Raw genomic sequence first — 115,343 nt, 5'->3', positions numbered from 1 at the left:
TTTCGCTGCTGCTTTGGATGATCGTCTTGATGAAAATGGTTATATTGTTCCTGGTTTAGGTGACGCGGGTGACCGCTTGTTTGGTACTAAGTAGACAAGTCACGCAATGTGTCGCGTAGTCTAAATTAGTCAAACGCTTTAAATACGGTTGTTGCTCCATTTCTCCAACTTTTGAAATAAATTCATTTTCGTTTTGAATTTTGGGGGATTTGGTGGTATTATTGCTTTTGTATTCAAAAATAGTTTTTTATCTATGCTTGAATCTTAATCTTATGGTTCGACCATTTTGTTCAACCGTATTGATCACAATTGAAAAGAGGTGAAACTTGGTGAATGAAGAAGCTCAAGTTTTGAAGCTTTTTGGTATTCCTTTTAATGTAGGTAACTGCCTTTCAGGACTGGTTTCAGCATTGATCGTCTTTGGGCTCGTCTTTTGGTTTTCACGCAGATTGCAAATGAAGCCAAAGGGTAAGCAGAATATGATCGAGTGGATGATCGATTTTACAAATGGGATCGTCAAAAGCTCCATGCCTGATGAACAGGGGAAAAAATATGGACTCCTTATTTTTACTCTCTTCTTGTTTATCTTTGTTTCTAACCAAATAGGATTGGCTATTCAGCTTCCAATTAATGGTGTAAACTACATTAAAAGTCCAACTGCTTCGCCCGCGACGACTTTGACATTAGCATTTCTAGTCTTGCTCTTGTCACATCTCATGGGGGTTGCGAAGTTTGGCTTTAAGGGATATGTCAAGAATTCGTACTTTAGTCCAATGCCGGCCTTATTCCCAATTAATGTTTTGGAACAATTTACGAATTTCTTGACCCTGGCATTACGTCTTTACGGTAACATCTATTCTGGTGAAGTGTTGTTGACTGTTATCTATGAACAGTTGGCTAAATCACATACACCGTGGACGTATTTACCAGCGATTCCACTCGAAATGATTTGGCAGGGATTTTCAATCTTTATTGGATCGATCCAAGCTTACGTTTTCGTAACATTGACAATGGTATATATTTCTCAAAAGGTCGAAAAAGAATAATTAACTTATAGGATTAATTTTAAGGAGGATTTTTATTATGACAACAGCTTTAGCTTTACTTGGTGCGGGTCTTGCCGCAGGTTTTGCTGCTATCGGTACAGGTGTTGGTAACGGTTTGGTTATCGCAAAAACTTTAGAAGGTATGTCTCGTCAACCTGAACTTTCAGGCCAATTACGGACAACAATGTTTATCGGGGTCGGTTTGATCGAAGCTGTGCCGATCATCGCTATCGTTATCTCATTCATGTTGATGGCTAAATAATCTCTGATCTATCAGTATAACTTTGTCACATTATTGAAAGATTAGGAGGTGTCAATGAATGAACTCAGCATTACTATTGGCTACTGCTGAAGGTGGTGTACAATGGGGCGACTTCTTATTTTATCTCTGTACTTTCTTGATTTTGATCGCACTCGTTAAGCATTTTGCTTGGGGACCTGTGACCGAAATGATGGAAAAACGGGCCGATAAGATCGCAAACGACATTGATTCGGCAGAAAATGCCCGTAAAAAAGCGGAAGAGCTCGCAGCTAAACGTGAATCAGCGCTTAAAGATTCTCATGTTGAAGCTTCAAAAATCATTGATCGTGCAAAGAAGAACGGTGAACAGCAAAAAGCTACCATCGTAAATTCGGCACAAGAAGAAGTCAGCACATTGAAAAAGAATGCTAAAAAAGACATTGAACAAGAACGCCAAGAAGCGCTCTCCAATGTTAAAAACGATGTAGCTGCTTTATCTGTTGAAATTGCTTCAAAGATCATTCAAAAGGAATTGAGTGCTAAGGACCAAGAAGCCTTGGTCGACTCTTATATCGAAGGGTTGGGGAAGCAAGATGGCATTAGATAAGCAAACAATAGCTAAACGTTATGGAAAAGCTTTGTTTGAAACAGCTAAGGAACAAGATGTTTTGACAGAAACTTCTAGTGAATTAGCTCAGATCAAACAAGTCTTGCAAGCAGAACCACAATTTGTTGATTTCATGACAAGTGCAGCAATCAAACATGATGCTAAGCTTGAAATGTTAAAAAATCTACAAAGTGGTACTTCTGAATTGACATCTAACTTGTTAGCGATGTTATACGATTACAGACGGATCGCCAATTTAGAAGATATTATTGATGAATTCAACAGATTAACTGATGAAGACGAAAAGACAGTCCGTGCAACGGTGACAACTGCGGTCGAGTTGGATCAAACTCGTAAAGATAAGATCGCAGCTTCCTTTGCTAAGGTAGTCGGAGCTAAAAAAGTAGAACTTGAAACAGTAGTTGATCCCGAGATCATTGGCGGGGTCGTCTTGAAATCAAGTAGCTATGTGTTTGATGGCTCCATCAAGTCGAAAATCGCAAACATTAAACGTCTGTTATTAAAATGATTTTTAAAGAGGTGAGACTTTTATGAGCATTAAGGCTGAGGAAATCAGTGCTCTTATCAAGCAACAATTAGCTAACTATAAAGACGAACTTACCGTTGATGAAGTTGGTACAGTTACTTACGTTGGTGACGGGATCGCTCGTGCTAATGGTCTTGATAATGCCCTTTCTGGTGAGCTTCTTCAATTCGAAGATGGTACATACGGAATGGCACAAAACTTAGAATCAAACGATGTCGGTATCGTTATCTTAGGTGCTTATAAAGGCATTCGTGAAGGCGATACGGTAAAACGTACCGGTAAGATCATGGAAGTCCCTGTTGGGGAAGCTTTGATCGGCCGTGTAGTAAACCCCTTAGGCCAACCGATCGACGGTTTAGGGGAGATAAAAACGGACAAGACTCGTCCGGTAGAACGTAAGGCTCCTGGCGTTATGGAACGTCAATCTGTTAATGAACCACTTCAAACAGGTATCAAAGCGATCGATGCACTTGTGCCGATCGGTCGTGGCCAACGTGAATTAGTTATCGGTGACCGTAAGACTGGTAAGACATCAGTTGCGGTCGATACGATCTTAAATCAAAAAGACCAAGACATGATCTGTATTTATGTCGCTATTGGTCAAAAGGAATCGACGGTTCGTACTCAAGTAGAAACATTGCGTAAATATGGTGCAATGGACTACACGATCGTTGTTTCAGCTGGGCCATCTTCACCAGCGCCATTGCTTTGGTTAGCTCCATATGCTGGGGCTGCTATGGGTGAAGAATTCATGTTCAACGGTAAGCATGTTTTGATCGTGTATGATGATCTTTCAAAACAAGCTGATGCTTACCGTGAACTTTCCTTGATCTTGAGACGTCCACCTGGTCGTGAAGCTTATCCTGGGGATGTTTTCTATCTTCACTCACGTTTGTTGGAACGTGCAGCTAAACTTAGTGATGAATTAGGTGGCGGTTCAATGACTGCTTTACCATTTATCGAAACTAAGGCTGGTGACGTTTCAGCTTATATTCCAACTAATGTTATCTCCATCACTGATGGTCAGATCTTCTTGGATAGCGATAACTTCTATTCTGGTATTCGTCCAGCTATCGATGCGGGTACTTCTGTTTCCCGTGTTGGTGGTTCGGCTCAGATCAAAGCGATGAAGAAAGTTGCTGGTACATTACGTTTGGACTTAGCTTCATATCGTGAATTAGAATCATTTGCACAATTTGGTTCTGATCTTGATGAAGCAACACAAGCTAAGTTGAATCGTGGTCGTCGGACAGTTGAAGTCTTGAAGCAACCACTTCACAAGCCACTTCCAGTTGAAAAGCAAGTCTTGATCTTATATGCTTTGACACACGGTTTCTTAGATTCTGTTGTTGTTGATGAGATCTTGCGTTATCAAGATGAAATGTTTGATTTCTTTGATAACAACCACAAAGATCTCTTAGATCACATTGCTAAGACTGGTCAATTACCAGACACAGATAAATTAGATACAGCAATCAAAGAATTTGCTGCTTCTTTCCAAGCAAATTCAAAATAAGAAAGGGTGGTGAGAGCTAATGCCAGCTTCTTTACAAGAAGTTAAGCGTCGAATCGTTTCGACTAAGAAAACTGGACAGATCACAAGTGCGATGCAAATGGTCTCGACTGCTAAGTTGAGTCAGATCCAAAAGCACTCTGTAAGTTATCAAGTTTATGCTTCGAAGATTCGTAGCGTGATTACCCATTTGGCACAATCTCATCTACTTGATTTTGCTTCAGCAGTTGAAAGTGGAAAAGACCAAGTGGGCAAACTCAACACCTTAGGTATGCTAAAACAACGTCCTGTGAAAAAGACCGGGATCGTCGTTGTGACTTCAGATCGTGGCTTGGTTGGTAGCTACAACAGCAACGTTATCAAACAAACGCTTGATCTGATCAAAGAAAACGGCCACACCAAAGATGATGTTGTGATCATCGCAGTTGGTGGTACCGGGGCTGAATTTTTCAGTAAACGTGGTTACAACGTTACGTATGAATTTCGCGGTGTCAAAGACGTACCGACATTTAGAGAAGTACGTCCGATCGTTGAAGCTATCGTGACGATGTATAGCAATGGTCTGTACGATCAATTATTTGTTTGTTACAACCACTTTGTTAACACTTTGACCTCTATTTTCCGTGCTGAAAAGATGTTACCTATCACAGCTGAAAATATGGGTGATGATGACTTGACTGCACTTGATGAAGATCAAAAGTATCATATTGAATATGAAACAGAGCCTTCACGTGATGCGATCTTAGAAGTTATCTTGCCTCAATATGCGGAAAGTTTGGTTTATGGAGCTATTTTAGATGCTAAGACTTCTGAACATGCATCAAGTTCGACTGCGATGAAGTCAGCTTCTGATAACGCTAAAGATATTATTTCTGCGTTAGAACTTCAATACAACCGTGCACGTCAAAGTGCGATCACAACTGAAATTACGGAAATCACAGGTGCGCAAGCTGCCTTAGATTAGAACGATTAGGAGGAATTAACTAGATGAGTTACGGTAAAGTAGTTCAGGTAATCGGCCCAGTTGTCGATGTCCAATTCCCTCTTAGTGAATCCTTACCTGATATCAACAATGCTTTAACAGTTGAACGTGAAGATGGAACAAAATTGGTGATCGAAGTTGCTCTTGAATTGGGTGACGGCGTAATGCGTACGATCGCGATGGATTCCACTGATGGCCTTCAACGTGGGGCAAAAGTTGTTGATAACGGCGCAGCTATCAGCGTGCCCGTTGGTAATGATACTTTGGGACGTGTTTTCAACGTCTTAGGGGAAACAATTGATAATGGTCCAGAAATTAGTGCCGACCATCGCAGAGATCCTATCCACCGCGATGCGCCAGCTTATGACCAATTAAACACAAGTACAGAAATTCTTGAAACAGGGATCAAAGTTATCGACTTATTAGCTCCTTATATCAAGGGTGGTAAGATCGGTCTGTTCGGTGGTGCCGGTGTTGGTAAGACCGTTTTGATCCAAGAATTGATCCACAATATTGCACAAGAACATAACGGTATCTCCGTCTTTACTGGTGTTGGTGAACGTACACGTGAAGGTAATGACCTTTACTTTGAAATGAAGGAATCAGGCGTTTTAGAAAAAACAGCCATGGTCTTTGGTCAGATGAACGAGCCACCTGGAGCCCGGATGCGGGTTGCCTTGACTGGTTTGACGATCGCGGAATACTTCCGTGATGTTGAAGGCCAAGACGTGTTATTGTTTATCGATAACATTTTCCGCTTTACTCAAGCTGGTTCTGAAGTTTCCGCCTTGTTAGGCCGTATTCCATCTGCCGTTGGTTACCAACCAACATTGGCAACTGAAATGGGTCAATTGCAAGAACGTATCACTTCAACTAAGAAGGGTTCTGTTACATCTATCCAAGCCGTTTACGTGCCTGCCGATGACTATACTGACCCTGCGCCAGCAACGACCTTTGCTCACTTGGATGCTACAACTAACTTGGAACGTTCCTTGACTCAACAAGGTATCTACCCAGCTGTTGACCCATTGGCATCTACTTCAAGTGCTTTAGCACCTGAGATCGTGGGTGAAGAACATTACCGTGTAGCGACTGAAGTCCAACACGTATTACAACGTTACCGTGAATTACAAGATATCATTTCGATCTTAGGTATGGACGAATTATCTGATGAAGAAAAAGTTATCGTTTCACGTGCCCGCCGGATCCAATTCTTCTTGTCCCAAAACTTTAACGTTGCGGAACAATTTACTGGTGTTCCAGGTTCTTATGTACCAGTTGAAGAAACAGTTAAAGGCTTTAAAGAGATCCTTGAAGGTAAGTACGATGATCTTCCAGAAGATGCTTTCCGGAGCTGTGGTCCGATCGAAGATGTTGTGAAAAAAGCTGAACAGATGACACAAGGCAATTAAGGGGGTAGCGTCCAATGGATGAAAAACCTGTATTAACTGTCAATGTGGTTACGCCTGATGGATCAGTTTATGAAAATACAACTGATTTAGTGATCTGTACAACAACAGTCGGGCAAGTCGGTATCATGCCGAACCGCCTACCTTTGTTGGCATCACTGGCAATTGATAAAATCAGAGTCAAGACAGGTGAAGATACCTTTGATGAAGTCGCAGTTAGCGGTGGATTCATCGAATTTTCAAACAATGTTTTATCTGTAGTTGCATCAGCAGCTGAAAGAAAAGAAGAGATCGACACTTCACGGGCTGAACGGGCGCGTAAGCGTGCGGAGGCACGGATCGCTAAAGCTAAAGAAAACCACGATGATAATGAATTACAACGTGCTGAAGTTTCTTTACGTCGGGCGATCAACCGTTTGAGTGTTTCGAAGAAATAATCAAAAAGATCCTTGTCATTTTGGCAAGGATCTTTTTTTAACAACTGGGTAAGCATTTTATCTGATTTTTGTGTAGATATAGCTATATTTTTTTAGAGATTCGCCGTAAATGAGTGACTGAACTGAAAAATTATGCTATGATTATTTCGGATTGAGTAAAAGAGAAGAGGGAAAAAAGATGCAATATATAGGAATAATGGCGCTTTTGACGATCATCAGTCATTTTGTCTTTATCGCCTTGGCATTTGTGGGGCTCCAGTCTTTGAGACTCGATCGCTACATTGAACCGGCACGGCAAAATAGCTTCCGGCTTGTCTTAGTCATGGTCGCGGTAGCTCTTGGTTTTGCTTGCAGTTCGTTTTTTACGAGCTTTGTGGACAATGTGGTACATCTATCATATCTGATTTAAATAAATATAGTAATTTTCGGAGGAGTAACAATTGGAAAAGATTATTGTGCGTGGCGGGCATAGATTGAATGGAACAGTAGAGATCGAAGGAGCAAAAAATGCGGTCTTACCGATTTTAGCTGCGGGTATCTTACCAAGTGAAGGCCGCACCTTTTTAACAAATGTTCCGATCTTATCTGACGTTTATACGATGAACAATGTGATCCGCTTTTTAAACGTTAAGGTTGGTTTTGACGAAGAAAATAAAACGATTGCATTGGACGCAACTAATGAACTTTCTTATGAAGCACCATTTAAGTATGTCTCAAAGATGCGAGCATCGATCGTTGTTTTAGGACCACTTTTGGCGCGTTTAGGTCGTGCTAAAGTTGCGATGCCAGGTGGCTGTGCGATCGGTTCACGTCCGATCGACTTACATTTGAAAGGGCTTGAAGCTTTAGGGGCTGAGATCAACCGACATGATGGTTACATTGAAGCTTTTGCACCAAATGGACTCAAGGGTGCTAATATTTACCTTGATTTCCCAAGTGTTGGTGCAACGCAAAACATCATGATGGCAGCTACTTTAGCCAAAGGGACTACGATCATCGAAAATGTTGCGCGTGAACCAGAGATCGTTGACTTAGCTAACATTTTGAATAAAATGGGGGCTAAAGTCAAAGGTGCTGGGACTGAGGCCTTGAAGATCACAGGGGTCGAGACTTTACATGGCACAGAACACGCGATCATCCAAGACCGGATCGAAGCCGGGACATTCATGGTGGCAGCCGCTTTGACTAAGGGTAATGTTTTGATCAAAGATGCCGTAGCTGAACATAACAAGCCGTTGATCTCTAAATTAGAAGAGATGGGCGTTCAAGTCTTAGAAGAAGAAAATGGTTTGCGTATCATTGGACCAGAACAATTGAAGCCAACAACGATCAAGACTTTACCACATCCAGGTTTCCCAACGGATATGCAACCACAATTTTCGATCTTGCAGTTAGCGGCTAAGGGTACGAGCATCTTGACCGAAACTGTTTTTGAAAATCGTTTCATGCACCTAGAAGAGATGCGCCGTATGAATGCTGACTTTAAGATCGAAGGTAATTCGGTCATCATTTACGGGCCAACTGATTTTTCAGGTGCTGAAGTAGCCGCAACTGATCTGCGGGCTGCTGCTGCCTTAGTTTTAGCTGGACTTTTGTCACGTGGGATCACTCGAGTCACACATTTACAATATTTGGATCGTGGTTATTACCACTTCCACCAAAAATTAGCTGCTTTAGGTGCAGAAATCAAACGGATCGACGATATCACAAACGAAGAATACGTTATTTCTAAGAAAAAGATCAAATAATAATTTTCAGGGCTGCAAGTTATCTTAGCAGCCTTTTTTAATAAAAAATTTTAAAATTAAACCAATTTGATTGGGGGAACACGGTTTTTCAGGTGCAATTAATATGCTATAATTGGCTGTGTGTATTTTAAAATGAATTGAACTGAGATCAACTCTCAGTCCTACTTACATGTGTAATTAAGAACAAAAGGAGAAAATTTTATGGCTAAAGATATCGGTATCGATCTAGGTACGGCAAATGTATTGATCAATGTCAAGGGTAAGGGCATTGTGCTAAATGAGCCTTCCGTTGTAGCTGTCGATACGCAAACTGGCCGGGTCCTAGCAGTGGGTTCGGAAGCCTACAAGATGGTCGGCAGAACGCCAAGTAATATTCGTGCGATCCGCCCATTAAAAGATGGGGTCATTGCAGACTTTGACATGACAGAACAGATGTTATCGTATTTCATCAAGAAGTTAAATGTTAAAGGTGTGATGTCGAAGCCAGCCATTCTGATCTGCTGCCCAACTAATACGACTGACATTGAACGTAAAGCGATCCGTCAAGCCGCTGAAAAGTCTGGCGGGGGCGATGTTTATTTGGAAGAAGAGCCTAAAGTGGCGGCTGTCGGTGCAGGACTCGACATCTTCCAACCTTATGGCAATATGATCATTGATATCGGTGGTGGGACCAGTGATATTGCAGTCCTTTCCTTAGGTGATATCGTGATCAGTCGTTCTTTACGCAGTGCCGGTGATAAGTTGAACGCAAACATTGCTAATTACGTTCGCCAAGAATACGGTCTGATGATCGGTGAACATACAGCTGAAAAGATCAAGATCGAGATTGGCAGTGTCATCAAGGGTCACCGCAACAAGGAAATGACTGTGCGTGGCCGCGATGTCGTTAGCGGGTTACCAAAATCGATCCGCATCACGTCCGATGAAACGGTTGAGGCAATGCGTGACACGATGGATGCTATAATCGCAGCTGCTAAAGAAGTGTTGAGTGAAATTCCACCTGAACTTGCTTCTGATGTAATCGATCGTGGGATCGTGATCACTGGTGGTGGTGCCTTGCTTGACGGGATCGACACTTTATTTGCAGAAGAATTGACGATCCCAGTGATGATCGCAGACACACCACTTGATGATGTGGCAGTCGGTTCAGGTCAATTGCTCGAACAGATCGAAAAACTAAAAAAGAGTAAATAATGAAGATTTTTAGCAAGTTACTTATCTTACCGGTTAAGTTTTACCAAAAGGGGATCTCCCCCTTATTGCCACCGAGTTGTCGTTATTATCCGACCTGCTCAACTTATATGATCCAGGCGATCGAGAAACACGGCGCTTTATTGGGCTTGCTGATGGGATGTGCTCGTATTTTACGGTGTAATCCTTTCGTTAGAGGTGGCTATGATCCAGTTCCGGATCACTTTAGGTTACGTAGAAATAAAAATCCGAAAAAGTGAATTAACATAGGGGGATATACCTTGTCGAAAAAAGAACGTAATATTCAGATCATTGAAAATGAAAAGATGGTGAATGGTAATTTAGTCTTAGAATTGACGATCCAAGATGAAGTGATCGGTAGTGTCAAACAAGACGGAATGCGCTATATTGCCGTTTTATCCAATGGCGAAAAATTAAAGCTCAACTCAAGAAATGAAGCTGTTGACTATCTCTTGCGTGATTACCACTTACACCGCGGATAAGTTAATAAAAAAATAAGTTTGCCGACTGAGCCTTTCTTCAGTCGGCAAATTGTATATAATTAGTAGGAATCAAATAAAAGGAGTGACTTTTAATGGCGCGACAACAGTTCTTACACCGTGATGAAGACGATGATGCTCGTATCGACTGGGGCATTATCTTTTCGGTCCTTGTGTTAGCCGTGATCGGGATGATCTCGCTTTATGTTGCCTTGACCCATGATACAAGTACTGCTAGTGTGACTAGAACGATGATCACTCAGGCAATGTGGTACATCTTAGGGATCGGGGCTGTGATCTTTATCATGCAGTTTGATGCTGAACAGTTGTGGAAGATCGCCCCGTTGGCTTATGGACTAGGGATCTTCTTATTGATCTTAGTGCTATTCTTCTATAGTCGGCGAATGGCGATCCTAAACGGGGCCAAGAGTTGGTTTGCGATCGGCTCGTTATCATTTCAGCCTTCCGAAGTGATGAAACCTGCCTTTATTTTGATGATGGGGCGAGTCATTTCGCAACATAACAGTGAATATCCGGAACACACGACGCGTTCGGATTGGTTATTGTTAGGTAAACTCTTTGCGTGGACGATCCCAGTGGCAGTCCTCTTGAAGTTGCAAAATGACTTTGGGACGATGCTCGTGTTCTTTGCGATCTTAGGGGGGATGATCTTAGTTTCAGGTATCACCTGGAAAATCATTGCGCCGGTCGCGGGAGCCGTGACTGTTTTAGGTAGTTTAGCGATCTTTTTAGTTGTTTACGATAGGACTTTACTTGAAAAGATCGGTTTTCAGGCTTACCAGTTCAAACGGATCGATTCCTGGCTCGATCCTTCTGGAAGTACTAGTGGTAGTAGTTATCAGCTCTGGCAGAGTATGAAAGCGATCGGCTCAGGACAACTATTAGGTAAAGGCTTCAATGTTTCCAATGTTTATGTGCCGGTGCGCCAATCAGATATGATCTTTTCGGTCATTGGAGAAAACTTTGGCTTTATCGGTTGTTGTTTATTGATCTTTATCTACTTATTGTTGATCTTTCAAATGATCCAGGTGACTTTTGATACGAAAAATGAGTTTTATGCTTATATTTCGACTGGGGTCATCATGATGATCTTGTTCCACGTCTTTGAAAATATCGGGATGAACATCGGGCTCTTGCCTTTGACAGGTATTCCATTGCCATTTGTCAGTCAAGGGGGATCAGCTCTGATCGGGAACATGATTGGGGTCGGATTTGTGATGTCGATGCGTTATCACAATAAGAGTTATATGTTTAGTAATGGGACAGATTTTAGATAGGGTGAGTGTAAATGAAAAAATTTTATTGTTATGCACGTTGTAGTACCTGTAAAAAAGCCGAAAAATGGCTCTTGGAAAATCAAGTTCAATTTGACAAGCAAGATCTAGTTGCCGATCCTCCGACTAAAGAGGAGCTCTTAGCGATCTTTGCCAAAAGTGACCGACCATTGCGTTATTTCTTCAATACTAGTGGTCAAGACTATCGCAAGTTGAACTTAAAAGAAAAAGTTCCCACAATGACAAAAGAAGAAGCGGCAACGATGATGTCGGAAAATGGCAAACTCATCAAACGTCCGCTGATGGTCGATGAAAAGACCGTAACTTGTGGCTTTAAGCCTGAAGTTTATCAAGAAACTTGGCTTTGATCAAATAACCGTAATTCTAGCATGGTAAGCGTAGAATTACGGTTATTTTTTTCGCTTTAGGACGGCCTAGTGATGTATTTATTTTTACAGGGTGCTACTTTTTTATAAAAAATCCCCCAGCCGACAAGCAACTGGGGGCACGCTTATCTATCGGTGGTCTTTCAACCAGTCATAGATAATGCTTGATACCAGATTGACTAGGATAGCCAAGATCAAGCTTAGGATTGTGGAGAGCATAGCATTCACCTCTCTCTTGTACTAATTGAAGTTGATCAGACTTCACGTACTTCTTTAGTATATTGACAGGTTGAAATAAATTTTATATGATAGTGGTGTGGAGAGCGTGGATTCATCCTAGCTCTATAATGCAAGCTGATCACTTGCGAACCAGTTTTACCTTCTGACATATATTTGTCAGAGGGTAATTTTTTTGCACTAAAAAAGGCGCTCCGTCCGATGAATTGAGCGGGGGAGAAAATTTTTTATTTGGAGTATATATTTATTTTCCGTAAGAAATAAAAGCAGTATTATTGAGTAAATAAAGAAGAACTCGAGGCGAAATGTTCACCACAGTTTACATATAAATAATAAGAAGCAATTATGGTAAGAGTAAGGATCCAGAAACAGAGATAGGGGGATCATATACAGAAGTCTTGAAATTAGAAAGGACAGCCGTAAGAGATATTGATGCGTAGCTGAAACGTATTCGATAAATGCAGCGTTTAGTAAACAATAGAGGCCTTACTATGATACAAGATCCGCATCATAATAAGGCCTCTGTTATTCATACGGTGCTGACCGCATTGTCTTACACGCTTTATCTTTGTTCGGCAAATTTTTTAGCTTCACCGACAAGATGGATGAAGAGCTTTAAGGAATTCTCGTGGTCTTGGTAAAGTGTTTCGGGATGCCACTGAACACCTAAGAAATTAAAGTTCTTACCGACTGCCGCTTCTACGATCCCGTCTGAACTGTAAGCTACCGGGATCAACTCCGGAGAGATATCTTTTAGCGCTTGATGATGAAATGAATTTACGCGTGCCGAAGTGCCAAAGAAGTCTTGGATCAAGTTGTCTTCTTTGACTTCGATCGAATGTGTCAGTGCTTGCCAAGGTGCTGTCTGGTATTGGTTGTGCTTGACAGCTAGCTTATCGTAGTCGCTTAGATCTTGGTAGAGACTGCCACCTAAAAAGACATTCGCGAGTTGGAGTCCGCGACAGATACCTAAAGTTGGAAGATCGCGTTCATAGGCTTGACGTAAGAATTCGATCTCAAAAGCGTCAAGCGCTGAGTCGATCGCACCTAATTTTAAGCTGGGTTCTTCATCGTAAAAATAAGGATCGATATCTTTACCGCCGGGCAATAAGAGACCGTCGATCCGATCGATCAAAGTACTGATGCTCTCAAGTGAGCTCTTAGGTGGGATGATCACTGGGATCCCACCGGCTTTTTTAACGGCATCTAAATAGCCTTGCCCGATATAGGAGATAGGTAAGTTCGCGTGTTCGGGAATCAAGGCGCCGTTGAAATTTCCGATAATGCCAATGATTGGTTGCACGTAGATGCCTTCTTTCGTAAATATATTTTGAACAAGGTTTTCCAATTGAAAGTAATTCTCAATTAGACTACAATGATGATAGTATACTTATTTAGTTTAGCGGAGGAATGAAAAATGTCAACTCTTGAAGTAAAAAATCTCCACGTTTCGATCGATGGAAAAGAGATCTTGAAAGGCCTTGATCTTAAGATGCAGACGGGGGAGATCCATGCAATCATGGGCCCAAACGGAACTGGGAAGTCGACTTTATCAGAGGCGATCATGGGTAACCCAGCTTACACGATCACTAAAGGTGAGATCTTATTAGATGGTGAAAATATTTTGGATTGGGCAGTTGATGAACGTGCACGCGCAGGGCTCTTTTTAGCGATGCAATATCCAGCTGAGATTCCAGGGGTCACGAATGCTGAATTTATCCGCAGTGCGATCAATGCGCGTTTGCCTAAAGATGAACCGATCTCGATACGAAAATATCTAAAAGACCTCGAAGAAACGATGGCCTTTTTAGACATGCCATTTTCCATGGCAGAGCGCTACCTCAATGAAGGTTTCTCCGGTGGGGAAAAGAAACGCAATGAGATCTTGCAACTGATGATGATCAAGCCTAAATTTGCGATCTTAGATGAGATCGATTCTGGTTTGGATATCGATGCCTTAAAAGTCGTTTCTAAGGGGGTAAATGAGATGCGCAGTCCAGATTTTGGCTCGTTGATCATCACCCACTACCAACGACTCTTGAACTATATCGTACCAGATGTCGTGCATGTCATGATGGATGGTCGGATCGTAACGACTGGTGGCCCTGATCTAGCTAAGCGCTTGGAAGCAGAAGGCTATGCGGGTCTCCGTGATGAATTAGGGCTTGATATCAAGCTAGCAGAAGATAAAGCTTAGGTGGTGGCAAAAATGAGTGCATTAACAACACAAGCCCAGGCACTAGTAGAGTTTGGTAAGCAAACTAATGAGCCTAGCTGGTTTACCCAAAAAAGGACCCAAGCTTTAGAAAAAGCTCAAGAACTTGAGATACCACGCTTTGAAAAAATCAAATATAAACGCTGGCCGATCGAAGTGACTAAGCCGGTGCAAGTGCTCCAAAATGACTTGCCTGAAGCTAAGGCAGCTGAGATCACGATCCAAAATAATGTTGTGGTCGAATTTGGGCAAACAACTGCTAAATTAGAACTCGATCCAGCATTAAAAGCTCAAGGGGTGATCGTCTGTGATTGGCAAACAGCTCTGCAAGAACATCCAGAACTCATCGAAGAGTATTTCATGGAAGCGGTCAAAGACGATGAAAATCGCTTGAATATGCAACATGTGGCTAACGTTACCAGTGGATTGTTGATCTACGTGCCTAAAAATGTCGTCCTAGAAGAACCATTGACGTCGTATTTCATTCAAGATGCTACAACGGAACAAGACTTTGTGCACCATGTTTTATTGATCGCTGATGTCAACAGTGAAGTCTCATATTTGGAGAATTTGCAGACTTACGGTGAACAAAAGACAACAGCCAGCGTGATCGTGGAAGTCTTTGCCAAGGCGGGTAGTCACGTAAAATTTGCCAGTGTCGATCGCTTGGGTAAAAATACGACCGCCTATCTCAATCGCCGGGGGCATTTGGAGCAAGATGCTAAGATCGACTGGTCGATGGGGATGATGAATGACGGTAATATCGTTGGTGACTTTGATTCTGATCTGATCGGTGATGGTTCTCACGCCGAAACTAAAGTCGTTGCGATCTCAACGGGTAAACAAGTCCAAGGGATCGATACCCGCGTGACAAACTATGGTAGACATTCGATCGGCCACATTCTCCAACACGGAGTCATCTTATCGCAGTCATCGCTAGTCTTTAACGGGATCGGCCACATCATTCATGGTGCCAAGGGAGCCGATGCGCAACAGGAAAGTCGGGTCTTGATGCTTTCGACTAAAGCGCGTGGCGATGCCAATCCGATCTTATTGATCGATGACAATGCCGTTACTGCTGGTCACGCCGCCAGTGTTGGGCGGGTCGATCAAGACCAATTGTATTACTTGATGAGTCGGGGCTTGTCAAAAGAGATCGCTGAACGTTTAGTGATCCGTGGTTTCTTAGGCCCAGTTTTGACAGCTATTCCAAGCCGGAAAGTCCAAACAGAGCTCTCCGACATGATCGAAAGGAAGCTTATCGATGGACAAGAAGAAAAATGAGTTTCGTGCTGATTTTAAGATCTTAGATCAAAAAGTCAACGGTGAGCCGTTAGTCTATTTGGACAATGCGGCTACGACCCAAAAGCCCCAAGCTGTGATCGAAAGCTTAGTGGACTACTATGAACATGATAATGCTAACGTCCACCGGGGTGTGCATACCTTGGCTCAACGAGCAACGCAAGCCTATGAAGCTACGCGCCAAAAGGTCAAGGAACTGATCAATGCCGATAGTGAGCGTGAAGTCGTCTACACTAAAGGCACGACGGAAAGTCTCAATTGGATCGCACGGGGTTACGCCCAAAAGATCTTGCAGCCAGGCGATGAGATCGTTTTATCCTATGCAGAACATCATTCCAATATCGTTCCCTGGCAACAGGTCTGCGAAAAAACAGGGGCAAAGCTAGTTTATTTGGATCTAAATACAGATGGGCAAGTCGACTTAGAGAACGCTAAGCAATTGATCAATGAAAAGACCAAGATCGTATCGTTAGCACAGGTGTCAAATGTCCTAGGTGCTGTCAATCCGATCAAAGAACTCGCTCAATTAGCGCATAAAAATGGTGCTATCATGGTCGTGGATGGGGCGCAATCAGTACCTAATATGCCAGTAGACGTTAAAGAATTAGACATTGATTTTCTAGCTTTTTCCGGCCATAAGATGCTAGGGCCAACGGGGACTGGGATCTTGTGGGGCAAGCTGGAATTATTGAACCAGATGTCACCGCTTGATTTTGGAGGCGAGATGATCGATTTTGTCGAATTAGAGCATTCGACCTTTAAAGAAGTTCCGTGGAAATTTGAAGGTGGGACCCAAAATATCGCAGGAGTGATCGCTTTAGGCAAGGCGATCGACTATCTGCAAGCAGTTGGGTTAGCCAATATCGCCCAGCATGAGACCGAGTTGATGGAATATGTCTTGCCTAAGTTGCAAGCGATCGATGGGTTTGAATTATACGGTTCAGCTGATCCAGCCAAACATGCCGGGATCATCTCGTTTAACCTTGCAGGACTTCATCCACATGATACAGCGACAGCACTCGATATGGAGGGAGTTGCGATCCGGGCTGGTCATCACTGTGCCCAACCGTTGATGAAAAAATTACAGATCGCAGCTTCGGCCCGAGCCAGCTTTTATCTGTATAACACTAAAGAAGATGCCGATAAATTAGTGGAGGCATTGATCAAAACAAGGGAGTTCTTTCGATGAGTTTATCCAGTTTAGATAATTTATACCGTCAAATGATCTTAGAACATGCTAACCGTCCCCATCATCATGGTAATCTTCCCGCAGTCGACAAACAGATCGAATTGCGTAATCCGACTTGTGGGGATGTGTTAGAGCTAGAAGTCAAGCTCGATGATGAAGGCAAGATTGCTGACATTGCTTTTAGTGGGACCGGGTGTACGATCTCGCAGGCTTCGGCTTCAATGATGACCGATGAAGTGATCGGTAAGACGCCAGAACAGGTCAGTGAGATGGTCGAGGCTTTTTCCGAGATGATCACTAAAAATGAAGATAAAGATTATGAAGACTTATTAGGCGATGCTGTCGTCTTAGAGGGGGTCGCTCAATTTCCCGCACGGATCAAGTGTGCAACTTTAGCCTGGAAAGCGATCTACCAAGCATTAGAGAAGGAGGACAAAGCCCATGAGTGAAAATACAATGCCTGAATTGGGTGGCGAATACAAATACGGTTTTAAAGATGATATTGAACCGCTTTTTACAACAGGGGAAGGTTTGACTGAAGATATCGTCCGTCAGATCTCGGCTGCTAAAAATGAGCCAGAATGGATGTTAGATTTTCGATTGAAAGCCTATGAATTATACCGCAAGTTGCCAATGCCTGATTTTGGCCCTGACTTGTCACCCCTTGATTTTGAACATATCAATTACTTTAGACGTGATTCCGACCGCGTTGCCCGTGATTGGGATGATGTGCCCGAAGAGATCAAAAGGACATTTGACCGCCTAGGAGTACCCGAAGCGGAACGTAAATACTTAGCGGGTTCTTCGGCGCAGTATGAATCCGAAGTAGTCTATCACAATATGCGCAAAGATTTTGATAACTTGGGGATCGTCTTTATGGATACTGATTCAGCTGTCCAAGAATATCCTGAATTAGTCAAAAAATACTTCGGAAAATTGATCCCACCAGCTGATAATAAGATGGCTGCGTTGAATTCGGCTGTTTGGTCAGGTGGGACCTTTATCTACGTGCCAAAAGGTGTCAAAGTCTCAGTACCGATCCAAAGTTATTTCCGAATCAATGCGGGTAACTCGGGGCAGTTTGAACGGACTTTGATCATTGTCGATGAAGGAGCAAGCATCAATTATGTGGAAGGCTGTACCGCACCAAACTATTCTGAAGATAGCTTGCACGCAGCGGTCGTTGAAGTAAATGTCTTAAAAGATGCTTACTGTCGTTACACCACGATCCAAAACTGGTCCGATAACGTCTACAGTTTAGAGACTAAGCGGGCACGGGCTTTGGAGAATGCGACGATGGAATGGGTCGATGGTAACTTAGGTTCAAAGGTTACTATGAAATACCCAAGTGTCTACTTAGATGGCCGTGGTGCGCGTGGAACGATGCTCTCGATCGCCTTTGCGGGTAAAGATATCGACTCTGATACCGGGGCTCGGATGATCCACAATGCTAAAGATACTTCATCTTCGATCGTTTCGAAGTCTCTGTGTAAAGATGGGGGCCGGGTCGACTACCGTGGACAAGTCCGCTTTGGCCGGCATTCAGACGGTTCATTTGCCCATATCGAATGTGATACGATCATCATGGATGACAAATCAGCAAGTGATACGATCCCATTCAATGAGATCTTGAACGGCAATGTTTCCATGGAACACGAAGCCAAAGTATCTAAGATCTCCGAAGAACAGCTCTACTACTTGATGAGCCGTGGGATCTCCGAAGAAAAAGCGACTGAAATGATCATCATGGGCTTTGTTGAACCATTCACCAAAGAATTACCAATGGAATATGCTGTTGAGTTGAACCGCTTGATCGAATATCAAATGGAAGACTCAGTGGGTTAAAGAAAGCACATCTTGGCGTTGGCTGGGATGTGTTTTTATTTTGGCTAAAAATTTAAATTTGTTCATGCAATGATAGGTGAAGTATTATAGTGGCAAAGAAGGTGAGTGACTTGGATGAAAAGAAGTTTTCATTTACTGCAGAAGAAGTAGCAGAGTTTTTCAAAGAAATAAATTTAGAAGCATTAGTGAACAGTTTACGTTTAAGCATTGATGATGAAAAAAATCCCCGACCAGAAAACACTGGTCAGGGAAAGGGTAATTAAGCGATATCGTAAGGATTAGGGATGATCCTTGTGTCTAAGAGATATTGTTTGATGAAGGTGAGAGTAGCTGTTGTTTACATGTGTGGCTTAAAACCTTCGTTAATAATGTTTCCATTTCAGCTTGAGAATATGACAATGTGTGCATATTGATTACCTCCAATTAATTAAAGTACTACACACAAAGAAAAGGGGCGAGTTTCTCGCCCCAAAACAAAAAGCAGCCGGATGGCTGCTTTTTGCGCACTAATTTGAAAATTTAAGCTAATCGTTTGCAGAGAGTTCCAAGAGTTGAATAAAAGCTTGACTAAATTTATCAGCTTTTTCATCATCTAATTTTCCAAGTTTATTGGTAAGTTCTACAATATTTCGATTTGATTCAAGTTCAGAGGTTGTGTTAGCGACGGCAACTAGATCAGAAAGCGATATATCGAATGCTTCTGCAATTTTTATAAGTGTTTTGATACTAACATTTTGAGCACTAGTTCTTTCTAAGCGTGAAATAAAATTAACGGAAAGTCCGCTTTTTTCGGCTAGTTGTTCTTGGGTAAAGTGATATTTTTTACGAAAGTATCTAACGTTATTTCCAATGTTTACTATTTTTGAGACCTCCTTATCTCTTTTAATAGTAATTAAAATTTTAAAATTGTATAACGGTATAAATGAATACTTTTACAAAAATAAATTATTACTATGTGAATATATTAATTTAGTGCAATAAAAAATGCAAAAACTATTTATATGTGCATATAACAGTAGTGTAATATCGGTATATTCTAATAAAAGGAGAGTGCTCTTAATGAAAAAGAAGAAACTATTGTTTGGTGCTACAGCTGTAGCAACCACTATCGCAACAGGGGTAACAGCACAAGCTGATAGTGTAAATGACAATGCGACTGCAAATGTAGCTCAAGTTAGTGTACAATCACCAACTAAAACTGCTGAAAATAAAGTTGCAACAGCCGACAAAGCAGTTGCCGATGCACAAACAAGTGTCGATACCGCCCAACAAACTGTCAAGCGAACAAAATCTGACTTAGATAGTGCCAAATCTGATCTAGATTCAGCCAAAGATCTAAAAGATCAAGCAACACCTGAAGCTATCGATCAAGCTAAATCAGATGCTGATTCAACTAAAGAAGTTCAAGACTAAGCTCAAACTACTGTTGATCAAACTCAACAAGACGTTGAACATCAAAGCGCAGTTGTCGACTCCGCTAAACAAGACTTAGATTCTAAAACATCTGATTTACAAACAGCACAAAAAGATGAATTAGACGCACAACACGCTGTCGATCAAGCCCAACATGACGTTGATGCGTAAAAAGAAGCTGAACAAAAGCTTCCGCAATTGACTGAAGATGCTAACCAAGCTAAAGAAGCCGTTGACAGTGCACAAACCAGTGTCGATCAAGCTCAAACTAATTTTGATACAGCCCAAAAGAACTTAGCTGATGCTAACACCAATAAAACAACAGCTGATTCACAAGTCGAAGCTAAGAAATCAGAAGTCTCAACTGCTAAAGATGCTGTTGACACAGCACAAAAAGCGCTTGATACAAAAGGTTCAAAAGCCGAACTTGATCAAGCTCAAACCGATTTTGATTCTGCGAAATCAGCTCAAGCAAACGCTCAAAAAGATCTAACCGAAAAACAAACTGCTAAAGAAAATGCCGATAAAGCTGTCGTACCTGCAAAAGAAGATCTTGCTACGGCTAAAGATACGCAAAGCTTGTTACAAGAGGCTGTTGACCATGCTAAATCAAAACAACAAGCTCAAGCCAACGTTGTCACTGATTTACAAAACAAATTGAATCAAGCAAACCAAACAGCAACTAAGACCAACGTTCAAATTCACGTTACAAATGAATTGAAACAAGCTGTTCAAAAGTATGTCAACGATGTATATGCTAACGCTGATAAAACAACGCTCAATAACGATGCTAAAGCTATTCAAGATGCACTAACAAATCCAAAAAAATATGGATTCCCACATACTGATATCACAGGATCTGGATCAAATTCTAAAATTGAAACTAAAAACAACGGTGGACCCTTATCAATAAACTATATTCCATCATCTGAAGATGAAGAATTAATGGAACAACATAATAATCATCCACTATATGCTTCGTCAAAACAACTTGTGGGAAATCTAACCAATAAACAACTACTAGAATTAGAACAATTTACAGCTGATATCATCAACGCCATGCGTGATGCTTTAGGCATTAGTGATAAAGTTGGACACGTTATTGTCAATCAAGACGCCATTAATATTGCTAATCAACTTGGAAAAAATGAAGTTGCAACAACCAATGCTAATATAACAAAAGATGTTGCAAATAAATATGGATTAGATTACTCAAAATTGCGAAATGAATTATTGATCGATCGATATGGATTCTTCTTTAACTTCGTAGCACAATCCTTACCATGGAAAATGTCATACGTAAAAGGTATGCTTGCTTATAATTTAAACGAATATATTTCATTAGGCATTTTACTACCAAACGGACAAACTGCCACAGATCGAAATGGTAATCCTCTATATGATCATGATCTTGTAGGACTTGAAAGTAAATCACTCTTAGGGATCACACCAAATCTCATTAAACAAGCTAAAAATAATACAAATAAAGATCAATACTTTGGTTGGTCTCACCCCGATTTTCCTAATCGAAAAAACGACATCAATGTATCAACCCGCTTCATCTTTATTCCCCAAAGTATGATCACTGACAAATCAAAATTTGATCAAACACCGTTGTTCCAAAATACAACAAATGATACTACTGCTTTACGTTCCGAATTTGATCAAGCAACCAGTCGCTTACAATCGCTAACTAATACCTTGACTCAAGCTCAAGCAAAACTCGACACCGCTAACGCTCAAGTAAAAACCGCTCAAACAGCTTATGATCAAGCACTCAAACAACAAACTAACGCTGATCAAGCGCTTGCCACAGCTAAAACAGCCCTTCAAACTGCTGACCAAAACTTAGCCACAGCGCAAACAAAACTTGATTCAGCCAAACAAGCTTATGCTGATAGCTTAAAAGATACGGCTACTAAACAAGAAGCGCTCAAACAAGCACAAACTACTTTAGCGCAAAAACAAGCCGAATTAGATAACTTAGTTGCGTTACAAACAAAAGCTAACTCCCACTTAGCTGACGCCAACATCAATTATCTAAACGCTGAACGTCAATTAAAAGACGCTCAAAATCAACTTGCAGTAGCAAAGGATGCGTTTAATAAGGCAACAAGTACGCAAAAAGAAGCACAAAAACAAGCTGATCAAGACCCAGCTGAACTTCAAGAAGCTTTAGTAACAGCTCAACAAAATTTAGTTACAGCTCAAACTAACTTGGCTCAAGCACAAGCACAAAAAGACGAAGCTCAAAAGATTTTCGATACTGAATCTGCTAAACTACAAGAGCTTCAAACTAAGTTGACCGAAGCTAAACAAGCCCTTGAAACAGCCAAAACTAACGCTACTAAAGCAAATAATCATTACGAATCACTGCTTAACGCTGATAAGAACTTAGCTCAAGCTCAAACTGCTTACGATCAAGCCGTACTTGCTTATAATAAAGTACAAGCTGATTTAGCAACTGCCCAAGCAAAACTTGCTTCCGCTAAGCAAACGCAGCAACAAGCTCAAGCAGAACTAGCTAAGGCTAAGCAAGAACAGATGATATTGATGAACTTTGAAAAAGCATATCAAGCAGCTCAAAGTGAAAATCCAGCACGTAAGCTAAATGTGCATACGGTTGGAAATGAAAAACAACAACCGGCTAAGAAAAATAACGTCTTACCACAAATGGGTGATAAGAATAGCCTAGCAGGTGTAGTTTTAGGAATGATGACAACGCTAACTGCTTTAGGTACAGCTATTGTTTCACGGCGTAAACGTTCATAATTGAATAACTTTTCTCCTCTGGGTACTTTAACCTGGGGGAGTTTTTTAGTTTGTAACAATATATTTGTATTTTTTGAAAAGAACTATTTATTCGTAAATAGTTGTGTGATAAAATAATGTTGTGAATGAGATAGTAGAGTATTTTGTTAGATTGGTTAAAAATTTGTGATTGAGATATTTGGCTAGAGATTTAGCTAGTGTTGAGCTTGATGATTCATTGGGGAATATTGTGATTAATAATGTAGGATAAAAAGTGTGGGATTTTCAGTAGTGTAGCAACTGTTAGGGGATTATAGGTATAGTTGTTGCAAATTAGGAAGAATCTGTTGAATTTGTGATGGATTTCAATTGAGATAGTGTGAAAAGTGAGAATCTTTAAGAAGATCTATAAGAGGAGTTTAGGTGGCTACTTTTATAGGTCTTTTTATTATAATCCACTCGGAGTACCTGAGTGACTTTTTTTAATGCCCGAATAAATCTTTGCCTGTTTTTCCCGAATAAGTTGTGAAAGAAAATAGGGTATATTACAATGGTAAATTTAAATGATTATCTAAGTCATGAGACAATTAAAAAATATAGGAATGGTAAATTGGATTGGGAATATGATATGACGATTGATATGGATACTCTCTATAAATTAATTGTTGTGATCTTACTGGAATGTGTTCCTTGGTATAATTAAAATGAGATAGAGATATACATGAGTAAATTATTATCACAGTATAATAGTAGTAAAGCAGAGGAGGTAATAGTAATTATGAAAAAATTAGCAGTTATTTTATCACTTTGTAGTGTGGGGGTGTTGCTCACTGCCTGTGCTCAAAAAAGTGAACCGACTAAAAAGGTAGAATCATCATCTCAGGTAAAACATAGTAGTAGCTCCAAAAGTTCACGTAGCAGTGCAAGTAGTACGACACTAGATAAAAAGGCTAGTGAATCCCAAAGTTCAACACCTTGGAATGCAGATAAGGATGCACAGTTGCAAAGCTTTATCAGTAGTTGGCAGGGAAAAATGGGACAGTCATATACTAAATATGATGGACAAAATTCACTAAAAGCATCAACTGGAACAACTTATCCGGATATTTTCAGCGGAAATGGTGTTTATATGAATAACTCCAGACTTTCGATAGGATATAGTCCAACTGGTGAAGGGCCGTATGATTATAATGTCGTAGCGATCTATAATCATGATGGGACTCAACCACCGTTGCCAAATCATATCACCTATCTATTCGCATTTCATAATGGTCAACCTGTAGCTTTAGTTGATCAATCACGTGAAGGTGAAGTTCGTGTGACAGAAACTAAGAATGCAGATGTTAGAGAAGCTTTCCAAAGGATCGCAGGTGAAAATACAACTACAAGTAGTGATGAAAAAGAGCGTGAACCATCATTTAACGAATTAGCTGTTATGACGTATGCCATTGGTTATGGGGATGGTGATATAAATGGTGCAAAAGTTGCAGCAGATAATGGCTTTTTAGATTTATATTATATGCAGGATTCGGGACGTTATGGTATTGGTCAAGGAACATCGGCAAGTACGATCTTATTGCAACAAGACGGTGATAAAATGAAGTACTGGACCAAGGATACCAGTGGTGGAAGATCTACGGCAACGGCCCGTGTAGTTGAGCATACGGTTTCGATCGCTGAATTAAAATCACGCTACTTTTCGACAGCCGAACAGCGTGCAACTATAGAGCAGATCGCAAGTAAATTAAAAACAGGAACTTCCGAATAATAGTTTATAGCTTCCAGAGAGATTGAATCTCTGGAAGCTATTTTTTATCGAGAAATCTACGTCATAAAATAATTATCTGCGTCATTTTGGGGTAAAATGACGTAGAAAAAAAGTTGGTGAATACTCATCAGCTTTTTTAGTAGTGTTATTCAGAGCTAGCTTTACCGAACAAAATAAAGTTTCTGTGAGAGAATTTTAGGGGAATTTACATAAAAGTATTTTGGCTCAATTTGCGTATCTTATAAGTGTAGACCAAAAAATCCCCCACTCAGTCTACGGACTAAATAGGGGAAAGAAACTAGTTTTGACTAGGTTTTTTATGTGCGATCAAGACAAGTAAAGCCAGTGCGATCACGACTTCAATGATGATATAAACTAACCGCAAAGCAATCTTTGTTCCGCCGAGCCAAACATCAAAGACTACGGAGAAGACAACAAGTGCGATCATTAGATACCATTGTGACCGATCAAAAGCAGTCCCATACTTGAGCTCGCGTCGTCTGATCGAAGGTAACAAGGCGCCAAGTCCGATCAAGACCACGATCGAGACGATATTGATGACTAATTCGTACCACCATGTGTGGCTAAATTGTTCCACGTCTTGTGGAGCGACCCCAAGTAGGGTAGCCAAGGCTGTAACGAGTAACAATAAAAGTCCAACAAGATATGCCAATTTATCATTTTTGATGAAGACATATTGGGATGGATATTTGCTGGAGTTTTTGCGGATCCGCATGAAAGCGTAGAAGATCCAGCAAGTTACCCCAGGTGAGATGATCCCGTTTAAGTTCAAAAGCCAGTTGAAGACGTCGTTCATCTCAGGTAAGAATACACCCAAGAACATGATGAAGGCACATAGCGTACAGGTCAAAATGTAACCGTTGATCGGAAGCCCATCTTTGGTCGTCTTACGTAAGAATTCAGGCATGTATTTATCACCAGTATCTGAGATCAACATCCGTGTCATTGCATCCAGTAGCACCGCTAACAAAGCACACATGTAAACGACCGAAGTCCAAGCGTAGACATACATGAAGACATCGCCTAGCCCAAATTGTTCGCCCAAAGCTTGGAAAGCATAGTAGGAACCATTCATTTTAAGGTCATTTGGCAAGTGATAAGCGTTAAAGTAGATCCCCAAGGCAAAAGAACCAAAGATCGTTAGAAAGGCTGTCATAATAGCTAAGGCGATCATCGCTTTCGGGAATTCCCGCTGTGGTTTACGCATTTGTGTTACGTATGGTGCGATCAATTCGCTCCCGTTAACGGCGTAGATCAACATCCCGACAGTCGTCCAATATTTCAGATCAAAATTAGGAATGATCGTATGTACATTCATCGGTTGTGTTGCCATATGCCCACCATTTTTAGCTAAGCCAACAAAGGCTAAAACAACAAAGAGGATCGTCATGACAAACATCATGCCCCCACCGACAACGCTTAGAAATTCCATTGAGTTAGCTAAGCGCCGTTGAATGATGATAAAGATAATGAAAATAATAAAAGTCCAAAGAGTAAATTGTGCATTTGACATGGTGTCTTGGAATTTGTCCGAACCAGTAAACGCCCAACCAAAGCCAACGACGACTGAGTTAGCTGAGTCAACGACATAAGGCACTGAAGCAGCCCAATAAGTCCAAGCAGTAAAGTAACCAAGAAATTCACCATTAGTTCCGCGGATCCAAGAGCTAAGCCCGCCACCTTCTTTATTGAAGACCGAGCCGAGTTGTCCGACCATTAGAGAATAGGGAATAACATACAAGAAAAGCATCAAGACCCAAGATGTGATAACTGTCATACCTTGGTTTTTAAAGTTATACATAATATCATCAAAGCCGATGACGGTCACAAAAGCCATCAATGTCAAGATCGGCCAACTGATATATTTTCCGTGTGTCTGTGTGTTGTCCATGAAAATAAACCTTCCTTTTTACATAAAATAATCATACCTACAAAGAATATCCTAACTAAAGATAAGTTGCAAGGGTGAATCAGGTATAAGATGTAAAAATAGGCTTAGATATAGTAATTTACAATATGTATTGCTAAGTTCTAAAATATGCTTAGAGAGGGATATCGATGCCATTTACCGGTAAAGAAATGCTGAAATTTCTTAGAAAGCATGATTTAAAGAAGTGCAGATTGGGTGTTTCTGTACATAGTAGTAAAGGAGGAAAGCCGATGTCTAAAAAGCTTATGATGGCCTATCCAGCGATTTTTAGAGCTGAAGAAAACGGGGGATACTATATTGAATTTCCCAATCTAGAAGGGGTCTATACCGGGATTTCTGAAAATGATCTTCCACTTGGCTTAGAAATGGCAAGTGAAGTTTTAGGAATAATGTTGTCTGAATTTATCCAAAATGGTGAAAAATTTAATGCGCCTTCTCCGATAAATATGATAAAGCATAAGGAATCAGAATTTGTGACGTTAGTGGCTGTTGATGTCAGCCAGTATTTTGAAAAAGATAAATTAGTTAAGAAAAAACTATCCATTCCTAAATGGGTAGATGAGCGTGGCAAAAAATTGGGTGTTAATTTCTCTGCATCATTGACGCAAGCGATCCTTGAAACTACGGAATAGTCTTTTAGCAGATTATGGACGTACCAGCAATGAATAAGTATAATAGGCGGTAGTAGTAATGAGAAAAGGGATGCGAGATTAATGTTGATCGATTTTTTAAATGAATACTATCAAGCTGATCTGGAAACGATCCATGATGTAGCGGGAAACAAGCATTTGACAGGTCACAGTGAGCGATTTGCGTGTGATCTATTCGTTAAGATCTTCAAGGACAAAGACAAGTTTTATGCAGAGCAACATGTAAATCAAGTCTATTGTCCAGATATTTACCTTGATAATGTGATCTATGAGGATAATTACGTTATCGTTTTGAAGGATCGAGTGATGAATGACGTTGAAAAAGAAGATCTAACGCCGGCTAAAGCCTATCAATTTGGCGAAAAATTAGCGCTGTTCCATGCTGGATTGACCGGAGAAGTTGCTGTGCCTGATGATAAACGTGTATTGTCACAACGTTTGGAAGAGCAGGTGGCTAAATTTGTTGGTACGGCGTATGAAACTGAAGTTAATGAGGTCTTTTCGCTCTTAGAAGAAGACTTAGCTCCAGCTGATACAGACTATGATCTATTGCCCAAAGTCGTTTTGCACGGTGATTTTAGTATCCGTAACTTGATGCTATATGGTGATCATGAAGTGTTGATCGATTTTGAACGGGCTCATATGGGAGTGGCTTACGAGGATCTGATCAAGTTTTTCTTCAATGAAGTTAAAGAACTTGATCTGCGAAATGAATTTATCGCCGGTTATCGCAGTCAAAAAGAACTTGAGATCCCGAATTATAGTCTGCAACATTGCCTTTTATTCTGGTGTGCTTTGGACATTTTGGAATTTCACTTGACCCATGAAAAGCAAAAATTTGGTCAAATGGCTCATGAAATGTTCGAAACTATCAAACAGGGCACGGCTGTCCTTGAATTGTGAGCGTATTTTACGTACTGAGTTATTTTTTTCTTAAATACATGACAAGAAAAGGCTTTTCGTGGTATCATTTTCTTAGTTATTGGAGACAAAAAGACCGCTGTTATGGCTGATTTGTGGACAATAAAAAGCCGTATAATAATATTATATATAAGAGGATGGATATACCATTATGGCAGATAAAAAATTGCACATTGCATTGCTTTTTGGCGGAAACTCATCTGAACACGATGTTTCAAAGCGTTCCGCACACACAGTTTACGACGCATTAGATAAGGACAAATATGAAGTTTCAGTCTTCATGTTCACTAAGGATGGTTTCTTACTTGGCAACGAAGACTCAATGAAGATTTTTAATGGTGCTGTGGAAGATGAAGTGGTTGCCGAAGCGATCAAAGATGTTGATTTTTCCAACCCATTAGCTAACTTACAAAATCTTTCAGAAGTTAAAGATGTTGATCTTTTCTACCCAGTTATCCACGGTAACATGGGTGAAGACGGTACTGTCCAAGGCTTGTTCCGTTTATTGAACAAACCTTATATCGGTAGTGGGATCGCTTCTTCAGGTGTTTCCTTTGATAAGGACTTGACTAAGCAACTCTTGACTTTACATGGGATCCGCAATACTAAATATGTGGTGGTCACACCAGAAACACGTGCTGATCATCCATACGAAGAATGTGCTGCCAAATTAGGTGAAACATTATTCATCAAACCAGCACGCCAAGGTTCTTCCGTTGGGATCCACAAAGTTGCTAACAAAGAAGATTTTGAAGCAGCTTTAGATGATGCTTTTCGTTATGATTACAAGGTCTTGATCGAAGAAACGATCAATAGCCCACGTGAAGTTGAATGTTCCGTATTGGGTAACCGTGAAGCTAAGGCATCTAAATTAGGTGCAGTTGTAGTTCCTGAAGGTGATGACTTCTACGATTACAACAACAAATTCGTGGATGCTTCAGGCGTGGTCTTTGAAATTCCAGTTGAATTACCAGAAGATCTAACAAAAGAGATCCAACAAATGTCCTTAGATGCTTTCCGCGTGTTAGACAACCGTGGTATGGCTCGGATGGACTTCTTAGTTGATGAAAACAATGTTCCTTACTTTGGTGAAGTTAATACCTTACCAGGGTTCACCAACATTTCATTATATCCACAACTTTGGGCTGTTTCTGGTATCAACTACAAGGCCTTGATCGATGAATTGATCCGTTTAGCGATCGCTGAATTCGATGACAATGCTAAGTTACACTATGACTTCCAAGAATTAGGTTCTGAGAAGCTTGGTGCAGGTCTTTTAACAGACGAAGATAAGAAATAATCGTTATATTTGACAAGGGGATGCGGTTTTGCCGTATCCTTTTTTTGTGGGGTGAGAAATTTTGAAAAAATTGGATCAAAATTTAGTGATCCTAGGTTGTATTATTGTATTTTTGAATAGTTTGATGTTGCGCTGGCCGATCTTTGGTCTTGTGAGTCTCATACTCTTGCCACTTTTAGCGACAACTTTGACGAAACAAACCGGGAAGAACTATTTAGCCAAATTATTTTATATCGTTATTTTGTTGTTTTTATGGTTACCTTTCAGTGCACTAAGTTTTAGTTTGGAGCGCTTGAATCAAGTAGCCCTTTCGCTACCGCTCAGTGCTTGGATCTTTACCAATCGGCGGATCATACTGGGGATAGGGCTGCTGATCTTTTTAGTGCTCTATTATCTAGCTTTGCGTTCATTTTTGGGGATCATCCCGTACTTTACCACCTCAGCTTCACTTAAGGAGACACTCAAGCAGAGTTTTTCTAAGACCAAGCACCATTTTTGGCATTATGCTAAATATATTGTATTAGGTGGGGCAAGTCTTTGGGGCGTTGATCTATTAGGGCTATGGGCAACAACTTTGGTAACTACTCAAAGCGTAGCCATCATCTATGCGGTTAGTTTTTGGACGCTCAAACAGATCTTATTATTGAGCCTAGTCTTTTGGAGCATTAAAAGTGAGCTGATAAGTAGGCCAGCTGTTGCTTTACCAGCTAATTGGAAAAAGTGGGGGGCAGGAGTTTTAGTGCTTTTAGCATTGGGGATCCAGGTAAATTTGGCACATAAAGCGTTAAATGTTGATCCGGGCACACTACCTCTCGTGATCTCACACCGTGGAGTCGATGGTAAAAATGGGGTTCAAAATACGTTACCTGCCTTGGATAAGACAACGCACGCCGCCAAACCAGCTTATGTTGAATTGGATATCCAAGAGACCGCTGATCGTCGGTTTGTGGTGAGCCATGATGAAAATCTCCGTAAATTAGCGCATAAGAACTTAGTGATCGCTGATAATTCCTTAGAACAACTGACCCAAGTCAAGCTTAAAGAGAACGGACATGTGGCTTATGTGACCAGTTTTGACAGCTATTTGAAGCAAGCTCAAAAACTAAAGCAACCACTCTTAGTAGAATTAAAGATCAATCAAGGGACAGGGAAAAAATTTAGTGAGTATTTTTGTGAATTATATGGGAAAAAGCTAGCTAAAAGAGATGCTGTTCATTCGATGGACCTAGCTGCGATCAATGAATTAAAACAACGCCTTCCTAAAATGCAGGCGGGTTATATTTTGCCATTCAATCTCTTTAGTTTGGCTGAAAATAAGGCAGATTTTTATTCACTTGAATATAAGACAGCAACTAAAAACTTTATCCAAACAGCGCATGCTGACGGAAAAAAAGTCTATCTTTGGACGATCAACTCGCCTAAACAAGCTTTGATGGCTTGGGTCTTGGGGGCTGATGGTGTGATCACCGATGAACCAAGTAAGATCGAAAAAAGTTTAGCTGATCGCAGTTCAAAAACATATTTGAAAGCCAATCTAAAATTATATCTAAAGGGGATGATCTAATACCACGCTGTGATTGGGCGGATAGTGACCCCAAAATGCAAGCTTATCATGATAAAGAATGGGGTCGTCCCGAATATGATGAGCAAAAATTATTTGAATTGATGAGTTTAGAGTTGATGCAAGCCGGGCTGAGTTGGCAAACTGTCTTGAACAAACGGTCTGCTTTGCGAGAAGTCTTTTATGATTTTGATATCCAAAAGGTCAGTCAGATGGATCAAACCGATGTCACACGCTTACTGCAAGATGAACGCATCATTCGTAATCGTTTGAAGCTAGAAGCGATCATCAATAATGCCAAAGTCGTCTGTCAGTTAGAACAAGCAGGCTCGAGTTTAGATGAGCTATTGTGGCAGATAGTTGACTATGAGCCATGTATCAACTACTTTACCAAACCAGAACAGGTTCCTGCTAAGACGGAAACTTCGCTTGAGTTAGCTAAAAAATTAAAAAAGCAGGGGTTTAGATTTTTAGGACCAACGACAGTCTATTCACTGATGCAAGCAGCAGGGTTGGTCAATGATCATTTGGTTGGCTGCCAGGCATAAAGAAAAAAGCTTCGTTGTCCCAGGTTTGGGATAACGAAGCTTAAATATTATTATTTCTTGTCTTTTTTGTTGAGCGCAGGTTTGTTTTCTAAGTCTGTTCTGACTACTAAAACATCGCAATCAGCTGTGCGGGTCACGTATTCAGTTACCGAACCGATCAAGAGACGTTCAACGGCATTTAAACCAGTTGCCCCGATCATGATGAGATCGATATTTTTTTCTTCAGGAAGATCCTTAGCAATAACTGCCTTTGGAGCACCATACTCTACTGAATAAGAAATGTTCTTAAGACCTTGTTCTTTAGCTTGATTTGCGTAACCTTCCATTGTCTTCTTCGCAGTTTCAGTCACTTGTTCGACCATTGCTGTATCGAAACTGGAGATATTTTGGAATGCACGAGTATCAACTACATGGACCAAATACAAACTAGTATCGTCACCGTTACGCTTAGCGACCGCAACAGCTTTCTTGAACGCCAATTCAGATTCATGTGAGCCATCGACCGGCACAAGAATGTTTTTATATCTTTGTAACATCAGGATCACCCTTTCTTCTTTATCAATTCTATTTTACTTTATTTATTTGAAAAATGAAAGCAAGAACAACTACGGCATGCGTAAGTATGTCGGCATTAAGATCGACATGATAAAGACCAAGATCGCATCCAAAATGAGCATCGTGATCTGAAAGGCGAGGATGCCTAAGAAAGCAGCGATGATCGTTAAAACACCCAAGATCGTTAAGATATATGCCCATAATGTCATGGCTTTTTTTAGGGCCGGATCATCCTTTGGAGAAAAGACACCAAAGAGCGTTTTAGTGCGGTGGGTGAAGAGATAAAAGCCCATGTAAAATAAGATCAAGCCTAAAACGAGCGTTAGACCTAAAGTTAGCATTTCTTTCACGTGACAAAAATTCCTTTCTCTAAATAAAGATAGCGGTCAAGATAAAATCCCAACCGCTATCCAAAGCTTTTAACTTTAGAATATCCGATAATGCCGTTAATCATCCTTGTAGTTGAACCCGCGTGTAAGCAGGAAAATGTATCCCTAGTCTAACTTTTGACTCCCAGTAAAGGTCTGCCAGCTATTAGACATTGCGAATAACAAAAATTAAAGTTGTTCGGTCAACCTTACATTTATAGGATAACGCGTACATCTCAGAAGTTCATTATCATAGTAGCACATTTTTTTTAGGAATGCAATGAAACCAAATGAAGCGTTATCAAAAATTTTAGCTTTTAAATTTGTTCAAACGCTCATACTGTTCTTGCAAGGCTTTCTCATAACGACTGTTTTCTTTAGGTGCATAATAGTGCTCAGTTTTAAGCTTATCAGGGAGATATTGTTGTTTTACCCAGCCGTGCGGGTAATCGTGAGGATATTTATATCCAATTCCACGACCTAATTTTTTAGCACCTTGGTAATGCGCATCCCGTAAATGATCGGGCACATCCCCGTAGTTGCCGGCTCTAACATCGGCTAAAGCGGCATCGATCGCCATGATCGCCGAGTTTGATTTAGGTGAAAGACAAAGTTCGATCACGGCTTGGGCTAGGGGGATCCTGGCTTCGGGCAATCCGATCTTTTCGGCAGCTGTAATCGCTTGGACCGCATGGGCACAGGCGTTGGGATTGGCGAGGCCAATATCTTCATAAGCGATCGTCAGTAAGCGTCGGATGACTGAAGGTAGATCGCCCGCTTCAAGGAGGCGTGCCATGTAATGCAAAGCGGCATCCGTATCTGAACCACGGATCGATTTTTGAAACGCCGAGATCACGTCATAATGGGCATCGCCATCTTTATCTTGCACCAAGGCTTTCCGTTGGACGCATTCTTCGATCGTTGGTAGATCGATCGTGAGCACTCCCGAATCATCGGGCTCTGTTGACATTACCGCCAATTCCAGCCCATTTAACGCACTGCGCAGATCACCATGGGTAACACGGGTCAAATGCAGGCGGGCTTCGCCGGTCAGCACGACATTTTGCTCGCCCAGCCCATTTTCTTTATCGGTGAGGGCCCGGTCGATCGCTTGGCCAATATCAGCTTCGGTCAAGGGTTTGACTTCAAAGATCTGAGTGCGACTGCGGATCGCCGGGTTGATCGTGATATAGGGATTTTCGGTCGTGGCGCCGATCAAGATGATACTGCCTTTTTCCAAATGGGGTAAGAGGAAATCTTGTTTTGGTTTAGTTAAGCGGTGGATCTCATCGAGTAGTAAGATCACAGTCCCACTGATCTTGGCTTCTTCAGCAACCATTTCGAGTTCTTTTTTCGAGTCGGTAGCGGCATTTAGCATGCGAAATGCGTATTTAGTCGAACCGGCGATCGCGCTAGCAATACTAGTTTTGCCGGTCCCTGGTGGTCCATATAAGATCATCGAAGACAATAATTTAGCTGAGACCATCCGAGCTAAGATCTTCCCGGGGGCGACAAGGTGTTGTTGTCCCACGATATCTTCGAGTTTTTTCGGACGCATCCGATAGGCTAATGGTTTCAAAAACACTCATCCTTTCGTTTGCTTAATAGTAGTATTATAGCAAACCGACACCAACTGACAAGCAAATAGCGATCGCAGGACGGCAAGGGATTTGTTATAATGGTAAAAATGAGAACTGTAAAGGATGAACAAGATGAAATTTGATGAAATTGGTGATCAAATTATTGATTCAGATCTGACAGAAGCGTTGCATGCTTTCACATTTCAAGTGATCCGGCGCTGGCAGATCTTAGATAGACAAAAAAATTTAAATACGCAAGCACTGCCCTTAGTTGGAACTAAAAATGAATATGTCACCGTCCAAGAGGCACAGTTGACACTAAAAACAAAAGCCAATCTTTCGTTAGAGAGTGCTTTGACCGACATGGAATTGCAAGGCCAAGCTTTACGCAAACGGTTAGGTAGCCAAGTCGTATTGTGGCCATTTTCGGAAAAACTACATGCAAGTTTAGCTAAGGGTGTCGGAAGCAAGATCCGCTTAGCTTTGCCCGAACAGCTATTCACTGAACTCTATGCCGCTAAATTCAGTAAATCAAAGATCTCGTATGTGACTTTTAGAAATCAAGTCTACCACAAATTATTGGAAGAATTTAGCCTAAAAAAAGCATTTTTGATCTATTTATTTGGCGCGACTCCTTATGCCTGGGGGACAAAAGCAAGTGAGAGCCAAGTATCACCTAAGCGCAGTGTAGCTGCTCAAGCTAAGCTAGCTGATACTGGGATCAAACTCAGTGGGACTTATCAAGAACCAAGTGAGATGCAAACTAAAGGTGTTCACTATATGGAATTTGACCTCTTAGACTTTGATCCATTCCACGAAAATGGTGTTACTGCCCACCAGTTGCGCTTACTTGAAGTGATGGCAGGTTATTTCTTATTGAATGAAAGCACGACGACACCAAGTGATCTTCAAGCTGCTGAAAGTTTAGCTAAGGAAGTGGCGCGTGAGAATCCATTTGCCAAGAGCCAGATCTTCGTCCAAGCTAATACTTTCTTGAAACAATTAGACCGATTTGCGCAAAAATTTGGTTATGCTAAGTGGCAAGGGACCTTTGATGTTTTAAAGAAACGTCTAGAAACGCCGGCTGAGACTCCAAGTGCGCGTTTGTTAAGAACACAGGGCAAACACGAAACGTTAGCTGACTATGGTGTCTTTTTAGCGCAAAATTACCAAGAAGCCGCCTTATTAAAAGAACCAAGTCGAGATAAAAATACGCAAACGATCTTGGATGAAGCGATTATTTCAGGGTTTAGTTACCAAGAAGTGATGCCAAGTCAAGGAATCATCGAGGTAAATGGCAAAATACTCAAACGTGGGATCCAGACGACAAGAGAAAGTGCGATCATGACTGAACTCTGGCAACAAAAGCAGTTGGCTAAGCAATATCTCAGTGGACAGGCAGTCAATACGTCACAAGCTTGGATCGTCAATAACCGCCAAGAACTCAAGCAACTGTATCCAACGCTGAAGGGGAAAGCTGTGATCGTCAAAAATGCGGTTGGAGATTCCAAAGCGCAGACACAGTTGTTTAGGTTACCGCCAACCCAAGCGGAATTGACCCGTGCTTTTGAAGAGCAAGCCAAAGAGACCACACAAGTTATGATCGAGCAAGTTGTTCAAGGTTCAGTCTACCGTGCCTTAGTCGTCAATGATGAGATCATAAGTTTAGTTGAGCGCATTCCAGCTAATGTCGTTGGGGATGGACGTTCAACTTTAAAGGAATTGATCAACCGTAAAAATGCGCGGGCCCGAGCTGAATTTGAGACGATCACGCTAGGTGAGGTCGAACGTGAGACCTTAAAAGCACAAGGATTGAAACTAGAAAGTGTCATTCCACGTGGGATCCAAGTCCTCTTGCGTTATGATGCGACGTTTAATACTGGTTTGCAGGCTTATGAGGTCTTAGATGAAGTCGATAGTTCATATTTGACTGAGATCAAGCGTTTAGCTGAGGCTTTGCAACTCCACGATGGGGCTTTAGACATCATCATTCCAAACATCTATCAACCATACACGGAACAAGCGCAATTGACCTTCTTAAATGCGCATGCTTATCCGGCATTAGCTTTGAATGAATATGTCTTATTACAGACAGAAAAACAACCGATCGCACAAAAAGTGATCGCCCAATTTAAATAGCCAAAAGAGGCTGTGACAACATAATGTTTTGTCACAGCCTCTTTTGTTGTTTATTCAAATAATTTATGCAGACATTCAAGTGGGGATTTTTTATGTTCGGGCTTTTCTTCTGCTTTCGTTGTTTTAGGGTAACGCTTGGCGACGTCAACTTCTTCAACATGTAGTGCAGTGTTTTTATCACAGACAACGACCGCTAGATCTTTTGGTCCATGATGCAACGTTTGATCAGTGTTACATGTGAAGGTAACATTTGCTTCTTGGGCGAGCTGCATCAACTCACTTAGAAGTGGATTTTCTACTTGGCCATTGATGATGACGTGTAGTTCGGGATGGAGGGTCAATTCCTGCTTGAGATCAGCGAGATATTCGGGATCTTTGATCTGTTCAAAGGTCAAAGTTAGTTCGACCCGTTCACGGAAGGTCCCAAGATATTTGCGCTTTTCATCAGGTTTGAGTTGGGGTGTACCATACATCCCTTTATTCATGTGATTTTGCAGTTCATCTGATCCACTCATCTTTTAACCACCTTTCTATGATAAAGTATAGCAGATTTTTAAGTAAAATAAAAAGAGCCCAGTCAAAACTGAGCTCTGAAATAATATCAAAATTGATATTAAAGTTTGTTGTAGTATTCAACAACGAGTGATTCGTCGATGTTTGCATCGAGTTCGTCACGTTCTGGTAAACGAACTAATGAACCTTCCATTGTGTTTTCGTCAAAGGAAACAAATGGTACACGACCAACGATTGCTTCCAAAGCTTCTTTAACAACTTTCAAGTCTTTTGAACGTTCACGCAAGGAGATAACTTGGCCTGGTTTTACTTCGTATGAAGGAATATCCACGCGCTTGCCATCAACTGTGATGTGACCGTGGTTTACCAATTGACGAGCTTGGCGACGAGTTGTAGCCAAACCTAAACGGTAAACAACGTTATCCAAACGACGTTCCAACAATACCATGAAGTTGTCACCGTGCTTACCTTCGCGGATCTTACCAGCCTTTAAGAAAAGGTTAGCAAATTGGCGTTCAGATAAACCGTATGTCATACGAAGCTTTTGCTTTTCACGCAATTGCAAACCGTATTCAGACAACTTACGACGGTTGTTTTGACCATGTTGGCCTGGTGCGTATGGACGACGAGCTAATTCTTTACCTGTACCTGAAAGAGAGATCCCTAAACGACGGGAAACTTTCCAGGAAGGACCTGTATAACGAGACATTAAAAATTCCTCCAATATTTTGTTTGGAGTAAAATAATGTGTGAGTTTAGTATTCGTGCATTTTATTTTGCGACTTTCACCCTTGCAGCCGAAGGGGTACTTGGCGAACCAAACTGGCAATAAAATGTTGACGAGCTTACCGCTCACTGCTGCATTATTTTACACAAACGCTATTGTAGCAATTATCAAGACTAGTGTCAAGTAAAAATAAATCAGTTATTTTTATGCAAATAGAGTATAATATTAGTCGATATTATTAATATATTGGGGGATAAAAATGTTTAAACGTCTTATTTTATTGAGCTTAGCACTCGTATTAGGGGGAGCATTGTTGACTCAGACCGAGTTTGCCAGCAAAAAACATACCGTTAAATGGGAGAAGGCCAGTGCGCCGGTCAATTTGCCGATCTTGATGTATCACAGTGTGGAAAATAAGCCGGGTAATGGTTTGTGTGTACCGCCTGAGCAGTTAGAGCAATAGTTGAAATATTTACATGAGCAGGACTACTATACAGTCACACCAGCTGAAGCGTATAAGATCTTGGCGCAAAATAAGGTACCCAAAAAGCACAAGAAACTGGTCATGGTGACTTTTGATGACGGGTATGAAAATAACTATACCGCGGCTTATCCACTTTTGAAGAAGTATCATATCCATGCAACGATCGGCTTGATCACAAGTAAAGTCGACACCCAAGAGATGCTGACCTTAAAACAGGTCAAGGAAATGAAGAAGAGCAAGTGGGTGAGTTTTGTTAGCCATACTCAAAATCACCAAGAATTGAATCGCCTCGATGAAGCTGGCCAAAGAGAAGAGATGCAAGCTTCACGGACTTGGTTGAAACAAGATCTACATCAAAAACCAGATCTATTGGTCTATCCTGTAGGACGTTACAATGAAGTTTCACCAAAAGTAGCTAAGGAAAGTGGCTACAAGCTAGCTTTGACGACTAAGCCAGGCCTAGCTAACGCAGAACAGGGGCTTTATGAATTGCACAGACAACGAGTGGTCCCAGATATGACGCAAGAAGCTTTTGCTAAATTATTGCAACCATAAACAACAAGGGTCCGCCACATCATATCGTGGCGGACCCTTCGTTATTTTATATGATCATTTAATAGTCGTTTGGATCGGCAATCAAGGGGCCGTATTCGTCCATTTGACTATCGCGATAATCCCACCATTCATTTTCATAACCCACGAAGCCAGCTTGCGTCATCGCATCGTTTAGGATGGTGTAGTATTTTTCTTGTTCAGCGGTCCGTTTAGCGTTACGAAAAGCCACTGCAGAAAAGTCGTCAAAGGCAGTTTGCATCGGCATATCATTGCCTTCAAGATCGGTTAAAGTCAGATCAAAGGTCACGCCTTTTTGATGACTGAAATTTGGATCAGGTTCGGCCACAAAATTGGGGTCAGGGTAGACTTCAAAGAGTCGCTTTTGGGCTGAGACGGGGCGGTAAGCATCCCAGACTTTGAGGCGGTAACCTTGTGCTTTGACAAGTTCACTAGCTTTAGCCAACTTATGAGCTGTTCCAGTGCGAGCGATCGCCGTGGTGAAATCATAGATGACTTGCCCAGTAAAGTTATCAGGCGTAGCGTACTTTAGATCGACCAAGATCTCAGGGTCGAGTTTTTGGATATTGGTAAAACCAGTTAGATGTTTTTCCATACTTTCCTCCATTTTAGAGATGTTTACATAGCGTTTCGACAAATTCACTTAACAAAGCTTCATCTTCAGCGCTGAAATGATCTAATTCAGGCGAATCGATATCTAAAACGCCGATTTTTTCCCCGTCTTTGATCAAAGGTAAGACGATCTCTGAATTTGAAGCCGAATCACAGGCGATATGACCCGCAAATTCATGGACATTAGCGACGCGTAAAACTTTACCTGCTTGAAAGGCAGTACCACAGACACCTGCTCCGTTTTTGATATGCATGCAAGCAACTTTACCTTGGAAAGGTCCTAGATCAAGCTGGTCAGTCGTTTCATCGTAGAGATAAAAGCCGACCCAGTTGATATTTTCCAGTGTATCGTTCAACAAAGCTGAAGCGTTGGCGAGATTTGCGGTCCGGTTCGTTTCATTTTCCAATAAAGCATCGATTTGTGCACTTAAAATAGACATTTTATTTCCTCCGTGTCGATTGTAGCGTTTATAGTGTATCAATATCAGTAACTATGATATAATTAGCTTTAGATTTTATACGTAATTGCCGATTCTGGCAAGTGATAAAGTTTAAGCTAGCAATTTAAAGGATGGGACATCAGATGGTAGTAGTTTTAGTTACAATTGTATTAGTTGCAGTCGCAATCTATGCAAGCGTACTTTTCTTTCAACGTTCATTTGAAGAACGGATCACAAAAGCTAAAAGTAGCATAGAAGAGATCCTCGACTCACCGCTTGAGAAGGAACTCGAGGAAGTTAAAAAAATGACCTTATCAGGAGATAGTCTAAGTGAATTTGAAGCGGTAGAACACTCCTATTATGCTTTGGTGAACCAACAATTACCTGAGATCTCAGAGTATTTGAACAAGTTGCAAGCTGAATTAGAGCAGTACCGCTTTTGGAAGATCAACGGAGAGCTCAAGCAAAATGAAGCTCAGGTAGCTAAAGCCCAACAACAATATGAGCAATTAAAGCTTGAGTTAGCTGAGATCAAACAGACGGCTGAGATCCACAAAAAAGCGATCGGCGAACTCAAAGAAGAGTACCAAAAGATCAGAAAGACTTTATTGGCAAAGAATTTCTCTTACGGGCCAAGTATCGATGAGTTAGAAAAAGAATTAGCGACATTAGAAAAAGATTTTGACGAGTATTCTAAGGTGACTGAAGAAGGCGACTATGCCAAATCAAGTGAACTTTTAGAAAAGCTCAAGCAACAAACACGTTTATTGAAGATCGCGCTAAAGAAATTGCCACCGATCTATCGCAATTTAAAGAATATTTTCCCAGAACAGTTGCAGGAATTAAAAGCTGGCTATTCCAAATTGCAAGCTGAGAAATATGGCTTTAAAAAGGATCTAGCCAAGCACTTGGAAGCGATCGAACAAAAGTGCAAAGAAAATGAAGCTAACTTAAAACAAGCTGATGTACCTAAAGCTGAAGCCCTTGACCAACAGATCGCCGATATGATCGATGAAGCCTATGAGATCATGGAAAATGAGTATAACGCTAAGCTTAAAGTGACACGGCAAGAAAAACATCTAGCTGACTTTATCGAACATGCCAAGCATCAAGAAAAAGAATTATTGATCGAACTGGATCGCTTGAGCCAAAATTATACGCTCAACCATAATGAAATGGAAGAAGCGCATGCGTTGAATGAACAATTAAAGAAGATCGACAAGAATTTTACCGCTTATATGCAAGCTAAGCCAAAAGATGTGATCGTTTATTCCGAAGTTTTGGAACAACAAACGGCTGATCTGAAAGCTTTAAAGAAGATCGAACTCAAGCAAAAAGAGATCGGTGAAAGTGTGGCTGATCTCTTTGAAGAAGAAAAAGAAGCCCAAGCAGCGGTCCAAGGTTTTGATAACGATATCCACCGTTTGAAGCGCGAGATAGAGATCTTGAATTTACCCGGCTTGCCAAGTGATTACATTGAGTACTTCTTTAAAGTCGGACGTGAGATCGAAAGTTTGGATCAAGACTTGAATAAGATCCAGATCGATATGGAACAGATCGCGCGTGATCTGATCAATACGCAATCAGATCTTGATGTTTTGGCACAAAAGACCCAAGAGATCATCGATAGTTCAACTTTGACCGAAGCGATGTTACAATATTCCAACCGCTATCGGACACGATATCCAGAAGTTGCATCTGCCTATGCCCATGCAGTCGAGCTTTTCAACAAGAATTATGACTATATGGGAGCTTTAGATGTGATCTCTGAGGCACTTGAGACAGTTGAACCGGGATGTTATAAACGGATCGAAAATGACTATAAGGCGGGAAATAATCGCCGCGAAGTCATCTAAATATTTACTAAGGACTAAAGCTAAGTTGCACAACTAAGCTTTAGTCCTTATAATTTGTAATGGCAAATTAATTTGTACTTTTTGTGATTATAAATTACAATAAGTAAGTTAAATTATTAAAGAGGGGTCAGCATGATATATTTTGATAACAGTGCAACGACAAAAGTTCACCCAGAAGTTTTAACGACCTATACAAAAGTCAGCGAAGCGATCTGGGGCAATCCTTCCTCGTTACACAAGATGGGTGAAAATGCCTATAATCTACTTGAACAATCTCGGGCGCAGATCGCAGAACTCCTTGGATGTCAAAAAGAAGAGATCTTTTTTACTAGTGGGGGCACAGAAGGCGACAACTGGGCGATCAAAGGCACAGCGCTCGAAAAAGGGATCTATGGAAAACATTTGATCACGACACAAGTTGAACATCCAGCGGTGCTCAATTCGATGAAGCAACTTGAAAAGTTAGGCTTTGAAGTCACATATCTACCAGTTGATGAAAATGGCAGAGTATCGGTTGAAGAGCTAAAACAAGCTTTACGTAAGGATACGATCTTAGTATCAGTTATGGCGGTCAACAACGAAGTCGGCACGATCCAACCGATAAAAGAGATCGCTCAAGTCTTGGCTGATCATCCTAAAGTTCATTTTCATGTCGATGCAGTTCAAGCGGTAGGTAAAGGTCTAACGGATCTGATCATGGATGAAAGAGTCGATCTAGTGACTTTTTCAGGGCATAAATTCCACGCTCCACGTGGCGTTGGTTTCTTGTATAAGAAATCCGGACGAAAATTAGCGCCACTTTTATCTGGTGGTGGCCAAGAGAAGAATTTACGCAGTAGTACAGAGAATCTTCCGGCGATCGCTGCAATGGCTAAAGCCTTACGCTTATTGCTGGAAAATGAAACAAAAAATGTCGCCCATGAGCAGGCGATCCGGCAAAAGATCTTTGAGCATTTACAAGCGTTTGATAAAGTAACGCTCTTTTCACAGCTAGATGATAAGTTTGCACCACATATCTTATGCTTTGCGATCGCAGGCGTACGTGGCGAAACGATCGTCCATGCGTTTGAAGATCAAGGCGTCTTTATCTCAACGACGAGTGCTTGTTCATCTAAAAAAGGCCAAGTTTCATCGACCTTACACGCAATGCAAGTCGATGATAAGATCGCCACATCGGGTGTCCGTGTCAGTCTAGATGAAAATAATACGCTGTCTGAAGCAGATAAATTTAATCAGATCTTCGATGATATCTATCAAAAATTTTTAAAGATCAATTCGTAAAAACAGAAAGGAAGCAAGATGCAATATACAGAAATTATGGTTCGTTATGGCGAACTTTCAACTAAGGGTAAAAACCGACGTAACTTTATCGATCGCTTAGGTTTCAATGTTCGACAAGCAATGCATGATTTTCCAAAATTAGTGGTCAAAGCTCATCGTGATCGGATGCACATCCAATTAAACGGTGAAGACTCGACTAAAGTCATGGAACGTTTGAAACAAGTTTTTGGGATCCAAAACTTCTCACCTTCGATCCGGGTCGCTCGTGATGTCGAAGAAGTTAAAAAGATTGCAACACAAATGGTGGCTGAACAGTTCCACGAAGGTATGACGTTTAAGATCAACACGCGTCGCTCTGATCATAACTTCCAATATGATACCAACGAATTAAATGATATGTTGGGGGGCCACATCTTAAAGACGGTCCCAGGGATCAAAGTCAAGATGAAAGAGCCGGACATGATCTTACGCGTTGAAGTTCGAGTTAACGGGATCTATCTTTCTTCTGAAACGATCGATGGTGCCGGTGGTCTGCCGGTCGGGACAGCAGGTAAAGCGATGTTGATGCTTTCTGGTGGGATCGACTCACCAGTTGCTGGTTATTTAGCGATGAAACGTGGGGTGGATATCGAAATGGTCCACTTCTTTAGCCCACCATACACCAGTGAACAAGCTTTGAATAAGGCTAAGGAATTGACGGCTAAGTTGACTCCATATGTTGGTCGGATCCAATTTATCGCTGTGCCATTTACTGAGATCCAAGAAACGATCAAAGAAAAAGTGCCATCTGGTTACTTGATGACGATCCAACGGCGCTTTATGTTGCGTTTAAGTGAAATGATCGCTAAAAAGCGCAATGGTCTAGCAATCTTCAACGGGGAAGCTTTAGGGCAAGTAGCTTCACAAACACTGGAAAGTATGGCTGCGATCAATGATGTAACGACGATGCCTGTTTTACGTCCAGTAGTTTCAATGGATAAAAATGAGATCATCAAGATCGCCCAAGATATCGATACATTCGATCTTTCCATCCAACCATTTGAAGATTGCTGTACGATCTTTGCACCACCAGCTCCAAAGACTAAGCCAAAGATCGATAAGGCACGTTATTACGAAGAACGCCTTGATGTTGAAGGCTTGTTAGCTCGGGCAATGGAAAATATCACGATCACAGATATCAAGATCGGTGATGAATTTATGAACGAAAAACAAGCAGATTTCGCTGAATTGCTATAAAAAGCGCTTGACGCGTGCTTGTTTCAAGGCTAAAATACATCTATAAGCTTTGAACAAGAGGTTTTGATCGCTAACTGTTTTCAGAGAGAAGCGGGTGGGTGCGACGCTTTAACAGACGATCAGATAGTAGCTTGTGAGCTGTCCTACTGAAACTAAGTAAGTAAGACCGGATATCTATTCGTTAACGCAGATCAAAGAGGGGTAAAAACCCAATTTAGGTGGTACCACGGCACTGTCGTCCTAAGCGGATGGCGGTGCCTTTTTGTTTAGAACCGGTCAAGATAAGAAAGGAAGATAATAATGGCACGTGACATCGAAATGTCAACCAAATACGATCCTAGTCAAGTTGAACCAGGACGTTATCAAAAATGGGTCGATGCTGGGTTGTTCAAGCCAAATGGCGATAAAGAAGCTAAACCATATTCGATCGTGATCCCACCACCAAACGTAACTGGTAAGTTACACTTGGGCCATGCTTGGGATACAACGTTACAAGATATGTTGATCAGACAAAAACGGATGCAAGGTTTTGATACCTTATGGCTTCCTGGGATGGACCATGCCGGGATCGCAACACAAGCTAAAGTTGAAGCACGTTTAGCTGAAGAAGGGATCTCCCGTTACGATCTAGGACGTGAAAAGTTCATCGATAAGGTTTGGGAATGGAAAGGCGAATATGCTGATATCATTCATGCGCAATGGGCTAAATTAGGTCTTTCTTTGGATTATGATCGTGAACGTTTTACCTTGGATGAAGGCTTATCGCATGCTGTTCGCCGTGTCTTTGTAAAGTTATATGAAAAAGGCTTGATCTACCGTGGTGAATACATCATCAACTGGGATCCAAAGGCTCGGACTGCTTTATCCGATATCGAAGTTATCCACCAAGATGACGAAGGTGCCTTTTACCATGTGAAATATCCATTCGTTGATGGAACAACATTCAATGGGAAAGATTACATTGAGATCGCAACGACACGTCCTGAAACAATGATGGGTGACGTGGCTGTAGCAGTTAATCCAAAAGATGAACGCTACAAAGACTTAGTCGGTAAAGAAGTGCTCTTGCCACTCCAAGGGCGTCATATCCCGATCATCGCCGATCAATATGTTGATCCTGAATTTGGGACTGGGATGGTGAAGATTACCCCAGCACATGACCCTAATGACTTTGAAGTCGGTAACCGTCATGACTTAGAACGGATCAACACGATGAACGATGATGGTACGATGAATGAACGAGCTGGTAAATACAACGGCATGGACCGTTTTGATGCTCGTAAAGCGATCGTTAAAGACCTTGAAGATCAAGGCTACATGTTAAACATCGAAAAGATCACGCACAGTGTGGGTCACTCTGAACGGACAGGTGTGCCAGTTGAAGCTCGTCTCTCAACACAATGGTTCGTTAAGATGAAACCATTAGCTCAAGCAGCTTTGGCTAACCAAGATTCGGATGATCGGGTCGACTTTGTGCCAGAACGTTTTGAAAAGACCTTTACTCAATGGATGGAAAACGTTCATGATTGGGTCATTTCACGCCAATTATGGTGGGGCCATCAGATCCCAGCTTGGTATAACAAGCATACGGGTGAAACTTATGTTGGTGAAGAAGCTCCAGCTGATATCGAAAATTGGGAACAAGATCCTGATGTTTTAGATACTTGGTTCTCTAGTGCTTTATGGCCATTTTCAACGATGGGCTGGCCAGATACAGATGCGCCTGATTTCAAGCGTTACTTCCCAACTAATACGTTAGTCACAGGTTATGATATCATCTTCTTCTGGGTATCACGGATGATCTTCCAAAGTATCGAATTTACTGGTCGCCGTCCATTTAAGGATGTTTTGATCCACGGTTTGATCCGGGATGAACAAGGACGCAAGATGAGTAAATCACTTGGCAACGGGATCGATCCAATGGACGTGATCGACAAGTATGGTGCTGATGCTTTACGTTGGTTCTTATCCAACGGTTCAGCACCAGGCCAAGACGTTCGTTTCTCCTATACGAAGATGGATGCAGCTTGGAACTTTATCAATAAGATCTGGAATGCTAGCCGCTTTGTGATCATGAACCTCGATGAAGATACGACTGCTACTTTACCAGCTAAAGCAGAATGGCAATTAGCTGACAAGTGGATCTTGAGCCGCTTGAATGACACTGTCAAAGAAGTAACGCGTCTCTTTGATAACTATGAATTTGGTGAAGCTGGTCGTGCCCTTTACAACTTCATCTGGAACGATTTCTGTGACTGGTACATCGAAATGGCTAAGGAAAACTTGACGGGTGACGATGCTAAGGCTAAGCAAAATACGCAAAGCATTTTATGCTATGTCTTGGATCAAACATTACGTCTCTTACATCCGATCATGCCATTTGTGACCGAACAGATCTGGTTAGAAATGCCACATAAAGGCGAATCTTTGGTAACAGCTGCTTACCCAGTTGAACACCCAGAATTCGATGATCAAGCTGCCGAAGAACAAATGGATAACTTGATCGAATTGATCAAAGCTGTGCGTAACAACCGGGCTGAAGTTAATGCACCAATGTCTTCAGCGATCGATATCTTGATCAAGACGACTTCTGAAACGACTAAAGCAGTCTTTGAAAATAACCAAGAATATATCGAACGCTTCTGCCATCCAAAACATCTTGAGATCGGCTCTGACGTGACAGCTCCAGCTTTAGCAATGACTTCTGTGATCACAGGCGCTGAAGTTTACTTGCCATTAGCTGACTTGATCGATCTAAACGAAGAGATCGCACGTTTAGAAAAAGAAGCTAAGAAATTAGAATCTGAAGTAACACGTGGTGAAAAGAAACTTGGCAATGAACGCTTTGTTGCTAATGCACCAGCTGAAGTTGTTGCTAAAGAAAAAGAAAAATTAGCGGGTTACCGTGAAAAATTAAGCGCAACTAACGAACGGATCAAAGATCTAAAAGCTCAAGTTGATTAATTTTTAAACAACGCTTGCCTTTCGGGGTGAGCGTTTTTTTACGTGCTTTGTGTTATACTGGAAATAAGATATTTTTAGGTAAATGAGGCGAAAAGATGCAGATCAAAAGCTATACTGAGGCGGTCGAATTTATTCATGGACGTCGCAAATTTACAAAGTCCCCCGACTTAGAGCGGATGCGCCGGTTTGCTCATTATCTGGGTGATCCACAAGAAAAGACCAAGTTCATCCATGTCACGGGAACCAATGGCAAAGGGTCAACGGTGGCTTTTTTGAGCGAACTTTTGCAAAGTCAAGGATTTACGGTGGGAACCTTCACTTCGCCTTACATCACGCGCTTTAACGAACGGATCGCACTCAATGGCGAACCGATCAGTGATCAAATGTTGGTCGAGCTGTTAAACGAGTTGTTACCGGTCATTTCACGGCTCGATGAAGAATATGCCGGTGAGGGACCTAAGGAATTTGAAGTCGTCACAATGCTGATGTTTTTATATTTTGCTAAAATGGCCCCTGATTATGCGGTCGTTGAAGTGGGCATCGGCGGACTCTATGATTCGACTAATATTTTGACCCCTGAGTTAGCGGTAATCACTGAAGTTGCGTTAGACCATACTCAGATCTTAGGCGATACTTTGGCTAAGATCGCCACGGCAAAAGCAGGGATCATCAAACAAGATCGGCCGGTCGTCGTTGGAAAATTAGCACCAGAATGTTTGGCTGTTATTCAAGCACAGGCTGAAAAAAGAAATGCTCCTTTGTATCAAGCGGGAGTAGATTATACGTTCTTACCTGAAAAAAGAGCTAGTGTTTGGGGTGAAAGCTTTACATATCAAGGCTTTGGGCTCAAGGATAAGCTAGCGATCTCATTGTTAGGTCAATATCAGGTCGCCAATGCTAGTTTAGCTGTGAGTGCATTTTTGGTCTTGGCTAAAAGAGCGGGTTTTTCGCCAACGCTAAGCGAGATCAAAATCGCTTTAAAACAGACGACCTGGGCGGGGCGCTTTGAAAAGATAAATGATGAGCCACTGATCGTCTTGGATGGAGCCCACAATGCAGATGCGGTCCAGCAATTGGTCCAAACATTAAAACAAAATTTTGCCGATAAACAGATCTATGTTATCATGTCGGTCTTGGCTGATAAGCAGGCTAAGACAATGGTAAATAAATTAGAGCAGTTACCTAATGTCGAACTATTTACGGTCAGTTTTGATGCGCCCCGTGCACTCAGTCATGAACAAGGTCGTTTCTATGAAGCGTGGCCCGAAGCTTTGGCTGAGGTCATGCAAGAGATCTCAAGTGATGATATGCTATTATTTACGGGTTCGTTGTATTTTGTGTCGGAAGTAAGAAATTATTTTATTTAGATCGTGAGGATATGAGATGGATTTGAAATTAGTGATCTTTGATATGGATGGTGTCGTATTTGATTCTGAAAAAGTATACTTTGAAGCTAACAGGCTAGCGGCTGAAAAACTCCAAATGCCAAACTACACTTTGGAATATTACAAGCAATTTATCGGAGCAGGGACAGAACCTATGCTGGCTCAAATGGCTAAAGATTATGGTAGCCGTGAGTTAGTTGATTGTTTTTACCAGATGAGTATGGATAATGTTTATCCGATCGTAGAAGCTGGAAAATTAGAATTAAAACCAGGTTTTAAAGAATTGACCGCTTATTTGGATGAACAAAATATCCCTTATGTCATCGCTTCAAGTAATTTTAGAAAAGATATCGAATACTATTTGGAAAAGACAAATATTTCAGGTCGCTTTGCGCATATCGTTTCAGCTGACGATGTGACCCATGCTAAGCCATCCCCAGAGATCTTTGAAAAAGCTTGGCAAAAAGCTGGCTGTCCAGCTAAAAATGAAACTTTGATCATTGAGGATTCATTGAATGGCGTCAAAGCAGCCAATAATGCTGAGATCCCAGTCGTTATGGTGCCAGATATCATTCAACCGACCGCATATGAAAAAGAACATACGGTAGCGATCTTGCCCGATCTAGTAGCTGTGCGAGATCTCATCAAAAAATAAATTATTTCTAGGCCCGTTTGCGAATTTTATAAAGTAAGGGGGCTTGAAAATGAATTTAAAAAATTTAACAGATAAGATCGTTTTAAGTGAATCATTAGGCTTTTTGCTGGATAAGCAAGCAGCTGGTCAAGTGGTCGACCGCTACTTTGCGCAAGCTGATTCGCTAGCGCAGTTCCAGTATTTTGGGGTCACTGATTGGACTAAGCTGACCATTGATACCAAACTCCAGGATTATTTATTGCTTTTATGCGAATTTGCTAAGCGCTATGCTTTAAAACCACCGTTAGAATTGGGGCAGATCTGTTCTAGTAAGGTGATCGGCGAGTATATGAGTGCGAAGTTGGCCCTGCGTAAGCAAGAAGTCCTGTGGGGTGTCTATTTAGATACCAAAAATCAAATCTTGGCTCAAGAAGAGATCTTTGTGGGAACGCTAAATGAAGCCACGGTCCATCCAAGGGAGATCTTGAAATTAGCGCTGAAGTATAGCGCAGCCCGCTTTATCGTGGTCCATAATCACCCTAGTGGTCAGGTGACACCTTCCCCAAATGACATCGCCTTGACTAGACGTTTACAGGCGTGTGGTGAGCTCTTAGGGATCGCGTTATTGGACCACATTATTGTTGGTGAGCATACATATTTGAGTATGCGTGAAGAAAAAATATTAATTAGATAGGTGAATTACATGTTACAAGGAACAGTACGTCGTTTTAATAAGGATAAAGGTTACGGGTTTATCACCCCTGATAATGCACCAAAAGAGGATCTTTTTGTCCACTATACGGCGATCGAAAAATCAGGTTATAAGATCTTAGAAGAAGGTCAAAGAGTTGAATTCGTTGAAGTTGAAGGTAAAAAAGGCTTTCAAGCAGCTTTAGTCACGATCCTATAAAGGTTAAGATATTTTAAAAAAATTAGTTGAAATGAAAATTTATCTAGATTAAATAAAAATTAAGCTTTGATTTATGATATAATACTGAAATTGAAGAGAATCAATTTCAACAATTTATAAAATTTTTGGCTAGCTGGAGCAACTGCTCGAGTAAGAGGAAAATTTTTTCAAAAAAGGATCAAAATTTTTTCTTTTTATTTGTCATTGCCAAGGTAAAACATGAAAATATGTTGGAAACACGGCGATTCAATGTTACAATTAAAATATCTTGAATTAAGTACTCATTTAGAGTTTGCGAAGGGATGAAACAACGTGTTCGGAATCGGAACAAAAAATATCGGAATCGATTTAGGGACTGCTAATACGATCGTTTATGCTGAAAATAAGGGAATTGTATTACGCGAACCTTCTGTCGTAGCTAAAAATACTAAAACTGGCGAAGTCGTATCTGTTGGTTCAGAAGCGCGTGATATGATCGGGCGCACACCAGCAAGTATCGTAGCGATCCGTCCAATGAAAGACGGTGTCATTGCTGATTATGATACAACTGTCTCCATGATGAAATATTATATTGAAAAAGCTGTTGGTAGCAAGACTGCTAAGCCATATGTCATGGTCTGTGTACCTAGTGGTGTAACTGAAGTTGAAAAGCGTGCTGTGATCGATGCTACTCGAGTTGCAGGGGCTAAAGATGCTTACGTGATCGAAGAACCATTTGCAGCTGCGATCGGTGCTGGTCTACCAGTTATGGATCCAACTGGTAGCATGGTCGTTGATATCGGTGGTGGGACGACTGACGTTGCAACGATCTCCTTGGGTGGGATCGTATCTAGCCGTTCGATTCGGATGGCTGGTGACAAGATCGATGATTCGATCATCTACTATGTACGTAAAAATTACAATTTGTTGATCGGTGAACGTACAGCTGAACAATTAAAGATCAACGTTGCCTCTGCTTCTGTTGAAGCTGCTAAGGAATTGGATAGTCAAACGATCCGTGGACGTGATTTAGTGACAGGTCTACCTAAGACGATCGAGATCCGCCCCGAAGATGTAGCTGAAGCGATCCAAGAAGTAGTGCAAGAGATCATCACAGCTATCAAAGAAACATTAGAAGAAACATCTCCTGAGATCGCAGCTGACGTGATCGATCATGGGATCGTTTTAACTGGTGGTGGTGCGTTATTACGCCACTTACCAGATGTGATCTCTGAAGCAACAAAAGTGCCTGTATTCGTGGCTCAAGATCCACTTGACTGTGTGGCTGTTGGGACAGGCGAATCACTTAAGAGCATTGATGTAATGAAGAAAAGATAAATAGGCGGTTAAAGTCTAAAGTTAGGAGGTTGGGGTTTAGTCGTCCAGCCTCTTAATTTTTAATGCGGATCTTATCGAGTTCAGGAGGTTTTTTATGCAAAAGTTTTTTTTCAATAAAAAACTTGTTATTACACTGGTCGCTTTGATCATCAGTTTTTTACTGATCGCATTTTCGATCACAGTGCGTAATAATCGATCGATGCCAACATTTGTGCAACAGTTTGGTAATGAAGCTTTTGGTCTAGTTGATCGGGTCATCAGTTTTCCAGTTGCTGGAGTCGCGCATGTAGGTGGCTCTGTTTCTGATCTACTCAACACGTATGAGGAAAATCAGAAATTAAAGCAACAGATCGATAGTTTGGCAGCCGATAAAGTTGAAAACCAAACCTTACGTAAGGAAAATAAACAATTAAAAGAACAGTTGAAATTAGATGAAAGCTTGACTGATTATTCAAAGATCAGTGCCCATGTTTTATCTCGGACACCATCTTCTTGGCAAAATCAGATCGTGATCTCAAAGGGATCATTTGCAGGTGTGACTAAAAATGCTGCCGTTTTATCACGTAAGGGCTTAGTCGGACGGGTCGTGGAAGTCAATAAGACCAACAGTAAAGTTGAATTGCTCACGACGCAAAATGATTCGGCTAACCGTTTTGCAGTCCAATTGGAAAGTGATGGCGAAGTGATCAACGGTTTGATCACGGGCTATGACCGACAAAAAAATCAGTTGATCATGGGACAGATCACTTCTAAGAAGAAGATCAAGAAGAATACTGAGGTCATTACCTCTGGGATGGGTGGTAATACCCCTAAGGGCTTATTGATCGGAAAAGTCGTCAAAACAACGGATGATGATGATGGGTTAGCGACAAAAGTTTATATCGAGCCAGCTGCTGATATGACAGATCTTAGTGTTGTGACTGTGGCTAAACGCGCAGACTAGGGGGCAGAATGATGGCAAATTCCAAGCTAAAATATTATTTTCCTCTAGGGTTGATCATCTGCATCGTTTTGGATGGGACACTTAGTAGCTTATATGCTCAGTATTTTTTTACAAGTTCAATTTCGATCGAGAGTCGCTTGACCTTGTTATGGCTAGTGATGGCGATTTTCTATGGTGAAGTTGACCGTTTGATGCTATGGGCATTTATTGCTGGATTGATTTTTGATATGTACTATACGGGGATCTTAGGGATCTTTATGATCATTTTTCCTTTGATCGTTTATTTGAACCGAGAAGTGTATCGTTTTTTCACTTCTAACTTTATTGTGGTACTATTAATATATCTGATAGATGTTACGCTCGTTACGGCTTTGGCATATTGGGCCAACTCCCTGATCGGACTGACCGCAACTGGTTCAGCTGATTTTGTGGTGCAAACTTTAGGGCCGTCACTGGCGTATAACTTGGCGGTATTTTCGCTATTATTTATCCCAGTCAAAAATTTCTTTGAGAAGTATTCTTCTCGATAAATAAGGAAGGTGCAAGCTGATGCAGGCAGCTGTGTTAAAGGGCTACAAAGACGGATATGAACTGATCATACGTGATAATGCAGATTTTGATCAGGCGCTGTCCGAATTAAAAGACCTATTTCGAAAACTACAACTTGATACTGTCGGTGAAGAAAAACAGATCTCATTTACGGTCAATACCGAAAGACGCTTGTTGAGTGCAAAACAAAAGCAAAAGATCGAAGAATTAGTTGGAAATTATCCTCGTTTTTCGATCTATAAGTTTGTTTCTGATGTGGTAGATACTAAAGATGCACTTGAATTTATGGAAGAACATACCGTCCATGTCAATAGTGATACGATCCGTAACGGTCAAGTCAAGTTGATCAAGGGTGACGTCTTGTTTTTAGGCAATATCCATAAGGGTGGCATTTTGCAAGCGACCGGGAGTATCTTTGTTTTAGGAAATGTCGAAGGGATCTTACATGCTGGCTATAGTGATAATGTGATCTCAGTGATCGCTGGGAATTTTAAACGGGCACAACAAGTTCGGATCAGTGATCTAGTAGACATCATCGAGCCAGATATGCAAGCCGATAAAGTCGTTGCTTATGTCAATGACCTGCATGCTTTAAGCTATACGACGCTTGCTGAATTAAAAACACTTAGGCCTAAAATTTTTACACAAATAGGAGGGTTTTAAATGGGAAAATCGATCGTTATTACATCGGGAAAAGGCGGCGTTGGTAAGACAACTACGACTGCTAATCTCGGAACAGCCTTGGCTTTGATGGGCAAAAAAGTCTGTCTGGTCGATCTAGATATCGGTTTAAGAAACCTAGATGTTATTTTGGGCTTAGATAATCGTATCATTTACGATATCATTGATGTGGCGCAAGGTAGAGCTAAGTTACCCCAAGCCTTGATCAAAGACAAGCGTTTTGGCGACAATTTATTCCTGTTACCTGCAGCGCAAAATACGGATAAATCGGCCCTTGAACCGGAAGAAGCTAAACAGATCGTTGATGAGTTACGATCTGAGTTTGACTATGTGTTGCTCGATTGCCCAGCTGGGATCGAACAAGGTTTTGCTAACGCAGTAGCTGGTGCGGATGAAGCAATCGTAGTCTCGACACCTGAGATCTCAGCCGTTCGAGATGCTGATCGGGTAGTCGGGTTGCTTGAACAACAGAATTTAGAAGAACCACCGATGCTTATCATCAATCGGATCAAAAAGAAGATGATGCATGATGGTCAAATGATGGATGTTGATGAGATTACGCGGCATTTATCGATCAAATTGATCGGGATCGTCTTTGATGATGATAATGTAATTGGTTTTTCGAACAAGGGCGAACCTGTTATTTTAGATGAAAAGAGTGAAGCATCTAAGGGATATCGTAATATCGCACGGCGTTTAGAGGGTGAAACGATCCCGTTGATGACACTTAAAGAAGACGAACAAGGTGGCTTTTTCAAGAAGATGAGTTCTTGGTTCAAACGCAAATAAGCCAGATTTGTTGTTGACAGTTTTACCGATAAATGTTAATCTTTATGAAAAATTATTTAACGATATCGAGCGGAAGAGTAGAAGATGTTTACCTGAAAAAGAGACTATCCGGGAGCTGAAAAGGATAGAGGTGGCATTTTTGAACCACATCCGTGAATTGGTACACTGAACCTAAAGCAGTAGGTGTATCCGGTCAGAAGTCCGTTACACTTGAGTTAAGTTAACTCACTGAGACTCCTTTTGTGAGAAAGGAGTAAATATGAGGTGGAACCGCGTAAAACGCCCTCTTGGATTTTTTCCAAGAGGGTGTTTTTCTTTTACCAGTAAGTTAAAAAATGGAGGAATTTGGGATGGATTATATCATGGAAGTCATGCCCTCGTTGATTTCAGGGATGGGAGTGACCTTATCAGTATTTTTTTGGACCTTAGTTGGTTCTTTGCCTTTAGGTTTGATCGTTTCTTTAGGGATGATGTCACGATTTAAGATACTTCAAAAAATATTAGGTATCTATGTTTGGCTGATGCGAGGAACACCGCTGTTATTGCAATTGATCTTTGTCTTTTATGGACTTCCGCTGTTAGGAACAGGGATCGTGTTACCACGGTATGAAGCTGCGTTGGTGGCATTTATTTTGAACTACACAGCATATTTTGCTGAGATCTTTCGTGGGGGCTTGCAATCGATCGATAAAGGGCAATATGAAAGTGCTAAGGTCTTACGCTTGAGCTACTGGCAAACGATCCGCAAAGTCGTAGTTCCACAGGTGATCAAGATCGTGATCCCTTCGATCGGTAATGAAGTGATCAACTTAGTCAAGGACTCAAGTTTAGTTTATGTGATCGGTCTAGGTGATCTCTTGCGCGCAGGTAATGTTGCGACAAGTCGGGATGTGACTTTAGTGCCACTATTGCTAGTGGGCGCGATGTATTTGATGATGACGGCCTTTTTCACTTATGTTTTGAAAAAGATCGAGCAGCACTATAGTTATTGGAAATAAGGAGTGATCAACATGTTAGAACTAAAAGAAGTAACTAAAAAATTTGGCGATAGAACGATCTTGGATCATGTTGATCTGACTGTAGAAGATGGCAAGATCTTGTGTATCGTAGGGCAATCTGGTGGTGGTAAGACCACACTTTTACGGTGTATCAGTGGTTTAGAACGGATCGACAGCGGGCAGATCTTGGTAGATGGGGTCGCCTTTGATCCATACGTCAATAGTACCAATGATGCTGTGATCGGGGTGGTTTTCCAAGAATACAATCTCTTCCCGCATTTGACCGTGTTACAAAATGTGATGCTAGCTCCAACGATGGTCTTAAAAAAAGATAAGAAAGAAGCGCAAGCAGAAGCCCAGGAGCTTTTACAAAAGTTAGCGCTTGGTGATAAAGGTGAACTTTATCCTTGGCAACTATCAGGGGGACAAAAGCAACGGGTCGCGATTGCCCGCGCTCTAGCGATGAAACCACGGATCTTGTGCTATGATGAACCCACTTCAGCCTTAGATCCAGGTCTGCGCGATACTGTCAAAGAGATCATTTTGGATCTGAAAAAAGATAAGATGACGCAGATCATCGTTACGCACGATATTGATTTTGCTGAAGAGATCGCTGATGATATTTTACGTGTGAAACCACTGGCTAATTAAAGGAATTGAGATAGATGAAACGATATTTAAAATTACTAGCGCTTGGTTTAGGTCTAAGTCTCTTATTAGTCGTTTCGGGCTGCAATGATGTCAAAAAAAGAGCCGATACGGTCGATACTTGGCAACAGATCGAGCAAAAAAAGCGGGTCGTGATCGGACTAGATGATAGTTTTGTACCGATGGGTTTTCGCCAAAAAGATGGTAAGCTCGTTGGATATGATATCGATCTAGCTAAGGAAGTCTTTAAACTATACGGGATCACGCCTGATTTTCAGACGATCGATTGGTCAATGAAAGAAACTGAATTGCGCAACCAAACGATCGATCTGATCTGGAATGGCTATACCAAGACGGATGAACGTGCTAAAAATGTGGCTTTCAGTCAGCCATACCTAAAGAATGAACAATACTTAGTAAGTAAAAAAAGCCAACAGATCGTAAATGACAGTTCCATGAAAGGCAAGATCTTAGGTTTACAAAGTGGATCTTCGGGCTATCAAGCCTACTTGGATGAACCAAAAGTTTTAAAACAATATGTCAAAGAAGCGATCCAATACGACACCTTCAACAATGCTTTCATGGATCTAGATGCTGATCGCATCCAAGGACTATTGATCGACAGCGTTTATGCCAACTACTATATTGCGCATAAAAAAGATCCGGCTAGTTATCGGAAAGAAAACGCAGGGTTTGCGTCTGAAGATTTTGTAGTTGGAATGCGAAAGGGTGACAAGACCCTACAAAAGAAGATCAATGAAGCGTTTAAAGTTTTAAAGGAGAATGGGACGTTAGAACGTTTGAACCGTAAATGGTTCGGGGAAAATGTAAACTGACCCTGACAGCCTTAAAACTAAGGTGTATACTAGGTTAATGATCATATAATGGAGGGGTAGAATTTAATAATGGACACATTAGTTAGTGTGCTGACAGTGATCTTACTATTGAACGTTATTGCAGCAATCATCACTGTTTTTAAAGAAAAACGTGATATTACGGCAACTTGGGCTTGGCTCTTGGTGCTCAATCTATTGCCAGTGATCGGTTTTGGGATCTATTTACTAGTTGGTAAAAATATCTCCAAAGAAAAGATGTTTGATCTCAAGATGCAAGAACGACTCGGGATCGATCAGCTCGTTGAGTTGCAAAAGGAACAATGGCAAGAAGAAGAGCTCTTGCCAGAAGGCTTGCGTACGCCTGAAGCCCGCCAAACGGTGCGCTTGTTACTGGAGACTGATCAAGCTATCTTGACCAAAAATAATCAAGTCGATATTTACGATGACGGGCACGATAAGTTTGCTAAATTACTAGCCGATATCGATGCTGCAAAACATCACGTGCACTTGGAATATTATTCCTTTTTCAGTGATCGGATCGGTAATAAGATCTTAGCCAGTCTTGAAGCAGCCGCTAAACGTGGTGTTAAAGTCCGTGTGATCTATGATAGCATGGGGTCACGGGGACAAGAACGGCATTTCTTTGATGAATTGGAAAAACTTGGTGGCGAGGCAGAACCATTCTTTGCTTATAAAAAAGCTTGGATCCACAGTCCCCGGATCAATTACCGTGAGCACCGTAAATTAGCGATCATTGATGGTAAGATCGGCTATATCGGTGGTTTTAACATCGGTGATCAATATCTCAGTCGTTCCAAGAAATTTGGTCACTGGCGCGATACGCATCTCCGCGTTGTCGGTAATGCTGTTATTGCCATGCAATCGCGCTTTTTGATGGATTGGAATGCAACGATCAAAAATGTTCGGGGCAAAGAACCAGTAAAATATGAAGAGAGTTTGTTTCCATTGCAACGACAAAAAGGCAATGTTGGTCTTCAGATCATCTCCTCAGGTCCGGATAGTGAAGTTGAAGCGATCAAGAAGGGCTATCTCAAACTGATCAGCGGAGCAAATGACTACATTTACATCCAAACTCCGTATTTGATACCAGACGATTCGGTGTTAGAAGCGTTAGTCGTAGCGGCCTTATCTGGGGTCAAAGTCAAGATCATGATCCCTTGTATGCCAGACCACGCTTTTGTTTATCGGGCAACTGAATATTACGCTAAAGTTTTGGTCGATAGTGGCGTCGAAGTTTACACGTATGACGATGGTTTCTTACATGCTAAGACATTTGTCGTCGATTCCCAGATCACTTCTGTTGGTTCAGCTAACCTTGATTTTAGAAGTTTTAAATTGAACTTTGAGGCTAATGCTTTTGGATATGATCGTAAATTGGCACTTAAACTCAAGGAGCTCTTTGAAGCTGATTTAGCTAAGTGTACAAAATTAACACCAGAATACTTTGAACGTCAATCACGTTGGCGTAAATTTAAACAATACTTTTCAAGATTGTTATCACCGATCTTGTAGGCAAAAGGGAAAGAAAGATGAAAAAACACAGAAAAAAGATCATTATTGGGGTCATTGGACTATTGTTGTTGATCTACGTAGGGGTAAATGGGTATCTCGTCAATTATGCTTTTGTGCGTGATTCAGCCAGTTTAGGGGCCTCAGCACCGAAAAAAGCCGAACTCTTGAAGAAAGATCAGGCCTGGTTGACTCAGACTAAGCAACAAACTTGGACAGAAAAGTCAGCTGATGGCAAGTTGACGTTGAAAGCGCGCTATGTACCAGCTAAAAAGGCAACCAATGAGACGATCGTGATCGCTCATGGTTATCGTGAAAATAGCTTGCGGATGGCAAGTTACATTCGGATGTTTCATGACCTCGGCTACAATGTCTTAGCGCCTGATGATCGCGGAGCTGGTAGAAGTGAAGGCCGCTATATAACTTTTGGTTGGCAAGATCGACTAGATTATCAAAATTGGCTCAAGCAGCTTATTGCTAAAAAGGGACAAGATTCCAAGATCGGCTTGTTCGGAGTGAGCATGGGGGGCGCCACTGTTATGATGATGAGTGGTGAAAAATTACCTAAGCAAGTCAAGGTGATCGTTGAAGATTGTGGCTATTCATCGATCAATGAAGAATTAGGGACACAATTGAGTGCGCAATTTGGTTTGCCAAAAGAACCGATCTTAACAACAGCCAGTTGGATGGCTCATCCATTTATCGGATTTAATTTCAAAAATGGGAGTGCAACTGAGCAATTAAAACAAAATAAATTGCCGACGCTATTTATCCACGGCAGTAAAGATAGCTTCGTTCCAACGGAAATGGTGTATGAAAACTATCAAGCCAGTGCTGGTAAAAAGGAATTATGGGTCGTAAAAGGTGCAGCCCATGGAATGTCTTACTACCAAGATCCAACGGTATATACTGAAAAAGTTGGTGCTTTCGTCGCTAAATATATGAACTAAAAAGGAACAGCCTAATTTTTAGGCTGTTCCTTTTTAGTTCATCATTACTTTTAGAATAAAGCACTAAGTGAGCCGAGGATCACACTACCAAGTGTGAAGATCAACATGAGCCAAACAACGACCATGGTGATCTTTTGAAATGTTGTGCGTTTCTTTTTTTCTCTCACGATACTCGACACCTTTCCAATTTTTACTATACTATACCTTTAAAGGTCGGTCGCTGTCAAATCTCATAGTACAAGTGAGTTATTAGTTTCTTTTGATGAAGCGTTAAGTTTTCCTTGTTTTTGGTGTGTCTACAATTGATTTGTAGCAAAAATGCTTGGTATAATAGGGGTAATATTTTTAATTGAGGATGGTAGTGATGTTTACAGCGATCGCAACGTGGTATATCATGCCAATTGTCATTTTGATCATTTGGATGGCATTGACATTTTTAAAGAAAAATTTCGCTAAATATTGGCCTAAACGCTTAAGGATCATCGATATTATGATGTTGGTGTTATTGTTAGGAATCCACGGGCTTTCGGTCACTTTGACGGGGCTTTCGTTATTACCGTTTTTAGCATTTGCGGCTAGTGCTTTTGGTCTAGTCTTGACGGTGTATTTAGTGTATACCGAAGATGACTTTCGGGTCCGCCGTTTTTTTGTGATCTACTGGCGAACGTTAGATATTTTTATCGTTGGGATGTACATTATTTTATTGTTGATTCAGGTCGCAAGTTTTTTAGGTATTATGTGAGTTAAGTACAAACAGACTAATATTTAGTAAATATCTAAAACGTTTTATAAAAATCGCGAATTTGTTAGTTATTATTGTGGTTCAAAGCGTAGAACTATGGTAATATCTAATTGTATAACATATATTTAATACATATTTTGATGATCGTTTTTAGATCGTCGTTATACATTGGAAGCAAGAAAGATGAAAGCTGTAGGAATTAGAAAATGACGGAATTTAATCATGTGACTGTACTATTAGAGGAAGCAGTTGAACAACTCAATATCAAACCAGACGGCGTCTACGTCGATTGTACTTTAGGTGGTGGGGGTCACACCAGTTTAATTTTGTCAAAGCTTTCAGATAAGGGCAGGTTGTTCTCGTTTGATCAAGATCAAACTGCGATCGATTACAATACTAAACGTTTACAAAATGAGTTAGCCAGTAAGAAATTGACCTTTATCAAAAGTAACTTTCGTAATCTAAAGGAATGTTTAGCCGAGCAACAGATCACTAAAGTTGATGGAATCTTATATGACTTAGGAGTTTCTTCACCGCAATTTGATGTTGGCGAACGTGGCTTTAGTTATCAACACGATGCAACACTGGATATGCGGATGGATCAAAGTCAAACTTTGACTGCTAAAACAGTGATCAATGACTGGTCCTACCAAGAATTAGTTCGGATCTTCATGCGCTATGGTGAAGAAAAATTTGCTAAATCGATCGCTCGGCGGATCGAAGCCGCTAGAAAACAAGCACCGATCGAAACAACAGGCCAACTAGTTGAACTGATCAAAGCTGGGATCCCGGCCAAAGCTCGACGTAAGGGGGGCCATCCGGCTAAGAAAGTCTTCCAAGCAGTCCGTATAGCTGTCAATGATGAGCTAGGTGCTTTGGAAGAGTCCTTAGATCAAGCGTTTGAAGTGCTTGATGTTGGTGGGCGGATCAGTGTGATCACGTTCCAGTCGTTAGAAGATCGTTTAGTTAAAACGATGTTCAAAGAAAAAGCGAGTTTACCAGAACTTCCTGCCGGATTACCAATTATCCCAGCTGAACTTGAACCAGAATTTAAATTGATAACACGTAAGCCGATCTTACCGTCTGATGCGGAACTCGAAGCTAATCATCGGGCACACTCGGCTAAATTAAGAGCAATTGAAAAATTAAAGTAAAGGATGTGAGACTTTGGCACAAGCAGCAAGAAAACTCGAAACACCTCAAGCTCCACAGGTAAAAACTACGCTAGATCAGCAACCACAAAATACAGCTGGACAGTTGCGAAAGATGTATTTTAAACAAGAGCGCAATGCAGCGATCGCTTTAGGTGTATTATTAGTGGTCATGTCATGTTTGGTGATCTGGTCGAATACGGCCGTGACCAAGACCCAAGCAACGATCCAAGATATCAATCAAAAAGTCTCAACTTTACAGACTTCAAATGCTAACATGAAAGAAGAGATCAGCGAACTGTCTAGCCGGACACGTTTGATGGAGATCGCCAAGGATGTTGGTTTACAAATGAATGATAAAAACATAAGGAATGTTACCAAATGAGTACTAAAAAACGGCAGATAAATGTAAAACAAGACCCGCGAAATCGCAGTTATTTTGGAAGAGCGTTATTTTTCATCGTCATCATCGTCTTTCTTACATTTATTGGTCGTTTTTTTTATGTGGGTTTGACACACACGGCTCACGGAAAAAATCTGACCAAATTAGCACAGGCAATGTATGCCGAACAAACTGAGATCAAAGCCAAACGCGGGACGATCTATGATGCGCAAAATCAACCGATCGCTGAAGATACGACGACTTATTCGATCTATATCGTCTTATCTAAATCGGCGAAGACCCTTGAAGGTAAACCGGATTATTTGCAAGATTCACAAAAGACTAAAGCTGCTAAGGTCTTGAGTCAAAATTTAGGGATGAATTATGATGACCTGCTCAAGCTCTTTGATGCCGACGATGGTCTCTATCAAGTTGAGCTTGGTAGCAAAGGTAAACATATCTCAATGGAGACCAAAAAGAAGATCGAAGCTGCTAAGATCAGCGGGATCAAATTTACGCCTGCTCAAGCACGGTTATATCCTAACGGGGTCTTTGCGTCTCACTTAGTTGGTCTAGCAGAAAATGAACAATCTCACTTAGTTGGGGTCATGGGCTTAGAAACGGTTTTTGAAAAACAACTAAAGGGCGTCAACGGAGTCAATAAGCTCGCGATCGATTCACGCGGGACGACTTTGCCTAATTCTAAATCACAAAGTAAGCCCGCTAAAGATGGCGATAATGTTTATACCACTTTAGATACGCGGACTCAGACTTATTTAGAGACTTTGATGAATAAAGCGCAAGAAACTTATAAGCCAAAATCGATGACAGCTGTTTTGATGAATGCCAAGACGGGCGAGATCATTGCGGCGAGTCAACGGCCGACCTTTAACCCTCAGACTGGAGAAGGGCTAAATGATATGTGGCGCAATATCTTGTTAGAAGATACTTATGAACCAGGTTCGATCATGAAGATCTTGACGATGGCAGCAGCGATCAATAGTGGAAATTATAATGCTAACGCCACTTTTAAGTCAGGTTCTTATCAGATCGACGGTCAACGGATCAATGATTGGAATACGACTGGTTGGGGTGATATCACCTATCGTGAAGGCTTTATTCGTTCTTCAAACGTTGGGATGGCTAAGCTCGAACAAGCAATGGGAGAAAAGACGTGGCTAAATTACATCAAAAAATTTGGTCTTTTGAAGTCAACAAATGCTGGTTTAGGGAATGAAGCAGCTGGTAGTATCGAATACAAATATCCGATCGAACAAGCTAACACTGCTTTTGGCCAAGGAGTAAATGTGACTGTCTTCCAAATGCTCCAAGCAATGTCGGCTGTGGCTAATAATGGTAAGATGGTCAAACCTTATCTAGTAAGCAAAGTTGTTGACCCAAATAATGGTAAGACGGTCTTTTCGCAATCACCAACTGTAGTCGGAAAACCGATCAGAAGCTCAACTGCTAAGGAAGTTCGTGAAATGATGCAAGATGTTGTGACTGATAAAGACGGGACTGGGACGGCCTACAAGATCGATGGTTATGATGTTGGGGTCAAGACTGGGACAGCGCAGATCGCCAACGAAAATGGCACAGGTTATTTAAGTGGTGAGACTAATTATCTCTTCTCTGTTGCTGGGATGGCGCCGATAAATGATCCTAAATACATTTTATACATCACGATGAAACAACCTAAGACCTTTGCTGATCAAGGTGAAACGGGAATGTTAGCTTCTATTTTTGATCCTTTGATGAAACGCGTTTTGGATGAGGCAAATGACTCAAATGATGAAAAGGCACAAACCAGTGTCCCAGACGTGAAGGGGATGTCACCTAAAGAAGCTAGTGAAGAAATGACCCAAAGCGACTTAGTACCAGCAGTGATTGGCGAAGGTAAAAAGGTCGTTAAACAATCACAGACTGCCGGCACGAGCATGTTGACTGGTGAGCGTGTGATCTTAGTCACAAATGGAACGCTGACGATGCCAGATATCACTGGTTGGTCGCGCCTTGATGTGATGAAATTATCCGAGCTGACTGGTATTGACTTAGACGTTCAGGGGAATGGCTATGTTACTAAGCAAAGCGTTGCACCTGGTGAAAAGCTAAGTAAGCAAACAAAATTGACAGTTGAGTTAAAATAAAATAGATAGAAAAAAAGAGGAAGGAAAAATAACATGACTATTTTTCAAATGTTGATCCCGGTGATCAGCAGTTTAGTATTGACTGCTTTATTTACACCGATGTTTATCAGCTATGCACACAAAAAAAAGCAAGGACAAATGATCCGCGAAGAAGGGCCAAGTTGGCACCAAGTAAAAGCGGGAACACCAACGATGGGGGGCTTTACCTTTAATTTAGCGATCATTGTTACGGGGCTTTGGGTCCCACTAGGCTTGCACATACTAAGTCCTAAGATCTTGGTCTTAGACTTTATCTTACTGTTATATGGCTTTTTAGGTTTCTTTGACGATTCCGTCAAATTATGGAAAAAGCAAAATGAAGGCTTGAAGCCTTGGCAAAAATTATTGGGCCAAATAATCGGGGGCTTGATCTTTTTAGCTGTCTATCATCATGAAAAGTTGCCTTTTGCACTTTCATTCTTTGGACATGAGGTCACTTTAGGCTTCGTTTATGTTTTATTTGTGCTTTTTTGGTTGGTCGGCTTTTCAAATGCGGTCAATTTGACCGATGGAATCGATGGGTTGGTCTCAGGCCAAGCGATCATTGCTTTTGGTGCTTATGCGATCATCGCCTATCATCAAGCACAATACGATGTTTTGATCTTTTGTTTATCCGTGATCGGTGCTTTGATCGCCTTTTTAGGGTTCAATCATAAACCAGCCAAGATCTTCATGGGTGATACTGGCTCATTAGCTCTAGGGGGGGCTTTGGCAGCCGTTTCGATCATCTTACACCAAGAGTTGTCGTTGTTGGTGATCGGGATCATCTTCGTCTTAGAAACGCTTAGTGTGATCTTACAAGTCGCAAGCTTTAAATTGACGGGTAAACGGATCTTCAAGATGAGTCCGATCCACCACCATTTTGAAGAATGTGGCTGGAGTGAATGGCGTATCGATATAACTTTTTGGGCAATTGGTCTAGTAGCTGCGATCATTGCAGTTATGACGATAATTTAATATCAAAGGAAGTCGTTAGACATGAAAAATGTGACAGATTATAAGGGTAAAAACGTATTAGTCGTTGGTTTAGGTAAAAGCGGGCTCAACAGTGCCTATCTGTTAAAAGAGCTCGGGGCAAATGTAACGGTAAATGATAAGAATATTCCAGCAGATAAGCAAGTCTTGGCTGAGTTGGAAAATGCCGGTATCAAAGTCGTTGTTGGCTCACATCCGCTTTCTTTATTGGATGATGCGGAATTGATCGTCAAAAATCCTGGGATCACATATACGAATCCCTTGATCGCTGAAGCCCAAAAAAGAGGCTTTTTGATCATCACCGAACCTGAATTAGCCTATGAGATCTCTGAAGCTGAGCTAGTGGGCGTTACTGGGACAAATGGTAAGACGACAACGACGACTTTGATCTCCTTGATGTTAAACCACCTAAAGGATAAAAATAAGGCGTATGCTTGTGGTAATATCGGGATCTCAGCCGTCGAAACGGCCCAAAAAGCAACGGCTGACGATATCTTAGTCATGGAACTCTCCAGTTTCCAATTACTTGGGATCACTAAGCTCCACCCTAAGATCGCGGTCTTGACTAATATTTACGAAGCTCATACCGATTATCATGGTTCACGTGAAAACTATGTCAAGGCTAAGATGCGTTTGTTGAAAAATCAAACTGCAGCTGATCACTTTGTAGTCAATTTTGACCAAGCTGAATGGCGTAAACTTAGCCAACAAGCTAAAGCAAAAGTCGTACCATTTTCACGGACAGCCTTTACTAAAGAAGGAGCCTATGAAGAAGATGGGATCTTGTATTTCAAAGATGAAGCGATCATGCCTGCTGATGAGATCAAAGTTCCTGGCACACATAACATTGAAAATGCTTTGGCAGCGATCGCGGTCGCTAAACTCATGGGGGTAGCAACTGCCGATATCGTTGAAGTATTGCAGACATTTTCAGGAGTCAGACATCGGACTCAATACGTGACAACGTTTGATGAGCGCAAGTTTTATAACGACTCTAAGGCAACCAATATCGAAGCAACTGAAAAGGCACTTGCTGGTTTCAAAACCCCAGTTGTCTTGTTAGCTGGTGGGCTAGATCGTGGCTTTACTTTTGAGCGTTTAGTACCATATCTAAAGGAACATGTCAGTGCTTTAATCGTCTTTGGTGAGACTAAAGACTTATTGAAAGAAGCCGGAAAACAGGCGGGCTTAGAACAGATCGTCGAGGCTAAAGATGCGGTCGACGCTGTGCCTAAAGCCTATGCTCTCAGTCGACCAGGTGATACGATCTTATTGTCACCAGCATGTGCAAGTTGGGACCAATGGAAGACATTTGAAGAACGTGGCGATAAATTTATCGAAACAGTAGAAAATTTAGAAAAAAAGGATGAATAGTATGCGACTATTAGTATCTGGTGGCGGAACGGGTGGTCATATCTACCCAGCGCTAGCACTGATCGAAGCTATCAAACAACAACGACCTGACACAGAAGTCTTGTATGTCGGGACAACTAAGGGATTAGAGAGTAAGATCGTTCCCAATGCTGGGATCCCGTTTAAAACGATCGAGATCCAAGGATTTAAACGTTCACTTTCACCTGAAAACTTTAAGACGGTGTACCTCTTTTTAAAGAGCGTGCATGACTCTAAAAAGATCATCAAAGAATTCAAGCCAGATGTTGTGATCGGCACGGGCGGTTATGTCTGTGGGGCAGTGGTGTATGCGGCTGCTAAAATGAAAGTCAAAACGATCATTCACGAGCAAAATAGTGTTGCGGGTGTGACGAATAAATTCTTGAGTCACTATGTTGATAAAGTTGGGATCTGTTTTGATGATGTGAGAGCTGATTTTCCAGCTAAAAAAGTTGTCTTTACCGGTAATCCACGAGCTCAACAAGTAGCAACGATGAAACCAACGGGTCGTTTGGCGACCGAATACCAGCTTGATCCTAACAAAAAGACGATCTTGATCTTTGGTGGTTCACGTGGGGCTTTAGGGATCAACAATGCTAGCATAGAAGCGATCGAATATTTCAAAGATCAACCCTATCAAGTATTATTTGTGACGGGACGCGTCCATTATGATAAGATCATGGAAGATAGCCGTGTCAAGGACCTGCCTAAAAATGTAGTGATCAAGCCTTATATTGCTGACATGCCATCGATCTTACCCGAGATCGATGCGATCGTGGGTCGTGCTGGAGCCACCAGTTTGGCCGAGATCACTGCTTTAGGGATCCCAACGATCTTGATCCCTAGCCCATATGTCACACATGATCATCAAACTAAAAATGCTCAAAGTTTAGTAAACAAAGGTGCGGCGTTGATGATCAAGGAAAGTGAGTTGAACGGCAAGGTCTTATTTGAAAATATCCAAGCGATGATGGCTGATCCACAAAAACAAGCACAAATGGCGGCTAATGCTAAAAAAGCAGGGGTACCGGATGCAGCTGATCGTTTGATCAAGGTGATGGAAGATTTACTAAACTAGTAGTTAGTGAGAGGGGCTGAAGAGGATCAGATTTTGGAAGAAAAAGAAGCCAGTTGTCCCTAATCAGAAACTTCAACCATGGCTCGAAAAACAAGCAAAACGCGGTCAAGCAAAGCCAAAACCACCAGCCAAAGATCTGTTCAATGGCAAATTGATCCGGCTGACTGAACAGCGTAAAAAAGCATTGCGTCAACAAGCGTTATTTCCGTTAGTCTTTTTTTCGATAATGACACTATTGACGCTTTGTTTGATCTTGCCGATCAGTCGTGTTAGATCAGTGACAGTTGATTCAAATGATAAGCAGTTACGCGTGGCAGTCATCAAAGCCAGTGGACTCCATTACTATGAATCCCTGTTCAATGTGTGGTTCAATGCTAGCAAAATCGAGAATAAGATCCAGAACAAAGTAGGCTTAGTCGAACAGGCAACATTGCGCTATGTAAATGTTAATAATGTGGTGATCGACGTAAAAGAAGAGCCCCAAGTTGGTTATATTTATCGGAATAATAAGTATTATAAGATCGGAACGACTGGTCAACCTTTGAGTGAAGGAACTCCTTCAGTCAAGGGCAGTTACCCCGTATTTTATGCTTTTAAAGATAAGGCCAAGTTGAAATTAGCAGTCACAAAAGTGCAAGAACTACCGACTGAATTGAAAAAGTCCGTCTCAGAGATCCATTATGACCCATCTAAAGTAAATCCAAACCGGATCAAGCTTTACATGAATGATGGCAATGAGGTCATCGCCGATCTTTCGACGTTGACAAAGAAGATGGAATATTACCCTCAGATCGCGACTAAAATGGATCAAAAAGGCATCGTTGACCTTGAAGTTGGGGCGTTTTCATACCCTAAAAATTAAGAATTAGAAATAACTAAAATATTGTGAACTAAATTTTTTATTTTGAGGGGTTGACAAGTAGCCAATTAATATATTTTTGTGTTAAAATTAACCTATTGAATTTAAATAATAAACAATGAGAACATTATTAAAATCATAAGGGAGGCAAATTGATGGGAAACTCTAGTATCTATGTTGGCATAGACATCGGTACGACTTCGATTAAAGTCATAATAGCTGAGTATCTCAAAGACCAGATCAACATAATCGGTTACGGTAATACACGTTCTGCCGGTCTCAATCGTGGAGTGATCGTTGATATTGACCAAGTTGTTAAGGCGATAAAAGAAGCTGTGAAACAAGCCGAAGAAAAGGCAAATATTCAAATTTCTGAGGTGAGCGTTGGTGTTCCAGCTAATATGCTCCAAATAGAGCGTTGTAAAGGGATGATCGCCATCGGAAACGAAGACGGTAACTCTAAAGAGATCAGTGACATTGATGTTCGGCGTGTGACCGAGGCTGCTTTGGTCCAAAATTTACCACCTGAACGCGATGTGATCGATATTGTTCCAGATGAATTTATCGTTGATGGCTTTGATGGGATCCAAGACCCACGAGGGATGGTCGGCGTCAGATTAGAGATGCAAGGGGTAATGTACACAGGTCCCAAGACGATCTTACATAATACTCGTAAATGTATCGAACGGGCAGGGTTAAAGGTCAGAGATATGATCGTAGCCCCACTTGCATTATCGCAAGTTGCCTTGACCGATGGCGAAAAGGACTTTGGAGCGATCTTGATCGATCTTGGCGGTGGTCAAACGACTGCTGCTGTAGTCCACGATCATCAATTGAAGTACACTTATGTCGATCAAGAGGGTGGCGATTATGTGACCCGTGATATTTCGATCGTCTTGAATACTTCGATCGAGAATGCTGAGATCTTAAAACGCAATTATGGCTATGCCGATGAAACATTAGCTTCAAATGAAGATACTTTCCCAGTAACTGTTGTGGGACAACAAGAGCCAGAGATGATCACTGAAGAGTATCTAGCTCAGATCATTGAAGCGCGCTTACAGCAGATCTTTGGTAAGCTAAAAGCTGATCTAGATCGGATCAATGCTTTACAGCTACCTGGGGGGATCGTATTAACTGGTGGCTTAGCAGCCTTACCAGGTGTCAAAGAATTGGCCCAAAAGATCTTTGAGGTCAATGTTAAAGTCTTTATTCCTCAAGAGATGAATTTACGGATCCCATCTTTTGCACAGGTCATCGGGATCGTAGAATACGTCACGCAAGAAAATGAGATCGATCAGATCGTCAGACGAACGCTCGACGGTCAAGAATTCATCAGTAAACCAAAAGTAAACCAGCTCGATGAAGATGAGCAACAAGATATCAAGCCTGATTTTGAGCCGGTAGCTGATGAGTATGATACACCTAAGGATAAAAAGAAAGATGATAAACCTAAGGGAATGGATCGATTCAAGGCGATATTTGACAAATTCTTTGACTAAAAGATTAGGAGATGGAGGAATATAGAATGGAATTTTCATTAGACGCAGATCAAATGGAACATGGTGCCACAATTAAAGTTATTGGTGTTGGTGGCGCTGGTGGTAATGCGGTCAACCGTATGATCGCTGATGACGTTAAAGGTGTGGAATTTATCGTTGCAAACACAGATGTGCAAGCATTGAAGAATTCTAACGCTGAAACAAAGATCCAATTAGGGCCTAAATTGACTCGTGGATTGGGTGCAGGGGCTAATCCTGAGATCGGAAGTAAGGCGGCCCAAGAAAGTGAAGAAGCTTTAGCGGAAGCCTTGAGTGGTGCCGACATGATCTTTGTCACGGCCGGTATGGGCGGTGGTACTGGTACTGGTGCTGCACCGATCATTGCTAAAATCGCTAAAGAACAAGGTGCTTTGACGGTCGGGGTCGTAACTCGTCCATTTAGTTTTGAAGGGCCAAAGCGGGCTCGTTTTGCTGCTGAAGGTGTAGCCAAGATGAAAGAGCATGTTGATACTTTAGTTATCATTGCTAACAACCGCTTGCTCGAGATCGTTGATAAGAAAACACCGATGTTACAAGCTTTCCAAGAAGCAGATAACGTGTTACGTCAAGGTGTGCAAGGGATCTCTGATCTGATCACCTCACCAGGTTACGTGAACTTGGACTTTGCTGATGTGAAGACCGTGATGCAAAATCAAGGTTCTGCTTTGATGGGGATCGGTTCCGCTAATGGTGAAAACCGGACCGAAGAAGCAACTAAGAAGGCTATCTCTTCACCATTGCTCGAAGTTTCGATCGATGGGGCAGAACAAGTCTTGTTAAACATTACCGGTGGTCCAGATCTAAGCTTATTTGAAGCTCAAGCTGCTTCAGATATCGTTTCCCAAGCGGCTACAAGTGATGTCAACATCATCTTTGGGACTTCGATCAACGAATCCTTGGAAGATAATGTAGTCGTGACCGTGATCGCAACTGGGATCGATAAAAAGAAAAAAGAAAGTAGCACATCTAAAGTTGTACCACCACGGACGTTCAACACGCCAACGCCAAGTGCACCAGAAAACAACACGGCTGCACGCCCAGCGCAAAATAATGATCCATTGGGTGATTGGGATCTTTCACGCGAGATCAATGGTACAAGAAAAGCAGCCCAACAACGTGAAACTGAATTTCAAAATGTTGAGAAGAAGGATTTTAACGTCTTTGGTTCCAATTCTTCAGCTGAACAAAGTAGTGACGAAGACGATCTAAATAATCCACCATTCTTTACTCGGCGTCGTCATTAAGACAAGGAGGCTGAAAAATGTCATTTTCAAGCAAACTCAGTAGTTTCTTCAGCGCAGATGATGATTTTGAAAATTACGAAGAAGAGCCACGTGAGGAAAGTTATCCAGAATCTAAGGCTACCACTGAAAGTCGAGATGAGAGAAACGTAATGGCTTTGCACAATGAACGTCGGCCGCTTGAAAAGAAGATCATGCTGTTTGAACCTCGGATCTTTTCTGATGTTAAAGCGATCGCTAGCAAGCTTTTAGCTGGGCAAGCAGCTGTCGTTAATTTTCAAAGGATCGATGATGAACAAGCACATCGTGTCGTTGATTTTCTTTCAGGCGTAGTTTTTGCAGTCGATGGTGAGATCCAACGCATCGGTGAACAGATCTTTTTATGTACTCCGCATGACTTTGAAGTTGAGGGCAACTTAACTGATACGATGCGTAATGGTGATTATAAGTATAATTAAGGAGAATAATTTGGGAATATTAAGTCTTATCAGTAGTTTATTTAGTTTGTACTCTTTTTTGATCATTGCCTACTGTTTGTTATCTTGGTTTCCAGGTGCTTATCAGACACAATTAGGTCAGTTATTGATCAAAGTGTGCCAACCATATTTGCGGTTATTTGATTTTATTCCACCGATCGCCGGGATCAGTTTTGCCCCAGTGGTCGCATTGATCGTTTTACAGTTTGTTGAAAAAGGGGTCTTTATGTTGTTTTATCTCTTTTAGTGAAATGGGGGAGTGTGGTGAATAGTGAGGTCTATCAACATTTTCGCGCAGAAGAAAAACCGGTGATCGATTCGTTGAACGATTATATCAACCAGGCGCAAAATGAATACCGCCCGATCTTGACACACTTTTTAGATCCTAGACAACAACATATTGCCCAGTTCTTATTACAGGCTGATGATATGATCAAAGTCAAAGCTGAGGGAGGTTTTGCTCAAGCAGAAAGAAAGCGGCTCTTATTTTATCCTGACTATTATGAACCACAGGAAAAGGATTTTGAGTTGCAACTGTTAGAGATAAATTATCCAACTAAATTTGTATCGTTGACCCACGGACAAATTTTAGGAACTTTGGCAAATAGTGGGTTAGAGCGCGAAGTTTTAGGCGATATTATCACAGATTCACAGCGCTGGCAGATCGTCGTTCAAAAAAATATCAGTGATTATTTGCTCCAACAAGTCGAACGGATCGGTAAGATCAATGTTCGCTTGGAAGAAATGCCACTGACCCAGCGACTTGTCCCTAATAATGATTGGGAGCTTGAGACTGTTTCGGCCAGTTCGCTTCGGATCGACACGGTGATCGCGGCGGTCTATAATATATCGCGTAACCGTGTCAAGGAATTGATCAATGCCAAGAAAGTCCAGCTAAATTGGATGGTGTTGACCAAACCAGATACAGAATTAGGCGTTTTAGATATCGTTTCGGTTCGTGGTTTTGGCCGGATCAAGTTGATCGATGTATTAGGCAAATCAAAGCGAGGTAAGTTGCGCTGTGAAGTTGCTGTAATTAGAAAATGATTTAAAAATTTGGAGGTGTTGGGGATGTCATTGACCCCTTTGGATATTCATAATAAAGAGTTTCATACCAAGTTACGTGGTTATGATCAAGATGAAGTCAACGATTTCTTAGATCAGATCATCAAAGACTACGAGTTAGTCTTAAAAGAAAATGCACATTTAACTGAGAGCTTGAAACAAAGCCAAGAAAAATTGAAGTATTTCAATGATTTAAAAGATTCCTTGAATCAATCGATCATCGTTGCCCAAGAAGCTGCTGATAAGGTCAAAGCTAATTCGCAACGTGAAGCTGAGATCATCAATCGTGAAGCGCAAAAGCAAGGTCAAGATATTATTGACCAAGCCAATGAAAAAGCGCGTCATATTATCGATGAAGCTTCTAAGAAATCAAAACGTTTGGCTTTGGAGACCGACGATCTGCGCAAGCAAGCCCGTATTTTCCGGCAAAAGCTTCAAGTTATGTTGGAATCCCAGCTTGAAGTTGTTAAAGGTAGTGAATGGGACGATATTTTGCAACAAGGTGAAACAACGAGCTATGAAGCGATCCAAGAAGCAATTCGTCACGATGATACCCTTGACAAATCCAATGCAAAAGAAGTAAAATCATTCTCAAATGATACAGACGCCGAAAATGAAGTTTATGTTGCTGACAATACACCTGTGAGTGAACCAGTTGAAGAAGCAAAAGAGGCTGAAACAGTGGTCATCTTCCCTGATTCTAACGACAATGCTAGTTCACAACGCTTTGCTGATGACAGCAACAACGACTAGGCGTCTAGCTTAACAGATATAGTGCTAAGATTATAAGAGAACACGGACCTCTTTTTACGATGTCAGCGAGCCGGAAAAATGGTGCAAGGACCGGTCATCCCCTGAATTTAGGTTTATCATCTCTTTTTTATCAAACTGAAAGCAAGTAGGTTTGGTCGGTTGATCGCGTTATATGATCAAAGAGTGGAATTTATTTAAATTCTTAAATTGGGTGGTACCGCGAGATCTCGTCCCTTTGTGGGTGGGATCTTTTTGTTTTATCAAAAAGAAAGGATAGCTGTGTCTTACCACCTGAGCACAGTGGGTAAAGAGTATGCGAATCAAAGATACTTTGAACTTAGGGAAAACCAAATTCCCAATGCGCGGCAATTTGCCTGTTCGTGAATTAGAACGTCAAAACGAATGGGAAGAAAATAAGGTTTACGAAAAGCGCCAAAAATTAAACGAAGGTAAACCAACTTTTGTCTTACATGATGGACCTCCATATGCCAATGGTAACATCCACATGGGACATGCGATGAACAAGATCTCAAAAGATATTATTATCCGTGCTAAGTCAATGATGGGCTTTAGAGCACCATATGTGCCTGGCTGGGATACACACGGGTTACCGATCGAACAACAGCTCAAAAAAGCTGGGGTCGACCGTAAAGCCTTATCTGTAGCAGATTTCCGGGAAAAATGTCGTGAATATGCTTTGGAACAAGTTGATAAGCAACGGACTGACTTCAAACGTTTAGGGGTCGCAGGCGAGTGGGATAACCCATATGTGACTTTAGATCCTGAATATGAAGCTCAACAAATTCGGGTTTTTGGTAAGATGGCAGAAAATGATCTTATCTACAAAGGTAAGCGCCCAGTTTACTGGTCTTGGTCATCAGAATCTGCTTTAGCTGAAGCCGAAGTTGAATATCATGACGTAACTTCACCATCTGCTTTCTATGCAGAACGAGTTCTTGATGGTAAAGGTGTCTTGGATGAAGATACATACATGGTCGTATGGACAACGACACCATGGACGATCCCAGCTTCAGAAGGTATCACGATCGATGCTTCCTTTGACTATGCAGTGGTCCAACCAGCAGGTGAAGAACGTAAATTCGTGATGGCAGCAGATCTGATCCAAAAGAATGCTGAATTATTCGGTTGGGAAGATGTTAAGACCTTGAAAGTCGTTAAGGGTCAAGATCTCGAATACATCACAGCGCAACATCCATTCTATGAAGATCGTGAATTATTAGTCATGTTAGGTGACTTTGTAACGACTGAATCTGGTACAGGTTTAGTCCACACGGCTCCTGGCTATGGTGATGATGACTACAAGATGGGGATGAAGTATGGCCTAGAGATCTTTGCTCCTGTGAGTGATACTGGTCATTTAACGGCTGAATGTGGTCCTGAATTCGACGGTGTCTTTTATGAAGATGCTAATGAAGTTGCTTTGAACAAATTACGTGAAGCTAACTTACTCTTAAAGGAAATGGATTATGAACACAGCTATCCATTTGACTGGCGGACTAAAAAGCCGATCATCTTCCGGGCAACACCACAATGGTTCGCTTCGGTTGATAAGATCAGAGACAACATCTTGAATGCGATCAATGAAGTTAACTTCTTACCTGAATGGGGTCAAAAACGTCTCTACAATATGATCCGTGACCGTGGTGACTGGGTCATCTCACGTCAACGTGTGTGGGGCGTTCCACTTCCGATCTTCTACGCTGAAGATGGAACAACTATCATGGAAAAAGAAACGATCGAGCATGTGGCTAAATTAGTCGAAGAACACGGTTCAAATATCTGGTTCAAGTTAGATGCCAAGGATCTCTTGCCAGAAGGTTACACTAACGAACATTCACCAAATGGCAAGTTTACTAAAGAAACTGACATCATGGACGTGTGGTTTGACTCCGGTTCTTCCCACCAAGGTGTTTGTGCTCAACGTGATTACTTGACCTATCCAGCTGATCTTTACTTAGAAGGTTCTGACCAATATCGTGGTTGGTTCAACTCAAGTTTGATCACCAGTGTGGCGGTTTCTGGTCATGCTCCATACAAGCAGATCTTATCCCAAGGTTTCACGCTTGATGCTGAAGGACGTAAGATGAGTAAGTCATTGGGCAACACGATCGTTCCTGAAGAAGTTATCAAGAAGATGGGGGCTGAGATCATCCGCCTTTGGGTCTTGAGTGTTGATACTTCAGCTGACGTGCGTGTCTCAATGGAAAGTTTTGCACAAATTTCTGAAAGTTACCGTAAGTTTAGAAATACGATGCGTTTCTTATTGGCTAACACAACAGATTTTGATCCAGCTAAAGATACCATACCATTTGACGAACTCGAAGCGATTGATCAATACATGTTGATCTTAGTCAATAAATTTACAAAAGAGATCTTGGATGACTATGCTAACTATAACTTCATGGACATTTACAAGAAAGTCATCAATTTTGTGACGACAGAATTATCTGCTTTCTACTTGGCAGTAGCTAAAGATGTTGTTTATATCGAAGCTAAGGATGCTAAGAAGCGTCGCTCAATGCAAACTGTTTTATACGAAACAGTTGTCCGCTTAGCTAAGTTGATGACACCAGTAATGCCACATACAACTGAAGAAATTTGGAACTTTGTCAAAGAACCTGAAGAATATGTGCAATTAGCTGAAATGCCTGCCGTTGAACATTTTGATAGTGAAGCACAGATCATGGAAAACTGGACTCGCTTCATGAAAATTCGTTCCCATGTTTTGAAGAGTTTAGAAGAAGCCCGCAATCAAAAATTGATCGGTAAATCTTTTGAAGCTCATGTAACACTTTATGTTTCTGAAGGTGTCAAACAAGAGTTGGCTAACTTAGGAGCTGACGTGCGTGAAGCCTTGATCGTATCACAATTAGATATCGCTGATCTAGCTGATGCTCCAGCAGATGCGGATGATTATGGTGAAGTTAAGATCAAAGTTGAACATGCAGCTGGTGAAACTTGCCCACGTTGCCGTCGGATCACACCTGATGTTGGTACTGACGAACGTTTCAAGGAATTATGTGCTAGCTGTGCTAAGATCGTAGCTGACAACTTCCCTGAAGCTATTACAGAAGGCTTAGAAAAATAATATTTCCTAACAAGCTGTGTTTTTGCCGTGGCAAGAGCATGGCTTGTTGATGTTTAGCCGGATCGTATTTTTTGCTATAATGACAAGTGAGGTGAACGAAATGGATTTTGAAGAAAAAGTTACAAATGTTGAACATTTATTTGATGGTAAAGTGATCGATCTTGATCGTGAAACAGTGATGCTTCCCAATGGAAAAGAAGCCTTGCGTGAGATCGTCCGCCATCATGGGGCTGTTGGTGTGATCGCGATCACGCCACAAGATAAAATGGTCTTTATCAAGCAATGGCGCTCACCTTTAGGGCAAGTGACCTTAGAGATCCCAGCGGGAAAGATCGAGCCCGATGAACAAAATTCGCCTTTAGAAACGGCAACGCGTGAGTTAAATGAAGAAGCACGTTACACGGCGGAAAATTTGGAATTGGTGATGCCATTTTACACATCACCTGGTTTTGCCGATGAAAAGATCTATTTATACCATGCAAGTGGTTTGAGCCCTGTAACAACTGAATTACCCCAAGATGAAGATGAATTTTTAGAAAAGGTCGAATTGACTTTACCCGAAGCTTTAAAAGCCATGCAAGAGGGTCTGATCTGTGATAGTAAAACGATCATGGCCGTGATGTTTTGGCAATTGATGAATTAGGTAACTGCCAATGACAGAAAATAATCCCGAAGAAAAACCATTGCGTCGGAGTAAAAAAACGGTCGAAGCCCCAGAAGATACTGGTTTTAGCCGGACTAAGACGCGTCAAAAACAAAAATTAGAAAGCCAAGCAGAAAAGACAAAGCAATTAGCAAGAAAACTGAACTATGCCATTATCGGTCTGATCGTTGCGATCATTTTAGTCTTTCTCTTTATGCGTTTTGTCAATTTCTAAGTTAGAAAGGTCGTTTATTGATGAAGTATGGAATTATTTGTGCGATGGAAGAAGAGATCAAGGAATTGCGGGCTCAATTGACCCACAGTACTGAAAAAACGTTAGGTGGGATCGCTTTTTATGAAGGCCAGCTCAATGGTCACACTGTTGTTTTAGTGCGTTCTGGGATCGGTAAAGTTCAAGCCGGTGTGACGACAGCATTATTGATCGTTGAATTTGGAGTCGATCACTTGATCAACTCAGGTTCCGCTGGTGGGATCGGTACGGGTCTTAGTGTCGGCGATGTGGTCTTTTCAACTGGGGCAGCTTATCATGATGCTGATGCAACCGCATTTGGCTACCTACCAGGTCAGTTACCACAGCAACCACAGATCTATCCAGCTGATGAAAAGTTGGTGCATGCTTTAGAAAAAGCAGCTAAAAAAGCTGATCTGACAACTAAGACTGGCTTGATCGTCACTGGTGATCAATTTGTGGCTTCAAGTGATAAGATCCAAGCGATCAAAGAGATCTACCCTGAAGCGCTTTGCTGTGAAATGGAAGGGGCTGCGATCGCACAAGTGGCTTATCAATTTAAAGTGCCATTTGTCATCGTCCGGGCAATGTCAGATGTCGGTGATGAAGATGCTGGACAAACATTTGACGAATTTATCATTGATGCTGGCAAGCGTTCAGCTAAGATGATCTTAAATTTGATGCAAGATTAGTGAGGAATAGACGTGAATAATATTTATTTGGATAATGCTGGGACAACCCCGATGGATCCAGCTGTTATCAAAACGATGACTGAGATGATGAACGATGTCTTTGGCAATGCTTCGGCGACCAATTCTTTTGGCCGCAAAGCGCATAGCATTTTAGAGCAAAGTCGTCAAAAAATAGCTGCTTCGATCAATGCACAAGATCCTAATGAGATCATTTTTACGAGCGGGGGGACCGAAAGCGATAATACTGCGATCATCCAAACTGCTTTGAAACGAAAAAATGAGGGACGGCATTTGATCACGACTATGATCGAGCATGAAGCTGTTTTAAAACCCATGGCTTATTTGGAGGAAAATGGCTACGAGGTGACCTATTTACCAGTCGATGAAAATGGTGTGATCTCGTTGGATGATCTAAAACAAGCTCTACGGCCAGATACGATCTTAGTTTCGGTCATGACTGGGAACAATGAAGTTGGTAGTCATATGCCGATAACTGAGATCGGAGCTATCGTGGCTAAAAGCAATGCATGGTTTCATACAGATGCAGTTCAAGCTTATGGGATCTTAGATATCGATGTCAAACGCGACCAGATCGATCTCATGTCGACTTCAGCGCACAAATTGAATGGTCCAAAACAAATGGGCTTTTTGTACGAACGTGATGGCCTTGATCTAGCACCACATCTTATGGGGGGCGATCAAGAAATGAAGAGACGGGCAGGAACAGAAAATATTCCGGCGATCGCAGCATTTGCTAAAGCGGTCGAGCTCGAACAAAACGCTCGCGCTGAATTGACAGCACGTTACCAAGGTTTCAAGCGCCAATTAGTAGATAAGCTAGCTGAAAATGGCGTGGACGTGAAGGTAAATGGTAAAATGGGAGCAGATGAACTCCCACAGATCATCAATCTATGGTTTGAGGGATGCCAAAATGATGCGATGTTGACCAATTTAGATCTAGCAGGGATCGCAGCTGCCTCTGGCTCTGCCTGCACAGCTGGATCTTTAGAACCTTCACATGTTTTAGCAGCAATGTATGGTAAAGACCAAGCTCGGGTGAGTCAATCACTGCGCTTTAGCTTTGGTAAATACAATACAGCAGCTGAGATCGATGAATTGGTCGCTCAATTGACTAAGATCAGTCAACGTATCAAAAAATAAGTTAGAGGTGTGTAATTATGGCATATGGTACAACAGCTAAAATTTTAGGTGATACGACCACATATCAACTATCACCAAATGTTAGGAAGTATTCTTTACGTGATACGGGCTTTATTGAGACTAAAGGTGGTAAATTCCAATTAGAACGTTCACTAGATCCAGCCTCACCATTTAAAGGCTTTAAACTAAAGATCGTTGTTTCCGCTGATCTAAAAAGTTTCAAAATGGTAACGACGACCGCTAATGGCTTAAAAGAAGTCAACATCTTCAAGGGAAAAGATGCAGCGGCTAACCAAGAACAATTGGAATATATCTTAGCTGATCTCGTGGCGCGTAATGTTATCGAAAAAGCATAAAAATTTAATATAAAAAAGTAAGCGAACCTTGTCAAAGTTAGGAATAATCGTTATAATGGTAGCTACTGAATAAAACGACCTTCAAATCGTCTGGATTCAGAATCTAATGAAATGATGGTGAGTTCTTACATGCAAGATAATAGTAAGACAAGAGTTGTTGTGGGCATGAGTGGTGGCGTTGACTCGTCAGTTGTGGCTTATTTGCTCAAGCAACAAGGTTATGATGTTGTCGGAGTTTTTATGAAAAACTGGGATGACAAAAATGATAGCGGAGTTTGTACCGCAACTGAAGACTACCAAGATGTAGCTAAGGTAGCCGATCAGATCGGGATCCCATATTACTCGGTCAACTTTGAAAAAGAATACTGGGATGGTGTTTTCACCTACTTCTTAGATGAATATAAAAAGGGACGTACACCTAATCCCGATGTGATGTGTAACAAAGAGGTCAAATTCAAGGCCTTCTTGGATTATGCGATGGAATTAGATGCCGATTATATCGCAATGGGACATTACGCACAGTTGTCACGTGATGAAGATGGCACGGTGCATCTATTGCGTGGGGCTGATGAAAATAAGGATCAAACTTATTTCTTGAGCCAATTAACACAAAAAAATCTGCAAAAAGCAATGTTTCCGATCGGGAATATGGACAAGTCAGAAGTGCGTAAGATCGCAGAAGAGGCTGGTCTAGCAACCGCTAAGAAGAAAGACTCGACGGGTGTTTGCTTTATTGGTGAACGTGACTTCAACAAGTTTTTAAGTGAATTTTTACCAGCTAAGCCAGGTTTGATGAAGACTTTGGATGGTGAAGTAAAGGGCGAACACTTTGGCTTGATGAACTACACGATCGGGCAACGCCGTGGTCTAGGGATCGGTGGCGATGCTAAGAGCAATGAGCCTTGGTTTGTTGTCGGTAAAGACCTAGCAACTAATACTTTGTTAGTTGGACAAGGCTATCACAATGAGTACCTATACGCAACAAGCTTAAAAGCAAGTGAATTGAGTTTTGTTGCGCCGATCGAGGATCGTGGCAATGAGTTCCATTGTACAGCGAAGTTCCGTTACCGCCAAAAAGATTCGGGCGTTACCGTTTGTTTTAACGCTGATCGCACAGAGGTAGAAGTTATCTTTGACGAACCCGTTAGAGCGATCACACCAGGGCAAGAAGTTGTCTTTTATGATGGCGCTGAATGCCTAGGTAGTGGAACGATCGATCACGCTTATCAAAACGGCAAGCAATTACAATACGTTTAGAGATTTAGGGACTGTAGCTTAAGGCTATGGTCCTTTTTTCTTTGGGCTAGGTATGCTAAAATTTAGACAATAGACATGGAAGAGGGATGGATTTTGACAAAGTTGTTTTTTGTACGCCATGGAAAAACTGAATGGAATTTAGAAGGGCGTTATCAAGGGGCGCGTGGTGATTCACCATTACTACCCGAGAGTTATCGCGAGATCGAAGAATTGGCGACTTATTTAAATGATTTTAAATTTGCTAAGGTCTATTGTAGTCCGATCCGCCGAGCTAAAGTGACTGCACAAAAGCTAGTCGCTAATTTAGCACAGCCGGTCAAGTTAGAGGCTGATGTAGCTTTCCAAGAATTTAACTTAGGAAAGATGGAAGGGATGAAATTTACCGAAGTCGCAGAAAAATATCCAGCTGAACTCGACGGTTTCCGGCATCACCCCGATAAATACGATCCAAGTAAGATCGAAGGTGAAAGCTTTGAAGAGTTATTTGAAAGAATGACCCCAAAGATTAAGGCGATCTGTGAACGTTATCCGAAAGATAATGTCATTATTGTCAGTCATGGAGCGGCTTTGTGTGCTGAGATCAGACATTTACTTGGGGTCCCGTTAGACCAAATCCGGGCTAAGGGTGGATTAGCTAATACAAGTACCACGATCTTAGAGACGAAAGATGGTCAAAACTTTAAGTGTCTGGCTTGGAATAAGACAGATTATCTAAAAAAGAAACTTGATCCGACTGATATTGTGTAAGAAGGTGTAATGATGAAACGGGCTAAACAAGATGAAAAGATGCAACAAGTCATCCAAGAATTGATCCAAAAGATCGATGCTGATCCATACGACCAAGAGAGTTATTATACTTTAGGGACGGCGTTAACTGAAGAAAAGAGCTTTGCCCAAGCGGAAGAACTTTTTAAAAAAGCGCTCAATGCTTTGAGTGATAGGACAGAAAAAACAGAATTATTGCATTATGGACTGGGCAATGTCTATTATGCAAGTGAACTCTATGATGAGGCAATCGCACAGTTCAACTTGATCCAAGATGGAAAATTACAAGCCGAAGCCTATACGATGTTGGCTCAAGCTTATTATGCGAAAGCTGACTATCAAAAGGCTTTAGTCTTTGCTTTGACAGCAAGTGAGAAGATGCGATCAGCAGCAACTTTAAGTTTGATGGGCGATTGTTTTTTAGCCTTGGGCAATTTTGGCCCAGCCAAGGACTATTACCAACAGGCTTTGCAATTAGAACCAAATGACACGCGGATCAATTTTCAGTTGGGTGTGCTCGCAGTTGTGAACGGTGCTGACCCAACATCATATTTTGAGCGCGCCAAGCAAAGTGATCCTAAGATCTATCAAACATTAAAGACACGTCTAAACGATGTGGAACAGACGATGCAGGCAACAACAAAGAAAAAATAAGGCGGTAGATGATGCAACAAGAGACACTGACACTATTTGATGAGGATAAAAATGAAGGTTATTTAGTCGCCGAAGTTCTAAATATCTTTTTTGAAGCACCAGCAAGTTTGTATAAAGTAGCGCTTGTGGGCATCACCGAGACCGATCTTGATCTAGATAGTGAAGTGACGATCACAGGGAATTTTCCCGAGCTCGTTGAGGGAACAAGTTACTATTTTAAGGGAAAGATCACCGAACACCCTAAATATGGCCGTCAAGTCCAAGTGCTCAGCTATAAGCCAGAGATCTTGTCTTCAAAAGATGGTGTGATCGCGTATTTAGCTGGTGATCATTTTGAAGGGATCGGTAAGAAGACAGCTGAAAAAATCGTTGCTCAGTTGGGCGAAAATGCCGTCGATAAGCTTTTAAATGATCCAACAGTTGCTGATGAGTTGGGTTTGAGTGCCAAGCAAAAGGAGAACCTATTAGCCGGGATCACAGCGGATAATGGGGCTGAACACACTCTGATCAGCTTGAGTACATTAGGCTTTTCCGAGAAAATGGCGGGTAAGCTCTTTGAAAAATATCGTGAAAAGACTTTAGATGTCGTCCATGAAAATCCATATCAGCTAGTTTATGATATTGAAGGCTTCGGTTTTAATCGTGCTGATCAGCTAGCTTTGAAACTGGGTGTGGCTGCGACAGCTGAAGTTCGCTTAGCGGCGGCGATCTTTGAAAGCATGGCCCAATTGAGCCTATATTTGGGAAATACTTATACGGATGGTCCCACATTATTAAAGGAGGCCTTACGCTTATTAGAGCAGAGCCGCCCTGAGAAGATCGAACCTGAATTATTAGCTGACCAGTTATTGAAAATGGGTGAAAAAGGCCAAGTGATCTCAGATGATAGTCGGATCTATTTACGACGCTACTATGAAGCTGAATATACGATCGCTGAAGAGCTCAAGCGTTTGGCGACTAAAACAAGTGAGCAAGAGGTAAGTGATACCCAGATCGATGACTTTATCCAAGCAATCCAAAAAGATCTCCAGATAACGTATGGTCCTGATCAAAAAGCGGCGATCAAAGCGGCTGTTAAAGCCCCAGTCTTTTTACTGACCGGGGGACCTGGTACAGGTAAGACTACGATCATTATGGGAATCGTGCGGACGTTTGCGGCGCTACACGAGCTTGATCTATCAGATACGAGTCAAACGCCGATCCTCTTAGCTGCTCCTACCGGAAGAGCTGCTAAGAAGATGAGTGAAGCTACTGGGTTACCTGCTTCAACGATTCACCGCCTATTGGGCTTGAATGGTCGTGAAGATGAATTGCCTGAAGAGACAAAAGTACTAGAGGGTCAATTATTGATCGTTGATGAAACTTCGATGGTCGATACTGTCTTGTTACAGTTACTATTAGAAAGTATTCCCGAACAGATGCAAGTTATCTTTGTGGGGGACCGTAATCAGTTGCCTTCAGTGGGACCAGGTCAGGTCTTTTCTGATCTGTTAGCCAGTGAAACTTTACCGCAAAAAGAGCTCGCCAAGATCTATCGGCAAGGTGATGGGTCAACGATCATCAAATTGGCACATGCGGTCAAGGATGGGATCGTCCCACCTGATCTAATGCAAAAGACCAATGACCGTTCATTTATTCCTTGTCATGCCGATCAAGTGAGTTCAGTGGTCGAACAAGTCGTTACAGCAGCTTTAGCTAAGCAAAATAAGAGTGATGATGTTCAGATCTTAGCGCCTATGTATCGTGGGGCTGCCGGGATCACTAACTTGAATCAGACGCTACAGGCACTCTTGAATCCTAAAAAAACACAACAAAAAGAGATCAAGTTTGGAAATAACGTATTTCGGATCGGTGACCGTGTTTTACATTTAGTCAATGACCCAGAAAATAATATTTTTAATGGCGATATTGGTAAGATAGTCGGGATCGAGTTGAAAAAAGATCGCCCCAAAGAAGATAAGGTGATCATCTCATTTGATGGTCAAGAAGTCGAGTTTGGTCGTAAAGATCTCATCAACTTGACACTAGCTTATTGTATGTCGATCCATAAATCACAAGGTAGTGAATTTCCGATCGTGATCTTACCTATGGTCCAACAGTATTCACGGATGTTTGCCCGGAACTTGCTCTATACAGCTTTAACACGGGCCAAGGAAAAGCTTATCTTATTGGGTGAACCAGAAGCTTATGCTAAATGTATTCAAACTGTAGCCTTAAACCGTAAAACTACGCTTACGATGCGTTTATGGGAAGTTTTGGGTAAACCGAAGAGTTCGGACACTAAAGAAGCTACTAAAGCGGGAAGTGCGCCCAAGTTTATTTTAACGCCAGCTTTGGTCAAAACGGGTGAGATCGACCCGATGATCGGGATGGATAATTTGACACCGGCGGATTTCATGCGGTAATAAAGTGAGTCAATGTAGTCTACAAAACGAGGGTCCTACTATGATGCGTTTTTGGCATCATAGTAGGACCCTCGTTTTAGATCGGCATTAATCGCGTTTGGTAACAGGTACCCCTTGGATATTGATCCAGAAAGGATATTTGATCGTCCCAAAAAAGATATCGTAGTATTTACTTCCAGCTTCTTCACCGTCGATCTGACCGTACTCTAAAGAATTGATGATCAGATGGATATTTTTATCTTTGTAGTGATGAAGATAGGGAAGTTTAAGTTGCTTTTGGAAATAGATCGCGATACTCAATGCTAAAAATTTAAAAAAGCCTAAGTTATCAGCGATGATCAAGTCAAGCTGATGATCATTGATATCAGCTTCCGGGGATAAGATGATCCCATTTTCAAAATAAGGATGGTTGGCGATATTGACTAAGCGAGCATGTTTAAAGAACTCATATTTATCACCGATCCTCAAAGTAACTGCAAAGGCTTCTTGATTTAAAAAAGCGGTGAAAACATTTACGAGATACGCCAAAAAGTTCAAGTGAAGCTTGAGCAAGATCTTACGTAAACGCATATGTTTATGCACGTTAGCATTTAGACTGATCGTATAAGCATCAAGGCCGATCCCAAAATCATTTAAAAAGTATCCTTGTTCGTTATGAGTCGTTTCTTGATATTCCCCAACATTATAGTAAGTCGGTTCAGTTGCAGCCAAGATCTGCTCTAGGGCAACTAAAGGATCTGAAGCGGTCCCGATCCCCTTGGCAAAACCGTTATTATGGCCAACGGGGATAAAAGCAAGTGGAACTTCCAAAGGAGCTTCGTGTTTGAGGGCATTGAGCGTCTCATTTAAAGTTCCGTCTCCACCCACGACTAAAACGACACGGTCTTTGAGATTTTCCGCTTTTTGCTTGCCAAAATTTAAGTGGATCAACTGTTTAGCATGGCCAACATGTGTGGTTTGATGCGCTTCATATTTAACTTGGCGAGTAAGCAAAACCTGTTCGACTTGCTCCCAAACGTTAGCAGCTTGACCATGATCAGCATTTGGATTAACAATAATAAAGAAAGTTTTCAAAACGAGCGGTGATATAAAATATGGACGTTATGGGAATAACGAGAAAGATCATATATGTCCTTTCCTTTATTTTCGAACTAAGCAAAGCCTGATCCATATTAACTTTCTTCAGGCGCTAGTAACTATTAAACAATTATAGCTAATATTTTAGCAAGCGACAAGCACAAAAAAGCAAGCCAAAATCTACTCTTGGCTTGCTTTTTGGCGTTTAAACTGTAACAAACATTGGTAAGATCATTGGATGACGCTCGGTTTGTTCGAAAAGGAACGTTTGGAGCTCAGCAATGATATTTTCACGCAACATTGCTTCAGTAACTTTTTCATTTTTCAAAGTCTGTCTGATCGTCCGATAAACACGTTTACGTCCTTGTTTGATCAATTCACCAGATTCACGCATATAGATGAATCCACGTGATAGTAGATCAGGCCCAGCTAAGATCTCGCGTTTTTGCATATCGATCGTAGCAACTACAACGACGAGCCCTTCCTCTGAGAGGATCCGGCGATCGCGTAAGACGATATTACCGATGTCACCGATCCCGGAACCATCGACATAGACGTCTTCAGCGTTGAAGTGCCCAGCATAACGGGCGGAATCTTTAGTCAAGGCTAAGACATCACCGTTTTCCAAGATAAAGGAATTTTCGGTAGGGACATCGCATTTTTCAGCCAATTCAGTATGGATCTTCAACATCCGATACTCACCGTGGACTGGCATGAAGAATTTAGGCTTCATCAAACGAAGCATCAATTTTTGTTCTTCTTGCCCACCGTGTCCAGAAGCATGGATATTATTGACCTTACCATGGATGACCGTGGCGCCAGCTTCTTCAAGTTCGTTGATGACTTTGTTGACACTCAAGGTGTTACCTGGGATCGGCGAACTTGAAAAGACGACCGTATCGCCTGGTTGGATCGCTACTTGACGGTGGGTCCCATTAGCGATCCGACTTAGAGCAGCCATAGGTTCACCTTGCGAACCGGTACATAAGATCATGACTTTATTAGCGGGTAAGCTATTGATCTCGCGTGCATCAACGATCGCATCATCTGGGATATCAAGATAACCTAATTCCCGTCCGTTTACGATAGCTGCTTCCATACTACGGCCAAAGACTGCGATCTTACGTCCCTTAGCGATCGCAGCCGCCGCAGCTTGTTGGACACGTGAGATATTTGAAGCAAAGGTCGCAAAGATGATCCGACCTTCGACTTGTTCGAAGATCCGTTTGATCGATTTGCCGACCCAGCGTTCAGATTTGGTGAAGTTAGGGACTTCGGCATTAGTACTATCGGATAGTAAGCATAAAACGCCTTCTTCACCCAAGCGCGCCATCTTTTGAAGATTAGGGGCTTGGTTTGTGATCGGAGTTAGATCAAATTTATAGTCACCGGTGCAGACAACAGTACCAGAAGGGGTCTTGATCGCAACACCTAGGGTATCAGGGATCGAGTGCGTAGTTCTAAAGAAGGACACGCTCGTCTTTCTGAAACGTAGGACAGTATCTTCATTGATCTCATGCAATTCAGTTGAGTTCAATAGACCATGCTCTTCTAGTTTGCTCTTGATCAAGGCAAGGGCTAATGGACCAGCGTAGATCGGAACGTTTACCTGTTTCAAAAGGTAAGGGATACCACCGATATGGTCCTCGTGCCCGTGTGTAATGACTAAAGCTTTGATTTTTTGCTGATTTGCGACGAGGTATTGATAGTCGGGGATGACGTAATCGATCCCTAAAAGGTCATCTTCAGGGAACTTGATGCCGGCATCGACGACGATGATCTCGTCTTGAAATTGGATACCATAAGTATTTTTCCCAATTTCGCCCAGACCACCGAGTGCAAAAACGGCGGTCTCGTTATTTTTAACATTTAGTTTTTTCATCTTTTAAAACTCCGTAAGTTTAAAAGCTGGACTTTCCTTTTCGTATTCTAAAGCTGCGTCGCTCAATTCTTCGATAAATTCAACATTGTATTCGGTATTTGATTCTACTAAAACGCGTGCTTCTGGTTCTGAGTCAGCTTCTAAATATAAAGATTCCGTGTTTTCACGGCGTGGATTGATTTTTTTCGTTGGTTGATAATATACTTTAAAGATCATTAATGATTCTCCTTTTATGAAATTAATTATAGTTATTTGCACTTATATAAAAGTTCAAATCAGCAAAAATAAACTTCCGAACAGGGATTGTTTACACAATAATTAATCCTATTTTACCATAGTTTACAAACTAAGTATATAAAGTTGATCAAACGCGCCAGATAAAAGACTAGACAAGGTCACGGGCGAGATAAAGGCTAAGATACTTTTAAGTTTAGGTGTCCAATAATGCTAGTTTGTCTAAATTTGGTATATAATCAAAGAGTAAACAAGTAGGTGAAGTTATGGAATTTTTATATCTGATCATTGGAGTGGTCATTGTCGGAACATTAGCCTTTATTTTTCAGCGATATCGCCGAAAGAAAGCATTGAAATTGATCCAGCTGGACAGTCAAAAATTGACGGATTCAGTGATGGAGGCAAGTTTAAAAAATTTAAAGCTGTTAAATGAAAGTTTAGCAGCTTCAGCCTTGATCTCAGATGTTTGGGGCAAGGGAGTCATTGCTTTTGAATATCAGCTTGAAGTTAAATATTTAACTAACGCCGATCTAAATGGTCTAAAAAAACAGCTCGAACAGCAACTAGCAGTACATGCTAAAGCGCAAGGAATCAGGGGCTATCAGCAAAATAGGGCTTTTGTAGTCTCTGATATCTGGTTGAAAGATGGTATCTTGCATATCGACGTCTCCTATCTAGTCAATAAGGCAACTGTTGAATATGTCAATGATATGAATACTTTAGAACAAAATAATTAAGCAGGTCACAAATAACGAGGGTCTCCGGTATGATGCGTATGTACATCATGTCGGGGACCCTCGTTGTTATATGATTAAAGCAAGATCAAGTCTTCAGTGGCAGCGAATGGATTTTCTTTATTGATGTGATCAAAGAACAAGACGCCATTCAAGTGGTCGATCTCGTGTTGAACGACGATCGCAACATAGTCTCGTAAGCGTTCAACGTGTTCGTTGCCATCTAGATCATACCAGCGCAATTTGATCCGAGCATGGCGTGGAACGTAGCCAGGGATCTCACGGTCGACCGAAAGACAGCCTTCACCTTCTGCTAGGGCAGCCATTTGGACTGATTCACTCAAGATCGTTGGGTTGATCAAGATGTGCTTAAATAGTGGTTCTTGACCTTCTTCTTCGCCAGGAACTAGGACTGCAGTCATCCGTTTAGATACATCGATCTGAGGTGCTGCTAGTCCGACACCGGCGCGGAGGTTGTATTTTTCTGCGATCTCAGGGTCTTGGCTGTTTTCTAAAAATTCCATCATTTTTTGAGCAGTTTGCTTTTCTTCATCGCTCAATGGAAATGTAAATTTTTCTGCTCGTGCCCGCAAAGTTGGGTGCCCTTCGCGGATAATATCATGCATAGTGATCAAAAATAATCATCCCTTCATTTATTTCTACCTTGATTTTAGCACATTTTAGGAAAAAAGTTTTCAGCTTTTTAGCGTAACGTTTTCGTGACAAAGCATGGTAGCTGTTACATTATTGTTAGATAAGGCTAGAAATTATTGTGCTATAATTAAAGAGAATTTTAAATGTTTACGAAAGTACGTTTGCGTTTTAACACTAAAAGAGATATACTTTTACTTTTGTATCGTGGCGGTCCAAAAGAGATCACATTTCGGCAAGATGAAAAGTGGAGGATTCAAATGGATAATAATATGATGATTTGTGGGGAAAACCCTGAACTGCTGTTATTTTTACAGACATGTATCTTACACGATGAGCATTTAAAATGTTTTTGGTTCCAGATCAATGAAACACCTACTGACCAAGTTGTTTCATTAGTTGAAAGTTCAGCTTTTGCCGATAATTTTGTATTAGAGGCAACTGCACATCCAAAATGGGATGAATTACAGCTGATCTTACTGGGAACACCACCCAAAGATTATGTTGAGGCTGAGGGGGAAAATGCACAACGTCGCTGGGTCCAACTGGTGATCAATCAAGCAATGGCTAATGGTTTTAGGGGTAAGATCTGCGTGGTCTTGCCCCATGATCATCTGTGGGTCTATTCGGCTTTGCGCTTTTCAGGCTTACCCGCTAACAATGTCTTTGGTTTAGGCACGATGGGACTTTCTGAAACGGTTGCCCGCTTATTGGGTGAACGTTTAGATATCGGGAGCGATCCGATCTACGCTAACGTCATCGGCACACAAGACGAGGCTTTTATCGCTTGGAGTCGTGCGCAGATCGCCGGTAATTCGGTTTTAGGGATCGTTGCGCAAGATAATAGTTTATTTGGACAGGCAAAATTAGACGAGATCACTAAAGATTACCAAGCTAAATTGGTGCAAGCAAAGGAAGTCGTAACAGTTTTGTGTTTACAACGGATCTGTCGGGCATTGTTTTTCAATCATCCGATCTTAGTGCCTTTGACCCATGAGATCGAATTTGCTAAGCAAAAGATCGCGGTCAGTGAGCCTGTTGTTTTGTCGAAACAAGGGGTAGCTGTTTTGACAAAATTGACACTCTCAGAAGAAGAATCGACACAGTATATGGAAGTAAAGCAAAACGTTTTAGCTGAATTAGAAAATTTACGTAAACAATAGATAAAGGTGAGGTTTAAGATGAAGATCAGTGAAAATTTTGAATACCCACTATTACCTGAGTGGACGACCGCAGAGATCATTACTGCAAGTGAATTTTACGAAGCAGTTGAGAAAGTTTATACTACTGGGATCGAACGCGAAGAGTTTTTAGCTAAGCATAAAAAATTTTTGCAAATGGAGCCAGCGATCATGACTCAAAAACAACTCGATCGAGATTTTGAGCAAGCTTCAGGGTTCAGTATTTACCAGGCGGTTAAGCTGGCTAAGGCAACGACTGGCAAACGAGTAAAATTTAAGGAAAAGGGTTGATGGTGGTGACTGACTGGAAAACGATCAATGCTAGTGTGCAAGAGTGGTTCAAAGAAGTTCGGTGCCAATTGTTGGCTGGTTGTGAGGAAGAACTACAAGTTGCCCAAAAAAGTGGACGCACCGATCTAGTGACTAATATCGATAAGCAAGTTGAAAAATATTTGGTCACTCAGATCAAGCAGACTTTTCCTGGTTCGCATGTTTTAGGCGAAGAAGGCGATCATGACCAAGATCTGGCGACCCACCAAGGTTTAGTTTGGATCATCGACCCGCTGGATGGGACCTTGAATTTTGTGAAACAAAAGGACCATTTTGCAAGTATGCTAGCAGTTTATGAAAATGGTCATGAAAAATTGGGCTATATTCTCGATGTGATCAACGATAAACTCTATTGGGGTGGACCGGAAAGTGGCGTTTTTTGCAATACGGCTCGGTTGCCCCAAGTGCCTGATCTTTCCCTGGAACAGGGATTATTCGATGTCAGTGGACGGATGCTAGTGCGCAATTACCGCAATGTTGCCCAAGTTGCCGAAAAAAGTATGGGGATCCGCGTCTATGGCAGTGCAGGGATCGGTTTTATCCATGTTTTGACCGGTAAAACAGTGGGCTATTGCTCCCATCTGCATCCTTGGGATCATGCAGCTGGAAAGATATTGGCAAAAGCGCATGGTTTGAGCGTAAAAAGCATTGACGATAGTGAATTAGATGTGCTATCATCAAGTGATGTATTAGTAGCGACGAAAAATGCTAAGAACGATATTATCAAGCTGATGCGCAAGCGTTAGTTTGAAACTGTGGCACTAAGTCACAGTTTTTTTATGTGGGTTCTTGAAAATGAGATAATTTTTTTCATAACATTCAAAGTCGATAGGCCGTTAGGGTTATTGAATTGAAGGGGCATTTCTCAAGCAGTAGATTTTGAAAGGAAGAAACAACTTTGAAAACACGTGATGATATTCGTAATGTTGCGATCATTGCCCACGTTGACCATGGTAAGACAACATTAGTTAACGAATTATTAAAACAATCAGATACGCTTGATGAACATACCGACATCGGCGATCGTGCGATGGACTCAAATGATATTGAAAAGGAACGTGGGATCACGATCCTTTCCAAGAACACAGCGGTAAAATATAACGGTAAACAGATCAACATCTTAGATACACCAGGACACGCCGACTTTGGTGGGGAAGTGGAACGTATCATGAAAATGGTCGATGGTGTTTTGCTTATCGTGGATGCGTTCGAAGGAACGATGCCACAGACACGTTTCGTGTTGAAAAAAGCTTTAGAACAACACTTGACACCAGTGGTCGTGATCAATAAGATCGACCGCCCAGGTGCTCGTCCAGAAGAAGTTGTCGATGAAGTGTTAGACCTCTTTATCGAACTCGGTGCTGATGAAGAACAACTTGAATTCCCAGTTATCTACGCTTCTGCGATGAACGGGACTTCTTCTTTTGATTCCGACCCAGCTAAACAAGAACACACAATGGATCCGATCTTCAACACGATCTTGGATGCTATTCCAGCTCCAAAAGATAATGCTGATGAACCATTGCAATTCCAAGTTGCAATGCTTGACTACGATGATTTCGTAGGTCGTATCGGTATTGGTCGTGTCTTCCGTGGCAAGATCAAAGTGGGCGATCAAGTTACAGTTATGAAACTTGATGGTACACAAAAGAACTTCCGTGTAACTAAACTCTTTGGTTTCTTTGGTTTGAAACGTCTTGAGATCCAAGAAGCTAAAGCCGGTGACTTGATCGCTGTTTCAGGGATGGACGATATCTTCGTTGGGGAAACAGTTTGCCCAGCTGATCATCCTGAAGCATTACCATTATTGCGGATCGACCCACCTACATTGCAAATGACATTTATGACAAATGATTCTCCATTTGTTGGCCGCGACGGTGACAAGGTTACTGCACGTAAATTAGAAGATCGTTTGAAGATGCAATTGCACACGGACGTTTCTTTGAAGGTCGAAGATACTGATTCACCAGATGCCTGGACTGTTTCTGGTCGTGGTGAGTTACACTTGTCGATCTTGATCGAAATGTTACGTCGTGAAGGCTTCGAATTGGCCGTATCTCGTCCTAAGGTTATTTACCGTGAGATCGATGGTCAATTATGTGAACCATTTGAAAGTGTGATCATCGATACACCTGATGAATACTCCGGTTCTGTTATCGACTCAATGGCACAACGTAAAGGTGAAATGTTGAACATGGAAACTGGTTTGAACGGCCAAACACGTTTGGTATTCTCAACTCCAACACGTGGTTTGATCGGTTATGATTCCCAATTCCTTTCCATGACACGTGGTTACGGTATCTTGAACCACACATTTGCCGAATACAAACCAGTTATTCGCAACTGGGAACCTGGTCGTCGTAACGGTGCCTTGGTTTCGATCAACCAAGGTAAAGCAACGACTTATGCGATCATGGGTGTTGAAGGCCGTGGTACGATCTACGTTGATCCAGGTACAGAAGTTTATGAAGGTATGATCGTGGGTCAATCTTCACGTGAACGTGATATCTCAGTTAATATCACTAAAGGTAAGAACATGACCAACGTTCGTTCTTCTAACAAGGACCAAACAGCAACGATCAAGAAACCAACACATTTGACATTGGAAGAATCGCTTGAATTCTTGAATGAAGATGAATTGTTGGAGATCACGCCAGAAAATATTCGTTTGCGCAAACGGATCTTGGAAACAAATGCGCGTGAAAAAGCAGCTAAAAAAGCAGCTAAAGCAACACAATAATAGTTAAACTAAACCACAAGTGTGATTTCGATCGCACTTGTGGTTTTTTAGTGATTTTGTAAATATTTTTAATGTGTTACAGTTGGACAGACATATTCAAGCGGTTTTATGATATAATTGCGGAAGTATGAGAGGAGATCAAGTTGATGGAAAACTTTATTTCAAAACAACAGGCTTTAGCTGTTTTGCAGCAAGATGCAGCTGAGATCTGTGACCTATTAGGCAAGCAAAGTAATATTTTGTGTCGGACGGATTGTCCCGCTTTTGAAGAAGTTGCCGACACAAGGATCTATGGCTTTTCTTGTGAAGTCAAGTTTTTGATACGTAGTGGTTTATTGACCACTTCGGAGGGGCATCAGCTGATAAAAGAACTTGAAGAAAAATTGGGTAATATCCAAGCAAGGGTGACACCAGACGTTGGAGTGGAATGGGAATGAAGACAAAGTTTCTAAATAAACTAAAATATTTTGATTATGGCTTATTTATACCTTTTCTCATTTTAGCCTTGATCGGGATCGTGATGGTTTATTCGGCTAGTTCGATCAATCTATCATATTTGACCGGGAAGACGATGCAGTATTTTATCCGGCAATCGATCTATGTGATCCTGGGTATCGGTCTGACAGTACTATTTGCGCAAACGAACCCACGGTGGTGGCGCAACCCGCGGATGTTGCTCTATGGCTGGGGCTTTCTAATGTTGCTCTTAGGTTATGCCAAGTTCTTTACTTCAGCTATCAATGGGGCAAATGGCTGGATCAATTTAAAAGTGATCAGTATCCAGCCTTCTGAAATTTGTAAGTTATACTTAGTGATGTTTTTAGCTAATCTTTTTGCTAATTACACAACCAAAGGCAAAAATGTCTTTTATAAAAGAATGATGAGAAAGCGTGTTACCAAGGAATTATTGATGTTACTGATGGTGCTATCAATGTTGTTACTGATCGCATTAGCGCCTGACTTTGGTGGTTTTGGTATCAGTTTTGCGATCGTTGTCGTGATGTATTTAGCGTATGCTGATATAAACTATAAAAAGAGCACGTGGATCATTATTTTAGGGACCGCATTCCTAGGGATCGGGACTTATCTTTTGCAGTTTACCACGGCGCTTAACAACACGAGCCTTGGTTATATCAGGCAACGCTTTTTGGCAGTGTTTGATCCATTTCAATATGCTAATTCGAGTGGTAAACAGTTGGTAAACTCATTTTATGCGGTCAGCAACGGTGGCTTGATCGGGCGCGGACTCGGTGAAAGTATCCAAAAAAGAGGCTATCTTCCCGAACCGTACACCGACTTTATTCTCTCAGTGATCGCCGAAGAATTAGGCGTATTGGGAGCGGTCGTCGTGCTGTGTTTACTGGCTTGGATCATTTTAAGGATCTTTTTGATCGGTATTCGATCAAAGAGCGTCTATGCGATGTATTTTTGTTATGGTGTAGGGACCTTTATTGCTGTTGAGACCTTCTTTAACGTTGGTGGGGCGATCGGTTTGCTACCGATCACCGGTGTTACATTGCCGTTTATCTCTTATGGGGGCTCAAGTATGATCGTTTTGACGGTTGCTTTGGGGATGGTGATGAATATTTCAGCAACGCAAAAACGGGGCCTTGAAGTAGAAGTTTTTGGTAAGTAAGTTTGTAGAAAATAGAAGAATTTAGGAAAGTGGTGTTTATTGATGAAAAAGATTTTAGTTGCTAACCGTGGCGAGATCGCTATTCGGATCATTCGAGCGTGTCACGAACTTAATTTACAGACAGTTGCGATCTATGCTAAAGAAGACGAGTACGGAGTCCATCGTTTTAGAGCCGATGAATCCTATCTTGTTGGAGCTGGAAAAAAACCGATCGAAGCTTATCTAGATATGGATGATATCATCCGGATCGCTAAAATGACAGGGGCCGATGGGATCCACCCAGGTTATGGTTTTCTGTCTGAAAATGAAGAATTTGCCCAAAAATGTGAAGATGCTGGGATCACATTTATTGGACCAACAGTTAAGCAATTACAAATGTTTGGTGACAAGATTGAAGCTAAAGAAGTGGCACATGCTGCTGGGCTAGAGACGATCCCCGGGACTGAAGATCCAGTTAGATCGATCACCCAAGTCCGTGAATTTGCCGATCAACATGGTTATCCGATCATGGTCAAAGCTGCTTCAGGTGGCGGGGGTCGTGGAATGCGGATCGTCTATTCTGAAGATGAATTAGAAGAAGCTTACAATCGTGCGCGTAGTGAAGCCATGCAATCTTTTGGCGATGATGAGCTTTATGTTGAAAAATACTTACAAAATCCTAAGCATATCGAAGTTCAGATCTTAGGGGATAAATATGGTAATATCTTGCATTTGTTTGAGCGTGATTGTTCGGTGCAACGTCGGCATCAAAAGGTGATCGAATTTGCGCCAAGCATCACCTTAGATGATAAGCGACGCCAAGAGATCTGCGAAGCGGCCGTTCGTTTAGCCAAAAGTGTCAACTATCAAAATGCTGGGACAGTCGAATTTTTAGTTACAGATGACAAATTTTATTTCATCGAAGTCAACCCGCGTGTCCAAGTTGAACATACAGTCACTGAAATGATCACAGAGATCGATATCGTTCAATCCCAGATCTTGAGCGCTGCAGGTAAAGATCTCTTTAAAGATCTCCATCTGCCACACCAAAAAGACCTTAAATATCATGGCTGTGCGATCCAATGTCGGATCACGACTGAAGACCCTGAAAATAACTTCATGCCCGATACCGGTAAGATCGAAACATATCGTTCACCAGGTGGTTTTGGCGTGCGGTTAGATGGTGGGAATGCCTATGCCGGTGCCGTCGTGACCCCATTCTACGATTCACTGTTGGTCAAGACATGTGTGCAGGCACGGACCTTTAATGAAGCTGTAGCTAAAATGGATCGGGTCTTACGTGAATTTAAGATCCGTGGAGTCAAGACTAATATTGATTTCATGCGTAAAGTTATCAATAATGAAGTCTTTAAAGCCGGGGATGCTAATACGACTTTCATCGATCAAACCCCTAGCCTATTTGAGTTTGAACGTAAATCTAATACTGTCAACCAATTACTCAAATATATCGGGGATGTGACCGTCAACGGCTTCCCTGGTGTTAAGCAACAAAAGAAGATCTTTGTGCCTGATATCAAGTTAAAAGATACTTTTGCTCCAAGTGATGCTATCAATGCTAAAAAAGTCTTTGATGACTTAGGCGCTGAGGCAACGATGAAGTGGGTCAAAGACCAAAAAGAAGTTCTTTTGACCGATACTTCAATGCGTGATGCCCACCAAAGTTTATTTGCGACCCGGATGCGGACTAAAGATATGGCCCCAGTGATCGAAGTTTACGATAAAGCCTTGCCAAATGTCTTTTCCGCTGAAGTTTGGGGTGGGGCGACCTTTGATGTAGCCTACCGTTTCTTGAACGAAGATCCATGGCTACGCTTGCAGTTCATGCGTGAAAGAATGCCACATACGCTCTTGCAAATGCTTTTACGGGGCTCGAATGCGGTCGGCTATCAAAATTACCCAGATAACGTCTTAAAAGCATTTATCGATAAGAGTGCGGCTAATGGGGTCGATGTTTTCCGGATCTTTGATAGTTTGAACTGGATCGAACAAATGGAAAAGAGCATTCAATATGTACGTGACACGGGTAAAATCGCGGAAGGTACGATGTGTTATACCGGAGATATTTTAGATAAGAACGAAACTAAATATACTTTGGCTTACTATGAAAACTTAGCTAAACAATTAGTTGATGCCGGTTCTCAGATCATCGGGATCAAAGATATGGCTGGCTTGCTCAAACCAAAAGCTGCTTTTGAATTAGTCGGAGCTTTGAAGCAAAAAGTTGATGTACCGATCCATTTGCATACACATGATACGACTGGGAACGGGGTCTCAACTTATGTGGCTGCAACTAAAGCTGGTGTCGATATCGTTGATACAGCTATGAGCTCACTTTCGGGAACAACAAGTCAACCAAGTATGGGAAGCTTCTATTATGCATTAGAAGAAGATGCACGCCAACCAAAACTTGAAATGGAAAATGTTGAAAAGATCAACCAATATTGGCAAGGTGTAAAACCATTCTACCAAGCATTCATGAATGGAATGACTTCACCACAAACTGATATTTATCAAACAGGGATGCCAGGTGGTCAATACTCTAACCTACAACAACAAGCTAAGGCATTGGGGATCGATGACTTTGAATTAGTCAAGCAAACTTACCGCGATGTCAACGAACTTTTAGGTGATATCATCAAGGTCACACCAAGTTCAAAAGTGGTTGGTGACTTTGCGATCTTCATGATCCAAAATAACTTGACTAAAGATAACATTTTGACTCGTGGGCAACAACTCGACTTTCCTGAATCAGTAGTTGATTTCTTCTATGGTGATCTTGGCCAGCCATATGGTGGTTTCCCAGAAGAATTACAAAAAGTTGTCTTAAAAGGCAAAAAGCCGATCACAGTTCGTCCAGGGAGTTTAGCTGAGCCAGTTGACTTTGCTAAGATGGAAAAAGAATTGACCGAAAAGATCAAGCGTAAACCAACGGCTGAAGAAGTGTTGAGCTATATTCTTTATCCAGATGTCTTCATGGACTATGAAGAAAATACGAAACGCTTTGGTTCAATGGATGTCTTGGATACGACCACGTTCTATCAAGGGATGCGCCCAGGCGAAACTGTTCGGGTCAAATTTAGACCAGGTCGTTCTTCGATCTTTAGATTGGATTCGATCTCTGATGCTGACGAAGATGGTAATCGCAGTCTCTTCTTCTCGGTCAACGGTCAAAACTTGCAGATCGTGATCCACGATAAGAGCAAGGAAGCTAAGGTCAATGCGATCCCTAAAGCCGAGCCAACTAACCCAAATCATATTGGGGCAACATTGAGTGGTTCAGTGCTAAATGTCTTAGTCAAAAAAGATCAAGTTGTTAAGAAGGGTGAACCATTAGTAGTTACCGAAGCGATGAAGATGGAAACTACGATCAAAGCACCGTTTGATGGTAAAGTAACGCATATTTACGTTAAAGATGGCGATATTTTAGCAAGTCAAGATCTGCTGCTTGAATTAGAGCCAGTTAAATAATGTTTGATCGTAACTTTTGGAAGAAAACGTGTGTGTGTTTTGTGATCATTTTGCCAGTCCTCTATTTATTGGCGATCTTTACAAGTGATGACAAGACTGATAAAAAAGAGTTGTCTCATTCAAACGAACCACACTCACAAGTTGTTCCTAAAGTAACTAAATTAAAAACACAAGGTTTGGCACGCTATATTGGCGTGTCAAATCTTGCTTTTAGCGCTGATTTTGGCCAACCAACGCAAGTGATCACCAGTGCGGAAAATATCGAATGGCAGCAGTACCGCTGGGAAGATAAAACGTATATGTTGGTCGGGATCGATAAATATAGCGCTAAGGTCTGTGCTATCTATCTTTTAGGCGAATCGCCACTGGCAAGTGAGCTAAAAAATGGATTGAAAAAAAGCGAATTACAACAAAAATTTCCTCTAGCTATGGATTTTAAACTCAGATCAAATGAGCAAACGGCACAGATAAAATTAACGCAGACAGATCTGGCAACGAAGCCTTTGATCGCTTTTAAAAATGGCAGTTATGCGGTGAGCTATATTTCTAGGGTGACTAAAAAAGTAGTTGCAGTGGAATATCTTGATAAAGAAGAATTGCTACGCAGTGGTTTATATAAAGTTAGTTCACAGACTCCTTTACCAGTGCGTTATAGTACAGATGTTTTATCCTCGGATGATCAAGATACGATGATACAAGAGATCTGGGAAGTGTTGACTTTTGAACGGGCACAGAGGAAAGTAGCGCAGTTGAGCCAGAGCGAAGAGGCGACAGCTGTAGCTCAAAGAATAAATCAGACGTTAGAAAACGATCCTAAAAAATATCTGTCCAAAAAACAATTAAAACAGTACCGGCGACTTAAGGCAGATCGCTTAAATGACGTTAAAGTTTTACAGTTAAGACCCAATGATGTGTCAGCCCAATTATTAGCCGATGCCCAAGTTGATGCTGAACGCTTTGATATATATATCAACGGACCAGTTGTGAATCCGGTGCAATTAGTAGCAACGACGGGAAAAAATCAAAGCTTTTGGAATAACATTTTGTTTTCTAAAAATACAAACATTGGATTTAACTATGAAAATTCATGCTTGATCGTAGTTTATGATAAAAATGGATAAAATATTTGAAAAATGATGATACAATAGTAGAAGATGTGTAGGTGATAAAAAGATGGCTTTTGAAGCAAAAAAACGTCGTGGCGTGATCGTATATCTTTATCATTTGCGCCAGAGTAAACAATTAAGACGTTATGGTAATCTTCAGTATGTTTCACGCAAGATGAAGTATGCCTTGATCTATATGGATGAGGTAGATGTAAAAAAGACGGTCGAAAAATTGAAACAGTTACGCTTTGTTAAAGCGGTCGAGATCTCGAATCGACCTGATATCACGACAGAATTTTCCAAACAGGATCATCAAGCATATAAACTGACTGAAGAAGATCAAGAGAAATTCAATTAGAAATTTAGATAAAGATCGCATATCTATAGTTGTGCGATGTGTTAGATCCCGATTGCGATCTAGTGTAGTAGTTGATAAAAGAAGAGAGCTGAGTTGTATGAGAATTGTAGCAGGAGAATATGGGGGGCGTCGTTTAAAGGCAGTACCCGGAATGAAGACTCGTCCCACAACGGATAAAGTCAAAGAGGCAATGTTTAACATTATTGGTCCGTACTTAGATGGGGGCCAAGTTTTAGATTTATTTGCTGGTTCGGGTGGTCTTAGTATCGAAGCTGTTTCACGTGGTGCTGACCATGCGACTTTGGTAGATCGACAATATCAAGCGATCAAAACGATCCATGAAAATTTGAGTGTTACCAAGGAAGAAGATAAATTTACAGTGCTAAAAGGTGATGCCTATAAGATGCTCAATAAATTGGCTAAACAAGAGCAAAGCTTCGATTATGTTTTTCTTGATCCACCGTATAAAAAACAACAGATCTTAGAATTGATGGAGCAATTAAAACAATTAGGGCTTTTAAATGCCGAGGCTTTGATCATTTGTGAAACAGATCAAGTTGCTGATCTGCCCGAAGAATTAGCTGATTTTGAACTTATTAAAAAAGCTGATTATGGGATCACAGAATTAACGTTTTATCGTTATAAGGAAGTGAACTGAAATGAAGGCGATCTTTCCTGGGAGCTTTGACCCCGTGACCAATGGACATTTAGACATTATCAAGCGCAGTGCGGCGATATTTGACGAAGTATTTGTCGTGGTTTTGACCAATACCGCCAAAAAGCCGATGTTTTCGGCAAATGAGCGTCAGAGCTTTATTCAAAAGGCAACTGAAAAAATCCCTAATGTCAAGGTTTTAGCTAAGGAAGCTGATCTAACGGTGAATGTTGCGCAAGAATTAGATGCCCAGATCATCATTCGCTCGGTCAGAAATACGCAAGACCTTGAATTTGAGCAAAATATTGCGGCGATGAATAAAGAACTGGCACCAAAGATCGAGACTTTGATCTTGTTGACCGATCCCAAGTATGCTTTTTTGTCGTCGACTTTGGTCAAAGAAGTTGCACGTTTTAAGGGTGAATTGGGGAATTTAGTTCCACCGATCGTTCAAGTAGCCTTGAGTAAAAAATAATTTTTTAAGAGTAGGAAATATTTCCTGCTCTTTTTTCGTATTTATATAGTAGGAGGCGAGAAAATGAATGATTGGTATGATTTTCTGATGGAATACAAGTGGCGGATCCTTTCAGGTGGTATTTTAGCGGTGATCTTGGCTATTGTAGGGATGTTTGGATTTGAACGTTCAGCTACGAATGCGACTGAAGTTTTTGCGCCAAGTTCTTCAAGTCATCAGGTGATCCAAGCAGTTAAGTCAAAGAAAACAGCAGGCTACGTATATGTAGATGTTAAAGGCGAGGTCAACCATCCGGGGTTATATAAGCTTTCGGCTAGTGACCATGTGAGGCGACGCGATCGCTAGCGCTGGTGGTCCAACAGCTCAAGCAGAAGTTTCGCAGTTAAACTACGCCAAAAAACTGACCGACCAACTATTGATATATGTTTCTAAGCAAGGAGCAACTGTTGCTAGTGCTCAAACAGCAGTCGCTCCAGCAGAACCACAGACTTCTTTGACCGCGAACGCATCGGGAGCAGACGGTAGCAAAGTGAATTTAAATACAGCAACTAAAGAACAGCTGATGCAAGTCGATGGGATCGGTGATAAAAAAGCGACGAAGATCATCGAATATCGGCAACAGCATGGCTCATTCAAACAATTATCTGAATTAAAAGATATTTCGGGCATTGGTGATAAAACGTATCAGAAATTGAGTAAGTCTTTAACGATATAGGCAATAATAGTTATCTTTGATATACTATTACTAAATTTAGAGATGATGAGGTAGGAAAAAATGGAAAAACGCATCCCTTGGGATCAATATTTTATGTTACAAGCGGTTTTGCTATCGTTACGGAGTACTTGTACACGTTTATCCGTAGGGGCAATCTTGGTCAGAGATCAGCGAATGATCGCCGGTGGTTATAATGGCTCAGTTTCAGGTGATAAGCATTGCATTGATGACGGGTGTTACATGGTCGATGGGCATTGTTTACGTACGATCCATGCTGAGATGAATGCTGTTTTGCAATGTGCTAAGTTTGGGATCCCTACAGATGGGGCAGAGCTTTATGTCACGGATTTTCCATGTCTGCAATGTACTAAGATGTTATTGCAAGCAGGGATCAAAAAGATCCACTATCTCAGAAATTATAACAATGACCCTTATGCACTCGAATTGTTGAAGTTAAAAGAAGTTACACTCGAGCAAGTCAAACTCGATAAGGAATATATTGACACTGCTTTGTTCAAGCAATTGGTCGATAAAGGAGAGCCTAAGTAATTCAAGTCATGCTTTTATTGACAGCCTTTGTAGCTGTCAGTTTAAGTTTTTTGATACTTGACCATACTTGGATGGCAGGGATGGTCGTGTTAGTTTTATTCTTAAGACTGTTGGCCACTAAAAATATTCACCTGATCAGTAGTGTATTAGTGATTTGTGTGTTTTTTAGTATCCGGTTTTATACTTGGCAACAAAATGTACATCAAGTTATGCAAGTCACACCAGATGTGACCCAGAAGCAACATTTGCTGATCTACAGTGATGAAACTAAGATAAGTGGGGATCTATTGACATTTAAGGCCTGGTGGTGGGAAAAACGCCAGTGGGTGAATGGATATTATCGGATCCGAACTTTAGCTGAAAAAAAGACGTTATTACAAATAAACAAGACAAAGATCTGGAATGTGACGGGAAAAGTTTTACCGTTGCAAGCCCCGACCAATGAGGCTCAATTTGATTGGCGCCGTTTTTATCAAGGAAAGAACATCTTTTTAGCTTTTGCTGTGACACATTACACTTTGCAAAAGGTACCACCGGGACAAATGGCGTGGCGCGGGCGATTACATGATCTGCGCCAAGCATTGCGTTTAAAATTAAAAAGGCTTCCCCGACCATTAGATTGGTACAGTGCTACGTTGCTATTGGGGATAAGATCGTCTGACGCTGATAAAACTTTAGCTGATATCACGCGCTTAGGATTGTTGTATCTATTTAGTTTATCTGGCCTCCATGTTTTTTATGTAGTCAAAACTTTACGTCGTTTCTTAAAACTCTTGCGTTTACCAAAATGGCTAGAAATTCTAGTGGTTTTAGGTGTTTTGCCTGTTTATGCGATCTTAGGTGGGGCCTCTGCGAGTTTGGTACGTGCGGTCTGGATGTGTTGGCTAAAACTGGCAACGAGGCTCATAAAAGGAGTGCGCTTAAAACTAGCCACTATTTGGGCAGTGGTTTTATTACTTGAACTATGGCGCTATCCGGCGTTGTTTTATCAACTAGGGGCACAGCTGAGCTATCTTTTGACTCTGGTGATCGTTACAAGTAAAACGAGTTCGAACTGGTTGTTTAATTTGAAGCTAAATGCTTTTAGTGCACCACTCGTATTATATTATACATATCAGTGGAATTTCTTGACCTTTTTGATAACAGGTTGGATGAACCTGATATTTGAGTATATTATTTTACCAGTGACCTTTATCGGTGCAGTAGTCCCATTTTTGCAGAATTTAGCAGCTCAGCTCTTACAGCTGATCTCAAGCGGTTTGACTTTATTAGCGCGCTTGCCGAGTAATTTGATTTTAGGTAGACCGCCATTGATAATGGTCTTGTTTTGGTTGGGTGTACTATTGTGGTTACAAGGTAGTTCGAAAAAAATTCGCTGGTTAGCTTTATTAGGGATGAGTTATTTTTTGACCTTTTTATTGTTACGTTATCCTTTGAGTAGTGAGGTCGTATATTTTGATATAGGTCAAGGTGACTGCACTTTGATCAGAGAACGTTTTTCGCGGCGAGTGATCTTGATCGATACTGGGGGTAAAGTTCATTTTTCAATGCCTAACTGGAAAAAGCATCCCACTAAGACAAGTGGTGAGACGATCGTGGCCAATTATTTGCTGAGCAAAGGGATCACCCGGATCGACCAACTATATTTAACGCATCAAGATGCAGACCATGTTGGAAATTTCCCAAGCTTGAGCCAATTGATCAAGATCAAACAGATCATCGTACCAGCTGGAATGGAAAATCTACCTAGTTTTAAGCATCGGTTGGCTAAGTCGGCGGTTATGCCTGAAGCAGTTAAAGGTGTAACTGATAGGGTGAAACTATCTGATCCACACTTGAAGTTGTTACATCCCTTCGCGCGTGGACAAGGAACAAATGCTGATTCACTCGTTTTGTGGCTCGATTTTTATGGCCTAAAATGTATTTTTACAGGTGATCTCGATCGCAAAGGCGAACTTGCGGTCAGCAAGAAATATCCTAATTTGACAGCAGATGTGTTAAAGACGGGGCATCATGGAAGTAAGACAGCGACTGATCCTAAATTCGTGCAACAATTAGCTCCTAAAGTTGCGATCATTTCTGCTGGGCGGCATAACCGGTACGGTCATCCAAATCAGGAAACTTTGGTGACTTTGCAGAAAGCAAAAGTTCCGTACTATGTGACGGCTAAAGTCGGGATGATAAAATTTACTGAAATGTTAGGGTATTTCTCATTTTGGGATCTTAAAGATAATTAGAGCTAATAGGATAAATATGGTATGATTGTTAAATCGGAATAATAGCAGAAGAAGGGAAGCGAGCTTTAGTTAAAACTATGGTGACGGTAGAAAAAGTCTTAAATGACATTGAAAAAAATCAGATGGCACCAGTTTATTTGGTCTTAGGTGAAGAGCAAGTCAATGCTGAGAAGATCAAACAAAAACTGATCGCCAATTTCCCGGAAGAAGAACGCGAATTCAATATTGGAATTTATGATATGGAAGAGGTAACGCTATCGACTGCGCTAGCCGACGCAATGTCGGTACCGTTTTTTGGAGAAAAGCGGCTCGTGTTTATAAATCGACCGTATTTTTTGACCGGTGAAGCTAAAAAAGTAAAACTCGAACACGATCTAGATGAATTGATCGCTTATGTAAATGATCCTGAACCGACGACGGTACTAGTTTTGATGGCACCTTATGCTAAACTAGATGAGCGTAAAAAAGTGGTCAAACAGATCAAACAAAAGGCTGTGGTAGTCGACAATAGTCCGCTGACAGAGATGGCTGTACGCAAGCATTTATCCGCCGAATTGGCCCAAAAAGGCTATACGATCGATCCTAGAGCCTTAGAGATCTTATTACAACGAACGAACGCCAACTTGACTGCGATCGCTAATGAGTTACCAAAGCTCTTATTGGTAGCTGAAGATAAGCAGATCACTGTTAATGAAGTATCTGCGATGGTCTCACGTTCTTTAGAGCAAAATGTGTTTGATCTGGTCGAACTTGTTTTGCAAAAAGATACGGCTAAAGCTTTGGAGCTATATCGTGATCTATTGCAACAAAAAGAAGAACCTTTAAAGATCAATGCGATCTTAGAAGGGCAGTTCCGGTTATTACTTCAAGTCGAGATCCTACAAAAACATGGCTATGCTCAAGGTAATATTGCAAGTACGTTAAAGGTCCATCCATATCGGGTCAAATTAGCTTTGCAAAAAACGCGGGTCTTTAAGCGCCAAGATTTAAAAAATGCTTATCTAGGTCTGATCCATATCGAGGAACGATTAAAAACTACGACGCAAGAGCCAGAATTACTTTTTCAACTATTTATGCTTAATTTTGCTCAAAAAGCGGTCGTGGTATAACAAAAAAGAGCTTGGAAATTTAATTTCCAAGCTCTTTTCAGTTATCATTCATTATTTAGCTAAACGTGCAGCCATACGAGACTTGTCACGCGCAGCCTTGTTAGCTTTGATCAAGCCTTTAGAATGTGCGCGGTCAACAGCTGAAACTGCTTCGCGGTAGAGTTTTTCAACATCTTCTGCACCTGCAGTCTTAGCTTTTTCAAATTTCTTGATTGCTGTACGCATCTTGCTTAATTCAGCAGAGTTACGAGCGTTAGCTTTTTCGTTTGTTTTTACACGTTCGATTGCGGATTTGATAATTGGCATGAATGTCACCTCCACCTGTATGATCCGTAACGGTATCATCTAAATTTTCAACATATCTCATTATACAAGAGCGTTTTAAACAATGCAACAGAAAAATGAATTTGATGTCAAGAAATATTCCTTGACACTTATTTATAAATTTAAGACTTGCATTTCAAAGCAAAATCTAGTAGATTAGATTAAGTACAGATGTACCGGACCTATAACTTAGTTTGGCGACGACACCGACGACTTACTCGGTTTTAGGCAGAATTTTTGAAAGGTGGAAATACAATGGCTATTTCAAACGAAAAGAAAAACGAAATCATGAAAAAATACGCACGTCATGAAGGCGATACAGGTTCAGCAGAAGTTCAAATCGCTGTTTTGACTGCAGATATCAACGAACTTAACGAACACGTACGTAGCCACAAGAAGGACTTTGCTTCCCAACGTGGTTTGATGAAGAAGATCGGTCATCGTCGTAACTTGTTGGCATACTTGCGTAACAAGGACGTTCAACGTTACCGTGAATTGATCAAGAGCTTAGGCTTGCGTCGTTAATCTTATTTTCGAAAGTGTTGCTAGGAGTGATTCTAGCAACACTTTTTTTCTGCCTGGATATAATTGTTAACTGGTACCGTAATTATGGTATAATCATATATTGATAGGTCGATTTTTCGACCCGTGTTAAATATGATAATTAAAATATTTTATACAAAAATCTAAAACAGAGGTGAGAATATGAGTGATATAAAGATCATTTCACTTGGTGGCGTACGTGAAAATGCTAAGAATATGTATGCCGTTGAAGTGAATGATGATATTTACATCCTAGATTGTGGATTGAAATATCCTGAAAATGAATTATTAGGGATCGATATCGTGATCCCTGATTTTGAATATTTACGTCAAAATGCACGCCGGATCGTCGGAGTATTTTTGACACATGGACATGCTGATGCAATCGGAGCATTACCATATTTTGTAAGTGAGTTTGATGTACCTGTCTTTGGTTCAGAATTGACGATCGCTTTAGCTAAAATTGCTTGTGAAAATGAAGAGATAGCAAAGAAATTCAATGATTTTCATGTTATCAATGAAAAAACAGAGATCGATTTTCCTAGCGCAACGGTGTCATTTTTCAAAACAACTCACTCGATCCCAGAAAGTTTAGGGGTAGCATTGAAAACAGATGAAGGAACGATCGTATATACTGGTGATTTCAAGTTTGATCAAACAGCTTCAGCGCAATATCAAACTGATCTCGCACGTTTGGCCGAGATCGGAAACGATGGCGTTTTAGCGCTGTTGAGTGACTCTGCAAATGCAGAAAATCCAAGTGAAACGGTCAATGAACGTGAGATCTATGATTTTATCAGTGAGACCTTTGAGTATCGTAAGGGGCGGATCATCGTTGCCTGCGTTGCTTCCAATATCTCACGGGTGCAACAAGTTTTGGATGCCGCCCAAGCTAACGATCGAAAAGTTGCTTTGACTGGACATGATGTTGAAAAAATCGTCCGGACAGCTTTGAAATTAAATAAACTTCACTTGCCGAGTGATGATATTTTGATTCCGATCAAAGATATCAAACGTTATGATGATGATCAGATCGTTATCCTAGAGGCTGGTCGTTCGGGTGAACCGTTGAAGTCCTTGCAAAAAATGGCTTTAAAACGGCATCGTTCCGTTTCGCTACATGAAGGTGATCTCGTCTTTATCACGACTACACCATCACATGCAATGGAGACCAACGTGGCTAAAACACGTGATATGATCTATCGCTCGGGTGCTGATGTCAAATCGATCTCAGATGAATTGAACTCTTCGGGTCATGCTAGCAAAAATGACTTGCAGTTGATGATGAATTTGTTAAAACCACGTTATGTATTACCAGTCCAGGGTGAATATCGTTTGTTAGCGGCTAATGCACACGCAGCGACAGAAGTTGGGATCCCAGCGGAAAATATCTTCTTACTAGCAAAAGGCGATGTGGCTGAATATACTCATGGCAAGATGTTAGTTGCCTCATCGGTCGAAGTCGGTAACACGATGATCGACGGGATCGGGGTAGGTGATATTGGTAATATTGTGCTTCGTGATCGTAAGATCTTGTCTGAAGATGGGATCTTTATCGCGGTAGTCACGATCGATCGCAAGAAGAAAAAGATCGTAGACCGACCAAAGATCACTTCAAGAGGTTTTGTTTACGTTAAGACAAGTCGCGATCTGATCGCTGAAAGTGCCGATATTATTACTAAAACTGTCCAATCAAATCTTGACAATAAAGAATTTGATTGGGGACATTTGAAACAAGATGTGCGTGAGCAGCTCAATCATTTTCTCTATGAGCAAACAAAGCGTCATCCCGTTATTCTGCCAGTGATCATGGAGATAAACCAATATCATGGTCATGGTAAAAACAAGAAGAATAATGGTTCGCACAAATAATGCGACTTAAAATTATGAAGGTTGTAACAAAGATATGTTACAGCCTTTTTGAATAAGGAAAGTGAACGATGGAACAAGAAGAATTATATGCGGCTGGTCAGGCAGCTTTAGAAAAAAGTGATTTTTTACAAGCTAAGGAATTATTATTACAAGCGTATCAAGCTAAAAAAACGTTTAAAGTAAATTATTTGCTCTTTACCGCACTAAAAGAATTGAAAGATCACCAAATGGCAAGTTTATTGGCTGAGGATTATCTGTTAGATTATTTACGAGATGACCAAAAGTTGACAGAATATGTAACAGAGATGATCTATGCCGGTAAGGTCAGAAAGATCGAGATGACCTTAAATTTGATGAGTGGTTTCATGTCAGCTAAAGAAAAAGCCAATTTCACGCGCTTATTTGATCAAACTTTGGCTACTGTAAGAACGCAAACGGATGTAAATGCTTTGACCAAAAGATTGAAGCATTTAGGTGCACTCGCTATTTTGGAGCAACGCCAAGTTTTTGAAGCTTCAGGAAGTTTGACGATTGCTGAATTTGTGGAAAGTGTTAGTGCTGACCTAGTGGATGAAGATGTGCATCCGTTAGTCAGAGCGGCTATTTTAGATGAATTGCGCTATCTTGGGAGTGAAAAAGCAGTCACATATCTGCTATTTACAGGTAAAAAACAAGACTTTGTTCCGGGTAACTTGAAAGAATTAGATGATTATGTGATGTATCAGCGTCTGACAGCTTTGCTGGAAAATGATCCTGAATATGCTGTAGATCAAAAGGAACAGATCTTAGCGGAATTAAAATTAAAATTGCAACTGCTTTATCCAAAATTGACAGCACCATATGCTGATCCGGAGAAACTTTATGCGGTATTGCTAGGAAAATCAGGCTTAGACGCACAAGAAAATGAATTTGCGCAGGCCTTGGAAAACAGCCTAGCACAGTGGACGGTTTAACTAATTTCAAATATTTTTTTAAAAAATTGGATTTTAGTATTTACAAAAATCAATAGTGACTATATAATAATTCAAGGTTTTCAGTTTAGAAGGAACCCGAGTAATAAATTACTTGGCATTCTTGACTGGAAGTAGTATAATAAAATTTAAAGGATTATCGGCAGAATTGCAGATTTTCTTTGCAAAATTACAGGAGGTTCTATTAATGGCAAAAGAACATTACGAAAGAACAAAACCCCATGTAAACATCGGTACAATTGGACACGTTGACCATGGGAAAACAACTTTAACAGCAGCTATCACAAAGGTTTTATCTGAAAAAGGTTTAGCTCAAGCTGAAGATTACGCTTCTATCGATGCTGCTCCAGAAGAACGTGAACGTGGTATCACAATCAACACAGCACACGTTGAATACGAAACAGAAGGCCGTCACTACGCACATATCGATGCTCCAGGACACGCTGATTACGTTAAGAACATGATCACTGGTGCTGCTCAAATGGACGGTGCTATCTTAGTTGTTGCTGCAACTGATGGTCCTATGCCACAAACACGTGAACACATCTTGCTTGCTCGCCAAGTTGGTGTTGAATACATCGTTGTATTCTTGAACAAGTGTGACTTGGTTGACGACGAAGAATTATTAGACTTGGTTGAAATGGAAGTTCGCGACTTATTGAGCGAATACGATTTCCCTGGTGATGATATTCCTGTTATCCGTGGTTCCGCTCTTAAAGCATTGGAAGATGATGAAGATGCTAAGAAGAAGATTCTTGAATTGATGGATACAGTTGACGAATACATCCCAACACCAGAACGTCCAACAGACAAGCCATTCTTGATGCCAGTTGAAGACGTATTTACGATCACAGGTCGTGGTACTGTTGCTTCCGGTCGTATCGATCGTGGTATCGTTAAAGTCGGCGACGAAGTTGAAATCGTTGGTTTGAAAGACGATGTTCTTAAGACAACTGTTACAGGTGTTGAAATGTTCCGTAAGACACTTGACGAAGGTGAAGCTGGTGACAACATCGGTGCATTGCTTCGTGGTGTTGACCGTACACAAATCGAACGTGGTCAAGTTCTTGCAAAACCAGGTTCAATCCAAACACACAAGAAGTTCAAGGGTGAAGTTTACGTCTTGACAAAAGAAGAAGGTGGCCGTCATACTCCATTCTTCTCAAACTACCGTCCACAATTCTATTTCCACACAACAGACGTTACAGGTGTTATCGAATTGCCTGAAGGTGTAGAAATGGTTATGCCTGGCGATAACGTAACATTCTCCGTTGAATTGATCGCTCCAGTTGCTATCGAAAAAGGTCTTAAATTCACAGTTCGTGAAGGTGGCCGTACAGTTGGTGCTGGTGTCGTTTCTGAAATCGACGACTAATATTCTTTTGAATATTGAAGAAGGCTTGGGTTCGTCCCAAGTCTTTTTTGTCTAAAAAATCGACTTTTTGTACTATAAACATTTACATTTAAAGCTTTCTAAGTTAAACTTAGTTAGTATGCAATTACTCAGTAAATTGTACAAACTATTTTACTCGGAGGGAAAATAATGTCTGTAAAATGGGAAAAAGAAGAAGGTACAAACAACGGTAAGTTGACCTTTGAAATCGAACCTGCAAAAATCAAGGAAGGTTTAGACACAGCATTTAACCGTGTCAAGAAAACTTTAAACGTACCTGGCTTCCGTAAGGGTAAGGTTCCTCGTCAAATCTTTAACAAAATGTTTGGCGAAGAATCACTTTACCAAGATGCTTTGAACGCTGTCTTGCCAGAAGCTTATGCTAATGCTGTAGCAGAATCAAACATCAAACCAGTAGCACAACCAGAGATCGACGTTGAATCAATGGAAAAAGATTCTACATGGGTCTTGACTGCTAAAGTTACGGTTGAACCAGAAGTTAAATTGGGTCAATACAAAAATCTTGAAGTTAAAGCACAATCAACAGAAGTTACTGACGAAGAAGTTGATGCTGAGATCAAGAAATTACAAGAACAACAAGCTGAATTAGTGTTGAAAGAAGAACAACCAGCTGCTGAAGGCGACACAGTTGTTATCGACTTTGAAGGTAAAGTTGACGGTGTTGCTTTTGACGGTGGTAAAGGTGAAAACTACTCACTTGAACTTGGCTCAAACACATTTATCCCAGGTTTTGAAGACCAATTAGTTGGTCACAAAGCTGGTGAAACAGTGGAAGTTAACGTAACATTCCCTGAAGAATACCATGCTGAAGACCTTAAGGGTAAAGATGCAGTCTTTGAAACAACGATCCACGAAGTTAAGACTAAGGAATTACCTGAACTTGACGACGAATTTGCTAAAGACGTTGACGAAGAGGTTGATACTTTAGTTGAATTGAAAGCTAAGACACGTGAACGTCTTGAAGCTCAAAAACAAAACGCTGCAAAAGAAGCTATCCAAGAAGAAGTTATCGATAAAGCAGTTGAAAATGCTGAAATCGGCGAGATCCCAGGTGCAATGATCGAAGAAGATGTACACCGTCAAATGGATCAATACTTAGCTGGTTTGCAACAACAAGGTATCAGTGCTGATATGTACTACAAACTTACAGGTTCTTCAGAAGAAGACTTGCACAAACAATTTGAAAGTGGTGCACAAAAGCGCGTTAAGACAAACCTTGTCTTAGAAGCTATCGTAGCTGCTGAAGATATCAAAGCTTCAGAAGAAGAAATCAATGCAGAGATCAAAGAATTAGCTGCACAATACGGCATGGAAGAAGCTGCAGTTCGCTCAGCTCTTTCAGATGACATGTTGAACCATGACATTGCTATCAGAAAAGTCGTTAAAGAAATGACAGATTCTGCAAAACAAGTTTAATACTTGAGTGACAATATCAATTTAATCTTGTGATTTTAGGGGTCGCAGCGGAATTTATCTGTTGCGATCCCTAAATTTATCCATTCACCTGATAAATAAAAAGTAAGTATTAGTTTTTAGTAGCAATGTCTGATAGAATATAAGTAATTATTAGATAAAGGTGATTTAGATGTACGAAAATAAAGATCCAAACGAACCCGCAGTTTGCTCTTTTTGTGGCAAATCTGAGCGGCAAGTTAAAAGTATGATCTCGGGCCCTGGCGTGTATATATGTAATGAATGCGTCGAATTAGCCCAAACGATCATCAGCGAAGAAAATAAAGCTAGTGTTAAAGATGAATTTACTGATGTACCGACACCAAAAGAGATCGTTGATATTTTAAATCAATATGTTATCGGACAAGAACAGGCTAAAAAGACCTTGGCAGTAGCTGTATATAACCACTATAAGCGGATCAACGCTTCATTTGATACTGCTGACGATGATACGGAATTGCAAAAGAGTAATATCTGTCTTGTAGGGCCTACTGGTTCAGGTAAGACATTCTTAGCCCAAAGCTTAGCTAAGATCTTAAATGTCCCATTTACGATCGCTGATGCTACGACATTGACAGAAGCAGGCTACGTTGGTGAAGACGTTGAAAATATCTTGTTGAAGCTCTTACAAAATGCAGATTATGACGTTGAACGAGCTCAAAGAGGGATCGTTTATATCGATGAGATCGATAAGATAGCTAAGAAGAGTGAAAATGTCTCGATCACCCGTGATGTTTCGGGTGAAGGTGTCCAACAATCGCTTTTGAAGATCTTGGAAGGCACAGTCGCTAATGTTCCACCACAAGGGGGCAGAAAGCATCCACAACAAGAATTTATCCAGATCGATACGACAAATATCTTGTTTATCGTAGGTGGGGCTTTTGACGGTATCGAAACGATCGTTAAAAACCGCTTAGGAGATAAGACGATCGGTTTTGGTGCTGATAGCAAGCAAAGCTATGATGAATCTAAGAGTATTATGCAACAGATCATTCCTGAAGACCTCTTGAAATTTGGTTTGATCCCAGAATTTATCGGACGTTTGCCGATCTTGACGGCACTTGAAAAGCTTTCTGAAGATGATCTAGTTCGGATCTTGACTGAGCCTAAGAATGCTTTAGTCAAGCAATACAGCAAGTTGCTTGAATTTGATGGGGTAAAACTCGAATTTGAAGAAGATGCTTTACGTGAAGTGGCTCATTTAGCGATCGAACGTAATACTGGGGCCCGTGGCTTACGTTCGATCATTGAAGCTACGATGCGTGATATCATGTTCGAGGTCCCAAGTAATAAGGAGATCGAAAAAGTTATCATTTCAAAAGATACGGTTTTAGGTAAAGCTGAACCTACCTTAGTGATGAAAGCCTAATTCTTAGTAAGCGTCTTTAAAATCTTAGGCAATTTTGGTAAAATTAAGTGCAGTAGGAATTTTAGGAGGTTAAGTTGGATATGAGTAAAGCACAAATCGGTGTTGTTGGTATGGCTGTTATGGGCAAGAACTTGGCTTTGAATATTGAAAGTCGGGGCTATAAAGTTGCGATCTTCAATCGTACAGGTTCAAAGACTGAGCAAGTTGTTGCCGATCATCCAGATAAAAATTTAGTTCCAAGTTATACGATCGAAGACTTTGTTAATTCATTGGAAAAACCACGTCGGATCATTTTGATGGTCAAAGCTGGTGCGCCAACAGATGCAACGATCAAGAGTCTCTTGCCTTATCTTGATAAGGGCGATGTTTTGATCGATGGTGGGAATACTTTCTTTGAAGACACCATGCGTCGTAACGCTGAATTAGACAATTCAGGGATCAACTTTATCGGTATGGGTGTTTCTGGCGGTGAAAAGGGTGCCTTAGAAGGTCCTTCATTGATGCCAGGGGGACAAAAGGAAGCTTATGACCTTGTAGCGCCTATTTTGGATCAGATCGCTGCTAAAGCAGATGATGGCGAAGCATGTGTAACTTACATTGGACCTAATGGGGCTGGCCATTACGTTAAGATGGTCCACAATGGGATCGAATACGGTGATATGGAACTTATCGCTGAAAGTTATAACTTATTGCGTAACTTGCTAGGTCTTTCAGTCGATGAGATCGCTGCTATCTTCCACGAATGGAAAGATGGCGAGCTTGATAGCTATTTGATCGATATTACGGCTGATATTTTGACCCGTAAAGATGATGAAGGTACTGATAAGCCGATCGTTGATGTGATCTTAGATCGTGCGGGCAATAAGGGAACTGGTAAGTGGAGTTCACAAAGCGCCCTTGAACTAGGTGTTCCACAATCATTGATCACCGAATCTGTTTACGCACGTTACATCTCTGCTCTTAAAGATGAACGCGTAGAAGCGGGTGAAGTTTTAGCTAAGCCAGAAGCATTTGATGCTAAAAAGCTTGATAAAAAAGAGGTTGTTGAAAAGATCCGCCAAGCGCTTTACTTTAGCAAGATCGTCAGCTATGCTCAAGGTTTTGAACAAATGCGCTTTGCCTCTGAAAAATATGACTGGAATTTAGATTATGGCTCTTTAGCTAAGATCTGGCGTGAAGGTTGTATCATTCGGGCTCAATTCTTGCAAAAGATCACAGATGCATTTGATAAGGAACCAGAATTGAAGAATTTGATGCTCGATCCATACTTTACTGAGATCACAGCTAAGTATCAAGCAGCAGTTAGAGAAGTAGCTGCCTTAGCTATTCAAGCGGGTGTACCTTGCCCAGGCTTTACTAGTGCAATTACCTACTACGATCAATATCGATCAGCTGTTTTACCAGCAAACTTGATCCAAGCACAACGTGATTACTTTGGGGCACATACTTATGAACGTGTCGACAAAGAAGGTAATTATCACTACGAATGGTATCACGAAGAATAAACTAGTTAGCAAAAGGGGGTACGAATTGATCGTATCCCTTTTTTTAGGCAAAAAATCAAGCATGATTATTATCTAAAAAATTATAATTAAATATCCAAATTTAATGTTGGGTGGCAAGATAATAAGAAGTATGCTATAATAAATCTTTCTTAAGGTAAAATTAAGGTATACTTATTGATGGCATCAATGTTAGAATTAAGTATGTTATCATTAAATAAATAATAAAAAGTTTAACAACAAGATATAGGAGTGTGGAATAATGAGTAAGATACTTATCATCGAAGACGAAGAAAATTTAGCTCATTTCGTTGAACTTGAATTAAAGCATGAAGGATATGAAACTTATGCTTGTGAGAGTGGTCGGACTGGTTTAGAAGTAGCTTTGAGCGAAGAATGGGATGCCATCTTACTTGATTTGATGCTTCCTGACTTGAACGGCCTTGAAGTATGTCGTCGTGTCCGTCAAGTTAAAAACACCCCAATTATCATGATGACAGCGCGTGATTCTGTGATCGATCGTGTATCCGGTCTAGATCATGGGGCTGATGATTATGTGATCAAACCATTTGCGA

General features: G+C 41.2%; 116 protein-coding genes and 2 other annotated features (2 of these 118 cut by a window edge). Of the genes, 100 read left to right on the top strand and 16 right to left on the bottom strand.

Annotation, left to right across the window (positions count from 1 at the left end):
- From upp to FC30_RS05975, 16 genes are all read left to right on the top strand, one after another.
- A protein-coding gene (upp, locus tag FC30_RS06050) for a uracil phosphoribosyltransferase (RefSeq protein ID WP_010688651.1) crosses the window boundary here: on the top strand, positions 1 to 94 show its final stretch. Its footprint begins 536 nt before the window's first position; the window shows 94 of its 630 coding nt (coding positions 537-630); its start codon lies off the left edge, out of view; its stop codon occupies positions 92 to 94.
- Positions 95 to 329: 235 nt separating this feature from the next.
- Positions 330 to 1,046 carry a F0F1 ATP synthase subunit A gene (gene atpB / locus FC30_RS06045; protein ID WP_010688653.1) on the top strand — a complete coding sequence of 239 codons (717 nt, stop codon included), beginning with the start codon at positions 330 to 332 and terminating at the stop codon, positions 1,044 to 1,046.
- Between the two features lie 37 nt (positions 1,047 to 1,083).
- Positions 1,084 to 1,308, top strand: a complete 225-nt coding sequence (gene atpE, locus FC30_RS06040) for a F0F1 ATP synthase subunit C (protein ID WP_004049169.1) — start codon at positions 1,084 to 1,086, stop codon at positions 1,306 to 1,308.
- Positions 1,309 to 1,366: 58 nt separating this feature from the next.
- The gene (gene atpF, locus FC30_RS06035) at positions 1,367 to 1,894 is read left to right on the top strand and encodes a F0F1 ATP synthase subunit B (protein ID WP_010688654.1); all 528 of its coding nucleotides are present in this window, start codon (positions 1,367 to 1,369) and stop codon (positions 1,892 to 1,894) included.
- Positions 1,881 to 2,423, top strand: coding sequence for an ATP synthase F1 subunit delta (gene atpH, locus FC30_RS06030; protein WP_010688655.1), 543 nt, complete (start codon positions 1,881 to 1,883; stop codon positions 2,421 to 2,423). The genes atpF and atpH overlap by 14 nt, the downstream gene beginning before the upstream one ends.
- A gap of 22 nt (positions 2,424 to 2,445) precedes the next feature.
- The gene (atpA, locus tag FC30_RS06025) at positions 2,446 to 3,957 is read left to right on the top strand and encodes a F0F1 ATP synthase subunit alpha (protein ID WP_010688656.1); all 1,512 of its coding nucleotides are present in this window, start codon (positions 2,446 to 2,448) and stop codon (positions 3,955 to 3,957) included.
- Between the two features lie 19 nt (positions 3,958 to 3,976).
- Positions 3,977 to 4,918 carry a F0F1 ATP synthase subunit gamma gene (locus FC30_RS06020; RefSeq protein WP_010688657.1) on the top strand — a complete coding sequence of 314 codons (942 nt, stop codon included), beginning with the start codon at positions 3,977 to 3,979 and terminating at the stop codon, positions 4,916 to 4,918.
- 23 nt (positions 4,919 to 4,941) lie between these two features.
- Complete coding sequence (gene atpD, locus FC30_RS06015) at positions 4,942 to 6,348, top strand: F0F1 ATP synthase subunit beta (RefSeq protein WP_035448888.1); 1,407 nt, start codon at positions 4,942 to 4,944, stop codon at positions 6,346 to 6,348.
- 14 nt (positions 6,349 to 6,362) lie between these two features.
- Positions 6,363 to 6,782, top strand: coding sequence for a F0F1 ATP synthase subunit epsilon (locus FC30_RS06010; protein ID WP_010688659.1), 420 nt, complete (start codon positions 6,363 to 6,365; stop codon positions 6,780 to 6,782).
- A gap of 178 nt (positions 6,783 to 6,960) precedes the next feature.
- Positions 6,961 to 7,191 (top strand): DUF1146 family protein, encoded by a 231-nt coding sequence (locus tag FC30_RS06005; protein WP_010688660.1) that lies wholly within the window; start codon positions 6,961 to 6,963, stop codon positions 7,189 to 7,191.
- A gap of 31 nt (positions 7,192 to 7,222) precedes the next feature.
- Positions 7,223 to 8,530, top strand: a complete 1,308-nt coding sequence (gene murA / locus FC30_RS06000) for a UDP-N-acetylglucosamine 1-carboxyvinyltransferase (RefSeq protein ID WP_010688661.1) — start codon at positions 7,223 to 7,225, stop codon at positions 8,528 to 8,530.
- 201 nt (positions 8,531 to 8,731) lie between these two features.
- A complete protein-coding gene (mreB, locus tag FC30_RS05995) occupies positions 8,732 to 9,724 on the top strand; it encodes a rod shape-determining protein (protein ID WP_010688662.1) in 993 nt (330 codons plus the stop codon).
- Complete coding sequence (gene yidD, locus FC30_RS05990) at positions 9,724 to 9,981, top strand: membrane protein insertion efficiency factor YidD (RefSeq protein WP_010688663.1); 258 nt, start codon at positions 9,724 to 9,726, stop codon at positions 9,979 to 9,981. The genes mreB and yidD overlap by 1 nt, the downstream gene beginning before the upstream one ends.
- A gap of 21 nt (positions 9,982 to 10,002) precedes the next feature.
- Complete coding sequence (locus FC30_RS05985; protein ID WP_010688664.1) at positions 10,003 to 10,224, top strand: DUF2969 domain-containing protein; 222 nt, start codon at positions 10,003 to 10,005, stop codon at positions 10,222 to 10,224.
- Positions 10,225 to 10,316: 92 nt separating this feature from the next.
- Positions 10,317 to 11,519: an FtsW/RodA/SpoVE family cell cycle protein gene (locus FC30_RS05980; protein WP_010688665.1), complete on the top strand. Its 1,203-nt coding sequence runs from the start codon at positions 10,317 to 10,319 to the stop codon at positions 11,517 to 11,519.
- 11 nt (positions 11,520 to 11,530) lie between these two features.
- Positions 11,531 to 11,884: an arsenate reductase family protein gene (locus FC30_RS05975; RefSeq protein ID WP_010688666.1), complete on the top strand. Its 354-nt coding sequence runs from the start codon at positions 11,531 to 11,533 to the stop codon at positions 11,882 to 11,884.
- Between the two features lie 817 nt (positions 11,885 to 12,701).
- On the opposite strand, the gene FC30_RS05970 is transcribed toward FC30_RS05975, so the two are convergent.
- Complete coding sequence (locus tag FC30_RS05970) at positions 12,702 to 13,442, bottom strand: gamma-glutamyl-gamma-aminobutyrate hydrolase family protein (RefSeq protein ID WP_010688667.1); 741 nt, start codon at positions 13,440 to 13,442, stop codon at positions 12,702 to 12,704.
- A 114-nt stretch (positions 13,443 to 13,556) separates the two neighbouring features.
- On the opposite strand from FC30_RS05970, the gene sufC reads away from it, so the two are divergent.
- The 6 genes from sufC (at position 13,557) to FC30_RS09480 (ending at position 18,953) form a co-directional block, all read left to right on the top strand.
- Positions 13,557 to 14,336: a Fe-S cluster assembly ATPase SufC gene (sufC, locus tag FC30_RS05965; protein WP_010688668.1), complete on the top strand. Its 780-nt coding sequence runs from the start codon at positions 13,557 to 13,559 to the stop codon at positions 14,334 to 14,336.
- Between the two features lie 12 nt (positions 14,337 to 14,348).
- The gene (gene sufD, locus FC30_RS05960) at positions 14,349 to 15,638 is read left to right on the top strand and encodes a Fe-S cluster assembly protein SufD (RefSeq protein WP_010688669.1); all 1,290 of its coding nucleotides are present in this window, start codon (positions 14,349 to 14,351) and stop codon (positions 15,636 to 15,638) included.
- Positions 15,619 to 16,845, top strand: coding sequence for a cysteine desulfurase (locus tag FC30_RS05955; protein WP_010688670.1), 1,227 nt, complete (start codon positions 15,619 to 15,621; stop codon positions 16,843 to 16,845). Before sufD ends, FC30_RS05955 begins: the two co-directional genes overlap by 20 nt.
- A complete protein-coding gene (gene sufU / locus FC30_RS05950) occupies positions 16,842 to 17,294 on the top strand; it encodes a Fe-S cluster assembly sulfur transfer protein SufU (RefSeq protein WP_010688671.1) in 453 nt (150 codons plus the stop codon). The genes FC30_RS05955 and sufU overlap by 4 nt, the downstream gene beginning before the upstream one ends.
- On the top strand, positions 17,287 to 18,690 hold the full coding sequence (gene sufB, locus FC30_RS05945; RefSeq protein WP_010688672.1) for a Fe-S cluster assembly protein SufB: 1,404 nt from the start codon (positions 17,287 to 17,289) through the stop codon (positions 18,688 to 18,690). Before sufU ends, sufB begins: the two co-directional genes overlap by 8 nt.
- A 110-nt stretch (positions 18,691 to 18,800) precedes the next feature.
- Positions 18,801 to 18,953, top strand: coding sequence for a hypothetical protein (locus tag FC30_RS09480; RefSeq protein ID WP_010688673.1), 153 nt, complete (start codon positions 18,801 to 18,803; stop codon positions 18,951 to 18,953).
- Between the two features lie 261 nt (positions 18,954 to 19,214).
- On the opposite strand, the gene FC30_RS09890 is transcribed toward FC30_RS09480, so the two are convergent.
- Positions 19,215 to 19,541, bottom strand: a complete 327-nt coding sequence (locus FC30_RS09890; protein ID WP_420896556.1) for a helix-turn-helix domain-containing protein — start codon at positions 19,539 to 19,541, stop codon at positions 19,215 to 19,217.
- Positions 19,542 to 19,749: 208 nt separating this feature from the next.
- Between FC30_RS09890 and FC30_RS05940 the strand changes: the two genes are divergently transcribed.
- The 3 genes from FC30_RS05940 to FC30_RS09475 all read left to right on the top strand — a co-directional run bounded on the left by FC30_RS05940 (position 19,750) and on the right by FC30_RS09475 (position 24,622).
- Positions 19,750 to 20,103: a hypothetical protein gene (locus tag FC30_RS05940; protein ID WP_010688674.1), complete on the top strand. Its 354-nt coding sequence runs from the start codon at positions 19,750 to 19,752 to the stop codon at positions 20,101 to 20,103.
- A gap of 198 nt (positions 20,104 to 20,301) precedes the next feature.
- Positions 20,302 to 22,875: a coiled-coil domain-containing protein gene (locus FC30_RS05935; protein WP_010688675.1), complete on the top strand. Its 2,574-nt coding sequence runs from the start codon at positions 20,302 to 20,304 to the stop codon at positions 22,873 to 22,875.
- 757 nt (positions 22,876 to 23,632) lie between these two features.
- Entirely contained in the window at positions 23,633 to 24,622 is a 990-nt protein-coding gene (locus tag FC30_RS09475) for an Lreu_0056 family protein (RefSeq protein WP_010688681.1), read from the top strand.
- Between the two features lie 298 nt (positions 24,623 to 24,920).
- On the opposite strand, the gene FC30_RS05925 is transcribed toward FC30_RS09475, so the two are convergent.
- Positions 24,921 to 26,534: an APC family permease gene (locus tag FC30_RS05925; protein ID WP_010688685.1), complete on the bottom strand. Its 1,614-nt coding sequence runs from the start codon at positions 26,532 to 26,534 to the stop codon at positions 24,921 to 24,923.
- Between the two features lie 167 nt (positions 26,535 to 26,701).
- On the opposite strand from FC30_RS05925, the gene FC30_RS05920 reads away from it, so the two are divergent.
- From FC30_RS05920 to FC30_RS05900, 5 genes are all read left to right on the top strand, one after another.
- The gene (locus FC30_RS05920) at positions 26,702 to 27,205 is read left to right on the top strand and encodes a type II toxin-antitoxin system HicB family antitoxin (protein ID WP_235804179.1); all 504 of its coding nucleotides are present in this window, start codon (positions 26,702 to 26,704) and stop codon (positions 27,203 to 27,205) included.
- Between the two features lie 81 nt (positions 27,206 to 27,286).
- Entirely contained in the window at positions 27,287 to 28,126 is an 840-nt protein-coding gene (locus FC30_RS05915; RefSeq protein WP_010688689.1) for a phosphotransferase, read from the top strand.
- Between the two features lie 169 nt (positions 28,127 to 28,295).
- Positions 28,296 to 29,444 (top strand): D-alanine--D-alanine ligase family protein, encoded by a 1,149-nt coding sequence (locus tag FC30_RS05910; RefSeq protein WP_010688690.1) that lies wholly within the window; start codon positions 28,296 to 28,298, stop codon positions 29,442 to 29,444.
- 61 nt (positions 29,445 to 29,505) lie between these two features.
- Positions 29,506 to 31,008, top strand: a complete 1,503-nt coding sequence (locus FC30_RS05905; RefSeq protein ID WP_010688691.1) for a glycerophosphodiester phosphodiesterase — start codon at positions 29,506 to 29,508, stop codon at positions 31,006 to 31,008.
- Positions 31,008 to 31,553, top strand: a complete 546-nt coding sequence (locus FC30_RS05900; protein WP_029507300.1) for a DNA-3-methyladenine glycosylase I — start codon at positions 31,008 to 31,010, stop codon at positions 31,551 to 31,553. The genes FC30_RS05905 and FC30_RS05900 overlap by 1 nt, the downstream gene beginning before the upstream one ends.
- Before the next feature lie 50 nt (positions 31,554 to 31,603).
- On the opposite strand, the gene FC30_RS05895 is transcribed toward FC30_RS05900, so the two are convergent.
- The 3 genes from FC30_RS05895 to FC30_RS05885 all read right to left on the bottom strand — a co-directional run bounded on the left by FC30_RS05895 (position 31,604) and on the right by FC30_RS05885 (position 34,055).
- Positions 31,604 to 32,089: a universal stress protein gene (locus tag FC30_RS05895; RefSeq protein ID WP_010688693.1), complete on the bottom strand. Its 486-nt coding sequence runs from the start codon at positions 32,087 to 32,089 to the stop codon at positions 31,604 to 31,606.
- Between the two features lie 69 nt (positions 32,090 to 32,158).
- Positions 32,159 to 32,449 carry a hypothetical protein gene (locus tag FC30_RS05890; protein ID WP_225361411.1) on the bottom strand — a complete coding sequence of 97 codons (291 nt, stop codon included), beginning with the start codon at positions 32,447 to 32,449 and terminating at the stop codon, positions 32,159 to 32,161.
- Between the two features lie 337 nt (positions 32,450 to 32,786).
- Positions 32,787 to 34,055: a replication-associated recombination protein A gene (locus FC30_RS05885; protein ID WP_010688697.1), complete on the bottom strand. Its 1,269-nt coding sequence runs from the start codon at positions 34,053 to 34,055 to the stop codon at positions 32,787 to 32,789.
- Between the two features lie 133 nt (positions 34,056 to 34,188).
- Here FC30_RS05885 and FC30_RS05880 point away from each other — a divergent pair, with 133 nt between their 5' ends.
- Positions 34,189 to 36,195, top strand: coding sequence for a bifunctional glutamate--cysteine ligase/glutathione synthetase (locus FC30_RS05880; protein WP_010688698.1), 2,007 nt, complete (start codon positions 34,189 to 34,191; stop codon positions 36,193 to 36,195).
- 50 nt (positions 36,196 to 36,245) lie between these two features.
- Here FC30_RS05880 and FC30_RS05875 read toward each other — a convergent pair whose 3' ends face one another.
- Together FC30_RS05875 and rpsD are read right to left on the bottom strand one after the other, a co-directional pair.
- Positions 36,246 to 36,710 (bottom strand): YueI family protein, encoded by a 465-nt coding sequence (locus FC30_RS05875; protein ID WP_010688699.1) that lies wholly within the window; start codon positions 36,708 to 36,710, stop codon positions 36,246 to 36,248.
- A gap of 98 nt (positions 36,711 to 36,808) precedes the next feature.
- Positions 36,809 to 37,417, bottom strand: a complete 609-nt coding sequence (gene rpsD / locus FC30_RS05870; protein WP_004049031.1) for a 30S ribosomal protein S4 — start codon at positions 37,415 to 37,417, stop codon at positions 36,809 to 36,811.
- A 277-nt stretch (positions 37,418 to 37,694) separates the two neighbouring features.
- Here rpsD and FC30_RS09345 point away from each other — a divergent pair, with 277 nt between their 5' ends.
- Positions 37,695 to 37,898, top strand: coding sequence for a hypothetical protein (locus FC30_RS09345; RefSeq protein WP_010688702.1), 204 nt, complete (start codon positions 37,695 to 37,697; stop codon positions 37,896 to 37,898).
- A complete protein-coding gene (locus FC30_RS05865; RefSeq protein WP_010688703.1) occupies positions 37,899 to 38,474 on the top strand; it encodes a polysaccharide deacetylase family protein in 576 nt (191 codons plus the stop codon).
- 58 nt (positions 38,475 to 38,532) lie between these two features.
- Here the strand turns inward: FC30_RS05865 and FC30_RS05860 are convergent, their stop codons facing one another.
- Together FC30_RS05860 and FC30_RS05855 are read right to left on the bottom strand one after the other, a co-directional pair.
- Positions 38,533 to 39,087, bottom strand: coding sequence for a M15 family metallopeptidase (locus FC30_RS05860; protein WP_010688705.1), 555 nt, complete (start codon positions 39,085 to 39,087; stop codon positions 38,533 to 38,535).
- Between the two features lie 13 nt (positions 39,088 to 39,100).
- A complete protein-coding gene (locus tag FC30_RS05855) occupies positions 39,101 to 39,544 on the bottom strand; it encodes a GAF domain-containing protein (RefSeq protein ID WP_010688707.1) in 444 nt (147 codons plus the stop codon).
- A gap of 143 nt (positions 39,545 to 39,687) precedes the next feature.
- On the opposite strand from FC30_RS05855, the gene ezrA reads away from it, so the two are divergent.
- The 18 genes from ezrA to FC30_RS05765 all read left to right on the top strand — a co-directional run bounded on the left by ezrA (position 39,688) and on the right by FC30_RS05765 (position 59,051).
- A complete protein-coding gene (gene ezrA, locus FC30_RS05850; RefSeq protein WP_010688708.1) occupies positions 39,688 to 41,400 on the top strand; it encodes a septation ring formation regulator EzrA in 1,713 nt (570 codons plus the stop codon).
- Positions 41,401 to 41,532: 132 nt separating this feature from the next.
- A complete protein-coding gene (locus FC30_RS05845) occupies positions 41,533 to 42,681 on the top strand; it encodes a cysteine desulfurase family protein (RefSeq protein ID WP_010688709.1) in 1,149 nt (382 codons plus the stop codon).
- Between the two features lie 18 nt (positions 42,682 to 42,699).
- On the top strand, positions 42,700 to 43,917 hold the full coding sequence (gene thiI / locus FC30_RS05840) for a tRNA uracil 4-sulfurtransferase ThiI (RefSeq protein ID WP_010688710.1): 1,218 nt from the start codon (positions 42,700 to 42,702) through the stop codon (positions 43,915 to 43,917).
- Between the two features lie 40 nt (positions 43,918 to 43,957).
- Positions 43,958 to 44,163: a binding site (T-box leader), on the top strand.
- Between the two features lie 54 nt (positions 44,164 to 44,217).
- The gene (locus FC30_RS05835) at positions 44,218 to 46,881 is read left to right on the top strand and encodes a valine--tRNA ligase (RefSeq protein WP_010688711.1); all 2,664 of its coding nucleotides are present in this window, start codon (positions 44,218 to 44,220) and stop codon (positions 46,879 to 46,881) included.
- A 95-nt stretch (positions 46,882 to 46,976) separates the two neighbouring features.
- Positions 46,977 to 48,248 carry a bifunctional folylpolyglutamate synthase/dihydrofolate synthase gene (locus tag FC30_RS05830; RefSeq protein WP_010688712.1) on the top strand — a complete coding sequence of 424 codons (1,272 nt, stop codon included), beginning with the start codon at positions 46,977 to 46,979 and terminating at the stop codon, positions 48,246 to 48,248.
- A 16-nt stretch (positions 48,249 to 48,264) separates the two neighbouring features.
- The gene (locus FC30_RS05825) at positions 48,265 to 48,921 is read left to right on the top strand and encodes an HAD family hydrolase (RefSeq protein WP_010688713.1); all 657 of its coding nucleotides are present in this window, start codon (positions 48,265 to 48,267) and stop codon (positions 48,919 to 48,921) included.
- Positions 48,922 to 48,970: 49 nt separating this feature from the next.
- Positions 48,971 to 49,594 carry a JAB domain-containing protein gene (locus FC30_RS05820; protein ID WP_010688714.1) on the top strand — a complete coding sequence of 208 codons (624 nt, stop codon included), beginning with the start codon at positions 48,971 to 48,973 and terminating at the stop codon, positions 49,592 to 49,594.
- A 9-nt stretch (positions 49,595 to 49,603) separates the two neighbouring features.
- Positions 49,604 to 49,810, top strand: coding sequence for a cold-shock protein (locus tag FC30_RS05815; RefSeq protein ID WP_004049007.1), 207 nt, complete (start codon positions 49,604 to 49,606; stop codon positions 49,808 to 49,810).
- Between the two features lie 312 nt (positions 49,811 to 50,122).
- Entirely contained in the window at positions 50,123 to 51,127 is a 1,005-nt protein-coding gene (locus FC30_RS05810) for a rod shape-determining protein (protein ID WP_004049006.1), read from the top strand.
- 94 nt (positions 51,128 to 51,221) lie between these two features.
- On the top strand, positions 51,222 to 52,070 hold the full coding sequence (gene mreC, locus FC30_RS05805) for a rod shape-determining protein MreC (protein ID WP_035448935.1): 849 nt from the start codon (positions 51,222 to 51,224) through the stop codon (positions 52,068 to 52,070).
- A gap of 11 nt (positions 52,071 to 52,081) precedes the next feature.
- The gene (gene mreD / locus FC30_RS05800) at positions 52,082 to 52,600 is read left to right on the top strand and encodes a rod shape-determining protein MreD (protein WP_010688717.1); all 519 of its coding nucleotides are present in this window, start codon (positions 52,082 to 52,084) and stop codon (positions 52,598 to 52,600) included.
- A 19-nt stretch (positions 52,601 to 52,619) separates the two neighbouring features.
- A complete protein-coding gene (locus FC30_RS05795) occupies positions 52,620 to 53,282 on the top strand; it encodes a septum site-determining protein MinC (protein WP_010688718.1) in 663 nt (220 codons plus the stop codon).
- Positions 53,283 to 54,089: a septum site-determining protein MinD gene (minD, locus tag FC30_RS05790; protein WP_010688720.1), complete on the top strand. Its 807-nt coding sequence runs from the start codon at positions 53,283 to 53,285 to the stop codon at positions 54,087 to 54,089. It begins immediately after the preceding gene.
- 56 nt (positions 54,090 to 54,145) lie between these two features.
- Positions 54,146 to 54,379 (top strand) — a binding site (T-box leader).
- A gap of 60 nt (positions 54,380 to 54,439) precedes the next feature.
- Positions 54,440 to 55,087 (top strand): amino acid ABC transporter permease, encoded by a 648-nt coding sequence (locus FC30_RS05785; protein WP_010688723.1) that lies wholly within the window; start codon positions 54,440 to 54,442, stop codon positions 55,085 to 55,087.
- Positions 55,088 to 55,099: 12 nt separating this feature from the next.
- Positions 55,100 to 55,738 (top strand): amino acid ABC transporter ATP-binding protein, encoded by a 639-nt coding sequence (locus FC30_RS05780; RefSeq protein ID WP_010688725.1) that lies wholly within the window; start codon positions 55,100 to 55,102, stop codon positions 55,736 to 55,738.
- A 14-nt stretch (positions 55,739 to 55,752) separates the two neighbouring features.
- Positions 55,753 to 56,571, top strand: a complete 819-nt coding sequence (locus tag FC30_RS05775; RefSeq protein WP_010688726.1) for an amino acid ABC transporter substrate-binding protein — start codon at positions 55,753 to 55,755, stop codon at positions 56,569 to 56,571.
- Between the two features lie 69 nt (positions 56,572 to 56,640).
- Entirely contained in the window at positions 56,641 to 58,104 is a 1,464-nt protein-coding gene (gene cls, locus FC30_RS05770; RefSeq protein WP_010688727.1) for a cardiolipin synthase, read from the top strand.
- 17 nt (positions 58,105 to 58,121) lie between these two features.
- On the top strand, positions 58,122 to 59,051 hold the full coding sequence (locus FC30_RS05765; protein WP_010688728.1) for an alpha/beta hydrolase: 930 nt from the start codon (positions 58,122 to 58,124) through the stop codon (positions 59,049 to 59,051).
- A 50-nt stretch (positions 59,052 to 59,101) separates the two neighbouring features.
- Here FC30_RS05765 and FC30_RS09340 read toward each other — a convergent pair whose 3' ends face one another.
- Positions 59,102 to 59,218, bottom strand: coding sequence for a DUF4044 domain-containing protein (locus FC30_RS09340; RefSeq protein WP_010688729.1), 117 nt, complete (start codon positions 59,216 to 59,218; stop codon positions 59,102 to 59,104).
- 197 nt (positions 59,219 to 59,415) lie between these two features.
- Here FC30_RS09340 and FC30_RS05760 point away from each other — a divergent pair, with 197 nt between their 5' ends.
- The 24 genes from FC30_RS05760 (at position 59,416) to recD2 (ending at position 84,184) form a co-directional block, all read left to right on the top strand.
- Positions 59,416 to 59,793, top strand: coding sequence for a DUF3397 family protein (locus FC30_RS05760; protein WP_035448944.1), 378 nt, complete (start codon positions 59,416 to 59,418; stop codon positions 59,791 to 59,793).
- A 206-nt stretch (positions 59,794 to 59,999) separates the two neighbouring features.
- On the top strand, positions 60,000 to 60,947 hold the full coding sequence (gene rsmH / locus FC30_RS05755) for a 16S rRNA (cytosine(1402)-N(4))-methyltransferase RsmH (RefSeq protein ID WP_010688732.1): 948 nt from the start codon (positions 60,000 to 60,002) through the stop codon (positions 60,945 to 60,947).
- Positions 60,948 to 60,960: 13 nt separating this feature from the next.
- The gene (gene ftsL, locus FC30_RS05750) at positions 60,961 to 61,329 is read left to right on the top strand and encodes a cell division protein FtsL (protein WP_010688733.1); all 369 of its coding nucleotides are present in this window, start codon (positions 60,961 to 60,963) and stop codon (positions 61,327 to 61,329) included.
- Positions 61,326 to 63,473 carry a penicillin-binding transpeptidase domain-containing protein gene (locus tag FC30_RS05745; protein ID WP_010688734.1) on the top strand — a complete coding sequence of 716 codons (2,148 nt, stop codon included), beginning with the start codon at positions 61,326 to 61,328 and terminating at the stop codon, positions 63,471 to 63,473. The genes ftsL and FC30_RS05745 overlap by 4 nt, the downstream gene beginning before the upstream one ends.
- Positions 63,474 to 63,506: 33 nt before the next feature.
- Positions 63,507 to 64,469 (top strand): phospho-N-acetylmuramoyl-pentapeptide-transferase, encoded by a 963-nt coding sequence (gene mraY / locus FC30_RS05740; protein WP_010688735.1) that lies wholly within the window; start codon positions 63,507 to 63,509, stop codon positions 64,467 to 64,469.
- A gap of 21 nt (positions 64,470 to 64,490) precedes the next feature.
- Positions 64,491 to 65,861 (top strand): UDP-N-acetylmuramoyl-L-alanine--D-glutamate ligase, encoded by a 1,371-nt coding sequence (gene murD, locus FC30_RS05735; protein WP_010688736.1) that lies wholly within the window; start codon positions 64,491 to 64,493, stop codon positions 65,859 to 65,861.
- Position 65,862: 1 nt separating this feature from the next.
- Complete coding sequence (gene murG / locus FC30_RS05730) at positions 65,863 to 66,957, top strand: undecaprenyldiphospho-muramoylpentapeptide beta-N-acetylglucosaminyltransferase (RefSeq protein ID WP_010688737.1); 1,095 nt, start codon at positions 65,863 to 65,865, stop codon at positions 66,955 to 66,957.
- A gap of 151 nt (positions 66,958 to 67,108) precedes the next feature.
- Entirely contained in the window at positions 67,109 to 67,819 is a 711-nt protein-coding gene (locus FC30_RS05725; RefSeq protein ID WP_010688738.1) for a cell division protein FtsQ/DivIB, read from the top strand.
- A 152-nt stretch (positions 67,820 to 67,971) separates the two neighbouring features.
- On the top strand, positions 67,972 to 69,318 hold the full coding sequence (gene ftsA / locus FC30_RS05720; RefSeq protein WP_010688739.1) for a cell division protein FtsA: 1,347 nt from the start codon (positions 67,972 to 67,974) through the stop codon (positions 69,316 to 69,318).
- A 26-nt stretch (positions 69,319 to 69,344) separates the two neighbouring features.
- Positions 69,345 to 70,601: a cell division protein FtsZ gene (ftsZ, locus tag FC30_RS05715; RefSeq protein ID WP_035448954.1), complete on the top strand. Its 1,257-nt coding sequence runs from the start codon at positions 69,345 to 69,347 to the stop codon at positions 70,599 to 70,601.
- A gap of 17 nt (positions 70,602 to 70,618) precedes the next feature.
- Positions 70,619 to 71,056, top strand: a complete 438-nt coding sequence (locus FC30_RS05710; protein WP_010688742.1) for a cell division protein SepF — start codon at positions 70,619 to 70,621, stop codon at positions 71,054 to 71,056.
- 10 nt (positions 71,057 to 71,066) lie between these two features.
- Complete coding sequence (locus tag FC30_RS05705; RefSeq protein ID WP_103050405.1) at positions 71,067 to 71,321, top strand: YggT family protein; 255 nt, start codon at positions 71,067 to 71,069, stop codon at positions 71,319 to 71,321.
- 17 nt (positions 71,322 to 71,338) lie between these two features.
- On the top strand, positions 71,339 to 72,121 hold the full coding sequence (locus FC30_RS05700; protein ID WP_010688745.1) for a YlmH family RNA-binding protein: 783 nt from the start codon (positions 71,339 to 71,341) through the stop codon (positions 72,119 to 72,121).
- 24 nt (positions 72,122 to 72,145) lie between these two features.
- Complete coding sequence (locus FC30_RS05695) at positions 72,146 to 72,892, top strand: DivIVA domain-containing protein (protein ID WP_010688746.1); 747 nt, start codon at positions 72,146 to 72,148, stop codon at positions 72,890 to 72,892.
- A 313-nt stretch (positions 72,893 to 73,205) separates the two neighbouring features.
- Positions 73,206 to 76,001 (top strand): isoleucine--tRNA ligase, encoded by a 2,796-nt coding sequence (ileS, locus tag FC30_RS05690; RefSeq protein WP_010688748.1) that lies wholly within the window; start codon positions 73,206 to 73,208, stop codon positions 75,999 to 76,001.
- Positions 76,002 to 76,101: 100 nt separating this feature from the next.
- On the top strand, positions 76,102 to 76,644 hold the full coding sequence (locus tag FC30_RS05685) for an NUDIX hydrolase (protein WP_010688750.1): 543 nt from the start codon (positions 76,102 to 76,104) through the stop codon (positions 76,642 to 76,644).
- A gap of 10 nt (positions 76,645 to 76,654) precedes the next feature.
- A complete protein-coding gene (locus tag FC30_RS05680; protein WP_010688751.1) occupies positions 76,655 to 76,879 on the top strand; it encodes a hypothetical protein in 225 nt (74 codons plus the stop codon).
- Positions 76,880 to 76,899: 20 nt separating this feature from the next.
- The gene (locus FC30_RS05675) at positions 76,900 to 77,586 is read left to right on the top strand and encodes a 5'-methylthioadenosine/adenosylhomocysteine nucleosidase (RefSeq protein ID WP_010688759.1); all 687 of its coding nucleotides are present in this window, start codon (positions 76,900 to 76,902) and stop codon (positions 77,584 to 77,586) included.
- A gap of 12 nt (positions 77,587 to 77,598) precedes the next feature.
- The gene (locus tag FC30_RS05670; protein WP_010688760.1) at positions 77,599 to 78,747 is read left to right on the top strand and encodes a cysteine desulfurase family protein; all 1,149 of its coding nucleotides are present in this window, start codon (positions 77,599 to 77,601) and stop codon (positions 78,745 to 78,747) included.
- Between the two features lie 17 nt (positions 78,748 to 78,764).
- A complete protein-coding gene (locus tag FC30_RS05665; protein ID WP_010688761.1) occupies positions 78,765 to 79,103 on the top strand; it encodes a DUF1831 domain-containing protein in 339 nt (112 codons plus the stop codon).
- 114 nt (positions 79,104 to 79,217) lie between these two features.
- Entirely contained in the window at positions 79,218 to 80,360 is a 1,143-nt protein-coding gene (gene mnmA, locus FC30_RS05660) for a tRNA 2-thiouridine(34) synthase MnmA (RefSeq protein WP_143828576.1), read from the top strand.
- A gap of 93 nt (positions 80,361 to 80,453) precedes the next feature.
- Complete coding sequence (locus FC30_RS05655; RefSeq protein WP_010688764.1) at positions 80,454 to 81,107, top strand: histidine phosphatase family protein; 654 nt, start codon at positions 80,454 to 80,456, stop codon at positions 81,105 to 81,107.
- A gap of 12 nt (positions 81,108 to 81,119) precedes the next feature.
- Positions 81,120 to 81,779 (top strand): tetratricopeptide repeat protein, encoded by a 660-nt coding sequence (locus FC30_RS05650; protein WP_010688765.1) that lies wholly within the window; start codon positions 81,120 to 81,122, stop codon positions 81,777 to 81,779.
- Between the two features lie 11 nt (positions 81,780 to 81,790).
- A complete protein-coding gene (gene recD2 / locus FC30_RS05645; RefSeq protein WP_010688766.1) occupies positions 81,791 to 84,184 on the top strand; it encodes an SF1B family DNA helicase RecD2 in 2,394 nt (797 codons plus the stop codon).
- 87 nt (positions 84,185 to 84,271) lie between these two features.
- On the opposite strand, the gene FC30_RS05640 is transcribed toward recD2, so the two are convergent.
- The 3 genes from FC30_RS05640 to FC30_RS05630 all read right to left on the bottom strand — a co-directional run bounded on the left by FC30_RS05640 (position 84,272) and on the right by FC30_RS05630 (position 87,359).
- Positions 84,272 to 85,258 carry a diacylglycerol/lipid kinase family protein gene (locus tag FC30_RS05640; RefSeq protein ID WP_010688767.1) on the bottom strand — a complete coding sequence of 329 codons (987 nt, stop codon included), beginning with the start codon at positions 85,256 to 85,258 and terminating at the stop codon, positions 84,272 to 84,274.
- Between the two features lie 208 nt (positions 85,259 to 85,466).
- Positions 85,467 to 87,143, bottom strand: a complete 1,677-nt coding sequence (gene rnjA, locus FC30_RS05635) for a ribonuclease J1 (RefSeq protein ID WP_010688768.1) — start codon at positions 87,141 to 87,143, stop codon at positions 85,467 to 85,469.
- Between the two features lie 3 nt (positions 87,144 to 87,146).
- Complete coding sequence (locus FC30_RS05630) at positions 87,147 to 87,359, bottom strand: DNA-directed RNA polymerase subunit epsilon (protein ID WP_010688769.1); 213 nt, start codon at positions 87,357 to 87,359, stop codon at positions 87,147 to 87,149.
- A gap of 284 nt (positions 87,360 to 87,643) precedes the next feature.
- On the opposite strand from FC30_RS05630, the gene FC30_RS05625 reads away from it, so the two are divergent.
- Positions 87,644 to 88,114, top strand: coding sequence for a hypothetical protein (locus tag FC30_RS05625; protein ID WP_010688770.1), 471 nt, complete (start codon positions 87,644 to 87,646; stop codon positions 88,112 to 88,114).
- Between the two features lie 74 nt (positions 88,115 to 88,188).
- Here FC30_RS05625 and def read toward each other — a convergent pair whose 3' ends face one another.
- The gene (def, locus tag FC30_RS05620) at positions 88,189 to 88,746 is read right to left on the bottom strand and encodes a peptide deformylase (protein ID WP_010688771.1); all 558 of its coding nucleotides are present in this window, start codon (positions 88,744 to 88,746) and stop codon (positions 88,189 to 88,191) included.
- Positions 88,747 to 88,908: 162 nt separating this feature from the next.
- On the opposite strand from def, the gene FC30_RS05615 reads away from it, so the two are divergent.
- The 16 genes from FC30_RS05615 to holA all read left to right on the top strand — a co-directional run bounded on the left by FC30_RS05615 (position 88,909) and on the right by holA (position 105,321).
- Positions 88,909 to 89,925: a Rossmann-fold NAD(P)-binding domain-containing protein gene (locus tag FC30_RS05615; RefSeq protein ID WP_010688772.1), complete on the top strand. Its 1,017-nt coding sequence runs from the start codon at positions 88,909 to 88,911 to the stop codon at positions 89,923 to 89,925.
- 18 nt (positions 89,926 to 89,943) lie between these two features.
- The gene (locus FC30_RS05610; RefSeq protein WP_010688773.1) at positions 89,944 to 90,234 is read left to right on the top strand and encodes a UPF0223 family protein; all 291 of its coding nucleotides are present in this window, start codon (positions 89,944 to 89,946) and stop codon (positions 90,232 to 90,234) included.
- Positions 90,234 to 91,019, top strand: coding sequence for an inositol monophosphatase family protein (locus FC30_RS05605; protein ID WP_010688775.1), 786 nt, complete (start codon positions 90,234 to 90,236; stop codon positions 91,017 to 91,019). Before FC30_RS05610 ends, FC30_RS05605 begins: the two co-directional genes overlap by 1 nt.
- Positions 91,020 to 91,171: 152 nt before the next feature.
- Positions 91,172 to 93,013 carry a translational GTPase TypA gene (gene typA, locus FC30_RS05600; RefSeq protein WP_010688776.1) on the top strand — a complete coding sequence of 614 codons (1,842 nt, stop codon included), beginning with the start codon at positions 91,172 to 91,174 and terminating at the stop codon, positions 93,011 to 93,013.
- Positions 93,014 to 93,159: 146 nt separating this feature from the next.
- The gene (locus FC30_RS05595) at positions 93,160 to 93,450 is read left to right on the top strand and encodes a DUF1507 family protein (protein WP_004048930.1); all 291 of its coding nucleotides are present in this window, start codon (positions 93,160 to 93,162) and stop codon (positions 93,448 to 93,450) included.
- The gene (locus tag FC30_RS05590) at positions 93,447 to 94,649 is read left to right on the top strand and encodes an FtsW/RodA/SpoVE family cell cycle protein (RefSeq protein ID WP_010688777.1); all 1,203 of its coding nucleotides are present in this window, start codon (positions 93,447 to 93,449) and stop codon (positions 94,647 to 94,649) included. The genes FC30_RS05595 and FC30_RS05590 overlap by 4 nt, the downstream gene beginning before the upstream one ends.
- A 42-nt stretch (positions 94,650 to 94,691) precedes the next feature.
- Positions 94,692 to 98,117 (top strand): pyruvate carboxylase, encoded by a 3,426-nt coding sequence (locus tag FC30_RS05585; protein ID WP_010688781.1) that lies wholly within the window; start codon positions 94,692 to 94,694, stop codon positions 98,115 to 98,117.
- Positions 98,117 to 99,238 carry a CAP-associated domain-containing protein gene (locus tag FC30_RS05580; protein ID WP_010688783.1) on the top strand — a complete coding sequence of 374 codons (1,122 nt, stop codon included), beginning with the start codon at positions 98,117 to 98,119 and terminating at the stop codon, positions 99,236 to 99,238. Before FC30_RS05585 ends, FC30_RS05580 begins: the two co-directional genes overlap by 1 nt.
- 52 nt (positions 99,239 to 99,290) lie before the next feature.
- A complete protein-coding gene (locus FC30_RS05575) occupies positions 99,291 to 99,581 on the top strand; it encodes a YlbG family protein (RefSeq protein WP_010688784.1) in 291 nt (96 codons plus the stop codon).
- Positions 99,582 to 99,669: 88 nt separating this feature from the next.
- On the top strand, positions 99,670 to 100,239 hold the full coding sequence (gene rsmD, locus FC30_RS05570; protein ID WP_258409073.1) for a 16S rRNA (guanine(966)-N(2))-methyltransferase RsmD: 570 nt from the start codon (positions 99,670 to 99,672) through the stop codon (positions 100,237 to 100,239).
- Position 100,240: 1 nt separating this feature from the next.
- Positions 100,241 to 100,711: a pantetheine-phosphate adenylyltransferase gene (gene coaD / locus FC30_RS05565; RefSeq protein ID WP_010688787.1), complete on the top strand. Its 471-nt coding sequence runs from the start codon at positions 100,241 to 100,243 to the stop codon at positions 100,709 to 100,711.
- Between the two features lie 63 nt (positions 100,712 to 100,774).
- Positions 100,775 to 101,056, top strand: a complete 282-nt coding sequence (locus FC30_RS05560) for a hypothetical protein (protein WP_010688788.1) — start codon at positions 100,775 to 100,777, stop codon at positions 101,054 to 101,056.
- Positions 101,057 to 101,126: 70 nt separating this feature from the next.
- The gene (locus FC30_RS05555) at positions 101,127 to 101,426 is read left to right on the top strand and encodes a ComEA family DNA-binding protein (RefSeq protein WP_010688789.1); all 300 of its coding nucleotides are present in this window, start codon (positions 101,127 to 101,129) and stop codon (positions 101,424 to 101,426) included.
- Between the two features lie 60 nt (positions 101,427 to 101,486).
- Positions 101,487 to 101,975, top strand: coding sequence for a ComE operon protein 2 (locus FC30_RS05550; RefSeq protein ID WP_010688790.1), 489 nt, complete (start codon positions 101,487 to 101,489; stop codon positions 101,973 to 101,975).
- Positions 101,976 to 101,983: 8 nt separating this feature from the next.
- Positions 101,984 to 104,212, top strand: a complete 2,229-nt coding sequence (locus FC30_RS05545) for a DNA internalization-related competence protein ComEC/Rec2 (protein ID WP_010688791.1) — start codon at positions 101,984 to 101,986, stop codon at positions 104,210 to 104,212.
- 77 nt (positions 104,213 to 104,289) lie between these two features.
- On the top strand, positions 104,290 to 105,321 hold the full coding sequence (holA, locus tag FC30_RS05540; RefSeq protein WP_010688792.1) for a DNA polymerase III subunit delta: 1,032 nt from the start codon (positions 104,290 to 104,292) through the stop codon (positions 105,319 to 105,321).
- 51 nt (positions 105,322 to 105,372) lie between these two features.
- On the opposite strand, the gene rpsT is transcribed toward holA, so the two are convergent.
- Positions 105,373 to 105,627 (bottom strand): 30S ribosomal protein S20, encoded by a 255-nt coding sequence (gene rpsT, locus FC30_RS05535; RefSeq protein ID WP_004048909.1) that lies wholly within the window; start codon positions 105,625 to 105,627, stop codon positions 105,373 to 105,375.
- A 273-nt stretch (positions 105,628 to 105,900) separates the two neighbouring features.
- On the opposite strand from rpsT, the gene rpsO reads away from it, so the two are divergent.
- From rpsO to FC30_RS05495, 8 genes are all read left to right on the top strand, one after another.
- Positions 105,901 to 106,170, top strand: coding sequence for a 30S ribosomal protein S15 (gene rpsO / locus FC30_RS05530; protein ID WP_004048905.1), 270 nt, complete (start codon positions 105,901 to 105,903; stop codon positions 106,168 to 106,170).
- Positions 106,171 to 106,350: 180 nt separating this feature from the next.
- Positions 106,351 to 108,060 (top strand): ribonuclease J, encoded by a 1,710-nt coding sequence (locus tag FC30_RS05525; protein WP_010688793.1) that lies wholly within the window; start codon positions 106,351 to 106,353, stop codon positions 108,058 to 108,060.
- 68 nt (positions 108,061 to 108,128) lie between these two features.
- On the top strand, positions 108,129 to 109,013 hold the full coding sequence (locus FC30_RS05520) for a hypothetical protein (RefSeq protein ID WP_010688794.1): 885 nt from the start codon (positions 108,129 to 108,131) through the stop codon (positions 109,011 to 109,013).
- Positions 109,014 to 109,218: 205 nt separating this feature from the next.
- Positions 109,219 to 110,406, top strand: a complete 1,188-nt coding sequence (tuf, locus tag FC30_RS05515; protein WP_010688796.1) for an elongation factor Tu — start codon at positions 109,219 to 109,221, stop codon at positions 110,404 to 110,406.
- 168 nt (positions 110,407 to 110,574) lie between these two features.
- Entirely contained in the window at positions 110,575 to 111,861 is a 1,287-nt protein-coding gene (gene tig / locus FC30_RS05510) for a trigger factor (RefSeq protein ID WP_010688798.1), read from the top strand.
- Positions 111,862 to 112,030: 169 nt separating this feature from the next.
- Entirely contained in the window at positions 112,031 to 113,266 is a 1,236-nt protein-coding gene (clpX, locus tag FC30_RS05505; RefSeq protein ID WP_010688799.1) for an ATP-dependent Clp protease ATP-binding subunit ClpX, read from the top strand.
- Positions 113,267 to 113,346: 80 nt separating this feature from the next.
- Complete coding sequence (gene gndA, locus FC30_RS05500; protein ID WP_010688800.1) at positions 113,347 to 114,771, top strand: NADP-dependent phosphogluconate dehydrogenase; 1,425 nt, start codon at positions 113,347 to 113,349, stop codon at positions 114,769 to 114,771.
- Positions 114,772 to 115,030: 259 nt separating this feature from the next.
- Positions 115,031 to 115,343 carry the start of a response regulator transcription factor gene (locus FC30_RS05495; protein ID WP_004048888.1) on the top strand. 374 nt of this gene lie beyond the right edge of the window, so the window shows 313 of its 687 coding nt (coding positions 1-313); it begins with the start codon at positions 115,031 to 115,033; its stop codon lies beyond the right edge, outside the window.

It is taken from the genome of Ligilactobacillus animalis KCTC 3501 = DSM 20602 (assembly GCF_001434535.1).
Lineage (GTDB): Bacteria > Bacillota > Bacilli > Lactobacillales > Lactobacillaceae > Ligilactobacillus > Ligilactobacillus animalis.
This window is presented reverse-complemented; position numbering and strand designations above follow the sequence as displayed.

Coding starts and splice junctions, on each gene's coding strand:
- atpE (WP_004049169.1), top strand. CDS start 1,084: ATGACAACAGCTTTAGCTTTACTTGGTGCGGGTCTTGCCGCAGGTTTT.
- atpF (WP_010688654.1), top strand. CDS start 1,367: ATGAACTCAGCATTACTATTGGCTACTGCTGAAGGTGGTGTACAATGG.
- atpH (WP_010688655.1), top strand. CDS start 1,881: ATGGCATTAGATAAGCAAACAATAGCTAAACGTTATGGAAAAGCTTTG.
- atpA (WP_010688656.1), top strand. CDS start 2,446: ATGAGCATTAAGGCTGAGGAAATCAGTGCTCTTATCAAGCAACAATTA.
- FC30_RS06020 (WP_010688657.1), top strand. CDS start 3,977: ATGCCAGCTTCTTTACAAGAAGTTAAGCGTCGAATCGTTTCGACTAAG.
- atpD (WP_035448888.1), top strand. CDS start 4,942: ATGAGTTACGGTAAAGTAGTTCAGGTAATCGGCCCAGTTGTCGATGTC.
- FC30_RS06010 (WP_010688659.1), top strand. CDS start 6,363: ATGGATGAAAAACCTGTATTAACTGTCAATGTGGTTACGCCTGATGGA.
- FC30_RS06005 (WP_010688660.1), top strand. CDS start 6,961: ATGCAATATATAGGAATAATGGCGCTTTTGACGATCATCAGTCATTTT.
- mreB (WP_010688662.1), top strand. CDS start 8,732: ATGGCTAAAGATATCGGTATCGATCTAGGTACGGCAAATGTATTGATC.
- yidD (WP_010688663.1), top strand. CDS start 9,724: ATGAAGATTTTTAGCAAGTTACTTATCTTACCGGTTAAGTTTTACCAA.
- FC30_RS05980 (WP_010688665.1), top strand. CDS start 10,317: ATGGCGCGACAACAGTTCTTACACCGTGATGAAGACGATGATGCTCGT.
- FC30_RS05975 (WP_010688666.1), top strand. CDS start 11,531: ATGAAAAAATTTTATTGTTATGCACGTTGTAGTACCTGTAAAAAAGCC.
- sufC (WP_010688668.1), top strand. CDS start 13,557: ATGTCAACTCTTGAAGTAAAAAATCTCCACGTTTCGATCGATGGAAAA.
- sufD (WP_010688669.1), top strand. CDS start 14,349: ATGAGTGCATTAACAACACAAGCCCAGGCACTAGTAGAGTTTGGTAAG.
- FC30_RS05955 (WP_010688670.1), top strand. CDS start 15,619: ATGGACAAGAAGAAAAATGAGTTTCGTGCTGATTTTAAGATCTTAGAT.
- sufU (WP_010688671.1), top strand. CDS start 16,842: ATGAGTTTATCCAGTTTAGATAATTTATACCGTCAAATGATCTTAGAA.
- sufB (WP_010688672.1), top strand. CDS start 17,287: ATGAGTGAAAATACAATGCCTGAATTGGGTGGCGAATACAAATACGGT.
- FC30_RS05940 (WP_010688674.1), top strand. CDS start 19,750: ATGAAAAAGAAGAAACTATTGTTTGGTGCTACAGCTGTAGCAACCACT.
- FC30_RS09475 (WP_010688681.1), top strand. CDS start 23,633: ATGAAAAAATTAGCAGTTATTTTATCACTTTGTAGTGTGGGGGTGTTG.
- FC30_RS05925 (WP_010688685.1), bottom strand. CDS start 26,534: ATGGACAACACACAGACACACGGAAAATATATCAGTTGGCCGATCTTG.
- FC30_RS05920 (WP_235804179.1), top strand. CDS start 26,702: ATGCCATTTACCGGTAAAGAAATGCTGAAATTTCTTAGAAAGCATGAT.
- FC30_RS05915 (WP_010688689.1), top strand. CDS start 27,287: ATGTTGATCGATTTTTTAAATGAATACTATCAAGCTGATCTGGAAACG.
- FC30_RS05910 (WP_010688690.1), top strand. CDS start 28,296: ATGGCAGATAAAAAATTGCACATTGCATTGCTTTTTGGCGGAAACTCA.
- FC30_RS05895 (WP_010688693.1), bottom strand. CDS start 32,089: ATGTTACAAAGATATAAAAACATTCTTGTGCCGGTCGATGGCTCACAT.
- FC30_RS05890 (WP_225361411.1), bottom strand. CDS start 32,449: ATGCTAACTTTAGGTCTAACGCTCGTTTTAGGCTTGATCTTATTTTAC.
- FC30_RS05880 (WP_010688698.1), top strand. CDS start 34,189: ATGAAATTTGATGAAATTGGTGATCAAATTATTGATTCAGATCTGACA.
- FC30_RS05875 (WP_010688699.1), bottom strand. CDS start 36,710: ATGAGTGGATCAGATGAACTGCAAAATCACATGAATAAAGGGATGTAT.
- rpsD (WP_004049031.1), bottom strand. CDS start 37,417: ATGTCTCGTTATACAGGTCCTTCCTGGAAAGTTTCCCGTCGTTTAGGG.
- FC30_RS09345 (WP_010688702.1), top strand. CDS start 37,695: ATGTTTAAACGTCTTATTTTATTGAGCTTAGCACTCGTATTAGGGGGA.
- FC30_RS05860 (WP_010688705.1), bottom strand. CDS start 39,087: ATGGAAAAACATCTAACTGGTTTTACCAATATCCAAAAACTCGACCCT.
- FC30_RS05855 (WP_010688707.1), bottom strand. CDS start 39,544: ATGTCTATTTTAAGTGCACAAATCGATGCTTTATTGGAAAATGAAACG.
- ezrA (WP_010688708.1), top strand. CDS start 39,688: ATGGTAGTAGTTTTAGTTACAATTGTATTAGTTGCAGTCGCAATCTAT.
- FC30_RS05845 (WP_010688709.1), top strand. CDS start 41,533: ATGATATATTTTGATAACAGTGCAACGACAAAAGTTCACCCAGAAGTT.
- thiI (WP_010688710.1), top strand. CDS start 42,700: ATGCAATATACAGAAATTATGGTTCGTTATGGCGAACTTTCAACTAAG.
- FC30_RS05835 (WP_010688711.1), top strand. CDS start 44,218: ATGGCACGTGACATCGAAATGTCAACCAAATACGATCCTAGTCAAGTT.
- FC30_RS05830 (WP_010688712.1), top strand. CDS start 46,977: ATGCAGATCAAAAGCTATACTGAGGCGGTCGAATTTATTCATGGACGT.
- FC30_RS05825 (WP_010688713.1), top strand. CDS start 48,265: ATGGATTTGAAATTAGTGATCTTTGATATGGATGGTGTCGTATTTGAT.
- FC30_RS05820 (WP_010688714.1), top strand. CDS start 48,971: ATGAATTTAAAAAATTTAACAGATAAGATCGTTTTAAGTGAATCATTA.
- FC30_RS05815 (WP_004049007.1), top strand. CDS start 49,604: ATGTTACAAGGAACAGTACGTCGTTTTAATAAGGATAAAGGTTACGGG.
- mreC (WP_035448935.1), top strand. CDS start 51,222: ATGCAAAAGTTTTTTTTCAATAAAAAACTTGTTATTACACTGGTCGCT.
- mreD (WP_010688717.1), top strand. CDS start 52,082: ATGGCAAATTCCAAGCTAAAATATTATTTTCCTCTAGGGTTGATCATC.
- FC30_RS05795 (WP_010688718.1), top strand. CDS start 52,620: ATGCAGGCAGCTGTGTTAAAGGGCTACAAAGACGGATATGAACTGATC.
- minD (WP_010688720.1), top strand. CDS start 53,283: ATGGGAAAATCGATCGTTATTACATCGGGAAAAGGCGGCGTTGGTAAG.
- FC30_RS05785 (WP_010688723.1), top strand. CDS start 54,440: ATGGATTATATCATGGAAGTCATGCCCTCGTTGATTTCAGGGATGGGA.
- FC30_RS05780 (WP_010688725.1), top strand. CDS start 55,100: ATGTTAGAACTAAAAGAAGTAACTAAAAAATTTGGCGATAGAACGATC.
- FC30_RS05775 (WP_010688726.1), top strand. CDS start 55,753: ATGAAACGATATTTAAAATTACTAGCGCTTGGTTTAGGTCTAAGTCTC.
- cls (WP_010688727.1), top strand. CDS start 56,641: ATGGACACATTAGTTAGTGTGCTGACAGTGATCTTACTATTGAACGTT.
- FC30_RS05765 (WP_010688728.1), top strand. CDS start 58,122: ATGAAAAAACACAGAAAAAAGATCATTATTGGGGTCATTGGACTATTG.
- FC30_RS05760 (WP_035448944.1), top strand. CDS start 59,416: ATGTTTACAGCGATCGCAACGTGGTATATCATGCCAATTGTCATTTTG.
- rsmH (WP_010688732.1), top strand. CDS start 60,000: ATGACGGAATTTAATCATGTGACTGTACTATTAGAGGAAGCAGTTGAA.
- FC30_RS05745 (WP_010688734.1), top strand. CDS start 61,326: ATGAGTACTAAAAAACGGCAGATAAATGTAAAACAAGACCCGCGAAAT.
- mraY (WP_010688735.1), top strand. CDS start 63,507: ATGACTATTTTTCAAATGTTGATCCCGGTGATCAGCAGTTTAGTATTG.
- murD (WP_010688736.1), top strand. CDS start 64,491: ATGAAAAATGTGACAGATTATAAGGGTAAAAACGTATTAGTCGTTGGT.
- murG (WP_010688737.1), top strand. CDS start 65,863: ATGCGACTATTAGTATCTGGTGGCGGAACGGGTGGTCATATCTACCCA.
- ftsA (WP_010688739.1), top strand. CDS start 67,972: ATGGGAAACTCTAGTATCTATGTTGGCATAGACATCGGTACGACTTCG.
- ftsZ (WP_035448954.1), top strand. CDS start 69,345: ATGGAATTTTCATTAGACGCAGATCAAATGGAACATGGTGCCACAATT.
- FC30_RS05710 (WP_010688742.1), top strand. CDS start 70,619: ATGTCATTTTCAAGCAAACTCAGTAGTTTCTTCAGCGCAGATGATGAT.
- FC30_RS05695 (WP_010688746.1), top strand. CDS start 72,146: ATGTCATTGACCCCTTTGGATATTCATAATAAAGAGTTTCATACCAAG.
- ileS (WP_010688748.1), top strand. CDS start 73,206: ATGCGAATCAAAGATACTTTGAACTTAGGGAAAACCAAATTCCCAATG.
- FC30_RS05685 (WP_010688750.1), top strand. CDS start 76,102: ATGGATTTTGAAGAAAAAGTTACAAATGTTGAACATTTATTTGATGGT.
- FC30_RS05680 (WP_010688751.1), top strand. CDS start 76,655: ATGACAGAAAATAATCCCGAAGAAAAACCATTGCGTCGGAGTAAAAAA.
- FC30_RS05675 (WP_010688759.1), top strand. CDS start 76,900: ATGAAGTATGGAATTATTTGTGCGATGGAAGAAGAGATCAAGGAATTG.
- FC30_RS05665 (WP_010688761.1), top strand. CDS start 78,765: ATGGCATATGGTACAACAGCTAAAATTTTAGGTGATACGACCACATAT.
- mnmA (WP_143828576.1), top strand. CDS start 79,218: ATGGTGAGTTCTTACATGCAAGATAATAGTAAGACAAGAGTTGTTGTG.
- FC30_RS05650 (WP_010688765.1), top strand. CDS start 81,120: ATGAAACGGGCTAAACAAGATGAAAAGATGCAACAAGTCATCCAAGAA.
- recD2 (WP_010688766.1), top strand. CDS start 81,791: ATGCAACAAGAGACACTGACACTATTTGATGAGGATAAAAATGAAGGT.
- rnjA (WP_010688768.1), bottom strand. CDS start 87,143: ATGAAAAAACTAAATGTTAAAAATAACGAGACCGCCGTTTTTGCACTC.
- FC30_RS05630 (WP_010688769.1), bottom strand. CDS start 87,359: ATGATCTTTAAAGTATATTATCAACCAACGAAAAAAATCAATCCACGC.
- FC30_RS05625 (WP_010688770.1), top strand. CDS start 87,644: ATGGAATTTTTATATCTGATCATTGGAGTGGTCATTGTCGGAACATTA.
- FC30_RS05615 (WP_010688772.1), top strand. CDS start 88,909: ATGTTTACGAAAGTACGTTTGCGTTTTAACACTAAAAGAGATATACTT.
- FC30_RS05610 (WP_010688773.1), top strand. CDS start 89,944: ATGAAGATCAGTGAAAATTTTGAATACCCACTATTACCTGAGTGGACG.
- FC30_RS05605 (WP_010688775.1), top strand. CDS start 90,234: ATGGTGGTGACTGACTGGAAAACGATCAATGCTAGTGTGCAAGAGTGG.
- FC30_RS05595 (WP_004048930.1), top strand. CDS start 93,160: ATGGAAAACTTTATTTCAAAACAACAGGCTTTAGCTGTTTTGCAGCAA.
- FC30_RS05590 (WP_010688777.1), top strand. CDS start 93,447: ATGAAGACAAAGTTTCTAAATAAACTAAAATATTTTGATTATGGCTTA.
- FC30_RS05585 (WP_010688781.1), top strand. CDS start 94,692: ATGAAAAAGATTTTAGTTGCTAACCGTGGCGAGATCGCTATTCGGATC.
- FC30_RS05580 (WP_010688783.1), top strand. CDS start 98,117: ATGTTTGATCGTAACTTTTGGAAGAAAACGTGTGTGTGTTTTGTGATC.
- FC30_RS05575 (WP_010688784.1), top strand. CDS start 99,291: ATGGCTTTTGAAGCAAAAAAACGTCGTGGCGTGATCGTATATCTTTAT.
- coaD (WP_010688787.1), top strand. CDS start 100,241: ATGAAGGCGATCTTTCCTGGGAGCTTTGACCCCGTGACCAATGGACAT.
- FC30_RS05560 (WP_010688788.1), top strand. CDS start 100,775: ATGAATGATTGGTATGATTTTCTGATGGAATACAAGTGGCGGATCCTT.
- FC30_RS05550 (WP_010688790.1), top strand. CDS start 101,487: ATGGAAAAACGCATCCCTTGGGATCAATATTTTATGTTACAAGCGGTT.
- FC30_RS05545 (WP_010688791.1), top strand. CDS start 101,984: ATGCTTTTATTGACAGCCTTTGTAGCTGTCAGTTTAAGTTTTTTGATA.
- holA (WP_010688792.1), top strand. CDS start 104,290: ATGGTGACGGTAGAAAAAGTCTTAAATGACATTGAAAAAAATCAGATG.
- rpsT (WP_004048909.1), bottom strand. CDS start 105,627: ATGCCAATTATCAAATCCGCAATCGAACGTGTAAAAACAAACGAAAAA.
- rpsO (WP_004048905.1), top strand. CDS start 105,901: ATGGCTATTTCAAACGAAAAGAAAAACGAAATCATGAAAAAATACGCA.
- FC30_RS05525 (WP_010688793.1), top strand. CDS start 106,351: ATGAGTGATATAAAGATCATTTCACTTGGTGGCGTACGTGAAAATGCT.
- FC30_RS05520 (WP_010688794.1), top strand. CDS start 108,129: ATGGAACAAGAAGAATTATATGCGGCTGGTCAGGCAGCTTTAGAAAAA.
- tuf (WP_010688796.1), top strand. CDS start 109,219: ATGGCAAAAGAACATTACGAAAGAACAAAACCCCATGTAAACATCGGT.
- tig (WP_010688798.1), top strand. CDS start 110,575: ATGTCTGTAAAATGGGAAAAAGAAGAAGGTACAAACAACGGTAAGTTG.
- clpX (WP_010688799.1), top strand. CDS start 112,031: ATGTACGAAAATAAAGATCCAAACGAACCCGCAGTTTGCTCTTTTTGT.
- gndA (WP_010688800.1), top strand. CDS start 113,347: ATGAGTAAAGCACAAATCGGTGTTGTTGGTATGGCTGTTATGGGCAAG.